Below are 114,402 nucleotides of genomic sequence, written 5' to 3'. Positions count from 1 at the left end.
GCTTCAGCAGGCGGACCAGCTCGTGCGCCTCGGCGTCGCTGTCGTTCTTGTCCTTGAGCATGACATATTCGAACGTGATGCGCCGCGCATTGTTCGCACCGGGATAATCGGCGCACGCCTGCAGCAGTTCCTCGATGCCGTATTTCTTGTTGATCGGCACGAGCTCGTCGCGCACTTCCTTGGTGACGCCATGCAGCGAGACGGCGAGATTGACCGCAATCTCCTCGCCGGCGCGCGCCATCATCGGCACCACACCCGAGGTGCTGAGCGTGATCCGCCGGCGCGACAGGCCCAAGCCGTCGCCGTCCATGACGATCTTGAGCGCATCGCGCACCTGATCGAAATTGTACAGCGGCTCGCCCATCCCCATCATCACGATGTTGGTCAGCATCCGCCCCTCGGGCTGGCTCGGCCATTCGCCGAGCCCGTCGCGGGCCAGCATGACCTGCCCGACGATCTCCGCCGGCGTGAGGTTGCGCACCAACCGCATCGTGCCGGTATGGCAGAAGCGGCAATTGAGCGTGCAGCCGACCTGGCTCGACACGCACAAGGTGCCGCGATCGGCATCAGGGATGAACACCATCTCGTAATCGTTGCCGTCGTCGGTGCGCAGCAGCCATTTGCGCGTCCCATCGGTCGAGACCTGCGCCTCGACGACCTGCGGGCGGCTGATCGTGAAGCGCTGCTCGAGCCATGGCTGCATCGTCTTCGAGATATCGGTCATCAAAGAAAAATCGGTGACGCCGCGATTGTAGATCCAGTGCCACAATTGCTTGGCGCGCAGCTTGGCCTGACGCGGCTCGAGCTGCGAGGTTTCCAGCGCCATGCGCAGATCGAGCTTGGACAGGCCGAGCAGGTCGATCCGGCCATCGGCGCGCGGCTTGAATTCGCGGGGCACGGGTACAGGATCGATATGCCCCGGAATGGGCATGAGGGTCGTCGCGGTGTTGGGCATGGGCGCGCACATAGGCGAAAATCGCGAGGATTTCCAGTTCGGCGATTCGCCCCGGCGGCCGTCCCACCAAACATGCTCCCCCGCGAAAGCGGGGGCCCAGGATCACGAGGGCTGCGCGCGGTATTCTGGGCTCCTGCGTTCGCAGGAGAACAGTCGCTCAGAAGGCTATCCCCGCGCGCATGCCAGCGCCGCCGCGTCGATCGCCGTCGCCGCGCCGCGCAGTGCGTAGACGTCAGCGAACGGCTGGCCGCTCCGGCTGAGCGATTCGACGCTCATGCTGCGCCCCGAGCGGATCGCCGCGACCACCGCCGCATCGGTGCGCTTGTCCGGCGACCAGGCATCGGCCTTGCCCGCAACGAGCGCGAAGCGGCGCTCGCCGACTGACAGTGTCACGCGCGCGCGCGTGTCGCGCGCGCGGCTGAGGCGGATGTGCAGCTGGTTGCGGGCGCCCCGTCCGGGCCAGGTCGCGATGCTGGCGAACGGCCGCCAGCGCGCCGCGCCGCCGGTCTGCACCGGTTGCGCGATCGCATAGCAGCGGCGCGGGGCGGCATCGCTGAACGCACCCCAGCGATCGAACACCCCGAGCGAGTCGCGTGCTGCGGCCGGCGCCGCGGCCAGCACGGCCAGCAGCAGCACCCGTCTCACGCGCCGCCGCCGCCGGTGCCGAGATGAACCAGCCGCTCCTCGCCTTGCGCGATCATCACCACCGATCCCTGCGGCAGGCCCGGCAGCGCCGGCGCGTCGAAGCCCGCGACATCGCGCGCCCCGGTCATCACGCCGCGCAGCACGCGGCTGGAAATGCCGTGCATGATCACCAGCCGGTCGCCGTCGTCGCCCGCCGTGTCGTCGAGCCAGCCGCCGACCCGCGCCGCAATCTCGGGATAGCGTTCGCCATCGGGGGCGGCGCGCAGCAGGCCGCTCGTGGGATCGAACACCGGGCCAACCTCGGCGATGACATCGGCATAATAGCGCCCGCCCCAGCCGCCCATGCCGATCTCGATCAGCCGCGGATCGGTTTTGGCGTCGTGCCAGTCGAGCTCGAGATGCTCGGCGATTACCGCCAGCGTCTGCAGCGCGCGGCCGGTCGGCGAGGCCCAGAGCGCCAGGGCCGGCTTCGCGCCCAATTCGGCGCGCAGCGCGCGGCCCATTTCCTCGGCCTGCGCGAAGCCCGCGCGCGTCAGCGGGGTATGCGGCGCCTCGCCCTGCAGGCGCCTGGCCGCGTTGAACACCGTTTCGCCGTGCCGCGCGATGAAATCGCGGCCGCTTCTTGTCCGCATTGGGGCATTGGAATCCATGCCCCCGCATTCAACCCCGTGTGGCGCAAAAGCAACGGATTTCCTTGTTTATCTGAGGTTCATGCAACGTCGGCGCGGCGCGCCTATTTATCCCTTCCCAGCCGCGGAGACGGCGGGATTGTCCAACTGGAGTCATCAAAATGCGCAAATTTGCTTTGTCCGCTGCCGCCGGCACGATCGCCCTCGGCCTCGCCGCCCCCGCCTTCGCCCAGGATGTGCCGGTCGAGGCGGCACCGTTCACCGGACCGCGCATCGAAGCAATTGCCGGCTATGACCATGTCGGCGGCGAGAACGGCTTCGACGGCGTCGTCTATGGCGGCCAGCTCGGCTACGATGCCCAGGTCGGCGGCGTGATCCTCGGCGTCGAAGGTGAGATCACCGGCACGACGGCAAAGTCGGACGACAACAACGTGTTCGCCAGCAACGATCGCTTCCGCGTCAAGGGCGGCCGTGATCTCTATGCCGGCGCGCGCCTCGGTTACGCCATCTCGCCCGTCGCGATGATCTACGCCAAGGCCGGCTATACCAACCAGCGGATCGATTCGCGCTACTCGCTCGGCACCGTCACCGTGCGCGACAAGGACGATGCCGAGGGCTACCGCCTGGGTGCCGGGATGGAATACAAGATGAGCGGCAACGCCTATGTGAAGGCCGAATATCGCTATTCGAACTACACCAACATCGATCGCGGCGATATCAACATCGATCTTGATCGTCATCAGGTACTCGCCGGCGTCGGCATGCGCTTTTAAGATTTCGAGATAGCGGGGCCGTCATTCGCGGCCCCATTTCGGACAGCAGAGAAGGGCTGGAGCGCTTGCTCCGGCCCTTTTTTTCGTTAAGGTTAGGAGACGGTCAATACCCCCGACTCTACACGTTTGGCGGGTTAGAAATTTGGCGGCGGCACAAGGTCGAGCAGCCGGCCCGGGGGAAATTGAATGAAGGCGACGATCGAACGCGCAACCCTGTTGAAGGGGCTGAGCCACGTCCAGTCGGTGGTCGAGCGCCGCAACACCATCCCGATCCTGTCCAACGTGCTGATCGAGGCGACCGCCGAGGGCGGCCTCAAGCTGATGGCGACCGATCTCGATCTGCAGATCAACGAGACGATCGCGGCCGCGGTCGACCAGCCCGGCGCGACCACCGTCTCGGCGCACACGCTGTTCGACATCGCGCGCAAGCTGCCGGAAGGCAGCCAGGTCAGCCTGGCCGCGGCCGAGGGCAAGATGACGATCATGGCGGGGCGCGCCAAATTCCAGCTCGGGACGCTGCCGCGCGACGACTTCCCGGTGATCGCCGAGGGCGAACTGCCCGTGTCGTTCGAGCTGCCGGCCGAAACGCTCAAGCAATTGATCGACAAGACGCGCTTTGCGATCTCGACCGAGGAGACGCGCTACTATCTGAACGGCATCTTCCTGCACGTGTCGGATGATCCGTTGCCCGTGCTCAAGGCCGCGGCGACCGATGGCCACCGTCTCGCGCGCGTGACGATGCCGCGCCCGGACGGCGCCGAGACGATGCCCGACGTGATCATCCCGCGCAAATGCATCGCCGAACTGCGCAAGCTGCTCGACGAGATCGACGGCTCGGTTGGTGTATCGCTCTCCCCCACCAAGATCCGCTTCGATCTCGGCCAGGCGCTGCTCACGTCGAAACTGATCGACGGCACCTTCCCGGATTACAGCCGCGTGATCCCGACCGGCAACGACAAGATCCTCAAGATCGATCCGCGCAGCTTCGAGGAAGGCGTCGATCGCGTCTCGACGATCGCTACCGAGAAGACCCGCGCGGTGAAGATGGCGCTCGATCGTGACAAGATCACGCTGTCGGTGACCAGCCCCGAAAACGGCACGGCGGCGGAAGAAGTGCCCGGCGAATACGTCGCCACCAGCTTCGAGATCGGTTTCAACAGCCGCTATCTGCTGGACATATTGGGGCAACTCGACGGCGATACGATCGAGGTCCATCTGGCCGATGCGGCCGCCCCGACGCTCATCCGCGAGAACGACAAGAGCTCAGCCTTGTATGTGCTGATGCCGATGCGCGTGTGACCCTGGGGTCACGCCGCCTGCCGTTAGCGTAGAAAGCCTTTTTGAATTCATGAATCACCATAATCTCGCCGCCCTGGCGGCCGACAAAACGGCTGCGCGGCGGCCGGGGTTGGTCGATCGCCTATGCGCGACGCCGATGTCCCGCGCCTTGGTCTTTCTCGCTTTCGCCCTGCTCGTTCGATCGATCCAGTTCGGCAACCCCGTCGTGCAGCCGGACGATCAATTCTATCTGCTGACCGGCGACCGCCTGCTGCAGGGCTATCTGCCCTATATCGACATCTGGGATCGCAAGCCGGTCGGCCTGTTCATCCTGTTCGCCGGGATCCGGTTGTTGGGCGGCGACGGGGTGATCCAGTATCAGCTCGTCGCCACGCTGTTCGCCGCGCTCACCGCCTGCGTGATCGGCCAGATCGCATTGCGCTTCACCACCAAGCCCGCCGCGCTGATCGCCGGCCTGATCTACCTGCTATACCTGTGCGTGTTCGGGGGGGAGGCGGGGCAGTCGCCGGTCTTCTACAATCTGTTCACCGCGCTGGCTGCGCTCAGCATCGTGTGGATCCTCGATGTGGACCGGTTCCGCAGCCGGGAAATCGCGCTGGGCTGCGGGGCCATGGCGTTGATGGCCGTGGCCATGCAGATCAAATATCCTGCGCTGTTCGAGGGTGCCTTTTTCGGCCTGGCGCTGTTGTGGCTCGCGCATCTGCGCGGGGTGCGCCTCCCCGGCCTGATCTGTCTGGCGGCGCTGTGGCTGGTCATTGCGCTTGCCCCCACCGCCGCCGCCTGGGGCTTTTATGCCGCGCGCGGCTATAACGAAGCGTTCGTCTACGCCAATTTCACCTCGATCTTCGATCGCGGATCGCCGCCGGTCGGCGTGGTGTTCATGCGCTGGTTCGTGATGGTGGCGCAGATGCTGCCGCTGTTGGTCGCCGCCTATATCTCCAGCCGGCCGAAGGACGCCGCCGGGCGGATCGTGGCGCTGCCGCGGCACGGCACGCAAAAATTCGTGCGCGACTGGTCAATCGTCGCGGTCGGCGCGGTGATGGTGTTCGGCAGCTATTACGATCATTACGCGCTGCCGATGCTGCTGCCGCTGTCGATCGCCGCGGCGCCGCTGCTGAGCGATTTCGCCGCGGGGGTCGATTTCCACGCGCGGCATCGGCGCCTGCATATCCCGGCGGTGGCGTTCGTCGCCTTCGTCGCGTTCGTGCTCGCCACGGTGGCGATCCTGACGCACCAGGAAGGGCGCGGCCGCGGCAAGGCAGTCCATGCGATGGCGGCCTATCTCAAGCCGCGACTGAAGGATTGCCTGTTCGTCTTTGCCGCCGAGCCGATCCTCTATCACCTGACCGGCTCGTGCCTGCCCGGCCGCTGGCCTTTCCCCGATCATCTCAACAACCGCGTCGAGAACAACGCGATCGGCGTCGATCCGCTGGCTGAGGTCACACGGATCATGGCGGGCAAGCCGGAATTTGTCGTCGAGACGGAAAGCACGTACAGCACGATCAACTGGCGCACCTGGAATTACATGCAGGCGCAACTGGCGCGCGATTACGAAAAGGCGTTCGTCGTTCCGGTCGGCGTGCATTTCCGCATCGTCTATCGCCGCCTGAAGGGACACTGACGCCGCTGGACTCCTGCGCGGAAACGCTTTATTGACAGAATTGTCAGTAAGGAGTTTCCGTGATGGCCAAGCTTCCCCCCTTCCCCGGCACGACCGGCCGCCGCGACTGGCGCACCGCGCTCGACGCGATCCGCAAGCTCCTTGCCGATGGCGACGATACGACGCAGGTTTTCCGCATCATGCGCGCGCTGAACGTCGGCAATTCGCCGATGAACTATGCGCGCCTGATCTCCACCACCGAGGGCGGGCGACTCGCCTATGAGCGGACCGAACTGGCAGCGTTGTTCGCCCAGCCCGGCTTCGCCCGCCAGTTTGCGCCCGGCACGGTCGGCGCGGCCTATTGCCATTTCCTCGACAGCACCGGCTATTCTGCCGACGGCCTCGCCGAAGTCAGCCGGATCAACGCCGAGGAGGACATGCAGCATCCCTATGCCTGGTTCGGCCGCCGCGTACGCGACACGCATGATATCTGGCACGTGCTGACCGGCTACAAGGCGGACGAAAGCATGGGCGAAGCGGCGCTGGTCGCCTTTTCCTATGCTCAGGTCGGCGGGCTCGGCTGGGCGTTGATCGGCACAGCGGCGGCACTGAAGAGCATTCGTGTCACCGGCAGCACGCTGTTCGCCAAGGCGGTGTGGGAGGGGTATCGCCATGGCCGCAAGGCGAAATGGATATCGGGCGAGGATTACGTGAAGCTGCTCGGCGAACCGCTCGAGGCGGCGCGTGCGCGGCTCGGCATCGCCACGCCGGTCGCCTATCTCAAGGCGCAGCGCGAACTGGGTGCGGAACTGGCTTCCTATCTCAGCACGCGGCGCGCCGCGGACGTCGAGCTCGCCGCCTGAGCTTGCAGCGCCGGGCAGCGGCCGGGCCGCAGCGGGGGATGGCCGTTTCTCGGCCGCGCCGCAAACGAACGGTTCAAGCCTGGCGCATCCTGCTCTAGGACGCGCAGCACATGCTCGCGCGCCTTGTCCTCACCGATTTCCGCAACCATGCCGACACGGTGATCGCGCCGGGGCCCGGCTTCGTCGTGCTGACCGGCGAGAATGGCGCGGGCAAGACCAATATCCTGGAAGCGGTATCGTTGCTCGCGCCCGGGCGAGGGCTGCGCCGCGCGGCGCTGGGCGAAATGGCGCGGCAGGGCGGACCGGGTGGCTTTGGCGTGGCGGCTTCCCTAAAGCCCCTCCCCTTCAGGGGAGGGGTTGGGGTGGGGGAGTATGGCAATGCCGGTCTCGGTGAGACTGCCCCCACCCCGTCCCCCTCCCCTGAGGGGGAGGGGCTTATCGAACTCATCGAGCTCGCTACGGGGACGCTCTCGTCCGCTCCCGAACGCCGCATCGTCCGCGTCCAGGGCGCGCCCGTCGCCGCCACCGCGCTGGCCGAATGGCTGACGGTACTGTGGCTCACGCCCGCGATGGACCGGCTGTTCGCCGAACCGGCGAGCGAACGCCGCCGCTTCCTCGATCGCCTGACGCTCGCGCTGGCCCCCGGCCATGCCGTGCACAGCAACCGTTACGAAGCAGCGATGCGCGCGCGCAACCGCCTGCTCGCCGAGGACGGCCCGCCCGATCCGGACTGGCTGAGCGCGCTCGAATCGCAGATGGCCGAGCATGGCGTGGCGATCGATGCGGCCCGCCGCGATACCGTCGCCGCGCTCGGCGAAGCGCTGGCCGACCAGCCCGAAGGCCCGTTCGCCCGCGCCGGCCTCGCGCTTGACGGCTGGACCGGTGCCGGGGCCACGCTTGCTGCCGATCTCGCGCAGGGCCGCCGTCGCGATGCCGCCGCTGGCCGCACCCTGATCGGCCCGCATCGCAGCGATCTCGCCGTCACCCATCTCGGCAAGTGCCAGCCCGCCGCGCTCTGTTCCACCGGGGAACAGAAGGCGTTGCTGCTCGGCATCGTGCTCGGCCATGCCGATCTCGTCGCGCAGCGCTGCGGGCGGATGCCGATCCTGCTGCTCGACGAGGTCGCCGCGCATCTTGATCCGTCACGCCGCGCTGCCTTGTTCGCGCGGCTCGCCGGCAAAGGCCAGGTCTGGATGACCGGCACCGAGGACGCACTGTTCGATGCACTCGGCACCGATGCGTTCCGCCTCGCGCTTGGCCGGTCCGCCGCCTGAACCTTGCCTGTCGGCGCAACTCACCCGCCGTTCAAGCGTCTCCCGCCATGCCGCGTCCATCGGGCGGGGGCTCGAGGAGACACAAGATGAAACGCACGATCCTGACCGCCGCCATCCTGAGCGCCACGCTCGCCACCGGCGCCACCGCACAGGGCCGCTGGGACTATGACGGCGGCCGCCCGGGCGATCGCGACTATCGCCTGGTCGGTGCCGGCGTGCCCACGCTCTACCGCGAACTGCGCGCGACGAATCGCGGTCGCGCCTTCGTGATGCGCAATTTCGACGACAATCGCGACGGCCGTATTTCCCCGCGCGAAGCCCAGGCCGCCAACCGTGCCTTTGCCGGCGTCGCCGGGCCACGCCGCGATCGCTTCGACTGGGATCGCCGCGGGCCGGTGGTGGTCGAAACCACCACCACCTGGGATCGCGGCGCGATGCGCAATTACGGCTTCCGCCAGACATCGCGCGGCGCGACGCTCAATCTGCAGGAAGACGTATTGTTCAAGACCGACAGCGCCGTGCTGCGGCCCGGCGCGATCGACAAGCTGCGCCCGCTCGCCAACTATCTCCGCGCCGAGCCCGGCGTGCGCGTGGCGATCGATGGCTATACCGATTCCCGCGGCAGCGATGCGCATAACCAGGACCTGTCCGAGCGTCGCGCGGCCAGCGTGCGCACCGCCTTCGACACGATGGGCGTCACCCGCGCCCGCTTCGCGGTGGTCGGGCACGGCGAGACCAATCCGGTTGCCTCCAACGCCACGCCCCAGGGCATGCGCCAGAACCGCCGTGTCGAGGTGACCCTGCTCGGCCAGCGCGCCGACCGCTTCTAAGCCCGGATGGTCCGGTCGCTCCTACCCTTCCCGCGCCACGGGAAGGGTAAGGGCGATCGCGATGGCGGCGGACTCGTCACGCGGCCGCCATTTCGCTTCCGTTTTCAGCCCCCCGACCCTATATGCTGGGCATGGCTGAAGACCCCAATACCAACGATTACGGCGCAGATTCGATCAAGGTCCTGAAAGGACTGGACGCGGTGCGCAAACGCCCCGGCATGTATATCGGCGATACCGACGACGGTTCCGGCCTCCACCACATGGTGTTCGAGGTCAGCGACAACGCGATCGACGAGGCGCTTGCCGGGCATTGCGACCGCATCGATATCACGCTCAACGCCGACGGCTCGGTCTCGGTAACGGACAATGGCCGCGGTATCCCGACCGGCATCCATACCGAGGAAGGCGTGTCTGCCGCCGAGGTCATCATGACCCAGCTGCACGCCGGCGGTAAGTTCGAGAATACCTCGAACGACAATGCCTATAAGGTTTCGGGCGGGCTGCACGGCGTCGGCGTCTCGGTCGTCAACGCACTCAGCGAATGGCTCGATCTGACGATCTGGCGAGACGGCGAGGAGCATTATATGCGCTTCGCATTCGGCGATGCCGTCGCTCCGCTGAAGATCGTCGGCCCCGCCGCGATCGGCCAGAAGGGCACGCGCGTCACCTTCTTCCCCTCGCCGGCGACGTTCAAAATCACCGAGTTCGATTTCGACAAGCTCGAACATCGCTACCGCGAGCTCGCCTTCCTCAATTCCGGCGTGCGCCTGTTCCTCAACGATGCCCGCCACGAGGAGCTGAAGACGACCGAACTCTATTACGAGGGCGGCATTGCCGCATTCGTGAAGTATCTCGATCGCAACAAGGTGCCGCTCATGCCCGAGCCGGTGGCGATCAGCGGCACGCGCGACGACGTGACGATCGACGTCGCGCTGGAGTGGAACGACTCCTATTACGAGAACGTCCTCGCCTTCACCAACAACATCCCGCAGCGCGATGGCGGCACGCATCTCGCCGCGTTCCGCGCCGCGCTGACGCGCACGCTCAACAATTACGCCGAGAAATCCGGCCTGTTGAAGAAGGAAAAGGTCACCCTCACCGGGGACGACATGCGCGAAGGCCTGACCGCGATCGTCTCGGTCAAGCTGCCGGACCCGAAGTTCAGCAGCCAGACCAAGGACAAGCTGGTCTCGTCCGAAGTGCGCCAGCCGCTCGAAAGCCTGATGGCCGACAAGCTCGCCGAATGGCTGGAAGAGAACCCGGCGCACGGCAAGTCGATCGTCGCCAAAATCATCGACGCGGCTGCCGCGCGCGAAGCCGCCAAAAAGGCGCGCGAGCTGACCCGGCGCAAGGGTGTGATGGATATCGCCTCGCTGCCCGGCAAGCTCGCCGATTGCCAGGAGCGCGATCCCGCCAAGTCCGAGCTGTTCCTGGTCGAGGGCGATTCCGCCGGCGGCTCGGCCAAACAGGGCCGCGACCGCCACTATCAGGCGATCCTCCCCTTGCGCGGCAAGATCCTGAACGTTGAGCGCGCGCGTTTCGATCGCATGCTCTCCAGCCGCGAAATCGGCACCTTGATCCAGGCGATGGGCACCGGCATCGGCCGCGACGACTTCAAGATCGAGAAGCTGCGCTACCACAAGATCGTCATCATGACCGACGCAGACGTCGACGGCGCGCATATCCGCACGCTGCTGCTGACCTTCTTCTACCGCCAGATGCCCGAGATCATCACGGGGGGGTATCTCTACATCGCGCAGCCGCCGCTCTACAAAGCGAACCGCGGCCGCAGCGAAGTGTATCTCAAGGATGATAACGCGCTCGACGATTATCTGATCGAGAACGGCGTCGCCGCCACCGTGCTGGAAGGCCCGGGCGGCGCGCGTTCCGGCGCCGATCTGCGCAGCCTGGTCGATCATGCCCGCCGCATGCGCACGCTGATGCGCTACGTGCCGCGCCGTTACGACCCGACGATGGTCGAGGCGCTGGCAATGGGCGGTGCGCTTGATCCCAACGCGCCGCGCGACGACCGGCTGCGCCACGTGACCGACGTGTCGAAGGGCCTGATGGCGGCCGATCCGGAAGCCAAATGGACCGTCAGCCTGACCGAGGATGGCAGCGTGCATTTCGAGCGCGCCTGGCGCGGCGTGACCGATCACCACATCATCGAGGCGGCGTTCCTGGGCTCGGCGGAAGCACGCAAGCTGCATGCGCTGGCCGAAGAACAGGCCGAGAGCTACGAACAGACCGCCCGGCTCGTCTCGACCAAGGCAGCGGCGGCACAGGCCGAGGCCGAGGAAGCCGCGGCGGATGCCGAGGACGATGCGCCCCAGGCCGCGACGAGCTCGACCAAGGGCACGACGATGGTCGCACGCCCGAGCCAGTTGCTCGATGCGGTACTTGCCGCCGGCCGCAAGGGCCTGGCGATCTCGCGCTACAAGGGTCTTGGCGAAATGAACGCGGAACAGCTCTGGGAAACCACGCTCGATCCGCAGAACCGCTCGCTGCTCCGCGTCGAGGTCGATCAGGCCGATGTCGCCGACGAGATCTTCACCCGTCTGATGGGCGATGTGGTCGAGCCGCGTCGCGAATTCATCCAGGAAAACGCGCTGAGCGTCGCGAACCTCGACGTCTGATCGCGCGCGACCATGAAGATCACCGCTGCGCCGCTCCCCGCCACCCGCACGCCGTTGTGGCGGCACTTGTACGTACAGGTGCTGGTCGCGATCGTGGCCGGCGTGCTGCTCGGCCATTTCTGGCCGGCCACCGGTGAAGCGCTGAAGCCGCTCGGCGACGGCTTCATCAAACTGGTCAAGATGGTCATCGCGCCGGTGATCTTCCTGACCGTCGTCACCGGCATCGCCGGGATGCGCGAGCTCGCCGCGGTCGGCCGCGTGGCGGGCAAGGCGTTCGCCTATTTCCTCTTCTTCTCGACACTGGCGCTGTTCGTCGGCCTGATCGTCGCCAATGTCGTGCAGCCCGGTGCGGGCATGAACGTCGATCCGGCGACGCTCGATGCCAGCGCGATCGCCGGTTACCAGCACCAGGCCGCGGAAACGAGCCTGGTCGGCTTCCTGATGTCGGTGATCCCGACGACGATGGTGTCGGCGCTGACCGACGGGTCGATCCTGCAGACCTTGTTCGTCGCGATCCTGTTCGGCGTGGCGCTCAGCCTGGTCGGCAAGCCCGCCGAACCGGTGTTCGATTTCCTCGAACGCCTCACGCTGGTGGTGTTCCGCCTGGTCGGCATCCTGATGAAGGCGGCGCCGATCGGCGCGTTCGGGGCGATGGCCTTCACGATCGGCAAATATGGTGCCGGCAGCCTGGTCAATCTCGGCGCACTGGTCGCAACCTTCTATCTCACCTCGGCGATCTTCGTGCTCGGCGTGCTCGGCATCGTCGCGCGGCTGCACGGCTTCTCGATCCTCAAGCTGATCGCCTATCTCAAGGCCGAGCTGCTGCTGGTGCTCGGCACCTCGTCGTCCGAGGCCGCGCTGCCCAGCCTGATCGGCAAGCTGGAGCGCGCCGGCTGCGACAAGGGCGTCGTCGGTCTGGTCGTGCCGACCGGCTATTCCTTCAATCTCGACGGCACCAACATCTATATGACCCTGGCCGCCCTGTTCATCGCACAGGCGACCGGCATCCAGCTCAGCTGGGGCGAACAGGCGGCTTTGCTCGGCGTGGCGATGCTGTCGTCCAAGGGCGCGGCCGGCGTCACCGGCGCAGGCTTCATCACGCTCGCCGCGACGCTGTCGATCGTGCCGTCGGTGCCGGTCGCCGGCATGGCGCTGATCCTCGGCGTCGATCGCTTCATGAGCGAATGCCGCAGCCTGACCAACTTCATCGGCAATGCGGTGGCGGCGATCGTCGTCGCGCGCTGGGAGGGCAAGCTGGATCACGCGCAGCTCAACGCCGTGCTCAACAATCGCACCCCCTCGGACGCGACACCGATCGACGAGCGCGACTCGGTCGAAACGGTCAATCCGGCCTGATCGCGTGGCAAGGACTGTCGGGACCGCGCTCGCCGCCTTGCTGATCGCCGTGCCGGCGCAGGCGCAGCTCGCGCCGCGCACGTCCCCGGCGCGCGTCGCGCCTAGCGCGCCGCCACGCACCATCCTGTTCGTCGGCAACAGCTTCACGCAGGGCGCCAATTCGCCGCTGCGCAATTGGCGTGCAGACACCGTCAGCGATCTCAACAATGCGGGCTATGGCGGGGTGCCGGCACTGTTCAAGCGCTTCACCGAACAGGTGCGGCTCAACTATCAGGTCAGCCTCGAGACGCAGGGCGGCCAGACGCTCGGTTTCCATTACGAGCAGCGGCGGCAGCTGCTCGATCGACCGTGGAACGTCGTCGTGCTGCAGGAATATAGCACGCTCGATCCCCAGCGCGCCGGCGATGCCACCGGTCTGCTGCGCGATACGGCGCGCTTCGTCACCTTGTTCAAGACGCGCAATCCGGGCGTCGCGGTGCATCTGATGTCGACCTGGACGCGCGCCGACCAGACCTATCGCCCGGGCGGCCATTGGTACGGCAAGCCGGTCACCGCGATGGCCGAGGATCTGCGCCGCGCCGCCGATCGTGCGCGCGCCGGCGCGCCCGGGCTGTCGAGCGTGCTCCCGGTCGGCCAGGCCTGGAACCGCGCCTTCGCTGCCGGGGTGGCCGATCCCAATCCCTATGACGGCACTGCCTTCGGCCAGCTCGATCTATGGTCGTTCGACCAATACCATGCCAGCCTGGCGGGCTATTATCTCGAAGCGCTGATCGTGTTCGGCCGCGTTACCGGGATCGACCCGCGCATTCTCGGCCGCGGCGAAAGCGCAGCCGACGAACTGGGCCTGTCGCCGGCCCAGGCGGCGGCATTGCAGACGGTGGCGAGCGAGGAACTGGCGGCCGACCTGATCCGCCCGCGGCGCTAAGCCGGCACCGGCTCAAGCCCCGCTCAATCGACGAACACCGCCGCGCGCTCGCCCATGTTCGCCGCCACCGCTTCCATCATGTTGGGCTTGCCGATCACCTTGATCTGCTCCTCCGTCTCGGCGACGAGCATGGCGCGCGGATCGGCGTCGTGCGCCATGTTGCACAGCCGCTTGGCGCCGCGGATGGCATGCGGATTGCGCCCGGCGATCGCCTGCGCCAGATCCATCGCCGCGGCATGCGGATCCTCCGCCAGGCGTGTGACGAAGCCGTGCTGCAGCGCCTCCGCGGCATCGAATTCCCGCGCGGTATAGACCAGTTCGCGCAGCACATCGTCGCGCACCAGCCCGCGCCAGATCGGGAAGCCGGCCATGTCGGGTACCAGCCCCCAATAGGTTTCGCGGATCGCGAAGCGCGTCGACGGTGCGACGATGCGGATGTCCGCGCCCGACATGATCTGGAACCCGCCGCCCATCGCCACGCCGTGCACCGCCGCGATCACCGGCATCGGCAGATTGCGCCAGCCCCAGGTGACGTGCTGCGGCAGGATCGAGCCCTGATCGTTGCGCGGATCGAGCGCGAGGCCCGAGCCGCCGGCGGCCATGCTCGACATGTCGAGCCCGGCGCAGAATGCGCGCCCCTCCCCCGACAACACGACGCAGCGCACGTCCTGCATTCCGGCGAGTTCGTCGATCGCCGCGCCGATCCCCTTGAACATCGCCGGATCGATCGCGTTCATCTTGTCGGCGCGGGTCAACTTCACGTCGGCGATGTGATCGCTGACGGTGATCGAGACGCGGTCGTTGTGAAAGGTCATGGCAACTCTTCCCTGCTCGTCACCCCAGCGACAGCCGGGGTCTGTGTGGGACGGGCGTGGTGCCAGCCCCAAGGATATCCCGGCCTGCGCGGGGATGACGGATCTGCAACCGCTAGCTGCCGCTTCCGGTTGCCCTTTGCAACCCATCCTCGCCAGCAACCTTTGCGCGCGCCGCGCGGCTGTGTAGACGCTCGGCGCATGAGCATCCCGACCTTCATCTTCGATCCCGAGCGTTTCCTGAAAAGCGGCGCTGGTGGACACGGCAAGCATCTTGGCCTGAGTTACCATGCGCATGGGCCGGATTGGGCGGAGATGGCGATGCCCTATGACCCCCGCCTGGTCGGCGATACGGACAGCGGCGTGATCGCCTCCGGCCCGATCCTGTCGATGATGGATATGGCGACGAGCATGTCGGTGTGGCTGAAACTCGGCGGCTTCCGCGCGCACGCCACGCTCGACCTGCGGGTCGATTATCTGCGCCCCGCGACGCCCGGCAGGACGGTGATCGGGCGCGGCGAATGCTACCGCGTGACGCGCTCGATCGCGTTCATCCGCGGCCAGGCGCATGACGGCGATCCGGCCGACCCGCTGGCGCATGTCGCGGGCACGTTCATGGCGCCGGAGGGCTATTTCTGATGTTGCCGCCTTATGCCGAAACCCTGGGTCTCTATGTCGATCCCGACTGCGCCGATGGCTGCCGCCTGGTCATGCCCTATGCCGATGGCGTGCTCGGCCGCCCCGGCTTCCTGCACGGCGGCGCGATCAGCGGGCTGATGGAAATGGCGGCGATCGTGGCGCTGCAGCGCGCGCTGGCCGGCGACGGCGGCGGGCGCATCAAGCCGATCAACGTCACGGTCGATTTCATGCGCGGCGGGCGCGACAAGCTGACCTACAGCACCGGCATCGTCACGCGGCTCGGCAACCGCGTCGCCAATGTCGAGGCGACAGCGTGGCAGGACGATGCCGCCAAGCCGATCGCCGCGGCGCGGATGAACTATCTGATCGTGCGCGGATGACCGCGCCCGCGCACCCGGCGTGCGCCGGGTGGGCGGATTAGCGCGTTATTTCGGCGCCGACAGCCGGATCAGCCGGCCTTGCGAATCGCCGCCATCCTCGAGCAGCCAGATCGCGCCATCGGGGCCCTGCTCGACTTCACGGATGCGCGCCCCCATCGCCCATTGGTCGCCCTTGCGCGCCGAGGCACCGTCGAGATCGACGCGGATCAGCGCCTTGCTCGACAGGCCGCCGATGAACGCATCCCCCTGCCACTGCGGGAACATCTTGCCCGAATAGATCATCAGCCCACCGGGGGAGATGACCGGGTTCCACCACACCTTGGGCGCTTCATAGCCGTCGCCCGACGCGTGATCGGGAATGTCGCGCCCGTCATAATGGCTGCCGTTCGAGGCCTTGGGCCAACCGTAATTCTTGCCCGGCTGGACCAGATTGACCTCGTCGCCACCCTTCGGGCCCATTTCCTGCTCCCACAGATTGCCCGCGCGGTCGAACGCGATGCCGAGCAGGTTGCGGTGGCCATACGACCAGATCGCGGGATGGAAGCCCTGCGCGGCGAGCGGGTTGCCGGCCGCCGGTTTGCCGTCCAGCGTCAGCCGCAGCACCTTGCCGAGCGTCGATTTGGGATCCTGTGCGGGGGTGAATTTCTGCCGCTCGCCATTGGTGAAGAACAGATATTTGCCGTCGGGCGAGAAGGCGATGCGGCCGGAATAATGGCCATTGCCCTCGACGAACTGGCTGGCGCGGAACAGTTCCTGAACGCCGGACAGCGTCTCGGCACCGGCCGCCCCGGTCAACTGGCCGCGGGCCAGAACCACGCCCTTGCCGCCCGGCCCGGCCGCCGAATAGCTGAAATAGACCTGTTTGTTCTCAGCGAAGCCGGGCGCGGGCACGACGTCCATCAACCCGCCCTGCCCGGCCGAATCGACCGCCACGTCGGCAATCTTGCGCGACGATTTGCCGTCCCTGGCGACGAGCAGCATCTGCCCGGCCTTTTCGGTCACCAGCATGCGGCCGTCGGGCAGGAAGGTCATCGCCCAGGGCGACGTGAAATCGGCGACGACGGTTTCGACGAACGGTTTGGCGGCGGATGCCGGCGTATCGACCGGCGCGGCGGAACAAGCGGTGCCGAACAGCGATGCCGCGAGCAGGAAACGAGCCTTCATCGTACTTCTCCCAAACTGTTCCACGTCATACCCTCGTCACCCGGCAGTTGTTCCGTGCGGGGCCTTGTGCACACAATACCACCGTCATCCTGAACTCGATTCAGGATCCATTGTGCCGGCAGGTCAGCGCTTGAGCCTCTAGTTGAGAGGCTAGCCGCCCGATGGATCCTGAAACAAGTTCAGGATGACGATCGCCGTTGAAGGCACGCCTGTGCCTACCTCACGAGCCCGCTTGCCACCGCCATGCCATCGGACTATATCATGGCCACATTCTCTACATCGTCAGGTGAAGAGGCTGGAGCCACCCGGTTCCGGCGGCAACAACCCATGTCTGGAACACCCTTGGCCGATATCGCCAAACTGACCGCGCTGATCGCCCCCGAAGCAGAAGCCTTGGGCTTCGATCTCGTGCGCGTGAAGCTGTTCGGCGGGGCCGGCGACATCACGCTGCAGGTCATGGCCGAGCGACCCGACACGCGCCAGCTGACGATCGACGATTGCGCCGATCTGTCGCGGCGCATCTCCGACGTGATGGACGCCGAGGATCCGATCGAGAGCGAATATCGGCTCGAAGTCTCCTCGCCCGGGATCGATCGGCCGCTCACCCGCCTGTCGGACTTCGCCGACTGGGCCGGGCATGAGGCGCGCATCGTGCTGACCGCCCCGGTCGAGGGCCGCAAGCAGCTCACCGGCGATCTTGTCGGCGTCGAGGGTGATCGCATCACCATCGCGGTCAACAAGCATCAAGAGATGACGATCGGGTTCGACCAGGTCGCCGATGCGAAGCTGCTGTTCACCGACCGGCTGCTCGCCGCGACCCGCCCGCTCGATATCGACGGCGTGGACGAGGAAGAGCTGGTCGACGACAGCGATGACGACGACATCGACGACACCGACGATCTAGAGACCGACATTGACGACGACGCGGCGCCGACCAGCGCCACCATCAGGCAAGAAGGATAAATCATGGCTCTCAGCGCCGTTTCCGCCAACAAGGCCGAGCTGCTCGCGATCGCGAATGCCGTCGCGACCGAGAAGATGATCGACAAGGCGATCGTGATCGAGGCGATGGAGGACGCGATCCAGCGCGCCGCGCGCTCGCGTTACGGCGCCGAGAACGACATCCGCGCCAAGCTCGACGGCACGACCGGCGATCTGCGCCTGTGGCGCGTCGTCGAGGTGGTCGAGCAGGTCGACGATTACTTCAAGCAGGTGAACCTCAAGGAAGCCGAGAAGCTGCAGAAGGGCGCGGTCGTCGGCGATTATATCGTCGATCCGCTGCCGCCGATCGAATTCGGCCGCATCGCCGCGCAGGCCGCCAAGCAGGTGATCTTCCAGAAGGTGCGCGACGCCGAGCGCGATCGCCAGTTCGAGGAATTCAAGGACCGCATGGGTGAAATCATCACCGGCGTGGTCAAGCGCGTCGAGTTCGGCCATGTCGTGGTCGATCTCGGCCGCGCCGAAGGTGTCATCCGCCGCGACGCGCAGATCCCGCGCGAAGTGGTGCGCGTCAACGATCGCATCCGCTCGCTGATCCTCAACGTGCGCCGCGAGAACCGTGGCCCGCAGATCTTCCTCAGCCGCGCGCACCCCGATTTCATGAAGAAGCTGTTCGCGCAGGAAGTGCCCGAAATCTACGACGGCATCATCGAGATCAAGGCCGCCGCGCGCGATCCGGGATCGCGCGCCAAGATCGGCGTCATCAGCCATGACAGCTCGATCGACCCGGTCGGCGCGTGCGTCGGCATGAAGGGCAGCCGCGTCCAGGCCGTCGTGCAGGAAATGCAGGGCGAGAAGATCGACATCATCCCCTGGTCGCCGGACATCGCGACGTTCGTCGTCAACGCGCTGCAGCCGGCCTCGGTGTCGCGCGTCGTGATCGACGAGGAAGAAGAGCGGATCGAGGTCGTCGTGCCGGACGATCAGCTCAGCCTGGCGATCGGTCGCCGTGGCCAGAACGTGCGCCTCGCCAGCCAGCTGACCGGCAAGGCGATCGACATCCTGACCGAGGCCGATGCCTCGGAGAAGCGCCAGAAGGAATTCGCCGAGCGCACCGAGATGTTCCAGACCGAACTCGACGTCGACGAGACGCTCGCCCAGCTGCTCGTCGCCGAAGGCTTCGGCGCGCTGGAAGAGGTCGCCTATGTCGAGGTGCAGGAAATCGCCTCGATCGAAGGCTTTGACGAGGATCTCGCGGTCGAACTGCAGAGCCGCGCGACCGAAGCGCTCGAGCGCCGCGAGGAAGCCAATCGCGAACTGCGCCGCGGCATGGGCGTGGCCGACGAGCTTGCCGCGCTGCCGCACCTCAACGAAGCGATGCTCGTCACGCTCGGCAAGGCCGGTATCCTGACGCTCGACGATCTCGCCGATCTGGCGACCGACGAACTGGTGCAGAAAAAGCGCCAGGAACAGCGCCGCCGCGCCGAATCGGACAATAAGCGCCCCGAGGACAAGGGCGGCGTGCTCGGCGAATACGGCCTGTCGGACGAGCAGGGCAACGAGATCATCATGGCCGCGCGTGCGCACTGGTTCGAGGATGAGCAGGCCTGATGCCGTTCGTCAGCATCCGCATGGCGGGCTCCGCGACCAAGGAGCAGAAGGCCGGGATCGTCGCCGACGTGACCGCCAGCCTGGTCGCGCGCCTGGGCAAGGACCCGGCAGCGGTGCAGATCGTGATCGAGGAAGTCAGCACGGAGAATTACGGCGCCGGCGGTCAGTTGATCGCCGACCGCCCCGCTCCTTCCGGGCAGCCGAAACCGCAGGAGGACGCTCATGCGGAATCCTCGCAATGATACGCTAGCGCTACACGCCGCCTCAACCTTGCCGTCACCCCGGACTCGTTCCGGGGTCCACGGAGCCGCGCGTCCGACGCATGCCGATTTTGCGGCACGGTGGACCCCGGAACACGTCCGGGGTGACGTCGGGACTCTAGGGGAGCGGCGGCAGTCCCAGCGCCACGGCAAGGTCGTCCCAATGCGGATTATCGCGCTCGATCAGATTCATCTTCCAGTCGCGACGCCATTTCTTGATGCGCTTCTCGCTGGCGATGACCACCTCCATGGTGTCGCCCATTTCGTACCAGACGAGTCGTTTGATATTCCAGCGCTTGGTGAACCCGTCGAACGTGCCCTCGCGGTGTTGCATGAGGCGGCCGACAAGGTTGGAAGTCACGCCAACATACAGCCGGCCATTGAACGCGCTCGCCAGGATATAGACGCAAGGCGCACGCTCTCTCACCGCCCCCTCCCCCATCGTCACCCCGGACTGGTTCCGGGGTCCACTGCGCTGCGGACTCGCCGGCCGATGAATGTGCGGCACGGTGGACCCCGGAACAAGTCCGGGGTGACGGCAGGGTGTGAGGAGAGCGCCGCATGACCACCCCCGCAGAACCCCGCCCCGACACGCGCGCCCGTTCGCGCGAATCGAAGGAACCGATCCGCCGCTGCATCCTGCTCGGCGAACGCGCGCCGCGCGAGGCGCTGGTGCGACTCGCGCTCAGCCCGGACGGCGCCGTATTCCCCGACGTCCGCGCCAAGGCGCCCGGCCGCGGTGCGTGGATCGGCGTGACCAAGGCCGAACTCGACGTCGCGATAAAGAAGGGCAAGCTGAAAGGCGCGCTCGCCCGTGCGTTTAAGACCGGCCCGATCGCCATTCCCGACGATCTGCCGCAGCTGATCGAAACCGCGCTCGAACGCGCGGCGCTCGACCGGCTCGGGCTCGAATCGCGCTCGGGCGGGCTGTTCAGCGGCGCCGAGAAGATCGAGACGGCGGCGCGCTCGGGCAAGCTGCATCTGCTGCTTCACGCCTGCGATGCGGGGGCGGACGGCAACCGCAAACTCGATCAGGCCTGGCGCGTCGGCAACGACGAAGAAGGAAGCGATCGCAGGGGGTTGGTTCTGCCGGTCCCCCGCACCATATTGGCCGTGGCACTGGGCAGGCAGAATGTGGTACATATCGGCCTGACTGATCCCGATGCGGCAAGGCGGGTGCGTGAAACGCTCGACCGCTGGCTGCATTTCATCGGCCCTGACCCAATCCTCCCGCCTTGCGAAACGGCCTCGCAGGGCGCATCGGCGTCCCAAAATGACGGCGATGACCTGAATACCGATCCGGCCGACGACAGTTACGAGGAATTCGAGTGAGCGATACCGACAACGAAAAGCCGAAACTTGGCATGCGCGCACCGCTTGGGGTGAAGCGTACGGTCGAGACCGGCCAGGTGAAGCAGAGCTTCAGCCATGGCCGCTCCAACACCGTGGTGGTGGAGGTGAAGCGGCGTCGCATTCTGGCGCCTGGCGCCGCACCCGAAGCGCCCGTCGTCGAACAGGCGGCCCCCGCCCCGGTTGCCGCCCCTGCGCCCGCGGCACCGCCGCGCCCCGCGCCGGCCCCGGTTTCGCCGGCAAATTCGCTGCTGTCCCGCCAGGAACTGCAGACCAAGCTGCTGCGCGAAGCGGACGAAGCGCGCATGAACGCGCAGGAAGAAACGCGCCGTCGCGAAGAGCGCGAGCGTCTCGAAGCCGCCGAAGAAGCGCGCCGCCGTGCCGAGGAAGCGCGCCGCGCCGGTGACGCTGCCGATTCGCCCGCCGCACCCGAGCCTGCTCCGCAGCCCGAAGCTGTGGCACCGGCACCCGTTGCTGCGCCGGAGCCTGCCGCGCCGGCCGCTGCGCCGCCGGCAACGCCCGCCGTTACTGCTGCGCCCGCGGCACCCGTAACGCCAACACCCGCTCCGGCCCCTGCGCCGGTTGCGGCTCCCACCCCTGCCCCTGCCCCGGTAGCGCCACCGGCACCGCCGGTGCTGACCGCGTTCGGGCTCGACCCGAGCATGCCGGCCCCGCGCCGCTTCACGCCGGTACCGCGCCCCGAGCGTCCCAAGCCCGCGCCGGCCCCGGTTGCCGCGCCCGAGCCGGTCGCACAGCCGACCAGCACGAACGCGACATCGGCACCGGCCAGCCCGAGCAGCCCGATCAAGCGCGCCGGCGAGACGCTGCAACGTCCGCAGCCGACGCGTGGCCGCACCAGCGACGAGCGTCGCGGCGGCAAGCTGACGGTCAATCGCGCGCTCAACGACGGCGATGGCGCACGCGCCCGCAGCCTCGCCGCGCTCAAGCGTGCGCGCGAGAAGGAAAACCGCCGCATGGGCGGGCCGCGCGAGGTACAGCCCAAGCAGATCCGCGACGTTGCCGTTCCGGAGGCGATCACCGTCCAGGAACTCGCCATCCGCATGGCCGAGAAGGGCGCCGATCTGGTCAAGACGCTGTTCAAGCTGGGCATGCCCGTCACGCTGACCGAGACGATCGATCAGGATACGGCTGAACTGCTCGTCACCGAATTCGGCCACAACATCGTTCGCGTCAGCGATTCGGACGTCGATTTGGCGATCGAGGGTGATGTCGAGGCGGATGAGAATGCTATCCCGCGTCCGCCGGTCGTCACGATCATGGGCCATGTCGATCATGGCAAGACCTCGCTGCTCGACGCGCTGCGCGGCACCGACGTGGTGCGCGGCGAAGCCGGCGGCATCACGCAGCATATCGGCGCCTATCAGGTCACGCTGAAGGACAAGTCGAAGATCACCTTCCTCGACACGCCGGGCCACGAAGCGTTCACCGAAATGCGCCAGCGCGGCGCCAACGTGACGGATATCGTCGTGCTGGTCGTGGCGGCGGACGATAGCATCAAGCCGCAGACGATCGAGGCGATCAACCACACCAAGGCGGCCGGCGTGCCGATGATCGTGGCGATCAACAAGGTCGACAAGCACGGCGCCAATCCGCAGAAGGTTCGCGAGGAACTGCTGCAGTATGAGGTGATCGTCGAGGAAATGTCCGGTGACGTGCAGGACGTGGAAGTCTCCGCGCTGCAGAAGACCGGGCTCGACGAACTGATCGAGAAGATCCAGCTCCAGGCCGAACTGCTCGAACTGAAGGCCAACCCCGATCGCGCCGCCGAAGGCACCGTGATCGAGGCCAAGCTCGACAAGGGTCGCGGCCCCGTCGCCACGATCCTGGTCAACCGCGGCACGCTCAAGGTCGGCGACATCTTCGTCGTCGGCGGCGAGAGCGGCAAGGTTCGCGCGATGACCAACGACAAGGGTCAGCAGATCAAGGAAGCCGGCCCCTCGATGCCGATCGAAGTGCTCGGCCTGTCGGGCGTGCCGCGGGCGGGCGATCCGCTGTCGGTGGTCGAGAGCGAAGCGCGTGCGCGCGAAGTGGCGGAATATCGCCAGGGCGTGATGACCAGCAAGCGGACCTCGACCGGTCCTGCCAGCCTCGAGAGCATGTTCAGTGCGCTCAAGGAAAAGCAGGCGATCGAATATCCGCTGGTGGTGAAGGCCGATACGCAGGGTTCGGTCGAGGCGATCGTCAACGCGATCAACAAGATCTCGACCGATCTGATCAAGGCCCGCGTGCTGCATTCGGGCGTTGGCGGGATCACCGAGAGCGACGTGACGCTGGCGGGTGCCAGCGGTGCGCCGATCATCGGCTTCAACGTCCGTCCGAACGCCAAGGCCCGCGAGATCGCCGAACGGCAGAAGGTCGCGTTCAAATATTACGACGTGATCTACACGCTGACCGACGAGATCCGCGCCGGCATGGCAGGCGAGCTTGGCCCCGAGGCATTCGAAACGGTCGTCGGCCGCGCCGAAATCCGCGATGTCTTCTCGGCCGGCAAGCACGGCAAGGCGGCCGGTCTGCTCGTCACCGAGGGCATCATCCGCAAGGCGCTCAAGGCGCGTATCACCCGGGCGGATGTCATCATCTACCAGGGCGAGATCGCCTCGCTGCGCCGCTTCAAGGACGATGTCGCAGAAGTGCGCGCCGGTCTCGAGTGCGGCGTGACGTTCACGTCGAACTTCGTCGACATCAAGCCGGGCGACTTCCTCGAAACGTTCGAAGTCGAACTGCGCGAACGCACGCTGTAAGCACCTAGCCCTCTCCCGGCGGGAGAGGGTCGAGCCGCGAAGCGGCGAGGGGTGAGGGTGACGGCGATCCGGTCGCCCGCCCCCACCCCGCGCGTTGCGCTGGGCCCCACCCGCACCCCCCGGGGGGGGGGGGTCGCGCCGCTAGGGGGCGTGGGGTGGGGGTCACGGCGATCCGGTCGCCCTCACCCTCCCATCGCTTTGCGATGGGCCCCTCCCTCTCCCGCCGGGAGAGGTGTAAGGAAATAAGAATGCGCCCCAACGACACCCCCGAATCCCGCGTCGTCCGCCTGTTGCGCGTCGGCGAGCAGATGCGCCACACGCTGAGCGACATTCTCGCGCGCGGCGACGTGCATGACGAGACGCTGGCCAAGCACATGGTCACCGTCACCGAAGTGCGCATGTCGCCCGATCTGCGCCATGCCACCGTGTTCGTGAAGCCGCTGCTCGGCAAGGACGAGGAAGCGGTGCTGAAGGCGCTGCGCACCAACACCGCCTATCTGCAGCGCGAATGCGCGCACCGCATCAGCATGAAATATGCCGCCAAGCTCAAATTCCTGGTCGACGAGAGTTTCGACGAGGGCAGCCATATCGAGAAGCTGTTGAAGGATCCCAAGGTCGCGCGCGATCTCGGCCCGGCGGATGATGCGGACGCCGCGCAGGGCTGATGGCCAAGCTCTATTTCTATTATGCCAGCATGAATGCCGGCAAATCGACCAACCTGTTGCAGGCCGATTTCAACTATCGCGAGCGCGGCATGCGCACCGTTTTGTTCACCGCGGCAATCGACGATCGCTTCGCGCCTGGCACGGTCACCTCGCGGATCGGGCTCGGCGCCGATGCGATCGCGTTCGAGCGCGACACCGATCTGGTCGCGATCGTGCACCGCGAGGGCGAGGCGCCCCCCGCCTGCGTGCTGGTGGACGAGGCGCAGTTCCTCACCGCCGCGCAGGTCGATCAGCTTGCGCTATTGGCCGACGTGCAGGGCATTCCCGTGCTTGCCTACGGCCTGCGCACCGATTTCCAGGGCCGGCTGTTCGAAGGCTCGGCGCGCCTGCTGGCGATCGCCGATTCGCTGATCGAGATCAAATCCGTCTGCATGTGCGGGCGCAAGGCGACGATGAACCTGCGCGTCGATGCCACGGGCATGCCGATCGCCGAAGGCCGGCAGACCGAGATCGGCGGCAACGACCGCTATGTCGCGCTGTGTCGCCGCCACTTCAACGAAGCGCTCGCGGCCGGCGCCGGAGCATAATCGATGCATGGCTGGATCATTCTCGACAAGCCCCTGGGGCTTGGCTCGACGCAGGGCGTGTCCGCGGTGAAGCGCGCGCTGCGCGACGGCGGCTATGGCAAGTTCAAGGTCGGCCATGGCGGCACGCTCGATCCGCTCGCCACCGGCGTGCTGCCGATTGCGGTCGGCGAGGCGACCAAGCTCGCTGGACGCATGCTGGACAGCGACAAGGTGTACGAGTTCACCATCGGGTTCGGCGTGCAGACCGATACGCTCGATCTGGAAGGTGTGGAAATCGCCACCAGCAGTGTGCGGCCGACCGTGTCGGAGATCGAGGCGGTGCTGCCGCGCTTCACCGGGCCGATCGCGCAGGTGCCGCCGGCCTATTCCGCGCTGAAGGTCGACGGCCAGCGCGCCTATGATCTGGCGCGGGCGGGCGAAGACGTCGTCCTGGCGAGCCGGGCGGTGACGATCCATGCGCTGACCGTCGCCCCGGCGACGGCTGGAGCGACGATGGACAGCGTCACGCTCACCGCCCATGTCTCCAAGGGCACCTATATCCGCAGCCTCGCGCGCGACATCGCGATCGCACTCGGCACGGTCGGCCATGTCACCATGCTGCGGCGTACCAAGGCCGGCCCGTTCACGCTCGATTCCGCGATATCGCTGGACATTCTGGCCGAAAGCGGTAAGGCCCGCGCGTTAGAAGACAAACTCCTGCCCTTGAGGGCGGCGCTGGACGACATCCCGGCCCTTCCTCTTACCCCCGATCAGGCAGGGCTGCTCCGACAGGGGCGGGTGTTGATCGGGATCGCCGCAGACGATGGCCACTATTTTGCGCTGCTGGATCAAGATCCGGTCGCGCTGGTAGCGGTTCAGGACCGCGAGGTCCGCGTCGTTCGTGGCTTCAATCTATAGCCAATGATGTCGAAGGACGAAGACGTATGACGATTACCGCAGAGCGCAAGGACGCACTGGTCAAGGATCACGGCCGCGCCGAAGGCGATACCGGTTCCACCGAAGTCCAGGTCGCGATCCTCACCGAGCGCATCCGCAACCTGACCGAGCATTTCAAGACGCACAAGAAGGACAATCATTCGCGCCGCGGGCTGCTGATGATGGTCAACAAGCGTCGTTCGCTGCTGGACTATCTTCGCAAGACCGAAGGCCAGCGCTACCTCGATCTCATCGCCAAGCTCGGGTTGCGCAAGTAACCGGGCAAGCAACAAAACGGCGCCCTCGGGCGCCGTTTTCATATCCCCTTTCGCCACGCTCGCAATTCGGCGGCATGGCCAAGCAGGGCCACGACAGGCCCGAAACCGCGCGGACCGGCTAGTCCGCAGATAGGCCCCATCCGCATCTGGCGGATGGTGTTGAAGGAAACATCATGTTCGATACCAAGACCGTAAGCACCCAATGGGGTGGCAAGACGCTGACGCTGGAAACCGGCCGCGTTGCCCGCCAGGCCAATGGCGCCGTGCTCGCAACCCTCGGTGAAACCGTCGTGCTCTGCGCCGTGACGGCCGCACGCACCGTGAAGGAAGGCCAGGACTTCTTCCCCCTCACCGTTCACTATCAGGAAAAGTATTCCGCAGCCGGCCGCATCCCCGGTGGCTTCTTCAAGCGTGAGCGCGGCGCGACCGAAAAGGAGACGCTGACCAGCCGCCTGATCGATCGCCCGATCCGCCCGCTGTTCCCGGAAGGCTTCTACAACGAGATCAACGTGATCTGCCAGGTGCTCAGCTATGACGGCGAGAACGAGCCGGACATGCTGGCAATGGTCGCAGCATCGGCTGCGCTGACCATCTCGGGCGTTCCCTTCATGGGCCCGATCGGCGCCGCGCGCGTCGGCTATATCGACGGTGAGTATATCCTCAATCCGACGCTGGAGCAGGTCAAGGAAGGCGAGCTCGATCTCGTCGTCGCCGCCACCGGCAACGCCGTGATGATGGTCGAATCCGAAGCCAAGGAGCTCTCGGAAGAGGTCATGCTGGGCGCCGTGCAGTTCGCCCACAAGGCCTGCCGCGAGGCCGCCAACCTGATCATCGATCTGGCCGAGCAGGCTGCCAAGGATCCGTGGGAAATGGCCGAGCAGGCGGATCTCACCGCCGCCAAGGACAAGCTCAAGAAGCTGATCGGCAAGGACATCACGGCCGCCTACAAGGTGACCGACAAGTCCAAGCGGTCGGACCTGCTCAACGCCGCACGCGCCAAGGGCAAGACCGCGTTCGCCGATGCGACGCCGCAGGACCAGATGGCCGCCGGCAAGCTGATGAAGAAGCTCGAGGCTGAAATCGTCCGCGGCGCGATCCTCAAGGACGGCAAGCGCATCGACGGCCGCACCACCACGCAGATCCGCCCGATCGAGGCGATGGTGCACTTCCTGCCGCGCACGCACGGCTCGGCGCTGTTCACGCGCGGCGAGACGCAGTCGATCTGCACCACCACGCTCGGCACGCGCGACGCCGAGCAGATGATCGACGGCCTGAACGGCCTGAGCTACGAAAACTTCATGCTGCACTACAACTTCCCGCCCTATTCGGTCGGTGAAGTCGGTCGCTTCGGTGCGCCGGGTCGCCGCGAAGTCGGCCACGGCAAGCTCGCCTGGCGCGCGCTGCACCCGGTGCTGCCGTCGAAGGAAGAGTTCCCGTACACGATCCGCGTCCTCTCCGACATCACCGAGAGCAACGGCTCGTCGTCGATGGCGACGGTGTGCGGCGGTTCGCTGTCGATGATGGATGCCGGCGTGCCGCTGAAGCGCCCGGTCTCGGGCATCGCGATGGGCTTGATCCTTGAGGGCAAGAACTTCGCGGTTCTGTCGGACATCCTGGGCGACGAGGATCACCTCGGCGACATGGACTTCAAGGTCGCCGGCACGTCCGAGGGCATCACCACGATGCAGATGGACATCAAGATCGCCGGCATCACCGAAGAAATCATGCGCAAGGCGCTCGAGCAGGCCAAGGAAGGCCGCGCGCACATCCTGGGCGAAATGGCCAAGGCGCTCGATCACACGCGTGAAGAGCTGTCGGCCCATGCCCCGCGCATCGAGACCTTCTCGATCGACAAGTCGAAGATCCGCGAAGTGATCGGCACCGGCGGCAAGGTGATCCGCGAGATCGTCGCGCAGACCGGCGCCAAGGTGGATATCGACGACGAGGGCGTGATCAAGGTCAGCTCGTCGGATCCGGCGCAGATCGAAGCGGCGGTGAAGTGGATCAAGGGCCTGGTCGAGGAAGCGGAAGTCGGCAAGGTCTATGACGGCAAGGTCGTCAACCTGGTCGATTTCGGCGCGTTCGTGAACTTCATGGGCGGCAAGGACGGCCTGGTGCACGTGTCGGAAATCCGCAACGAGCGCACCGAGAAGGTCAGCGACGTCCTCTCGGAAGGCCAGGAAGTAAAGGTCAAGGTCCTCGAGATCGACCCGCGCGGCAAGGTGCGCCTGTCGATGCGCGTCGTGAACCAGGAAACCGGCGAAGCGCTGGAAGACACGCGCCCGGCACGCGAACCGCGCGAAGGCGGCGACCGTCCGCGCGGCGATCGTCCGCGTCGTGATGGCGATGGCGGCCGTGGGCCCCGTGGCGAAGGCGGCGGCGGTCGTGGTGACGGCGGCGCCGATCGTGGCCCGCGTGGGCCGCGTCGCGACGGCGATGGCGGGCGTGGCCCGCGTCGCGATGGCGGTGATCGTCCGGCGCGTGCGGAAAGCAAGACCGAGGCCGAGCCTGAGTTCGCCCCGGCGTTTCTGAACACTGATCGCGACTGAGCCTAGGCTTGAGCGTTGCAAGAAGGGCCCGGCAGCAATGCCGGGCCCTTTTTCGTTGGCGTCGGCCCCTCCTCCATCGTCACCCCGGGCTTGCCCCGGGGTCCCGCTTCCTCCCGGCGGCAGTAAGAAGCGGGACCCCGGCTCAAGGCCGGGGTGACGGATTGGTTGCCCACGCAAAAGGGGCGCCGGCATCGCTGCCAGCGCCCCTTCTTCGGTCGATGCCGCGCTTGGGAGCGGCCCGGCCTAGCGCGTCTTGTCGCGGCTTACAGGCCGTTCGACAGATTGGTGTCGGCATCGTTGGTGCGCATGTCTTCCGCCTGGTTCTGGCCGGTGTCGCGCACTGCGTCGGCCTTGTTCTCCAGCGCGTCCTCGGCCGCGTCGGTACCGGCATTGTCGGCGGCTTCCTCGAGATTGTCGGCGACCGCCTCGGCATTGGCCTCGATATTGTCCGCGGTCTGCTCGCGCGGCGAGGTGTTGCACGCGGCGAGCGAGACGAGGCCGGCGGCGACGATCGGAACGAACAGCTTCTTCATGGTAGATTACCCCTGGTGGTGAAGACTTGAAACTTGACCGTAACAATCGCTCGGCGGGCGGTTTGTTCCGGGCGGCGTGGCGCGTGTCGTGCGACGGGCAGGTCCGGCCTTTGCCGGCGGGCCCGGGGACCGCGCTGCCGCTGGCGCGCGGATCGGCGGCGCGCTATGCTGGCCGATAAGCAAAGGATGCCGCAGATGCACCGAACAGGCCGGATAGTGATCGATTCGACGGGCATCGTGGTGGCGGCGGATCCCACCTTCACGGCGATGATGCGCGCCGCGCATGACCAGATCGGCGTCAACGCGATCGCGCTGACCGCACCCAGCGACCGCGACCGCTGTACCATATTGGTCGAGAAGATCGTCGCCGACGGGCAACCCGTGAGCACGGTGAAACGCATGATCCGCGCCGACGGCTCGCACGTCTGGGTGCGCAACACGCTGACCGCGACGGGCAGCGCGGCCGAGCGGCTGATCGCGATCGACGTGGAGGAAAGCCTGCCGCCGCCCGGGTGGGTCGAGCCTGACAAATTGCTCGCGGTGGCGCGGCTGGTGTTTCAGAGCCGGCGCGGGCGCGCCGCGACGTTCGGCACCGATCTGTTTAGCGATCACGCCTGGGACCTGCTGCTCGCCGCCTATATCTGCGAGGCGGAAGGCGCGGTGATGACGATTTCCCGGATGCATGCCCGGGCCGGAATTCCGCTGGTCGCCGGGTCGCGCTGGATCCGCGCGCTCAAGGCGGAGGGGTTGCTCGAATATGAAGACGGTGGCAACATGGCGCTGGTGACCACGCCGTTTCGCCTGACATCGGCGGCGCACCAGAAGTTCGAGACCTATCTCTCGGAGCTATCGATCGCCTCCGAGCAGGCCGACCGGATTTCGCTGAACTAGGGACGATCGATTTTTCGCGGCACCGGGGGCTCGGAGCAAGACGATGGACCAACGCACGATCATGGCCTGTGTCGGACATATCCGCGCCGCTGCCAAACTGTGCGAAGAAGAGGGGCAGCTGGCGCATTGGGCGACGTTGCTCGGGGTGGCGGATCAGCTGCTCGAGACGGTCGACGCACCGGCGGCCGATCGCTCCTGAAGCCAAGGCGTGCGTTCAGCCTTCTGCGGCAAGCCGCTCGTGGTGGCGGATGACCTCGTCGATGATGAAGCGCAGGAACTTCTCGCTGAATTCGGGATCGAGATCGGCCTGTTTGGCGAGTCCGCGCAGCCGCGCGATCTGCGCTTCCTCGCGCCCCGGATCGGCCGGCGGCAACCCGCTCGTCGCCTTGTAGCGCCCAACCGCCTGGGTCACCTTGAAGCGCTCGGCGAGCAGGAAGACGAGCGCTGCATCGATATTGTCGATGCTCTGGCGGTAGCCGCTCAGGGTCTCGTCGCTCACATCCACTCTCCCGGTCAAGGCGGGCCTTTTGCGGGGCGGATCGCGCCTGCGCAAGCCTGAAAGGCTTGCCTTTACCGCCCCGCGCCGCCACATGCCGGGGCCATGAGCGCCACCCTCCACCGCCTCGACCCGCGGCACGGCCGCCCCCCTTCGCTCGAACCGATGGTTCAGCTGGTGACGGGCGACATGAACATGGTCAACGCGGTGATCCTCGATCGCATGCAATCGCAGATTCCGCTGATCCCGGAACTGGCCGGCCATCTGATCGCCGGGGGCGGCAAGCGCATGCGCCCGATGCTGACCTTGGCGAGTGCGCGGCTGCTCGGCTATACCGGCAACCGGCATTACCGGCTCGCCGCCTCGGTCGAGTTCATCCACACCGCGACCTTGCTGCACGACGATGTGGTCGACGGCAGCGATCTGCGCCGCGGCAAGCGCACCGCCAATCTCATCTGGGGCAATCCGGCGAGCGTGCTGGTCGGCGATTTCCTGTTCAGCCGCAGCTTCGAGCTGATGGTCGAGGATGGCAGCCTCAAGGTGCTCAAGATCCTGTCCAACGCCTCCGCCGTGATCGCGGAAGGGGAAGTCAACCAGCTGACCGCCGCGCGCCGCGTCGAGACGTCGGAAGAGCGCTATCTCGACATTATCGGCGCGAAGACCGCGGCCTTGTTCGCCGCCGCCTGCCGTATCGCCGCGGTGGTCGCCGAACGGCCGGAAGCGGAAGAGGCGGCGCTCGACGCTTATGGCCGCAACCTCGGCATCGCGTTCCAGCTGGTCGACGATGCGATCGACTATGTCTCCGACGCGGGCACGATGGGCAAGGATGCCGGCGACGATTTCCGCGAGGGCAAGGCGACGCTGCCGGTGATCCTGGCCTATGCGCGCGGCTCGGCCGAGGATCGCGTGTTCTGGAAGGCGGCGATGGAAGGCCACCGTGCCGGCGACGCCGACTTCGCGCATGCCATCGATCTGATCCGCTCGACCCGCGCGATCGACGACACGCTGGCCCGCGCGCGCCATTATGCGCAGCGGGCGATCGATGCGCTGGGCGGCTTCGCTGGCGGTCAGGCCAAGGAGGCGATGGTCGAGGCGGTCGAATTCGCGGTCGCGCGCGCTTACTGAGCGATCAGTTCCAGAGGTTATCGGCCCAGGCGCGGCTCGCCATACTGTTTTGGTCGAGCGCCAGCCAGAAGTGGCGGACATAATAGCCGTTCCACCAGAACGTATCGACCAGCAGCAGCGTGATCAGCGCAAGGCACAGCCAGGCACCGCGCCCCAGCCCCGCCGACTCGCCGCGCACTACAGCCTCGCGCGGTGCATTGCCCCGGCTGGTGCCGCCGGGCTGCACCTCGTGATAGACGGGTCGGTGCCGGCCGGCGACGGACCGCGGCCTGGCAGGGGATTTGGTTGCCATGGTCGAACACCCTTCAGCTGGAACGACCAGGCTAGCGCAAAAAGGTAAACGAGTGGCGCGCCGCGCTCACACGGTGCGCGCGCCCTCCAGCGAACAATCGCCGACGCCCGTTTCGACCTGCAGCGTGGCATGGCCGATGCCGAACCGATCGTGCAGCAGCGCGCGCGCGTCGCGCAGGAATGCGTCGCCCGGCTGCCCCGCGGGCATCACCAGGTGCGCGGTGAGCACCGGCTCGGTCGTGCTCATCGGCCAGATATGCAGATCGTGCACGCGCACCACGCCGGGCAGGCCGCACAAGGCCGCATCGACCTGATCGAACTCGATCCCACGCGGCACCGCGCCGAGCGACATCTCGACCGATTCGCGCAGCAGCCCCCAGGTCTGCCAGAAGATCAGCGCGGCGATCACCAGGCTGACGACGGGATCGATCCAGCCCAGGCCGGTACGCCAGATCACCAGCCCGGCGACGACCACCCCGGCCGAGACCAAGGCGTCCGCCGCCATGTGCAGGAAGGCGCCGCGAATGTTGATGTCGCCCTTGCGCCCGCTGGCGAACAGCCAGGCGGTGACGCCGTTGACCAGGATGCCGATGCCGGCGACCACTGCGACGGTCGGCCCGAGCACGGTGCTGGGTTCGCCGAAGCGCTGCACCGCCTCCAGCACGATCGCGCCCAGCGCGACCATCAGCAGCAGCGCGTTGAGCAAGGCGGCGAGGATCGACGAACCGCGCAGCCCGTAGGTAAAGCGTTTCGACGGCGGCCGCGCGGCCAGCGCCGCCCCGGCCCAGGCGACGCACAGCCCGGCGACATCGGACAGATTGTGCCCGGCATCCGCCAGCAAGGCGACCGAATTGGCGGCGAAGCCATAGCCCGCTTCGATCACGACGAAGGCGAGGTTGAGCGCGATGCCGATCGCGAAGGCGCGGCTGAAATCGGTCGGAGGCGCATGATCGTGGCCGTGATGCCCGCCCGGCCCGTGCGCATGGACGTGATGATGATCGTGTACGCCCACGCGATTCTCCATTGCTGCGGCGCGCCCTAGCATCGCCGGGTCGTGAGATACTAGGACGCGGTCGCGCCGCGGCGGATGGCCGGGGCGGGCGACAGGATCGCGCGGGCGTTCAGGTTCGCCTGAGGTTGAACACCCCGAAGCCGCCGAACAGGAAACCCAGAATCGCCCAAACGACCCAGGGATCGCCCTTGGCGAACTTGAACACGGCCAGCGACAGGAAGAGCAGGCCGATGACCGGGACGCCACCTTTGATCGCATTTGGCATAAACATCTCCCCGCTCTGCTATCCGCGCCGATTAGATCGCGTTGAACGACGCGTGGCAAGCCGCGGCGCCAGGATCGCGGGACGCTGCACGGTCCGTGCGCGTCGCGCCGATCCAGGCGAACGACCCCATGAACCATTATTCGTCTGGAACGCGGCAACATATCCATTATGCCGGATACATGGATAATGATTCGGCGATCGCCGCACTCGGCGCGCTCGCCCAGGGCACCCGCCTCGACGTGTTCCGCTTGCTCGCCCGGCAGGAGCCGGACGGCATGGCGGCCGGCGAGATCGCACGCCAGCTCGGCGTGCCGCAAAACACCATGTCCGCGCATCTCGGCGTGCTCGCCCGCGCCGGCATCGTGCGCGCCGAGCGGCACGGCCGGACGATCGTCTACCGCGCCGAGCTGGACGGTCTGCGGGCGCTGATGCTGTTCCTCGTCAAGGATTGTTGCGCCGGCGCGCCCGAACTCTGCGCGCCGCTGCTTGCCGATCTTACCCCCTGCTGCTGAAAGGACCGCCATGGCCGTCGATATCGTGATCTATCACAACCCCGCGTGCGGCACGTCGCGCAACACGCTCGGCCTCATCCGCAATGCCGGCATCGAGCCGCATGTGATCGAATATCTGAAGACCCCGCCGGCGCGTGCGTTGCTCGTCGCGCTGATCGAGCGCGCCGGGCTCACGCCGCGCGATCTGCTGCGCGAGAAGGGCACGCCCTATGCGGAACTCGGCCTCGGGGACGAGGCGCTGTCGGACGACGCGCTTGTCGATGCCATGATCGCGCATCCGATCCTCATCAACCGGCCGCTCGTCGTCTCCCCGCTCGGCGTAAAATTGTGCCGGCCGTCCGAAGCCGTGCTCGATCTGCTGCCGAGCGATCAGCGCGGTGCATTCGCCAAGGAAGACGGCGAGCAGGTGGTGGATGCGGCAGGCCGGCGCCTCGCCTGATGCTTCCGGCCGTTCTGATCTTCATCGCCACGATCACGCTCGTCATCTGGCAGCCCCGCGGGCTCGGCATCGGCTGGAGCGCGCTGGGCGGCGCGGCGATCGCGCTGCTCGCCGGCGTCGTCTCGCTTGCCGACGTGCCGGTGGTGTGGGGCATCGTGTGGAACGCGACCGCCACGTTCGTTGCGATCATCATCGTCAGCCTGTTGCTCGATGAAGCCGGCTTCTTCGAATGGGCCGCGCTGCACGTCGCGCGCTGGGGCGGCGGGGATGGTCGCCGGCTGTTCGTGCTGATCGTATTGCTCGGCGCGGCGGTATCGGCGCTGTTCGCCAATGACGGCGCGGCGCTGATCCTGACGCCGATCGTCATCGCGATGCTGCGCGCCCTGGGGTATAAGGACAAGGCGACCCTGGCGTTCGTGATGGCAGCGGGGTTCGTCGCCGACACGGCCAGCCTGCCGCTGATCGTTTCCAATCTCGTCAATATCGTGTCGGCCGACTTCTTCCGGATCGGATTTGCCGATTACAGCCTGGTGATGGTGCCGGTCGATCTGGCCTCGATCGCCGCCACACTGCTCGTGCTGCTGCTGTTCTTCCGGCGCGACATACCGGGCCATTATGATCTGGCACAGCTCCGCAGGCCTGCCGAGGCAATCCGTGATCACGCCACGTTCAAGGCGGGCTGGGTCGTCCTCGCGCTGTTGCTCGCCGGCTTCTTCCTGCTCGAGCCGATCGGCGTACCGGTCAGCGCAGTGGCCGCGTCCGGCGCCATCCTGTTGTTCGTCGTCGCCGCGCGCGGCCATGTCATCCATACGCGCAAGGTCCTGGCCGGCGCGCCCTGGCAGGTCGTGATCTTCTCGCTCGGCATGTACCTGGTGGTCTATGGCCTGCGAAACGCGGGCCTGACCGACCATCTCGCCGGCCTGCTCGATCGCGCTGCGCAGGGCGGCGTATGGGGCGCGGCATTCGGCACCGGGATCCTCGCCGCCTTGCTGTCCTCGGTGATGAACAACATGCCCACCGTCCTGGTGGGGGCGCTGTCGATCGACGCGACGCAGGCCAGCGGGGCGATCAAGGAGGCGATGATCTACGCCAACGTGATCGGGTGCGATCTCGGCCCCAAGATCACGCCGATCGGGTCGCTTGCCACGCTGCTGTGGCTGCACGTGCTCGGGCAGAAGGGGATCCGGATCGGCTGGGGCTATTATGTCCGGGTTGGCGCGACGCTGACGATCCCGGTGCTTTTCGTGACCCTCGCCGCCCTTGCCATAAGGCTCAGTCTGTAATGCCGCTCCGTACGCTCGCCGACCCCGCCCATCTCCCCGCGCTCGATCGCCGTTATGCGCACGAGCGTCCCGCGCTCGGCCTGGGGCCAGACGATCCTGCGCCGCGCATCCTGCTGCTCTATGGTTCGCTGCGGGAGCGGTCCTTTTCCCGGCTCTGCATCGAGGAAGCGGCACGCCTGCTGCAGTTCTTCGGTTGCGAAACGCGCATCTTCGATCCCGCCACGCTGCCGCTGCCCGATCAGGTCGCGGGGGACGATCACCCCGCGGTCCACGAATTGCGGGCATTGTCGATGTGGTCGGAGGGGCATGTATGGTGCAGCCCCGAGCGGCACGGCCAGATTACCGGCATCATGAAGCTGCAGATCGATCACCTGCCGCTCGCGATGGGCGGGATGCGCCCGACCCAGGGCCGCACGCTCGCCGTGATGCAGGTGTCGGCCGGATCGCAATCGTTCAACAGCGTGAACACGCTGCGCGTTCTCGGCCGCTGGATGCGGATGGTGACGATTCCCAACCAGTCGAGCGTGGCCATGGCCTTCAACGAATTCGACGCGGCCGGCCACATGAGGCCATCCAGCTATTACGACCGGATCGTCGATGTGATGGAAGAGCTGGTGCGTTTCACGGTCCTGCTGCGGCCACACGCCAACCAACTCGTCGACCGATATTCGGAGCGCAAGACCGCCGGCATACCGATCGATGCCGCGACGGACCTGTCGAGCATCGCAACCGCGTCGCCCCCGCCGAGCCTTGGTTCGGATCGCTGACCGGCCTCCATCCACGACCGTCGGTGAGCATGGATCTGACGGGCACGCGCGCAGAAGCCGCTGTTCCGCGATCGGCCATTGTGGCAGCAGCCCGGCGATGACGCTGGCGCTGCCGATCCTTGCCGTCCTGCCGGACCTGCTCGCCGTGCTGCGCGACGGGCCCAATGCCGTGCTCGTCGCACCGCCGGGCGCGGGCAAGACGACCGCGGTCGCCCCTGCCCTGCTGGGCGAATCGTGGTGCACCGGCGAGATCCTGCTGCTCTCGCCGCGCCGGCTAGCGGCGCGTGCCGCCGCCGAGCGGATGGCGGCGCAGGCGGGCGAGCCGGTGGGGCAGACGTTCGGCTATGCCACGCGGATGGACAGCAAGCGTTCCGCCAGCACGCGCGTGACGGTCGTCACCGAGGGGATCTTCGTCAACCGCATCCAGGCCGATCCCGAACTGGCCGGCGTTTCTGCGGTGCTGTTCGACGAGGTGCACGAGCGCAGCCTGGACAGCGATTTCGGTCTCGCGCTGGCGCTCGACGTGCAGGGTGCGCTCAGGCCGGACCTGCGGCTGGTGGCGATGTCGGCGACGCTGGATGGGGCGCGCTTTTCCGGGCTGATGGGCGGCGCCCCGGTGATCGAGAGCGAAGGGCGATCCTATCCGCTGACGCTGCGCCATATCGGCCGTGCGGCCGAGGCGCGGATCGAGGATGCGGTGGCGGCGGCGGTGCGCACGGCGCTGCGCGACGAACAGGGCGGCGTGCTCGCCTTCCTGCCCGGCGTGGCCGAGATCGAGCGCACTGCCGAGCGGCTGGAGGGACTGGGCGACGGGATCGTGCTGCACCGGCTGCACGGCAGCCTCGATCCCGCCGCGCAGCGCGCCGCGATCCAGCCGGATGCCGCGGGGCGGCGCAAGATCGTGCTGGCGACGTCGATCGCCGAGACCAGCCTGACGCTCGACGGCATCCGCGTGGTGGTCGATTCAGGACTCGCACGGCGGCCACGCTATGATCGCGCGGCGGGGATGACGCGGCTGGTAACCGAGCGCGCGAGCCAGGCGTCGGTCACGCAACGCGCCGGGCGCGCGGCGCGGCAGGGGCCGGGCGCGGCGTACCGGCTGTGGGAGGAAGCGGCGACCGCAGGGCTGCCGCGCTTCGATCCGCCCGAGATTCTGGAGGCGGATCTTTCCGCGCTGACGCTGGATTGCGCCTTGTGGGGCGTGGCCGATCCGCGGTCGCTCGCCTGGCTCAATCCGCCGCCCGCCGCCGCGGTGGCCGAGGCGCGGGCGCGGCTGGCGGCGCTGGCGGCGATCGACGGCGACGGGCGGCCGACGCCGCACGGGCATGCGATCGCCAGGCTGCCGCTGCCCCCGCGGCTCGGGCATATGCTGGTGCGCGCGGGCGAGATCGGCCTTGCCCAGACCGCGGCGGAGATCGCCGTGCTGCTCGGCGAGCGTGGGCTGGGCGGCAACGATCCGGACCTCGAATCGCGCCTGCGGCGGTGGCGGGGCGAGCGCGGGCCGCGAGCCGAGGGCGGGCGCAAGCTGGCAAGACGGTGGGCGAGCCTTGCTCCCCTCCCGCCTGCGGGAGGGGTTGGGGGAGGGCCTGTCGCCAGACGCACGGCAGGTAATGAGACAGGCCCTCCCCCTGCCCCTCCCGCGAGCGGGAGGGGAGAAGAAGTCGGCACCTGCATCGCGCTGGCCTTTCCCGATCGTATCGCGCGGCGGCGCGATGCCAGCGGCGAGAGCTGGGCCTCGGCCGGCGGGCGCGGATTCAAGCTCGATCCGGCGACGTCGCTCGCCCGCAACGACTGGCTCGCCGTGGCCGAGACGCAGGGCATGGCCTCGGGCGCGCGCATCCTCTCCGCCGCGGCGATCGACCAGGCGACGGTCGAGACACTATTCGGCGATCGGATCGAGACACGGCGCACGGTAAGCTTCGATCCCGCGACGGGCGGCGTGCAGGCGATGCGCGAGCGCCGGCTCGGCGCGATCCGCCTGACAAGCGGGCCGGACGCGGCGGCCGAACCCGCAGCAATCGCCGCCGCGTTGCTGGAGGGGCTGAGGACGCATGGCCTGGGCCTGCTGCCGTGGAGCGACGCCGCCTTGGCACTGCGCCACCGCGCCGCCTTCGCCGCGGCGCATGGCGGCAGCGCGCTGGCGCTCGACGATGCCGCGCTGCTGGCGCGCGCCGACGAATGGCTGGTGCCCTTGCTCGACGGCAAGCGCCGGCTGAGTGCGATCGAGCCCGGCGCGCTGACCGACGCACTGCGCAACCTGATCGGCTGGGACGATCTGCGCACGATCGACCGCCTCGCGCCAACGCATTTCGACAGCCCCGCGGGCAGCAGCCATCCGATCGATTACGACGCGGAAGGCGGCCCGCGCGTCGATCTGCGCCCGCAGCAATTGTTCGGGCTGGCGGCGCATCCGATGATCGGCGGCGGGCGCGTGCCGCTGGTGCTCAGCCTGACCTCGCCCGCCGGCCGGCCGATCCAGACGACACGCGATCTGCCCGGCTTCTGGGCGGGCAGCTGGGCGGATGTCGCGCGCGAGATGCGCGGCCGCTATCCGCGCCACCCCTGGCCGGACGATCCGGCCGCCGCCGTCCCGACGATGCGCACGAAAAATGCGGATGCGCGGGCGTCACAACCGCGATAGTAGAGCGGCAGATTCGAAGGACCGACCCATGCCCACCGCCCGCATCTTCCAGCACCCCAAGAACGCCATGCAGTCCGGCCGCGCGCGCACCGACGCCTGGACGCTGGAATTCGAGCCCGCCGAGGCCAAGAAGCCCGATCCGCTGACCGGCTGGGCGGGATCGGGCGACACGCGCGGCCAGGTGCGGCTGGAATTCCCGACCGCCGAGGCGGCGATCGCCTATGCCGAACGCGAGGGACTGGCCTTCACCCTGATCGCCGCGCCCGAGCGCAAGCTGAAGCTGCAGGCCTACGCCGACAATTTCAAATAAGTCGATCCGCGCGAATCGCCGGCCGTTCTCCTGCGAAAGCAGGAGCCCAGAGCCCCGAGCGCATCGTTCGTAACCCTGGGCTCCTGCTTTCGCAGGAGAACAAAAGAATCGGTCAGCCTGTGGCGAGCAGCGCGCCGCTGATCAGCAGCAGCATCTTCACGTCGATCGCCAGCCCTTCGGCGCGCTTGGCGGCGACGAATGCCGGCAGCGCGGCCAGCGCGACGCGGTGGACGACGATCTGCTCGTCCTCCGTCCCGCCGCCATCGCCGATCCTGGTCAGTCCGGTCGCGCGCACCAGCGTGAAGCCCTCGCTCGCCAGCCCGGGCGACGAATAGAACTCGCCGAGCGATTCGACCCGGTCCGCGCGGTAGCCGGTCTCCTCCTCGAGCTCGCGCCCGGCGGAGTCGAGCGCGTCCTCGCCCTCGGTCTCGTCGCCGACCAGCCCGGCCGGCAGTTCCAGGCAGCGCCGCCCGATCGGCACGCGATATTGCTCGACCAGCAGGACATGATCGTCCTCGTCGATCGCGACGATCACCGCCGCCTGGATATTGCGCGCGCGCGAAACATATTCCCATTTGCCTTGGCGCTTGGCGGTGATGAACCGGCCGTGCCAGACGGTTTCGACGGGATCGTCGCTCACAGCTCGATCAGCCGGTCCGGCAGCTCGTTGCGATCGCCGGCGATGCGCGGAAAATGCTCGGCGAGCACGACGCCGACCTGCGCCACCGCCTCGGCCAGACCGTCGCCCGGGCGGTCGTCCTTCACCGCGACGATCAGCGCCGCCATCGCCGCGCCCCAGGTTTCGGGCGACACCTTGGAATGGATCGCGGCATCGGCGATCAGCTCGGCGCGATGCTCGTCGAGGCTGAGATAGAGCAGCACCCCGGTCGCGCCGGCGGTGCGCTTCTCGGCACTGGTGCGGAACAGATCGAGTGCGCGGGCGCGCACGCGGCGCGTCTTGGTCGCGCCAGGGGTGAGCGCGATGCGCAGCGGGAGCGAGGCGAGCGCATAGCGGCCGACGAGGTAAGCGAGCGCGGTGACCAACAAGGCGATAGCGTAAGGCGCCCCCGGATGCGGGCCCGCCCAGGGATCGTAGAACTTGGCCTCAAGCCAGTCGGCGGGCTGCGGCCAGATCGACAGCCCGGCCAGCACCAGCAGCATCGCCAGCACGCCGGCATGCGCGGCGACATCGTTATATTTGTCCGACCGGCGCGCGACGACGGTGACGATTTCGCCCGCAGTGCGCTGCTCGGCCGCGGTCACCGCCGCGGTGACCTTGGCATGATCCTGATCGGTCAAGCGCATCACCAGCTCCCCGAGGCGCCACCGCCTCCGAACGATCCGCCGCCGCCGCCGGTAAAGCCGCCGCCGCCCCAGCCACCGCCACCGCTGCTGCCACCACCCCAGCCGCCGCCGCCACCGCCACCGCGCAGCGCGCTGTTGCCGATTTCGTTGGCGATCGACCAGAGCACGACCGGCAACACGCCGCTGCCGCGATCGTCGCCGCGATAGCGCTGTCCGCGGCCACCGCGACGGCGCAGGAAGGACAGCGCGACAAAGCCCAGCACGAGCGCCCAGAAGATCAGGCCGAGCGGGATCCCGCCCCCGCTGCTGCGCGCGCGCGGCTGCGCCTTGTCGAACGCTGCGACCGCGGCATCGACCTTGGCCTGCGCCTCTTCGGGCGAGGCGCGCAACTGCGCGATCACCGCATCGGTACCGGCGGTAAGCGCGCCGGCAATGTCGCCGCCGTCGCGCAGCCGCGGCATCATCTGCTGGTTGATGATCACGCTGCTCAGCGCATCGGTCAGGATCGGCTCGAGCCCGCGCCCGACCTCGATCCGCGGCCCGCGCTGCCCGACGGGATTGTTCGGCGCGAGGAAGATGACCACGCCGTTATCGGCGTTCTTTAGGCCGACGCCCCAGGCCCGGCCGAGCTTGTAGCCATAGTCTTCGAGCGGATAGCCCTGCAGGTCGTTGATCGTCGCAACCACGACCTGCCGGTTGGTATCCTTCTGGAGCGCCTCCAGCTTGGCGGTCAGGTCCGCCTCGACGGCGGGCGGCAGAACGTTGGCGTCGTCGACCACCAGCCCGGTAAATTTGGGGAAGGTCTGCGCCTGGGCCGGCGCGGCGAGCAGGCACAGCGCGAGCGCCACCATCGCACACAGGCGCTGCACGGCGAGGAACATCGAATTGCGAGCCGATGGACGGGACACGCCTTGGCCTTCCGACTGGAGGAAGGGGCCGCCCGACAGCGGCCCCGGGGCGTCAGCTACCGAAGTTCACCGTCGGCGCGGTCTCGGCGCCCGGCGTGGTCGCCTGGAACGGCACCAGCGGCTTGGCGCCGTAGAACACCTTGGCGCCGATCGCGTCGGGGAAGGTGCGGATGCGCGTGTTATAGGCCTGCACCGCGGTATTGTAGTCGTTGCGCGCGATGGTGATGCGGTTCTCGGTGCCTTCGAGCTGGCTCATCAGCGTGGTGTAGTTGCCCTGGCTCTTGAGCTCGGGGTAGGCCTCCTGCAGCCGCTGCAGCGACAGCGTCACGGCATTCTGCGCGCGTTCGAAATTGGCCACCGCGGCAGGATCGCTCAGCTGCTCGCCGGACAATCTGACCTGGCTCGCCGCGCCGCGCGCCTGCGTCACCTGGACGAGAATGTCCTTCTCCTGCGCGCCCGCCGCCTTCACGGTGGAGACGAGATTGGGGATGAGATCGGCCCGGCGCTGATACTGGTTCTGCACGTCGGCCCAGCGCGCCTTGGCATTCTCCTCGGCGGTCGGCACGCTGTTGATTCCGCAGGCGGACAGCAGCACGACGGACATCATTGCGAACATGGCACGATAGTTCATCTGTTTCCCTCCAAGCCTTGGCAAGCGCCCTGATAGGCGCGTAGCATGCACAACGCTAAGCAAAATCGGGAGGCGTGGCGGCATGTTCAAGGAGTTCAAGACGTTCATCGCGCGCGGCAACGTGCTCGACCTGGCGGTCGCGGTGATCATCGGCGCGGCGTTCGGCAAGATCGTCACGTCGCTCACCGAAGACGTGATCATGCCGATCATCGGCCGGATCTTCGGCGGGCTGGACTTCTCGAGCTATTTCGTCGTGCTGGGCGAAGTGCCGCCGGCGTTGGTCGGCTCGTCCGATTATGCCGCGCTGAAGAAAGCCGGCGTGCCGGTGTTCGGCTATGGCGCGTTCGTCACCGCGGCGGTCAATTTCCTGATCCTGGCGTTCATCATCTTCCTGCTGATCCGGCTGGTCAACCGGCTGATGCCCAAGCCGGAAGAGAAGCCAGTGGCGCCGGCAGTCGAGCCGGCGGATATCGCCTTGCTGCGCGACATCCGGGACGAATTGCGCCAGGCGCGTGCCAATACAATGCCGTCATCCTGACGAAAGTCAGGATCCATCGCGCCTCATTGGCGATCGGACGTGAGGCGCGATGGATCCTGAAACAGGTTCAGGATGACGGTATTACCTTACGCCGCCGCCAGTTCGTCCGCCGCGGCATCCGCCAGGCTGGTGCCGTCGAGGATGCGCGCCGTTTCGTCGCGCACGCGCATCATCGCGTGGCGGATCGCGCAGGTCGCCTCATCCTGGCAATCGTTGCACGAGCGATAGGCGGTACGGCTGACGCACGGCACCAAGGCGAGCGGCCCTTCGATCACGCGGATGATCTCGCCGAGCGAAATCAGGTGTGTCGGGCGCGACAGGCAATAGCCGCCCATCTTGCCGCGATGGCTGTGCAGGAAGCCCGCCTCGCGCAGGTCTGCAAGGATCAGTTCGAGGAATTTGCGCGGCACGTTCGCGTTCGCAGCGATCCGGTTCATCGGAATCGGCGGACCACCGGGGGGCGCTTCGGCCAGGAACAGCATGGCGCGCAGGGCATAACGGGAACGCTGGGTAAGCATGATATCCTAGCTCATGGAACGGATTTGTGGCGAGCAAAAGGCGGGCTTTGCAAAAGCGGCGCGGCTACCTATATCTGGCGTGTCGTAAGGGGCTTGCCCCGGAGACTATGGTGATAAATGGCAGTGCATAATAGACGCAACGGACCCGGGGGCAGTACCCGGCGGCTCCACCAAAACCCGCTCTTATAGGGCAGGTTCTGACGGGGCCGAAGCAGGATCGACGTGTGTTCAAAAGTGCTGTTTTTGCCACGGCTGAGTAACCGTTTATAGGCTCAAAACCACAAGTGCTAACGACAACGATGCACTCGCGATTGCGGCGTAAACCGGACCTAACGGTCTAGTTTACTAACGACAAAAGCGCGGTTGGGCCGCACCGGGCAACAGAAGCGGATTCCGGCGGTACGGGGAGCACCGAGCAACAGAAGCTCCCCACCTTGCCTCATAATTCGCCGTCATCCTGACGAACGTCAGGATCCATCGCGCCTCATGGGCGATCGTAGGTGCGGCGCGATGGATCCTGAATCTAGTTCAAGATGACGGCAGTCGGGTTAGGCCGGCGTTGCTGCCAAAATGCCCAGCACCACATCGCGCAATTCCGCACGGCAGATCAGCAGGTCCGGCAGCATCGGATCTTCGCAATTATACACCAAGGGCGCCCCATCCAGCCGCGTTGCGCTGAGCCCTGCGGCGATCGCCACCGCGGCGGGGGCGCAATTGTCCCATTCGTATTGCCCGCCCGAATGGAGATAGATGTCGGCGCGGCCATCGACCACCGCCATCGCCTTGGCGCCGGCCGAGCCCATCGGGATCAGCTCGGCGTCGAGCGCGCGGGCGACCGTCATCGCCGCCTCTGGCGGGCGCGTGCGGCTGACCACCATGCGCGGCCGGCGGGGCGTCGCAATGCTCTCGAAGCGCTGCCCGCTGTCGAACGTGACGCCTTGCGCGGGCAAGGCCACGGCACCGATCAGCGGCACGCGGTCCACCGCCAGCGCGACATGCACCGCCCAATCCTCGCGCCCCTCGGCATATTCGCGCGTGCCATCGAGCGGATCGACGATCCACACGCGCGGTGCGGCACAGCGCACGCGATCGTCGCTCGCTTCTTCGGACAGGACTGCATCGTCGGGGCGCGCCAACGCCAGCCGGGCGAGGATCAGCGCGTTCGCCTCGGCATCGCCGCGCACGCCGAGTGCCTTGCCGGTTTCGCAGCCTTCGGCGCGGATCGCCAGCAGCAGCCGGCCGGCCTCATCGGCGACGTCTCGGGCAAGTTCCGCATCAGTCACAGATCGTAGCTCCACACGCCCATGACATGCTCGACGATGCGCTCGGCCGCGGCCTCGGGGCTTTCGCGCGTCGTGTCGATGCGTATCTCGGGCGTCACCGGTGCCTCGTACGGGCTGTCGATGCCGGTGAAGTTCTTGAGCGTGCCCGATCGCGCCTTGGCGTACAGGCCCTTCACGTCGCGCGCCTCGGCCACGTCGAGCGGCGTATCGACGAACACTTCGATGAACTCGCCGGCCGGCAGCATATTGCGCACCAGCGCACGCTCGACGCGGAACGGCGAGATGAACGCGGTGAGCACGATCAACCCGGCATCGGTCATCAATTTGGCGACCTCACCGACGCGGCGGATATTCTCGATCCGGCCCGCGTCGGAGAAATCGAGATCCTTGTTCAGCCCGTGGCGGATATTGTCGCCGTCGAGCAGGAAGGAATGGCGGCCGAGCGCGTGCAGCTTTTTCTCCACCAGATTGGCGATGGTCGATTTGCCCGAGCCGGACAGGCCGGTGAACCACAGCAGCTTCGGATTCTGCCCCTTGATCCGCGCATGCGCCTCGCGCGTGATGTCGATCGCCTGCCAGTGGACGTTCTGGCTGCGGCGCAGCGCGAAGTTGATCATGCCCGCCGCGACCGTGGCGTTGGTGATCTTGTCGATCAGGATGAAGCCGCCCAGCTCCTTGTTGATGCTGTCATGTCCGTCGGCATAGGGTTCGAACGCGATGTCGCGGTCGGTATAGACTTCGGCCACGCCGATATCGTTGAGCCCGAGCGTCTTGACCGACAATTTGGCCATCGTGTTGACGTCGACCGCGTGCTTCGGCGCCTGCACCGTCGCGCTGACGGTGCGCGTGGCGGATTTCAACCACAAAGCGCGGCCGGGCAGCAGCGGCTCTTCCGCCATCCACACGATCGTCGCCTCGAACTGGTCGGCCGTCTGCGGCGGGCTCCCCGCCGCGGCGATGACGTCGCCGCGGCTACAATCGATCTCGTCGGCGAAGGTCAAGGTCACCGACTGGCCGGCGACGGCATGCGGCAGATCGCCGTCGGCGGTGACGATGCGCTCGATGCTCGAGGTGCGGCCCGAGGGCAGCACGCGGATCTTGTCGCCCGGCGCGACACGGCCGCTGGCGATCATGCCGGCAAAGCCGCGGAAATCGAGATTGGGGCGGTTGACCCATTGCACCGCCATGCGGAACGGCTTGGCCTGTTCGGCCTCGACCTCGAGCGGGACGGTTTCGAGATGCTCGATCAAGGTCGGCCCGGCATACCACGGCGTGTTGGGCGACAGCGTCGTGATGTTGTCGCCGGCAAAGCCCGAAATCGGCAGCGCGGTGAAGGCGGCGATGCCGATGCTCTCGGCAAACGCGGCATAATCGGCGACGATCGCGTCGTAGGTCGGCTGGTCGTAGCCGACCAGATCCATCTTGTTCACTGCGAGCACGAGATGGCGGATGCCGATCAGGTGGCAGAGATAGGAGTGCCGCCGCGTCTGCGTCAGCACGCCCTTGCGCGCGTCGATCAGGATCACCGCGAGATCGGCAGTCGAGGCGCCGGTGACCATGTTGCGCGTATACTGCTCGTGGCCGGGCGTGTCGGCGACGATGAACTTGCGTTTCTCGGTCGAGAAGAAGCGATAGGCGACATCGATCGTGATGCCCTGTTCGCGCTCGGCGGCGAGGCCATCGACGAGCAGCGCGAAATCGATGTTCTGCCCCTGCGTGCCGACCCGCTTGCTGTCGGCTTCGAGCGCCTCGAGCTGATCCTCGAAGATCGTCTTGCTGTCGTAGAGCAGCCGGCCGATCAGCGTCGATTTGCCGTCGTCCACGCTGCCGCAGGTGATGAAGCGGAGCAGCGATTTGTGCGCGTGGCTGTGGAGATACGCGTCGATATCCGAGGCGATGAGCGCGTCGGTGACATAACTCCCCTCCCGCTTGCGGGAGGGGCTGGGGGAGGACGTGTCCACAAGCGCGCGACCCGATTGATAGACAGGCCCTCCCCCAGCCCCTCCCGCAAGCGGGAGGGGGGAAGTGGCGTCCGGCGTGAGGCTAACGCCCATCAGAAATACCCCTCCTGCTTCTTCTTCTCCATGCTGCCCGCCTGGTCGTGATCGATCGCCCGGCCCTGGCGTTCGCTGGTGGTGGTGAGCAGCATTTCCTGGATTACCTGCGACAAGGTGGTCGCTTCGCTCTCGACCGCGCCGGTCAGCGGATAGCAGCCGAGCGTGCGGAAGCGGATCGAGCGGTCGACCGGCACTTCGCCCGGCGCCAGCCGGAAGCGATCGTCATCGACCATCAGCAGCATCCCGTCACGCTCCACCGTCGGGCGCGGCGCGGCGAAATAGAGCGGGACGATCGGAATGTCCTCCGCCTGGATGTACTGCCAGATATCGAGCTCGGTCCAGTTCGAGATCGGGAAGACGCGGATGCTCTCCCCCTTGGCTTTCCGCGCATTGTAGAGGTGCCACAGTTCGGGCCGCTGGTTCTTGGGGTCCCAGCGATGGTTGGCCGAGCGAAAGCTGAACACGCGCTCTTTCGCGCGGGACTTTTCCTCGTCGCGCCGCGCGCCGCCGAACGCGGCATCGAAGCCATATTGGTCGAGCGCCTGCTTCAACCCTTCAGTCTTCCAAAGATCGGTGTGCAGCCCGCCATGATCGAACGGGTTGATGCCCCGCGCCTCGGCATCGGGGTTGCGATAGACCAGCAGCTCCATCCCGCTCTCCGCCGCCATGCGATCACGCAAGGCATACATGTCGCGGAATTTCCACGTCGTATCGACATGCAGCAGCGGAAAGGGCGGCGGCGCGGGATAGAAGGCTTTCCGCGCGAGGTGCAGCATCACCGCGCTGTCCTTGCCGACCGAATAGAGCATCACCGGCTTGTCGGCCTCGGCCACCACTTCGCGCAGGATCTGGATGCTCTCGGCCTCGAGCCGCTCGAGATGCGTGAGAATGGTCGCTGTCGTCATGGGCCCCCAAGTGGGCGATCAGGCCCGCCGGCGGTATGCCCCGAATTGTTGGCCGGGGACAATCACAGGTTTGCCGGCTCGACCGGCGCGCTCTGCCCGTAGCGCTTGGCGATCACCGCGCAGGCGATCAGCTGGATCTGGTGGAACAGCATCAGCGGCAGCAGCACGACGCCGACCTGCGCCGCCGGAAACAGCACGCCGGCCATCGGCACGCCCGAGGCGAGGCTCTTCTTCGAGCCGCAGAATTGCAGCACGATGGCATCGCCACGCGGCAGCTTCATCAGCCGCGCCAATGCCCAGGTGGTGAGCAGCACGACCGCCAGCAGGAGAACGCACAGGCCGGTGATGATCGCCAGATCCTGCCCGCTCAGCCGATGCCACAACCCCTCGACCACCGCGGCACCGAACGCGCTGTACACGACGAGCAGGATCGAGCCGCGATCGACCAGCGACAGCAGCACCTTCTGCCGCGCGACGAACGCGCCGATCAGCGGGCGCAGCAGATGCCCGGCGACGAACGGCACGAGCAGCTGCAACACGATCGTCTCGATCGAGGCGAGCGAGATGCCGCCATCGCCCTGCATGAGCAGCGCGACGAGCAGTGGCGTGACGAGGATGCCGAGCAGATTGGAGAAGGATGCGCTGCACACCGCGGCGGCGACATTGCCGCGCGCGATCGCGGTGAAGGCGATCGAGGACTGCACGGTGGAAGGCAGCAGCGTGAGAAACAGCAGCCCCGCCGCGACCGGCCCGGTGACCAGCGGCAGCGCGGCGAGCCCGAGGCCGAGCAGCGGAAACAGCACGAAGGTGACGCTCAGCACGGCGAGGTGCAGCCGCCAGTTGCGCGCGCCGTCGAGGATCGCCTGGCGTGACAATTTGGCGCCGTGCAGGAAGAACAGCAGGACGATGCCGGCATCGGCGAGATAGGAGAAGATCCCCGCCCAGACGCCACGCGCGGGCAGCAGGCTGGCGAGCAGCACGGTGCCTAACAACATGAGAATGAAAGGTTCGAACAGCGACAGGAAACGACGGATCATGGCCGGGCCTGTCCGTCACGGGTCGTTACACGTCAAGCTCTTGCTCCGGCCGTTGCACCGACCTAGGCGTGTAGCCCATGACCATCACACCCCTGCGCCTCGCCGCCTTGCTCGCCACCACCCTTCTCGTCTCCGTGCCCGCCGCGGCGCAGCAGCTCGCCAAGCCGGTCGCGGCGCCGGGCGACGGGCCGGAGGATGCCAAGCTCAAGCAATTGTTCCATGACAGCGACGAGGCCAGCCTCAAGCTCAACCCGATCAGCGCGCTGTTCCGCGGCGATCTGCGCTATGCCGACCGGCTCGGCGATTTCTTCTCGGACCGGCAGATCGCCGCCGATCGTGCCGCCAGCCAGAGCGATTTGCGCCGGCTCGACGCCATCAAGCGCGACAAGCTGACCCCGGTAGACCAGCTCGCCTATGACGTGTTCCGTTTCGGCACGCTGCGCTCGCTGCGCGGCTCGGAGCCCGATATTGTCGCGCTGACCGTTGTTCGCCCGCTCGATCATTTCAACGGCATCCAGGGCTTCTATCCCGATATCGCCTCGGGCCAGGGCGCGGCGCCGTTCAAGACCCTGCTCGATTACCAGAACAACCTGAAGCGCAACGCGCAATATGCGGTGCAGCTGGATGCGGCGATCGCGCGCTTCCGCCAGGGCATGAAGAGCGGCGTGGTGCAGCCCAAGCTGACCGTGCGCAACATGATCGAGCAGTTCGACAATATCATCGCGCAAGGCGTGGAGGGCTCCACCTTCTACGGGCCGGTCAAGACCTTCCCGGCGACGATCCCGGCCACCGAACAGGCGCGACTGCGCACCGCCTATGCCGCGCAGATCCGCGACGTGCTGATCCCGGCGCACCAGCGGGTGCGCGATTTCCTGGCCAACACCTATCTCGCCGCGGCGCGCGACAGCGTCGGCCTGTCGGCGATGCCGGGCGGCGCGAAACTCTATGACTATCTGATCGAGCAGAGCACGACGCTGCCGCTCAAGGCAGAAGCGGTTCACCAGCTCGGCCTGTCGGAAGTGGCGCGGATCCTGAAGGACATGGAGGCGCAGAAGCAGAAGGTCGGCTTCAAGGGTACGCTGGCCGAATTCTTCACCTTCCTGCGCACCGACCCGCGCTTCCAGCCCAAATCCAAGGAAGAATTGCGGCTCGCCTATGAAGCGATCGGCCGGCGTGTCGATGCGCGCGTGCGCGAGCAATTCTCGCTGATCCCGCGCAGCAAGCTCGTGATCCGCCCGGTGCCGGAATATAAGGAGAAGACCGATGCCGGCGGTTCCTATCAGGACGGTACGGTCGACGGATCGCGCCCGGGCACGTTCTTCTACAACACCTATGACCTGCCCTCGCGCTATACCTGGGGCACCGAGACGCTGTTCCTGCACGAGGCAGTGCCGGGGCATCATTTCCAGATCAGCCTGGCGGCGGAGAACGACAAGCTGCCGGCGTTCATGCGCTTCGGCGGCAACACCGCCTATGTCGAGGGCTGGGCGCTGTACGCCGAGACGCTGTGGCCCGAGCTCGGCATGGAAACCGATCCGTACCAGCGCATGGGCGGGCTGAGCGACGAAATGCTTCGCGCGATGCGGCTCGTGGTGGATACCGGGATCCACGCCAAGGGCTGGAGCCGCGACCAGTCGATCAAGTACATGCTCGACAATTCGCCGATGGCCAAGACCGATGCGACCGCCGAGGTCGAACGCTACATCGCCATTCCCGGCCAGGCCCTGGCGTACAAGATCGGGCAGCTGACGATCCTGCGCAGCAAGGCCAAGGCCAAGGCGGCGCTCGGCGCCAAGTTCGATCCGCGCGGCTTCCACGCCGCGGTGCTCGATTCGGGCGCGCTGCCGATGCCGGTGCTGGAGAAGAAGATCGACGACTGGATCGCCGCGCAGCAATAGCCCCGCAGTCGCTCGGACGGCCCGGTTGTTCGCGCGCGCGGCGTCGCTAAGCTGCACGCCGCGCAACGGGGGCGGAACCGGTGGAGACGGGCACGGATCAATCGGCGGGGATCGGCGACGGCACGCTCGCGGACTTTCGTGCGCTGGTACTCGCCGATCCGTCATTGCAGGCGCGGCTCGGCGCGATCGATCGGCCCGACGATTATCTCGCCGCCATGCTGGCCAGCGCGGCGGCGCAGGGCCTGCCGCTCGATCCTGCTGCGGCACAACAGGCGATGGGGGGCGGCGCGCCGGGCATCGGGCGGCGGATGGCCGCCCCCGTCAGCTTGGATCGTTGGCCGTTACCAGGCTGGCGCCCGGCGCGCTCCATTGCCACCGGCGCGGCACCAGCATTCGACTGGGCGTGGTTCGGCACGCAGGCACCGGTACAGCCCTTCTACGACGAGGCGGCGCGGCAGGCGGCCACGCGACCGTTCAGCGCGATGTTCCGCGCGCGAACGACGTTCGATACGCTGGTCTCGGGCGCCCCGGCACCGCCCGCCGCGACGCCCGCCGGCTTCGTCTTCCACATGTCGCGCTGCGGCTCGACGCTGGTGGCGCAGATGCTCGCGGCGGTCGCACATCATATCGTGCTGGCCGAACCCGAGCCGCTCGACGCGGTCGTGCAATGGGGCGTCGCATCGGCCATGCCGCTGCCGGCACGGGTGTCGGCGCTGCGCGCGATGATCGCCGCGCTGGCGGGGGATCTCACCGGCAAGCGCCTGTTCGTCAAGCTCGACAGTTGGCACGTGCTGGCGCTGCCACTGTTCCGCGCCGCCTTTCCCGATGTCCCTTGGATCTTCCTGTACCGCGATCCGATCGAAGTGATGGTGTCGCACAGCCGCATGCCGGGCATCCAGACGGTGGCCGGGCTCTTGCCCGATCACCTGTTCGGCAGCGCCGGTGCGGCGATGCCGCGCGAGGAATATTGCGCGCATGTGCTGCACCGCATCCTCCAGGCGGTGCTCGATCACTGGCCGTCCGGAGGCGGCCTGCTGGTCGATTATGCCGAACTGCCAGCGGCGATGGCACAGCGAATTCCCGGCCATTTCGGCTTTACGCCCGACGCATCGGAAAGCGCAGCAATGCGGTCGGTACCCGGGCGCCACGCAAAATTCCCCGGCGCGCCATTCGTTGCCGACGCAGCGGGCAAGCGTGCCGCGGCATCGGCGGCAATCCGGGCCGCCGTGGCACCCTGCCTGGATCCGGTCCATGCCCGGCTGAGTGCGCTGCGCAACGCCACGGATCGCCAATAGGCTGGAGTACATGGTGCATTGCACACAGTTGCTCAAACTATAACTAAAGCTCTGTATCGCTCCATAGCGTCAGACCGAATATCATTGGTGGAGTCTGGGAGTCTGATTGACTGCCTGTATCCACCTTGCATTGTCATCTTTCATTCCAGTATAGTAATGAAACAGACGGTTTTTCAACGCGGGGGATGTATATCATGGCAGATCCGTTTCTGGGGCAGATTTTGCAGGGGGGCTGGAACTTCGCGCCCGTCGGTTGGCATCTGTGCAATGGCGCGTTGCTCCCCATCCAGCAGAATACGGCGTTGTTTTCGCTGCTCGGTACAAACTTTGGTGGCAACGGGCAGAGCACCTTTGCCCTTCCCGACTTGCGGGGCCGCCGGGCAATTGGCACCGGCCAGGGTCCGGGTCTGCAGGATTACGTGATCGGCGAGGCGGCCGGCACCGAGGTCACCACGCTGACGACCAACAATATGCCGATCCATTCGCACACCGCGACGTTCAGTTCGACCTCTTCGTTCAACGCGACGCAGACCAAGGCGACGCTCAACACGCCCGACAACAATCTGGTCTTCGGCCGCGCCGTGGATTCGGATCCCTCTCCGAGTGCGGTGCCCGCGCTCTATTGCCCCGCCGGCACCGCCACCTCGGTGGCGCTCGGCGGCCTGAACGTCGCCGGTACGGTGACGGTCGGGGCTACCGGCGGCAGCCAGCCTTTCTCGATTCTCGATCCCTATCTCGCGATCACCACGGTGATCGCGCTGCAAGGCATCTTCCCGAGCCGCAACTGACCGGTGACCGGGGCGGCCCAGCGCTGCCCCGGATGCTGTTCGTCGAACGCCAGCCTAGTTGAACACCGCCTGATAATAATGGCCGGCGCGTGAGCCCATCGGCGCGGCGATCGGCGAGATATAGATCGGCGCGGGTTCGAGCCCGGCGCCGCGCATCGTATAGCTGCCGGCGAGCAACAGGATGGCTGGCGGCGACGAGAAGATCAGGGTGAACGGTGGGCGGTGTTCCTGCCCCGTAGAACGCAGCGGCGTAGCCTCGACCAGATCGAGATCCACCGGCCGGGGATCACAATCGGCATGGAGAGTTCTTCCCACCAGGGGCGTGAACTCCGCCAAGAACATCGGACGCGGCGCAGGAGATGTCATGATTTTTTCTACCATCACACTGTCTTTGGTCAACACATGACTGTTCAGGCACGCATCGTTACTGCACAGTCAAACCTTGTTCGTGCCCGGTCGTAGCGCGATGAACGGCGCCGCGCCGCATCGGGAACAGGATGACGCCGCACGGGACGCCGCGGCGTTCGATCGTGCGTTCCACCGCCGCAGCGCCAGCCTCGCCGTCCGCCCCGAGCACGCGTCCGACCGGGACTTTCTCCGCCGGCTGTTCGCGCGCTGCTCGCCGCTTGCCGCCACCCTGCCCGCGCCGCTGATCATGCAGCAGGCCGACCTGCAGGACATCGGCCATCGTACACAGCATCCCGGGGCGATGCGCCGGATCGCCTGTCGCGGCGACGCGCCGATCGGCCGGATCGTGATCGACTGGCAGTCCACCGATCACAGCCACGGAGTCGATATCGCGGTGCTGCCGGAATGGCGCGCGAGTGGCGCGGGGCTGCAGCTGTTGCGTGCCTGGCTGGAAGTCGCCGATCGGCACGGCCGGGCCAGCCGCCTGCACGTGCGGCACGACAATCCCGCGATCCGCCTGTATCGCCGGCTCGGCTTCGTGCCGCTGGGTGACGCCGCATACGATGCACCGATCGTGACGATGATCCGGCCCTGCGCCGGCGCGTGTTCGCGATCTGCGAAAGACTCGGTATAGCCGCGCCTGTCGGGCTGACCGTGCGGCCCGCTCGAGCTGCGAAAGTCGACGTCCTGCAGATGAACCGCGTGTATAGATTGATCCTGGCGCTCGCCTTGCTCGTGCTGGCGGGCGCGGCGCTGGCGCAAGCCACCCCGCTCACCAAGATATCGGCGCAGCTGCAGCAGGCCGAGACGGACATCCGGGCGGTCGACCGGGCGCTGGACGAGCGGCGGGATGCCGCCGCGCAGAAGCTGCTGCGCGCCAAGGCGACGGCGGCGCAGCAGGCGACGGCCGACGCGGTCCGGCAATTGGAGGAGCAGCAGGCGCTGGTCCAGGCGCGGCTCACCGGGCTCGGCCCGGTGACTGCGGGCACGCCGGAGGATGCGGTGATCCGCGCGCAGCGCACCAGCCTGACGCAGCAGGCCAGCGCGATCGATGCCGCGATCAAGCGTGGTCGGCTCGCCGGGGTCGAGGGCCAGCAACTCGTTGCCGAGATCGACCGCAGCCAGGTGGAGGAATTCAGCCAGACGATCGCGACGCGCGTCGCCTCGCCGCTCACCCCGGCCTTCTGGCGCGCGGTGCTCGCCGCGGCGCCGCGCGACCTGCGCCGGATCCGCATGTTCGGTGCCGAGGGTGCGGCGCAGATCGAGGCGCACTGGCGCGGCAGCCTGCCGTGGCAGGCGCTGCTCGGCGCGCTGCTGGCGCTGGCCATCCTGTTCCCCGGCCGGGTGTTCGCGCGGCGGCTCGGGCTGCGATATCTGATCGAAGGCGCGCCCGGGCATCGCCTGCGCCGCTCCGCCAATGCGCTGTGGCGCGTCGCGGTCGGCACGCTGGCCCCGATCCTCGCCGCGGTCGCGCTGGTGCAGGGGCTGCGCTGGGCCGAGCTGCTGCCGGAACGCTGGAGCGGGCTGCTCGATGCGGGGATCGTCGCCGCCGGCTTTGCCGGCTTCACCGCGGCGATCACCGGCGCGGTGCTGATGCGCGGCCAGGGCTCGTGGCGCATCGCGCCGATCGACGATGCGACCGCGGGCCGGCTGCGCCCCCTGTCCTGGCTGCTCGCCGCGGTCTCGGCGGGGACCATCCTGCTAACCAGCTTCAACACACTGGTCGGCGCCAGCCGCGCCGCGGTGGTCGCGACCGACGCGATCGAGGCGGTGCTGCACCTGCTGCTGATCGGCGCGTTCCTGCTCGTGCTCGGCCGGTTGCGCGCCGAACGCGCCGGCGAGGACGATGCCGGCAGCCAATCGACCAGCGCCGGGCTCGGCATCGTCACGCTGCTGCTGTGGCTGCTGCTGCTCGCGGCGGTGGCCGGCCTGCTGATCGGCTATATCGGCTTCACGCTGTTCGTCGCGCAATTCATTGCCTGGACGACGGTGCTGGGGTCGGCGCTATACCTGCTGATGGCCGCCGCCGACGACATCGCCACCACGGTGTTCGCCCGTACCAGCACGCTCGGCCTGGTGATGACGCGCGCGCTGGGCATCCGTGGCAGCGCGGTGGAGCAGTTCGGCCTGCTGCTGTCGGGCGCGCTGCGCATCGTGCTGGTGGTCATCGCGCTTGGCCTGTGGATGACGCCGTTCGGCACCGGCGGCACGATCGGCACGCTCTTCGGCCGGCTCGGCACGCTGGCGCAGGGCATCGACATCGGCGGCGTGGCGATCTCGCCGGGCACGATCCTGCGCGGGATCGTCATCCTGGTTGTCGGCCTGGGTCTTGTGCGTGCCTTCATGGGCTGGCTCGAGGGCCGCTATCTGCCGGCCACCGATCTCGACGGATCGGGGCGCAACTCGGTCAGCCTGATCGCGCGCTATGTCGGCGTGGCGCTGGCGGCGATCTGGGCGCTCGCCTCGCTCGGTATTGGCGTCGAGCGCATCGCGCTGCTGCTGTCGGCGCTGTCGGTCGGGATCGGTTTCGGCCTGCAGGCGATCACGCAGAATTTCGTCTCCGGGCTGATCCTGCTCGCCGAGCGGCCGATCAAGATCGGCGACCTGATCCGCGTCGGTACCGACGAGGGCGACGTCAAGCGGATCAGCGTGCGCTCGACCGAGATCGAGCTGGCCGACCATTCGACACTGATCGTGCCCAATTCCGAACTGATCACCAAGACCGTTCTCAACAAGACGCTGGGCGGCAATCTCGGGCGCATCCAGATCCAGTTCTCGGTGCCGCTGCTGACCGATCCGCAGCGCGTGCGGCGCATCGTGCTCGACGCGATCGCCGAGGAACGCGCGATCCTCGACGAGCCGGCGCCGGCCGTGTTCATCGACGGGCTGAGCGACGGCCGCGTGCTGTTCAACTGCCTGGCGCATGTCGCCTCCCCGCGCGACGTGTACAAGGCGCGCAGCAACATCCTGATGACCTTACTGACGCGCTTCCGCGACGAGCGCATCGCGCTCGGCACGGTGCCGGCGGACGCATTGCCGCCCGCCGTCGTGCCCGACGCCTCGCGCACGGCCCCCTAAACGATGCCTGCCGCCCCATGCTGAGCAAGGTAGAACAGGCCGCACTCAATCTCGAGCAGGCGCGCACGATGCGCGCTGCGGGTACGCCCTATCGCGAGATCGGGCGACGGCTCGGCATCACCTCCGGCCAGCTGAGCCTGGTGCGGCGCACGCTCAAACGCGAGAAGGCGTCGCGCACCCGGCTGCGCTCCGCCAAGCCGCAGGCGACCGATCGCGACCTGCCGGTGAGCCAGTCCGCCCTGCCCGCCGGCTTGCGTCGGACATTGACGGCGGCGGGCCTGCGCACGCTCGGCGATGTCGCCGATCGGATCGCCGAGCCAGGGTTTCGCGGGCTCGAGACGATGCCCGGCATCGGCCGCCACCGCGCGCAGCTGGTCACCCGATTGCTCGACCAGTTCGGCCTGCGCGAGGGATCGAGCGACCTGCAGGCGGCGATCGAGCAGCTGTTTCCCGAGTTTGCCGAGCCCGCGCCGCAGCTCAGCGCGCCGGCGGCACGGGGGCGGCCTGGGGCGTGAACAGCTTGCCCCCTTCGACGACATAGACGATCGCGAGCACCGCCAGCCCGATACCCAGATAACCGATCGCCAGCGGCCAGGTCGTGCCGTTATAGGATTGCCCGATCGCCGAACCGACCAGCACCGCACCGATGCTGGTGATGAAGCCCTGGATCGACGAAGCAGTGCCGGCGATATGCCCGACCGGCTCCATCGCCATCGCGCCGAAATTGGAGCCGCACAGGCCGATGCAGGTCATGCTCAGCGCCTGGAACGGAATATAGGTCCACAGCGATTCGGCGCCGCTGCCGATCACCACGAGATGCGCGCAGGACAGCACGATCAGCCCGATCAGCGCGGATTGCGAGATCAGCCGCGTGCCGAGCCGCTCGACCAGCCGACTGTTGGCGAACGAGGCACAGCCCATGGCGAACGCACACAGGGCGAACAGCAGCGTGAAGCGCTCGCCGGCATGGAATTCCTCGACGAAGATCTGTTGCGCCGACGATACGAAGGCGATGATCCCGCCGAACGTCATCGAGGCAGCGATGGCGTAGCCGAGCGAGAAACGGTTGGTCAGCGTCAGCCGGTAACCCTGGCACAGCGACGCGATCGACAGCGGCACGCGGCGCGACTCCGGCAGCGTTTCCGACAGACGCAGCGTCGTCCAGCACAGGATCAGCGCGGCGAAGCCGGCCAGCGCGTAGAAGATGAAGCGCCACGGGCCGATCCCGAGCAGCAATTGCCCGAGGCTGGGGGCCAGGATCGGCACGAGGAAGAAGATCATCTGCGCCAGTGACAGCGTGCGCGCCATCTGCCGCCCGGACTGGCCGTCACGCACGATCGCCACCGCCAGCACGCGCGTCGAGGCGGACATCAGCCCCTGCAGCACGCGCGCGCCGAGCATCGCCTCGAACGTCGGCGATCCGGCGGCGAAGATGCTCGCCGCGACGAAGCCGATCAGCGTGACGACGAGGATCGGCTTGCGTCCGTAGCGATCGGCAAGCGGGCCATAGACCAGCTGCCCGGTGCCGAAACCGACCATATAGGCGGTGATGATCCATTGCCGGTGATTGGCGGTGGCGATCGCGAGGTCGCGGCCCATCTCGGCCAGTGCCGGCAGCATCAGATCGACGCCCAGCGCGTTGACCGCCATCACCGCCGCGACGAACGCCACGAATTCGCGCCGCTTCATGCCCGCGGGCTGGATTTCCTGCTTCATCGTGCCGCTCTAATCGGGTGCCATCGGGACCGCCACTGCAGCGTCATGCCGGTGCCATGACCGACAGCAGGTCATCGACATCGGCGACAGCGAACGCGCTATATTCGTCGCCGATTGCATAGGGCAGCAGCACCCGCCGCCCGCGCAGCAGGCCGCCACAGCTATAGGTGACATTGGGGACGTAACCGCCGCGCTGCTCGTTGCTGGGAAACAGCAGCGGCGATGGGGTGCGCGCCAGCACGCGGCTGGGATCCTGCTTGTCGAGCAGGCACGCGCCGATACAATAGCCGCGCACCATGCCCACGCCGTGCGTGAACACCAGCCAGCCCTCGTCGATCTCGATCGGCGAGCCGCAATTGCCCAGCTGCACGAATTCCCACGGATATTTCGGCGTCATGATGACCTGCGCTTCGCTCTCCTCCCACGAATAGAGATCGTCGGAGCGCAGCAGCCAAATATTCTCGCTATCCTGCCGCCCGAGCATGACGAACTGGCCGTCGATGCGCCGCGGGAACAGCGCCATGCCCTTGTATCCGGCCATCGCACCGGTCAGCGGCCGCATCTCGAACGTGCGCATGTCGATGCCGCGGAGCAGTTCCTGCCGCGCTGTCTTGCCATCGAACGCGGTATAGGTGCCGATCACGCTCTCGACGCCGTCATGGTCGGTAAAATTGACCAGGCGCAAATCCTCGACGCCCTGGCGCTGGCTCGGCAGCACCGGGAAGATCACCGTTTCGGACACGTCCTCGCTATCCTCGCACAACAGGCGCACCCAGCCATCGATATCGCGCTCGATCCGTGGCGGCACGCCGTGCAGGCTGGGCGGATCGACGACCAGCTGGTCGTCCGGCCCCCAGGTGCCGGTGCGCAGCGTGACGGACGAGATATGCCCCTCGCCGATCCCGCGCAGCGAGAGCAGGAAGCGCACCGCGCCCGCATCGGTCGGCGCGGCATCGGGCAGCCGCACGATGCTGGGATTGAACAAAGCGGCGGATTCGAACGCATATTCCTGGCTGAAATAGGCGCCGAGCAGCAGTTGCGCGGTGCGATCGACGGCCGGATCGCCAAGCGTCTCGCGCATCTCCTCGAAGCGCCGCAGGAACACCTGGTCGCTGTTGCGATGCCGCTCCTGCATCGGCACTTCGAGCAGCGCGAGCATGCGCGTGCGCAGCGCCGGGTCGAGCGCCTGGACGCGTTGCAGGACCATTTTCGCCCGGCTCGGCCGATCGGCGCGGAACGCCTCCGGATAGTCGAAGCTGAACGGGCGGATCACGGTGCGCGAAGGGTCGGGCTTCAGCTCGATATCGAGCTTGGTGAAGACGTCGGCAGCTTGCATGGACGGGGCACTTTCTCGAACTGATCGAAGACGGCGCGCGGGACGGCGCCCTCCCACAGCGATGGAGGAGCGATTTGTATCCCTGGCACCGCGCCGCAGGATGCCGCCAGATACGGTGTACGCACCGCCGCCGGACGCTATACCGATCGGCAGAATCACGGCGGAACAAGCCGTTGCTGCAAGGAGAGCGCGCGATGACGCAGTTCGGCGACTATCAGAATGTGATCTATATGGCGGGCCTGTCGGGCGTCCAGCCGACCTGGCCGGTCGATTACGCGACGCTCAAGGCGCGCGCCGAACGGGCCATGCCGCCGGGCGTGCTCGGCTATGTGCAGGGCGGATGCGGCGACGAATTCACGCAGGACGAAAATGCCCGCGCGTTCAACCATTGGGGCATGGTGCCGCGGATGATGGTCGATTGCGCGCGGCGCGACCTGTCGACCCACGCGTTCGGCATGGATCTCGGCAGCCCGCTGTTCATGGCGCCGATCGGCGTTACCGGCATGTGCACGCAGGACGGGCATGGCGATCTGGCGGCGGCGCAGGCCAGTGCCGCGACCGGCGTGCCGCTGACCGCCTCGACGCTCGCCAATGATCGCCTGGAGGAGGTGCATGCCACCTGCGGCACCACGCCCGCGCTGTTCCAGCTCTACACGCCGCGCGATCCGGAGGTCGCGGCAAGCCTCGTGTCGCGCGCCGAAGCCGCCGGCTACAAGGCGATCGTCGTGACGCTCGACACCTGGGTGACCGGCTGGCGGCCGCGCGATCTGAACGTCGCCAACTTTCCGCAGCTGCGCGGCCATGTGCTGCACAATTACTTTACTGATCCGGCCTTCCGCAGCCGGCTCGCGGCGCCGCCGGAGGAGGATCCGCGCACCGCAGTGGGCGCCTGGGCGGCGATGTTCGGGAAGGTACTGACCTGGGACGACATGGCCTGGCTGCGCTCGCTGACCACGCTACCCATCGTGCTTAAGGGCATCTGCCACCCGGATGACGCGCGACGCGCGATCGATGCCGGCGCCGACGGAATCTACGTGTCCAACCATGGCGGGCGCCAGGCCAATGGCGGCCTGGCCGCGATCGACATGCTGCCGGGTGTGGCGGCGGCGGTCGACGGGCGGGTCCCCGTGCTGTTCGACAGCGGCGTGCGATCGGGCAGCGACGTGATCAAGGCGGTGGCGCTGGGCGCCGATCTGGTCGGGGTCGGCCGGCCGTACAGCTATGGCCTGGCGCTGGGCGGCGCGGACGGCTGCGCGCATGTGCTGCGCTGCCTCCTGGCGGAGGCGGATCTGCTGATGGCGGTCAACGGCTGGCCGACGCTCGCCGCGGTGCGTGCGGCGGGCGCGGTACGCGGCGATCGGATCTCAGGCTAGCGCCACGGCGGGGAGCGCCGCCGTCGCGGCGCCGCGCTCCCGCTCGGCCAGCACGCGTTTGACCGTCGGGCTGAAGAACAGCGCCAGCACTTCGTCCTCGAACAGGCGCCCCAGATCGGACAAATGCAGCGCGCCGCCTGCCCCCGCGCCGCGCTCGAGCACGCCGAGATCGAGCAGGTCCTGCGCGCGCCGGGCATAGTCCGCGGCGAGCGCCGGGCAACGCCGGCCCGCCGCCGCGAGCGCGGCGGTCGCCACCCGCCCCTGCCGCAGCCCGGTGGCGTAGGACATGGCGAGCAGTTCCTCGGCATCGATCGCGCGCCCGGTGGCGATCGGCAGCGCGCCCGCCGCGATGCGTGCTTCATAGCCTTGGATCGACGCATCGTTGCGGAAGATCCGCCCGAAGATCGCATCGCCGGGCGTGCGCGCTGTGACATGCGAATAGGCCGAGGTGCCGATGCCGAGCAGATTGGTCGCCAGCGAGGTGCGCACGCGCTTGAACCCATCGACATGCCGGCGGTCGCGCACGAAGCGGTTGCCGTCGCTGCGCGCATAGCCGAGCGCGGCCATCCCCTGCCAGATCAGCATGCGGCCGAGCACCGTCTCGTCTTCATCCTCGAACCGGTCGTGGCGCGCCGCCGACTTGTACCATGCCCCCTGCGGCCGATCGGCGAAGCGGCCATGATACCAGGTGAGATGGGCCGGCCGAAGCGCGCCGATCACCGCGAGATTGTCCCACACCTCGTCCGGCGATCCCATGTAAAGGCCCTGGATCAGATCCAGTTCCAATTGTCGAACAGCGCGGCGGCAATCTCGGCAGCGCGGATCGGCACGTCGCGCTTGTAGCCACGCGCCGCATAGCGCAGCACCTCGTCGTTGAACGACTGCACCCCGAAGCTCAGCCGCGTGACGCCATCGGCGCGCAGCCGCTGCAGCTTGTCGCGTCCACCATCGGCGGTGATGGTCAGCGGACTGCCCTCGACGCACACTTCCGCATCGCGCGCGACGCGGCATGCGCCACGGATCGTCGTCAGGATATCGCGCAGCTCCGCCGCCTCGAGCACCAGCGGCGTGCCCCCGCCGATATAGATCGAGCTAATCGTCGTATCGCCAAGCCGCGCCGCCCAGAGGCCGAGTTCGCGCTTCAGCGCCTCGATATAACGGTGCACCGCGGGATTTGCCGCGCCGGCCGGCTGGCGACCTTTATAATGCTGCACCGCATAGTGGCAGAAGGTGCAGCGCGTTTCGCAGAAGGGAATATGGACATACAGGCTGGTCTCGGTACCGAAATCGAGCCCGGCGACGGCACGTGCCGGATCGAGCAAGGTCAGCGAATCGATCGGCGGATAGACCGCGACCGAGTGCGAGCCGCCCAATACCGCTCGGTCGATCCCGATGCCCGCTGCGTGCAGGCGCGGCGCGATAGCGGGAAAGCCCAGGGAATGCAGCGTGGTGCGGGCGCGATCGAACGCGGCGGATTGCGGCTCCATGACTTCCCCCCGGGCTACAGCGGCTTTTCCGCGATGAAGGTGATGAAGACGTCGGCGTTGCGCCCCGCATTGACCTCGCTGTCATAGGTGAAGGCATAGGGATCGACGACGCTGCGGACATATTGCTTGCGCCACAATGTCGCCGTCTCGCCGATCAGGCTGGGGGCGATCTGGCCCCAGATGCGCTCGGCCACGATCGGCAGATCGGCGGCGGCAAAGGCGGCGCGAATCCACGCATCGATGGCGTCATATTGCACCCACGGCTCGGCCAGCCGCGCCAATGGCAGGCGGACGAGCCGATGCGTCACCGCGATCCGCCCGCCCGGCCGGACGACGCGCGCCATTTCGGTCAGCATCGCCGGGCCGATGCCCAATTCCCAGATCGCACCGGTCCATTCGTTGACCGCCGCGTCCATCGCCCCATCGGGCAGCGGCAGCCGCTGCGCGAGCCCGGGACGGAAGCTCAGATTGGTGAAGCCGCGCGCGGTCGCGAAATCGCGGGCGCGTGCGCTCAGCAGCCGCAGCATCTCGATCGAGACGATCAATCCTTCGGGCCCGACCAACGCCGACAGGCGCCGCGCGACACGACCAAGCCCACCGCACACATCCACCACCCGGCTGCCCCGCCCAAGGCCAAGCAATTCCGGATGATTGGGCAGCAGATCATCCTCCAGCCGCACCAATTTGTCTTCCACCTCGGGGATCTGGCTCCACAGATTGTCGCCCTCACAGGCCTTGAGATAGGGAATGCGCCAGCGCAGATAGGCGCGGCGGAAGCGGCGGAGCAGGTCGCTTTCCGCGCCGCGCGGGGGAGCCGGGGCGGCACCGAGCAACATCTCGTCGCTCGGCAGATTTTCTATGAGCACGTCGCCGACGCAGGCTTCGAGCGCTTCCAGATCGGCGAAGAGCGCGGCGAAATCGGCATCCGACGCCCCGCCGGTTGGCCAGAACGTGGCCAGATCGAGCCGCAGGCGCAGCCCCGAAATGCCCGCCGCCGACGCCCAGGCGCCGGCCCGGTCCATCGTCTCGCGCAGGTCGCTGCCCGGCGCCATCGCCACGTGCACCGCAATGCACCGGCCGGTCAGATCCGCTAGCCCCGGTATCGCCGCGGCAGGCGCCGGCCAAGCCACGTCCTCCACCACCACCGCCGCGCCGAGCGCCAGGATGGCATAGCTTGAAGACGCCGCATCCCTGAGGTCGCGGGTCCGGATCGTGCTGTCGTACAGCCGCACTTGGCCCGCCCGGCGCCGCGCCGCCAGCCGCGCAATCCGATCGGCGTGATCGGCAAGCCGCGCGCACCGCAACACCAGCTCTGGCGGAATCGGCTCGCCGCCGAGGGCATCAATGGCCTGATCCGCCCGCGCTGCATCGAGATCGATCGTGACGAGGCGGCGCCGCGCGGCGTCGTGCCGTGCACGTGCGACGCGGCGCTTTTCCTGCCACGCGCGTGACGCTAGCGGCGCATCGCCCGCAGCCGCGAAGCCGGCGTCGATCAGGCCGTCGACGACCCGGTCGACCAGCGCGGGATCGGCATAGCGCGCGTACAGGGTCGCACGCGCCACCGGCCCGGCGGTGAGGTCGGCGACCAGATCGAGCAGGCCCTCGCCGGGCGGGATCGCCAGCGCCGTTTCGAGCTCGTCATGCACCATCAGGCGATAGCCGGCGACTACGCTGTCGAGCAGTTCGACCGCCGGATCGAGCAGCACGCCCCCCGGATCGACGACAGGCACGCTAGGTCGCGCGCACGTCGCAACGGGCGCGAAGCCGCTCATGCCAGCAGCGGCGCATCGGCCGGCATCGCAGACCGCACCGGCTCGTCCGCGACGCCGACCATGCCGAGCTCCGACAGCGCCGCGACGATGTCGAGCACTTGCGCGATCGGCACGCCCAGCGCCGCCGCCGCATCGGACGCGCGGCACGGCGTGGCGAGCAGCGTCATCAGCTGCGCCGCGCGTTCGGACAGTTGCACATAGGCCGGCGTCGATTCGGCGGTCGCAAAATAGACCAGCCAGAAGCTCGGCTCCGCGGGCGGCAGATTGCCAGGGTCGAAATCCTGCGGATGTTTGATCCAGCCGCTCAGATCGTGCCGCGACGCGACGATCGCGGCGGCGGGATTGGCCGCGATCTGGGTCGCCGCCGTCACCGCTGACGGTGCGGCACGATCGCCAGGCCAATTAGGGGGCGCATTACGGCCGAGGCGCCGCGCCAGTGCCACGGTCGCGGCATCGAGCGCCGTCGCATCCTGCCATGCCGGGTGCGCAAATTCCGGCAAGGTCGCGAGGAAAGCGACGAATGCCCCAGAAGATTCCCAGAAATTGGGCCCGAAATCGCGATAGCCGCTCGTCGCGACGAAGCGTTCGGCAACCGTGTCGATATCCAGATCGGTCATGAACAGCAGGTGCCGGGTGAGCGGCACGAGGCTGAGCGTGCCGAGCGCGTTACGCGTCAGGCCGCGTCGGTACATGCCGATGTTCGTCGCGGTGGCCAGCGGCGTGCCGGCATAATCGTCGAGGATCGCTTGCGCAGGGGGCGCCAGCGCCGCGCGCGCTCCAGCGGGTTGCGCGGCCAGGTCGCTGACATGCGCGACAAGATCGTCGTCGGCCAATATACGCCGCCAGGTGTGCCAGACCTGCCGCGCGTTCATGCCGCCTCGCGCAGCGTGGTGCGGCGGCTGTACGGGCCATAGGCGCGATCCCAGGTGGCGCGGGCGCGATCGAGATCGGCAAGGATCAGCTCGGTCGTACGCAGCGGATCGAGCGCCTCATCGCCCGCGCGCAACGCCGTCGTCTCATATTCCAGGATCACCGCCCCCGGGCGGCTGCGGGCGAGTACCTCGTCGAGCAGGTCCCACACCGGATCGGGCACCGCCGTATCGTGCAGATCGTGATATTGCTGCTCGATCCAGCGCCCGCCCGCCATATGAATCGAGATCACCCGATCGAGCGGAATGCCGTCGAGGAAGCGTTCGACCGAATAGCCGGCGCGGCCGTGATTGAGCGCATTGGCGTAGAGATTGTGCAGATCGAGATGGAGATAGGTACCGGACAACTCGACCAGCCGGGCGAGGAACGCCTGCTCGGTCATGTCGCTGCCCGGGCAGGTGCGGTAATAGGCCGCATTCTCATGCCCGAGCGGCACGCCGTACAGATCCTGTAGCGCCCGCGCGCGGCCCGCCAGCCGCACCGCTTCGGCCTCGGAAAATTGCACCGGGCTGCTCCACACATCGGACCAGGAGGCATCGCTGTAGAAGCAATGGTTCGACACCCAGGGCACGCCGATGGCGCGGGCCAGCGGTACGTGACGGCGGACCGCGGCGGTGCCGTCGAGCGGCGCGAAGCCGAAATCGCCACCGTAATTGGAATGGCCGGTCAGCGGAAATTGCGCCGCGACCGGGCCGAGCAAGGCGGTGGCGCGCGGCGACAGCAGGCCCGGCCCGTCGAGCGGCGCCATCACCGCATCGAACAGGATCTCGACCGCGTCGAGCGGCTGCGCGAGGAAGGGGAACCAGCCGACGAGCTCCGGATTGAATTGCAGCCCAACACCCAGGCGCGGCACGCTCATCGCCCCTCCTCCTCCTTCCCGATCCGCCGCACACCAATCGGCGCGCGGCGTCAGCCTTCCGCGCTGCGGCCTATTGCGCGCACTTCGGATCCGGCGCGCAGCGCGGATCCACCGCACAGCGCGGATCGACAGCACAGCGCGGTGCCGCGGCGCAGCGCGCCGCCGTCGCCGCGCATTTGGCGGCGGTCGCCGCGCATCTCGCCGCGGTCGCGGCGCATTTGGCGGCGGCTGCGGTGGCGGCGCATTTCGCCGCGGTGGCCGCACAGCGCGCAGCATTGGCGGCGCATTGCGCGGCATTGGCAGCGCATTTCGCGGCGGCATCGGCCGCGGCGGCATGCACTGAGAGCGGCTTTACATCCCCGGTCATGGCACTGATCTCCCAAAATACAGTAATTCCGGCGATCGGCGGACCCATCCGGCAATCGCCCCCGACCAATCTCGTTGCGCCCCGCTACCAATAGACAATGGAACATAGAACATGTTCTGCCAACGCCAGCGATATGCTCAACGAGCCTTGGTACACGTAGAATAGAAAATGGACAGTTTTAGTCAAAATCAGTTTGATCCATTATCGCTCTACATGGCATGTGCCGTAGCCATTATGGATCGGCGCCGGCCTGCCCAAGGAGAGCGTAATGAAGCTCGCGCAAATGCCGCTCACCGTCACCGATTGGGCGGCGCTGACACCCACGCACCATCCCGGCGAAACCGGACACGCCACGTGGCGCACGCTGATGCTCGGCGACGTGCGCATCCGCATGGTCGAATACAGCCCGGGCTATCTGGCCGATCACTGGTGCGATCGCGGGCATATCCTGCTCGTGCTCGGCGGCGTGCTCGAGACCGAGCTGCGCGACGGCCGGCGTTTTCGGCTGACGCCGGGTATGAGTTATCAGGTGTCCGATTTCGGTGATGCCGCGCATCGCTCGGCGTCGGCGGAAGGCGCCTCGCTGTTCATCGTCGATTAGCGCGCCGCGCTAACCGATGCCGAGCCGGTCCAGTCGTGCGCGCGTCTCCTGCAGCGTGTCGCGCAGCCCGCGTGCGATCGTCGCGTCCAGCACTCCTGGCGCCGCCGCCACCGCCTTGCGACCAAGCGCGAAGACGCTGCCCGGGCGAGTCGGCCCGCAGATCGGCCGATCGGTGACCCATAGCGGATCCCAGCCGTGCCGCAGCATCAGGAGCCGGAACGTGGTGCCGGTGAACAGGCGCCGATGATTGTGCCCGATCGCGCCGAGACAGGCCGCCTGGCCCAGGCCATGTGCTTCGAGCAGCAGCAACCCGCCGGGCGCGGTGGCATCGTGGCAGCGCGCCAGCACCGGCGTCGGCGCGGCGACATGTTCGAGCGAGCCGGCGATCACGATCAGGTCGAACGCGGCCGGCGGCAATTCCGCGACCTCGGCGTCGCACGCGATCACGTCGAGCCGCAGCGCCGTCGCGGCATGCGCGGCCGCGGCGCGGTCGGGCTCGATCCCGCGCACCGCCCAGCCATGGTCACGGAAATCGACCATCATGCCACCCGCCCCGCAGCCGATATCGAGCAACCGACCGGCGCGTGGCAGCCACGGCGCCAAATAGCGGCGCAAGGCCGCGCCGCGCGCGATCTGGTCGGCGACATAGGCCGGGTCGGGCGCTGCGCCCCACCCGACCAGATGGCGATAGGTCTGCGCATAATAGGCCGCGTAGAATGCTGGCTCGAAGCGCGGCGACTGGAACAGCAACCCGCAACAGCGGCAGCACCGCGTCGCAAGGCGCGCCGTCACCGCCTTGCTGACACGCACCGTATCGCGCACCGCCACGGCCTCCGCCGCGCCGCACAGCTCGCAATCGGGCACGCCGGGCAGCGGCGCGAACCCATCGAGCCCGATCAGGCGCTGATAGGCGGCAAGATCGAGCAGCGCGGCCGGCTCAGCGGATCGCCAGGAAACCTTCGAAACAGACATATTTGAACACGGTCATCACGTCGACAAAGCCGGCGCGGTGCAGCAGCGCGAGATTGCCCGCGGTCGAGAAGGGCTCGAGCACGCCCTTGAGGCTGCGGCTCTTGGCGAGGATCTCCTCGGCCGAATAGCCGTGGTCGAGCTTCAGCTCGGTGTAGAGCGCGCTGGCGATATCCTGAAAGCGCGCGTCGGGGCCGCGGACCTTTTCGAACAGCAGCAGGGCCCCGCCCCAGTTGAGGCTGGCATAGAGCCGATCGACCAGCGCCTGGCGCTGCCGCGGTGGGATGAACTGCAGCGTGTAATAGGCGATGATCAGGTCGGCCGGCTCATAGCCATGGTCGGCGATGTCGCCTTCGACGAAGATAATACCGCCCGGCGCATCGCGGCCGGCCAGGCGCACGCGCACATCGCCGCCGTCTGCTGTCGCATTCGCTGTCGTCGCTTCCGCCTCACGCACCATCGCGGGTTCGCAGTCGATGCCAATCCAGCGCACGCTCGGCGGATGCCGTGCGGCGAGCAGGCGCAGCAAGTGCCCGGTCGATGATCCGAGATCGTAGCAGGTCGAGCCCGCCGAGACGAAGTGATCGCTGATCCGGGCGATCAGTTCGTGGCTATCGTCATAATAGGGGATCGAGCGCCGGGCATGCGCGACGAACTTGCCCGGCACCTTGCCGCCGAAGTTCCAGCGTGCCGGCGGCATCGCGATATCGTCGCCGCACAGCGCCGGATCGGCTGCCTGCGTCGCCATTACAGCGCCGCCAGCCGCATCGGCTGGCGCGGCACATAGGCGCCGAGGCCGCCATAATAGCGTTTTATCTCGATCGTCTGCAGATCGAAGGCGTGCTTGAGGTCGTGGAGCTTGTCGACCATCCAGTCGAGCGCCGCCGCGTCGCCGGTGTCGATCAGTGCGCGATGATCCGCGAACAGCCGCTGATGGCCGAGCTGCGCATCGATCGCCTGATGCTCGAAATAGGGCGCAAGCGCGGCCAGCGGCAGTGCGTAGCGCGCCTCGACCTCGGCCTGGAAGGCCTGGATCTCCGCCTCGGGCACGTCCTGGGCCTCGACCATGGCCGCCATCAGCAGCGCCGCTGCCGGTGCCGCTTCGAACAGTTCGCGCATCAGCAGGCCGATCAGCCGTGTCGCCACCAGCGGCCGGCTCGCGGTGACTTCCGCCGGCGACAGACCGAGATTGCCCAGCGCCGCGAGCACGAAGCGCTCGTGCCCGCGCTCCTCCGCGGCATAGCGCGCGAGCAGGCTTTTGAGCGCACCTTCCGGCGCGGCATGCGCCGCGACCGCGATCGCTTCGGGGAAATCACGTACGTAATGATAGGTTTCGAGCAACCAGCCGACCAGCACGGCGCGCGGCAGCGCTTCCTCGGCAAGCGCGTTGCCAATGAAGTCGCGCGCGAGTTCGCCCGCCCATAAGGCAATCAGCCGCTCGAGCCGATCGAGCACCGCCACGTTATCCGGCGCGGGCCCGGGTGCCGTGCGATCCGCGATCAGCCCGATCCCGTCGAGCGCGGCCAGCATGGCGGCCACCTCCGTCACCGCGGCGCCGCTGCGTACGGCAATCTCGGCAATGTCGTTATGCGGCGTGCAATGCGGGCGGATGCGCAGAAAGGCGAGCGCCTGCGCGGTCGCCACTTCGAAACATCCATCTACCGTCTCGACGAACGCGGTCGGCGCGCCGTCCGTCACCTGCCAGAGATTTTCCCGCAAGACGGGGCGATCGAACGTGCCGCCCCCCACGCCCGCCGTCCTGCCCGGCGGATCGACAATTGTTGCCATGCCCGTCTCCTCGGCCGTGCATCGTGAATGCGCCGCTTAGCCGCACATGAAGATCGTCCGCCGCTTGTCGACCGGCACCGAGCGCCCTTCCACCTCGCGAAACACCAGCACCCCAGTCGGCGCTGCGCGCAATGCGGCGAAAACGGCATCTACGGCCTTTTCGGCATGCGCCTGGTCGAGCCCATGCTTTGCCGTCGCAGCGACAAGATCTTTCTTCTGCATCGTGCCCTCCTGCTCTCCACCGGCCGATTGCAATAAATCGACGACCTCATGATCAGATAGAGCACGGCTTACCATCACCCTCTGATATGATAACGGCAATCAACGTCCGAACTGGTTGCACAATGGGAAAAGAGCGATGTTCCGCCGTTCACAAATTGCATCCTGTCGTCATTACGCGCACTCTTGATCCGGCGAACGAATAGTCGACTATGGACTTTTTATTGCACCGGTAGACAGAGACTTTCACCAAACTGTTCTTTGCCAGGCTTAGCCGCCACGCCGACACTTGGCCCTATGACGCGCCGCGGAGACTAGCCGCCATATCAGGCATCGCCCCTGCGCCGCCCCCCGCAATGACGCCGATCGCGGGCGCGCAGCGGCGGCTGCCGGCAAGGAACGGATTCATTATACCGACGTTCCTCTTGCCGTGGAGCCTACCGGCTTTCGCCGGAGGCAGCATTGAAGCAACGCGACGATTGGCATCTTACCGACGCTCTCGAATATGAACATGGGCGCGGCGATCCGTTCGCCGCCGCCGTCCGTGCCACCCGCATGCCGATGGTCATCACCGACCCGGCGCGGGACGACAATCCGATCGTCTTCTGCAACGTCGCGTTCCAGGATCTGACCGGTTATACGCGCGACGAGATTGTCGGTCGCAATTGCCGTTTCCTGCAGGGCCCGGATACCGATCCGGCGACGGTGACGCAGGTGCGCGAGGCGATCGCGGCTGGCCATGACGTCGATGTCGACCTGCTCAACTATCGCAAGGACGGCACGACGTTCTGGAATGCGCTCTACATGTCCCCGGTGCGGGACAAGGACGGCGTGATCCGCTTCTTTTTCGCCTCGCAGCTCGACGTCAGCGATCGGGTCGAGGCGCAGAACATCATCAACGATCAGAAGGTGCTGGTCGAACGCGAGGTCGAACGGCGCACCGCCGATCTGCGCGCGGCGCTCGATGCCAAGACCATCCTGCTGCACGAGGTGGATCACCGCGTTAAGAACAACCTGACGATGATCGGATCGCTGCTGCGCCTGCAGGTCCGCACGATCGACGATCCGTCCGTGGCCGCCAAGCTCGATTCCATGCTGGAACGCGTCGATGCGCTCGCCGTCGTCCACCGCCAGCTATACCAATCGTCGGATATTGCCCGGTTCGATATCGGCAGCTTTGCCCAAAGCCTGGCGTCGGACGTCGTCGGGTCGAGCGGCCGCAGCGACATCATGCTGGATGTGCGGGCACAACCGCTGTTCGTGGACGCAGCCAATGCATCGGCGCTCGGCCTGATCCTCAACGAAATCCTCACCAATGCCGTCAAGCACGCCTTTGCCGACGGACGCTCGGGCACGCTCAGCCTCGCGGTCGAAGGGGGGAACGATCACGGCACGATCCGCATCTGCGATGACGGCCCGGGCATGCCATCGGCCCGGCGCACCCGAAGCATCGGCACGTCGCTGATCACGCGGCTGGCACGCCAGGCGCGTGCGGCGGCGACCTGGAGCGACAATGCGCCCGGCACCTGTGTGACGATCACGTTTCCTCAGACCGAAGCGGGATCATGACCAACACGATGAACGTCCTGATCGTCGAGGACGAGATGCTCCTGGCGATGGATATCGAGGCGATGGTCGAGGATAGCGGCCATCGCGTGCTGGCCGAGGCCGCGAGCCTGCAGGAGGTCGAGGCGCTGCCGGACAGCTTGAATCCCCAGCTCGCTTTTGTCGACATCCATCTGGCGCACGATTCGAACGGCCTGGATGTCTGCCGCTACATACGCACGCATTGGCCCGACGCGCTGATCGTCTTCGTCACGGCCAACGTATCGAAAATACCGGCGGATTTTTCCGGCGCGCACGGCGTGATCGCCAAGCCGTTCTCACATGCCGGCGTGGTCAACGCGATCAACTATCTGGCCAACGGCATGTTCGACCCGCCACCCAGCATTCCGCGACCGGCCAGCCTGATCGCCTCGCCCAATCTCGAACCGCGATGGGCCAAGGCGGCCGGGTGATGGACGATATCGGCCATCGGTTGCTTATCGCTGTCGAGGGACCGTGACATGAAACGATGGACGTGGATGCTCCATCGGATCATCCGGCAGATCTGGTTCCGCGCCGGCGTGATCAGCCTGCTGAGCGTGGCGCTGGCGATCCTCGCCGCGCTGATCACGCCGTATTTGCCCTACACGTTCGACGTGGACATCGGCCAGCGGTCGGTCGGCACCATTCTCCAGATCATGGCGTCCAGCATGCTGGCGGTGACGACCTTCTCCCTCACCGCGATGGTCAGCGCCTATTCGTCGGCAACGCAGCTCGCCACGCCGCGCGCGACGCAGCTGATGGTCAGCGATCCCACGTCGCAGAACGCCTTGTCGACGTTCCTCGGCGCGTTCGTCTTCTCGATGGTCGGGATCGTCGGGCTGAACACGAGTGCTTACGGGCATGACGGCCGCATCATCCTGTTCGCCGCCACCGTCGTCGTCATCATGCTGGTGGTCGGCACGCTGCTCCGCTGGATCGGCCATATCACGGCGTTCGGGCGGATGGCCGATGTCATCGACCGGGTCGAGGAAGCCGCCACCCGCGCCATGGCGGACTTTGCCGCCACGCCGCATCTCGGCGGGCAAGCGGCGATCGCCGTACCGCCGGGGGCCGTCGCGATCGCCGGCACCAGGACCGGCTATGTCACGCATATCGACGTCGCCGCGCTGGCCGCGATCGCCGAGCGACATGCTCTGTCGGTCCACGTCGCCGTCCTGCCCGGGACGATGGTCCATCCCGCACGCGCGCTGATGCATGTCGACGCGGAGGTCGACGACGCGACGCGCGCAGCGCTGATCAAGGCATTCACGATCGAACGGCATCGCAGCTTCGATCAGGATCCGCGCCTCGGCCTGATCGCCCTGTCCGAGATCGCCAGTCGTGCGCTGGCGCCCGCGACCAACGATCCGGGCACCGGGATCGAAGTGCTCAATGCGCTGCTGCGCGTGTTCCTGACGCTCGGCGCGCCGCCCGCGACCGAGCGGGCTGACGATACCGACCGGCAGCGCGTCCATATCGGCCGGCCGTCGATCGAGGACATGCTGGCCGATGCCTTCGCACCCATCCTGCGCGAAGGCGGCAAGGAGGTCGAAGTGTCGCTGCGCCTGACCGCGACGCTGGCGGCGATGCACGCCAACCTGCCGTCGATGCGCGCGCCGATCGACCATTGGGCGGCGCGGCACGCCGCGCGCGTCGCCGCGACGATGGAAGATCCTGCCGATCTCGCCACCTTCGAGCGCGCCTATGCGCGCTTATGGCCGGCGCTGGTCTGATCCGGGCGCCGACGGCGCGGGATCGGCCGACCAGGCGAGGCGCAGCCGCCCCCCCGCGCGGCCGGGTTCTGCACCGCCGCCCCGCGCGACGATTCCCTGCGCGACGGCGGTGCGCTGCCGCAGGCTTCCGCCCAGCACGTCGAGCCGCCGCGCCAGCCGGGCCGATGCCCAGGCCGCCTCGCCGAGCGCCTGATCGTCGATCACGCCCGAGCGGATCGCGACGTCCGGCAGGGCGATGTCGTTCGGCGGATCGAGCACGACATGCCAGTCCGCGACCGCGGCGTCGGCGCGCCGTTCCAGATCGCGATAGCCGGCGATGCCGAGACCGGTCAGCGGTGCCGCCGCGGCGCGGATCGTTCGCGCGCCCGCGTCCACTTGTACCGACGAGACGGCAATGCCCGCGATCAGCGCGACGTCGGCGACCGCACGGTCCCGCTCGCGCGCCGCGCGCAAGGCGTCGCCATTGCCGGCGCGCGCGATCTGCGCCGCCTCCACCGCGCCGGTTTCGGGCGAGATGCGCACCTGATCGACGTGCACGTCGACCGGCCGGGCGAGCCGCTGGCGCAGGTCGGCCGCCAGCTTGCGGTCGGCGCCGGGCTCGATCCGCGGCGTGAGCATCACCGCGCGCACCCGCACCGGATTGGCGCCGTGGTCGATCTCGACCTGGCTGAGCCGCGCGCCGGGGGGGAAATCCTCGCCCAGCGCATCGCGCACCTGTCGCTGCGCGACCGCCTCGAAAGCGATCTGCCGCAGGCCGGCACCAAGCGGGATCGACAGCAGCCCGATCGCGACCGCGAACAAAACGAGCTGCCAGCCGGTATGATGCGGCGAAAGATGGCTGCCGAAGCCGTAACAGCGCGCGACCAGCGCCGCGGTCAGCGCGATGGTGATGGCATTGGTCAGGAACAGCAGCAACGCGCCGGAGAAGACCACCCAGCTCCACGTCGCGATGCCGAAGCCGACGACGACCAGCGGCGGCATCAGGGCGATGGCGATCGCCACGCCGACCACCGTGCCCCCGCGCCCGCGGATCAGCGCATAGCCGCCGGCGATCGCCGAAAGCAGCGCGACGAGCAGGTCGAACAAGGTCGGCTGCGTCCGCCCGGCGATCTCGCTCGTGATCGTCTGGACCGGCGACAGCAGGATCAGCACGACGGACAGCGCCACCGCCACCGCCGCCCCCAGGATCAGCGCCGTCGCGGCGCGGCGTATCTCGTGGAAATCGAGCGTGGCGATGCCGAAGCCCAGGCCGATGATCGGCATCATCAGCGGCGACAGCAGCATCGCGCCGATCAACACCGCGACCGAGGGCATCAGCAGCCCGAGCAGCGAAATCGCGGCGGAAATGACGATCAGGAAGGCATAGCGCCCCGACCAGCCCGATTCCGCGGTGATCTGTCGCAGGACGCCGTCATGATCGACGCCGTCGGTCGCCTTGGCCACCCACGTCCGCGGGAGCGCCACGAATTGGGCTAGGTTCAGGTGGATCGGCTCGTCTCCGTCATGGCGAAGGTCTTGGACAGGCCGTGGTACAGCTTTTCGCGGCATACCCACTGGCTGGCGGCATCGGCGATGAAGGCGGTGGCGAACATCGGCAGCATCAGGCCGCGGCTGGCGGTCGTCTCGGAAAGGATGATGACCGCGGTCAGCGGCGCCCGGACGACGCCGGCGAAATAGCCGACCATGCCGAGGATCACGATCGCGCTGGCCGGCTCCCCGGGGAAGATCTCGCGCAGCAGATTGCCGACGCCGGCGCCCACCGCGAGCGACGGCGCGAAGATCCCGCCGGGCAGGCCGGCGATCGCGGTGGCCGCGGTCGCGATCAGCTTGGCCGGCCCGAACCATAACGGCGCATCGACGCCGACGATCATCGCCCGCGCCGAGGCATAGCCGGTGCCCCAGGTCAGCCCGGTCACGACGCCGAGTAGCGCGACGACGCTGCCGCAGATGCCGGCGAACGCAACCGGATGTGCGCGCGTCCAGCCCGTCAGGCGGTTGCGGCTGACCGCCATGCCCAACAGGATCCGCGAGAACAGCCCGCCGGTCATGCCGCCGAAGATCCCCGCGACCGGCGCGACGAGCAGCGCGGACAATAGCGGCAGATGCGCGCCGATCGCGCCGAAATATATATAGTCGCCCTGCACCGACTGGGCGACCATCCCGGCGATGACGATCGCCGCGAGCACGAGCAGCGTCACGCGCTGCTCATAGGCCGAGGCCAGTTCCTCGATCGCGAACAGCAACCCGGCAAGCGGCGTGTTGAACGCCGCAGCGACGCCCGCCGCGCCGCCGGCGATCAGCACGCCGCCACGCAGCGGCACGCGGACCAGGCGATGCGTGAACCCCATCACCGCCGCCGCCAGCTGCACGGTCGGCCCCTCGCGTCCGACCGAAGCGCCACCCAGCACCGCGCCGATCGTCAGCACCGCCTTGGCCGCCACCGTGCGGATCGAGATCAGCGTCGTGGTGGCGTCGTTCGGATTGGCCTGCGCGGCGATGACCTGGGGAATGCCGGATCCCCGTGCGAGCGGCGCGTAACGGCGGGTGATCCAGACCAGCAGCATGAAGGTCAGCGGTGTCGTGACCAGCGGCACCCAGTGCCAGGTCGCCGCAAACCGGGCGAAAACCCCCGCCGCCCAGTCGGCCGCCTGCGCAAACAGGGTGGCGACGATGCCCACCAGGATCGCACCGGCGAGGATCGCGACGCGCGTGCGGAACTGCGTCGATCGCGGTCCGCGTGCGCGCAACAACGCCCGATAGCGCGACGGCGTCCAGCGTTTCGCGGGGAGAAGGCGATGGAATAGGCCAGCCATGGCGCTCTTTTAGGTCCGGCAGCCGGTTAGGCTACCCCCTGCGGCGGTCGGTTGCGATCCATTCCACCGGGTCCGGCGCCCCGCGCGCGCTACGCGAGCGGGCGCTTCCCCGCCCCGCTTGCCGTCAGTATCGCGAGCACCTAGCGTGCCGGGCACGGGTGAAACGAGGAGAAGTCGCGGTGCGCAACGGAATCATGCTGACCTTGGCCGCGCTGCTGTCGACGGCGGCGTTCGGCCAGTCGGCCACCACCGGCGTGGTGCCGGATGCGAACGCGCCGAAGGGCCGGCTCCCCGATGCCGCCGTGCCCAAGGCCTATCGCCTCGACCTGACGATCCTGCCCGAAAGCGACGGCTTCAGCGGGCATGACGAGATCGATGTCGTGCTCAAGGGCCGCACGACCAAACTCTATCTTCACGGCCGCGATCTCGCCGTCAGCAAGGTCTTCGCGCGGGTCGGCAAGACCATTATCCCCGCGACCTTCACCCAGGTCGACACGACCGGCACCGCGCGGCTCGACTTTGCCCGCGCCGTGCCCAAGGGCGCGGCGACTCTGGTGTTCGATTATCGCGGCACGTTCGGCGACGACGCGTCGGGCCTGTACCACGTCAAGGTCGCCGATCGCTGGTACAGCTGGACCCAGTTCGAAAGCATCGATGCGCGGGCGGCCTTCCCCTCGTTCGACGAGCCCGGGTTCAAGCAGCCGTTCACCGTGACCGTCACGACCCACCCGGGCATGACGGTGATCAGCAACAGCCCCGAAACCGGCATTACCAAGACCGGCAACGGCCTGGAGACGCATCGCTTCGCCGCGACCAAGCCTCTGCCGACCTATCTCGTCGCGATCGATACCGGGCCGTTCGTCAAGCAATCGGGCATGATCCCCGCGACGGCCGAGCGCGCGCAACCCATGCCGCTGGGCGCCGTCGCCACCCAGGCGCAGAAGCACAAGATGTCCTATGTGATGGCGGAAACGCCGCGCATCGTTGGCCTGCTCGAGCGCTATTTCGGCGAACCCTTCCCGTTCCCCAAGCTCGACCAGATCGGCTCGCCGATCATGCCCGGCGCGATGGAGAATGCCGGCGCCGACACCTATGGCGATAGTATCATCTTCCTTGATCGCCACGCCACCACCGCCGACAAGCAGACGTTCGGCATGGTCGTCAGCCACGAACTGGCACACCAATGGTTCGGCGATCTCGTCTCGCCGGCATGGTGGAGCGACCTCTGGCTCAACGAGAGCTTCGCCAACTGGATGGGCTATCGCATCGGCAACGAATGGCGGCCCGAACTCGGCATCGGCGTCGGCGCGATCGCCGAGGGGTTCGGCGCGATGAACACCGATGCGCTGGAGGTGGGGCGCCCGATCCATCAGGCGATCACGGACAACAGCCAGATCGACGGCGCCTTCGATTCGATCACCTATGGCAAGGGCGGCCAGGTGGTGGCGATGCTTGCCGCCTATCTCGGCGACGAAAAGTTCAAGGCGGGCGTGCGCCTGCATCTGCGGCGCCACGCTTACGGCACGGCCACGTCGGAGCAGTTCTTCCAGTCGATCGCCGATGCCGCGCACGATCCCAAGGTGCTCGCCGCGCTGACGAGCTTCGTCGACCAGCAGGGCGTGCCGGTGATCGACCTGCGCCGTGACGGCGGCAAGCTCACGGCCACCCAGGCGCGCTACGCCTTTATCGGCTCGACACCGGCACCGCTGCGCTGGACGATCCCGCTGTGCATCCGTGTCGACACCAGCAAGCAATGCACCTTGCTCGATGCCAAGACTGCGTCATTGGCCGTACCCGACGGCCGCGTGCTGATGCCGAATGTCGGTGGCACCGGTTATTACCGCTTCGATCTTTCGCCGGCCGACTGGCAGGCGCTGATCGCGACGGCGGGCACGCTCTCGCCCGGCGAGGCGATCGCCACCACCGATAGTCTGTGGGCATCGTTCCGGGCCGGAAAGGCGCCGGCGGCGTGGCTGATCGCGGAGGCCCGCGCGATGGCGGCCAATCCGGATGCCGCCGCGAGCGTCGATCCAGGCGAGCGGATCGCCGGCTGGCGGTCGCGCGGCCTGATCGCGCCCGCCGCGCTGCCGGCGTACCGCACGCTGATGGCCTCGATCTACACGCCGCAACTGACCAAACTTGGCTTCGATCCGGCGGTCGGCGCGCATGCCGGCGACGATCCCGGGCGCCAGGACCTGCGCCACAAGCTTGTCGGGCTGGTTGCGGACGACGCCCATGACGGCGCCGTGCGCGCCAAACTGAAGGAGGCGGCCAAGCGCTTCCTGGGCGGCGATGCCGCCGCGCTCGACACGGGGTTCCTCGCCAACGGTCTGGCGGTGCTGGCGCAGGACGGCGGGCTGCCGGTCGCCAAAACGCTGGTCGAGCGGGCGCTGTCCAGCGAGGACGCGACCGTGCGATCGAGCGCGCTGGCAGCAGCGGCGTCGAGCGGCCGCGCCGATGTCGCCAACTATCTGCTGACGCTGGACGACAAGCGGCTGCGCGGCTTCGATCGGCTGCGGCTGATCTTCGGCGTGATCGGCTCGGTCGAGACACGCGAACTCGGCACCGATTGGGTGCTGGCCAACTATGACCGGCTGGTCGCCGGCGCGAACGGCGTGTTCATCACCAGCCGGCTGCCCTCGGCATTCTCGTCGCAATGCGGCGCCGATCGCGCCGCCGCCATCGATGCGAAGGTCGGGCCCGCCGTCCGCAAGGCGAATGTCGGGCTGCTGGCCTATCAGCGCGCAATCGAATCGATCCGGCTGTGCGGCGCGCTGAGGACGGCAAAGGCAGCCGAGATTGCCGCGGCGGTGACCACGACGGGGTAGCGGGCGGCGTTACCCGGCGGGAGCCACTGCCCCCGCCGGGCGCCGATCCAGCGCCGGCAACGCCGCCAGGAAATTGACGATTTCCCGGCGGCGGCGTTCCTCGTCGGCGAGCTCGCCATCCACGCCGAGCCGCCATCGGTGCGCGCGCTGGTCCGGCTCCCGGTGCAGCGCCTCGATCAGGTCCGCCTGCGCTTCGACATGGCGATCGCTCTCGGCCAGCCCCGCCGCGACGAGATCGTCCGCCTGGCGCCTGAGCGCGATGGCAATTTCGCCGAGCGCGAGCTCGGGATGATATTGGACACCCCAGAAAATGCCGCGGTCGTAGCGGATCTCGACCGCCTGGACCCGCGTCACCGGATTGGTGGCGAGCAGCGTCGCGCCGTCCGGCAGCTGTTCGACCTCATCGCCATGGATCGCGGCCGCATCCCATGTCCCCGGCCGATCCGCGAGCAGCGGATGGCTGCGCCCTGCCGCCGTCGCGACGATCCGGCGGGCGATCCCCGCTTCCATCCGGTCGGGCATCTTGCGCACCCGCCCGCCGGCCGCCACCACGGCGATCTGCAGCCCGGCGCAGGACCCGAACGACGGCGTTCCCGCGGCGAATACCGCGCGCATGAAGGCAAGCTGCCGGCGCACCGCGGGCGTATCGTCATATACGTGCAACGGCGATCCGGTGAGGAACACCGCATCGTAGCGGAGCAGGTCTTCGGGCGCATAGGCCGGCGCATCGTCGTCCGCCGGCTGGACGATGTCGATCACGCAGTCCGGTGCGAGCTGCCGCAAGGTCGCGGCATAGGTTTCGCCCGAACTCTTGCCGGCATGCGCGCGCCGCGCGTCGCGCTCGTCCGGGGTCTCGCTCTCGGCGATCATGAACTGTGGCAGGGCGACTCTCGATCGTGATGGGGAGGTGACGGCGGGCGATGCGAGCGAACGCTTACCCTTCGCCGATGCTGAGCGAACCGCCGAGATCGTCGGTCTTGCCCGCCAGCCCCGGCACCTCGTCGAGCTGCCGCAGCGCGCTGAACCCGCCCCGCTCGCCGCGATAGCGGACGATCTCGGGACCATGGCCCCTGAGCGCCGGTATCGCGTCCAGTTCGGCGGCCGACGCCGTGTTGAGATTGATCCTGTCGTCCATCGATGCGCTGCTCCGCTTGCGCCAGCACAGCGCCCGGGCCGCGATAGAGTTCCGCGATCAGCGGGCGGCGTGCAGCGTGATGCGCGTCATTTCGGGCGGCCGCCCCAGGCGGAGCGCAAAGCCCGGCCACAAGGCGGTGCCGTTGCTGACGTAGAGCGTCATCCCGCCGACCGCATAGCGCCCCGAGACGAAACCGGCATTGCCGCGCGCGACCAGCCGGTCCAGCCCGACGACCATGCCGCCATGGGTGTGCCCGGAGAGTTGCAGCGCCACGCCACGCGCCGCCGCCTGCGCCGCCCGGCGCGGCTGATGATCCAGCAGGACGATCGGCGCATCGCGCGGTGCGCCGCGCAGCGCCGCCGCCAAATCGGGCCCGGCCTGCCGGTGCGCCGGCGCCGACAGATCGGTGACGCCGGCGAGGACGATCCGCGCGTCACCGCGGGTCAGCAGGACATGGGCATTGGGCAGCATGCGCATCCCGAGGCTGGCCAGATGGCGCATCCAGGCATCGTAATCGAAGAAATATTCGTGGTTGCCCGGAATGGCATAGACGCCGTCCGGCGCGCGCAGATCGCGCAATGGCGCGACGTCGGCGCGCCGCATGTCGACCGATCCGTCGATGAAATCGCCGGTGACGACGATCAGGTCGACGCCCGAGGCATTGGCTTGATCGACCACCGCGCGCGCCCAGCGCTCGGGAAACAACCGGCTGATGTGCAGATCGGTCAGTTGCAGCAGCCGATAGCCCTCGAACGCTGGCGGGAGCGCCTCAATGTCGATCGCAATGTCCTTGAACGGCGGCACGCGCGTCGCGTTGGCGACCCCGATCGCCGAGATCAGCGCCGCCACGCCGGCCACGGCATAGCGGACGCCGTCGGGCACGCCGACCGCCGCGTGGCGAACCAGCATGACCGCGAGCATGCCGAGATCAACCAGCAGCTGCAGAAACAGCAGGATGACGATCGCGCCGAACGCCCAGTTGAACAGGATCACGATCGTGCGCGGGAATTCGGGCGCAAACACCGAGCCGGAGGAGAGCCGGCTCCACAGATGATATTGCGATACGATGAGGAGCAGCACGGCGATCGCCCCCTTGCCCCAGAACGGCAGCGACAGCGGCCAGAGCCAGCGCACGATGACCAGCAGGGCCGGAACCGCGAAAACGAGATTGAAGATCGTCATTCTCCGTGTGGCAAGGGATCGCCGCGGGCTGCGCAGGCATGAACGACATGGCAGGCCGAACGATCCCGGCGCGGCCCACCCACCTCATGGCGCCTCCCGGATGCCGACCGCGCGTTCACCGCCCCCGTTCGGGCAGCGACGCGCCATGGAACTTAGCGCCGCCTGTTGCCGTAGCGCGTGCTTTCGAACGAGACGATCATGTCGGCGCTCTCCCCCAGCGGGACTTCGGCGACACCATAGGCGCCGCGTGCGCCATTGGATCCGATCATCACGCCCACCTCGCCATGAATGGCTCGGCCGGCAGCGGGCGTGCTTTCCCGTTCGCCGCGCGCGGCAGCGGCACTTTCGACCGTATTGCTGTCGAGGATGGCATTCCGCTCCTCGTCCGAGAGGCGAATCGTGCCGCTCGGCGCCGCGGCCGATTGCGCAAAGGCCGATGTCGACACTCCTGCGACGCTCGCGAGCGCCATCAGGACGGCAGGTGCGGCAAAACGCAAGGATCGAGGGCGGCGCATCGCACCCTACTAGGCCTAACCAGGCGGATGGCAAACAGGGACTGTCGTTGGCGCGCCGGCCTGTTGCGCGCGGTTCGCCGCCAGCTATAATCCGCGCCCTGTAAAGCTTACCCATCCTTGCGCCAAAGACCGTCGGGGCGATCCATTTCCCGGGGTCGATCGAGACGGACGAGCACCATGGCAGGCAAAGCGATTGGCTGGCGCGCGGCGGCGGGCTGGCTGTCAGAGATTGTCGGACCCGATACGCCCTACCTGCGCCTGGCGCTGGTCTATGGCGTGGCGATCAGCCTGTTGTCGCTGGCCACGCCAATCTCGGTGCAACTGCTGATCAACAGCGTCGCCAACACCGCCCTCCCCGCGCCGCTCTGGACCCTTTCCGGGCTGCTGCTGCTGTTGCTCCTGCTGGTCGCGGGGCTCAGCGCGCTGCGCTTCTGGGTGATGGCGCTGTTCGAGCGGCGCTTCTTCGCGCGCGTCGTCGCCGAGATCACGGTGCGCGCGGTGCACGCGCAGAACCCGTTCTTCGTCGATCAGAATCGCGGCGACCTGTTCAATCGCTATTTCGATCTGGTGGTGGTGCAGAAGGCGGTGCCGAGCCTGGTCATCGGCGGCTTCACGATCCTGCTGCAATCCGCGGTCGGGCTGGTCGTGACGAGTTTCTACCACCCCTTCTTCCTTGCCTTCAACGCGCTGCTGCTGCTGCTCGTGGCCGCGATCTGGCTGCTCTGGTCGCGGGGCTCGATCCGCTCGGCGGTCGCGCTCAGCCATGCCAAGCACGATGCGGCGCGCTGGCTGGAAAGCGTCGGCGCGTCGAACGGCTTCTACAAATCGAGCCGTCGTCTCGATTTCGCGATGGACCGCTCCGAAGCCGTCACCGCCACTTATGTCGACCGGCACCGGCATTATTTCCGCTACAGTTTCACGCAGACCGTCGCCTTCCTGCTCCTCTACGCCTTGGCCAGCGCCGCATTGCTCGCGCTCGGCGGCAATCTCATCCTGCGCGGCGAACTGTCGATCGGTCAGCTGGTGGCCGCCGAACTGATCCTGAGCGGCGTGTTCTACGGCATCTCGCAGCTCGGCTGGTATCTCGACACGCTGTACGACTTCGTCGCCAGCGCGGAGGAATTATCGATGCTGTTCGCCATCCCGCAGGAGCAGGCGGCGGAGGCGGCGGGCCAGGCGCCGGTCGACGGGGCGGTCCGGCTCGAGCGGGTCGAGGTCGAGGAGGCGCGCTTCGACTTCACCATCGCGGCCGGTGAACAACTCGTGACGCTGGCGGACGGCGGCGCCGAACGACTGCTCGCGATGGTGCTCAAGCGCCACAGCGTGCCGGCGCGCGGGCTGGTCACCGTCGGCGGCGCGGATCTGGCGACGTTCGACATGTATCTGCTGCGCTCGGAAGTGATGGTGCTCGATCGGCCGACCATCGTCGAGGTCACGATCCGCGACTATCTCTCGCTCGGCGCGACCGGCGCGCTGTCGGGCGCGATGCTCGACGCGCTCGACGCGGTCGGCCTGCGCGCGCGCATCGCGCAGCTGCCGCACGGGCTCGATACCCCGCTTGCCGCCTCGGGCTATCCGCTGTCGATCGGCGAGGTGATGGCGCTGAAGCTCGCCAACGCGCTGCTGGTCCGCCCGCGCGTGCTGATGCTGTCGCAGCTCTACGACCTGATTCCGGCCGACCGGCTGACCGACGTGCTCCAGCAGCTCAAGGCGACGAAAACGACGGTGCTGCTGTGCACCGGCCGGCCCGAGGATATCACGCTGGACGGGTGGTTCCGCCTCGAACCGCATCGCCAGCGGCGCTTCGCGACGCGCGACGCGCTGATCGCCGAGACGCGGCGCGCGGCGCAGACGGGAGGTGACGATGCCGTATCGGCCTGACCGGATCGCGCATTTCCCGACGCTCGCCGCAATGCGCGCGCCGCGCATCGCCGTCGCGCTCGCCTGGATGCTGCTGTTCGGGATCGCCATCGCCGCGGCGATCATGGCGCTCGTCCCGTGGGTGCAGACCGCCAGCGGCACCGGCCAGGTCGTCGCGCTCGATCCCGACGACCGCCAGCAGCAGGTCACCGCGTTCGTGCCGGGCCGGGTCGAGCGCTGGTTCGTCCAGGACGGGCAGCATGTCGCCCGCGGCGATCCGATCGCGCGCGTCGTCGATCTCGATCCCGACCTGCTCTCGCGTCTCCGCGCCGAACGCGCGCAGGTCCAGGCCGAGATCGCCGCGATCGAGCAGGGCCGTGCGGTCGCCGGGATCGACGTGCGCCGCACCGGCCAGTTGTTCGCCGAAGGGCTCGCGTCGCGGCGCGATTATGAACAGACGCAGATCAAGATCGCGGACGCCGACGCCAAGCTCGCCGAGGCGCGCGCAAAGCTCAACCGGATCGACATCCAGCTCAACCGCCAGTCCGCGCAGCTGGTACGCGCGCCGCGCGACGGTCGCGTACAACAGCTCAACGCCGCGACCGGTGGTTCGCTGGTGTCGCCGGGCACGGTGCTCGCGGTGATCGCGCCCGAGCGCGTCGAGCGCGCGGTCGAACTCTATATCGATGGCCGCGACATGCCACTGGTGCGCGCCGGGCGCCCGGTCCGGCTCGAATTCGAAGGCTGGCCGGCGATCCAGTTCAGCGGCTGGCCGTCGGTCGCGCAGGGCATGTTCGACGGGCGGATCCGCGCGGTCGATCCGAATGCCGCCCCCGATGGCCTGTTTCGCATCCTGGTCGAGCCGGCGCCGGGCAAGCCCGCCTGGCCGGCACGAGACTATGTCCGCCCCGGCGGCAAGGTGCGCGGCTGGGTGCAGGGCGAGACGGTGCTGGTCGGCTACGAGCTGTGGCGCCAGCTCAACGATTTCCCGCTCGAATTCGGCCGCCGCCCGGCCGCCCCCGCCAAGGAGGAGGCGAAGGCCGCCCCGGCCAAGCAAGCGGGCGACACGGAAGGCGGCAAGAAATGAGCCGCGCCATCCTGTTCCTGCTCGCCGCGCTGTGCCCGGTCGCGGCACTGGCGCAGGGCGCGCCGCTGACGCTCGACGACGTGCTGCGCTCCTCCGCCCGCGCGGCGCCGCAGATCGTCGAGGCGCTGGCGCGGGTGCGGCAGGCGGAGGGACGCGCGCTGTCCGCCGACGGCGCGTTCGACACGGTGTTCGAGGTCGACGCCCGGTCGCGCGTCGCGGGCTATTATGACGGCAGCGTCGTCGAAGGCCGCGCGACGCGGCCGCTCACCGGCAATGGCGGCTATGTCTATGGCGGCTACCGCGCCTCGCGCGGGAGCTTCCCGATCTACGAGGATCAGGCCTATACCAACCGGCTCGGCGAGGCGAAGGTCGGTGCGCTGTTCGCGCTGCTGCGTGACCGCGTGATCGACGAACGCCGGACCCGCCGCCAGGTCGCCGGGGGCGATATCGACGTCGCCCGGTTCGAGGCGGCGATGGTCGCGATCGGCGTCCAGCGGCGTGCGGTCGATGCGTATCAGACCTGGGTCGCGGCGGGGCTGCGGCTCGCCGCCTATCGCGACCTGCTCGCGCTGGCGGAGCGACGCCGCGGCGCGATCGCGCGTCAGATCACGCTCGGCGCTCGGCCCGATATCCTGCTTACCGAAAACGACCAGAACCTCGTCCGGCGCCGCGCGCTGGCCGTCCGGGCCGAACAGGATCTCGCGACGGCGGCCAACGCGCTGTCCTTCTACCTGCGCGATGACGCTGGCGCGCCGCTGCTGGTGTCCGCCGAGCGGCTACCGTCCGATGCGGGCGCGCTGGACGGGCTTCCCGTGGCGGCCAACGGCGCCGCACCGGTCGCCCGCCCGGACTATCGCGCGATCCTGGCGCGGATCGATCAGTCGACTGCGCGGCTGATGCTGGCGGAAAACGATCTGGCGCCGCGGCTCGACCTGCGCGGCGAGGTCGGCAAGGATCTCGGCACGATCGGGCTCGGCGGGCCGAGCCGGACGCCGCTCGATGCCGTGGTCGGCTTTCGCTTCAGCGTGCCGCTGCAGAACCGCGCGGCCAAGGGCCGCGTCGCCGAGGCCCGCGCGGAGATCGACGCGCTGACCCAGCGCAGCCGCTTGCTGCGCGACCAGATCGCGGTCGAAGTCGAAGGCATCGTCATCGCGGTCGGCGCGACCGAACGCCTGGCGGGGATCGCCGAGGAAGAGCAGCGTCTTGCCGAACGGCTCGCCGCTGCCGAGCGCCGGCGCTTCGAGCTCGGATCGGGCGACTTCTTCCTGGTCAATCAACGCGAGGAAACCGCGACCGACGCGCGCGTCCGCCTGATCGACGCGCAGGCCCGCATCGCTGCGGCGCGCGCCGAACTGGCCGCGGCAACCGCCGATCGCACGGCGCTGGGCCTCGCCGATTGAGCATCGCGCGCGAACCTTGTCCGACGAATCCGATCCCGTTCCGCAGCCCAAGAAAGCTAGAGCATCGTCCGGCTGAAAAGGTCGCTGATCGATCCGTCGAAATGCGCGTCCATCGTCGACACCGCAGCGACGGTGTCACGGTCGGCGATGGCGTTGGCGATGGACTGGTGATGGGCAAGCATCACATCCTGTTGCTCGATGTCGGTGCGGGTCCGCCATGCCGTCGGCACCGCCACCAGCATCAGCGCCTCGAACGATCGCACGATCTGCAGAAACAGCGCATTGCCGCTCGCCTGCGCGATGGCCTGGTGAAAGGCGATGTCATGCCGGGTGCGCGCGTCGAGATCGTTGCGATCGACGATCATCGCCGCCGCCAGATCGATAATCCGGCGCGCATCCGCGTCGCTGCGATGGCGCGCGGCGAGTTCGGCCGTGCGCAGTTCCAGCGTGCGGCGCACGTCCCACACATCGGGAACGGAAATCTGCGCGGTCGCCACGGCATGGTCGAGCGAGGCGCTCATCACCGTCCCGTCGATCGCCGCGACGCGCGCGCGCCGGCCGTTGGCGACATCGATCTGGCGCAAGGCCGCCAACGCCCCGAACGCCTCGCGCATGACCGCACGGCTGACCCCGAGTTCAGCCGCGAAATGGCCTTCGCCGGGCAGCGTGTCGCCCGGCTTCAGATTGTTCGTGCGGATGTGATCGCGCACGCGGCGCACGGCCTGATCGACCAGGCTGCCGCCGATCGCGGAGGCGATGTTCATGCCGCCAGTGCCCCTGCACGCAACCGCGAGGGGACCACCCCGTAGCGGCGCGAGAAGGCGCGCGTGAAGCTGGCATTGCTCAGATAGCCGCAGGCATAACCGACCGACGATACCGGCAGATCGGTCGCCAGCAGCATCTGTCGCGCACCGCCGAGCCGCCGTTCGGCGATGGCATCGGCAACGCTCAGGCCGAACATCGCGCGAAACCCGCTCGTCAGTTTCACCCGGTTGACCCCGCACGTGCCCGCGATCGTATCCAGCGTCAGCTTCTCGCGCCAATGCTGGTCGATGATGTCGCGCGCCTGGACGATCCGGCGGGTGTCGCGCTCGGACAGTGCCGCATTGGGCGTGGCGGGCACCAACTGGCCACCGAGCAATGCAGCGATGCTTTCGCACAGCAATTCGGTGCTCTTGGCACTCCGCAAGGTCACGCCGGCAGCGCCGTCCAGCGTGCAGTCGCGGATCGCCAGCGCGATCGTGCGCAGGTCGCTGGGGAGATGAAAGGCGGCGGGCATGGCGGGCACCTGGCCGAACAGGCGGCGGCAGACATCCTCGGTGACACACAACCGCAATGCGGCTTTAGCGCTGGCTTGGTCTGTCGTCTGGATGGCGAGGATCGGCATCTCGCCCAGGCTGAAGGCCAGCACGAGCGATGCGGCGAGCGGCGGATCGATCACGCCAGGTCCGATGACCGCCGTCATCTCGGGCGCCATCATCTCGAGCGACGTCATTATGCACTCCATCCTGCCCCTCCTTCCCTAGTGCTATAAAGCTATCGGATAGGTTGATCAACTCCTATCTTATAGGTTTGGGTTGAGCCCGCACGGTCGGCGTGAACGGCGCGCGGCGCATGGCGACGGAGAAGGCGCACAGCGCTGCAATGCTCGTTGCCACGCCGACGATGGTCAGGCCGGCGGCGAGGTGCTGCTCGCCGCCAAGCAGCAGGCTGACCCAGCCGACCAACGGTGGTGCGATGCCGTAGCCGACCAGGCCGGCAAAGGCGATGAACGCGCCGAGGCACAGGCCGCGCAGTTCGTTGGGCAGCATCACCGTGATCGCCACGGAGGTGATCAGCCCGGTGATCGTGCCGGCGAGCATCAACGTGCCGAGCGCCAGCGCGAACACCGGGATCGATCCGCTGAGCGGGAACAGCGCCGCCGGCACGCCGATCGCCGCCGCGGCGACCGCGCCGATCAGCAGCCCGCCGCGCCGCCCGCTCTTCTGCCCGAGATCGGCGACCATGCCACCGAGCAGCGCACCGAGAATCCCGGTGCCGAGCAGCAACGCGCCCATCCAGCCGCCGAACTGCTGCGGCGTGAGCGCGAAATAGCGGGTCAGCATCGGCGCCGCCCAGATGCCGGCCGCCGCATCGGCCATCACCACCGATACCTGGCCCAGGAACAGCGGGATCAGGAAGGCACGGCGCGCCCATAATTGATCGGCCACGCCGCGGAAGGCCGCACGCGGGCCGTCCGCGACTTCACGTCGTGCCGGTTCGGCGAGCAGCAACAGTGGCAGGCTCGCCAGCCCGGCGATCGCCGCCAGCGCGAGATGCGCCTCGCGCCACGGCAAGCCGCCCTCGAACAACGAAAAGCCTGCAGCGAACAGGCCGAACAGCCATCCGACGAGCGCGAAAGCGCAGGCGATGCCGAGCGACTTGCCCAGCGTCACCAGCAACATCGCGCGGCCGCGCTGCGCCGGCGCGCACATGTCGGCGGCCAGCGACAGGGCCGCGGTGAGCCCGCCGGTGGTGGCGATGCCGGTCATCATCCGCGCGACGAACAAGCTCGGTACGTTGGCGGCAAGCGCGGTCAGCAGCGAACCGCCGACCGACAGCACCGCAAACAGCAGCATCAGCCGCATCCTGTTCCAGCGATCGACCAGGATACCGATCGGGATCGAGAACAATACCAGCGGCACCGCGGCGCTGACGCCCTGGATCAGGCCCAGCGTGACATCGCTCAAGCCGAGTTCCGCCTTGGCGCCTTCCTGCACCGTGCTGAACGACCCCATCTGCGCAAAGCCAACCGCCAGCGCGAGCGACAGCACGAGCAGCCCGGGGACCGCACGACTAAATTCCCGCCCCGCCACGCGATCGGCGCGCTCTTCCACGACCGCATCGATCATAACGAAAAGATCTTTCCGGGGTTGAACAGGTCCTGCGGATCGAGCGCGCGCTTCAGCGTGCGCATCACGTCCACCGCATCGCCGAGCTCGGCGACCAGCCAGTCCTGCTTGCCGAGGCCGATGCCGTGCTCGCCGGTGCACGTGCCCTCCATCAGGAGTGCGCGCTGGACCAGTCGGGCGTTGATCGCCTCCACCTCGCGCAATTCCTCCGCCGAATTCGGGTCCATCGAGAAGATCACGTGGAAATTTCCGTCACCGACATGGCCGAGGATCGTGGCCGGCACCGTGCCCGCCTCGAGATCGCGCTTCGTCTCGAGGATGCATTCGGGCAAGCGGCTGATCGGGACGCAGACATCGGTGGTCCAGCCGACCGCGCCGGGGCGGACGTTGACCGCGGCATAATAGGCTTCGTGCCGCGCCTTCCACAGCTTGGCGCGCTCTTCCGGCAGGTTGGACCATTGGAACGCGCCGCCGCCATTGGCCTCGGCAAGATCGCGGACCAACGTGACCTGCTCCTCCACCCCCATGGGCGAGCCATGGAATTCGAAGAACAATGTCGTCACCTCGGGATAATCGAGCCTGGACCAGGCGTTGACCGCCGCCATCTGCTTGTCGTCGAGGATTTCGACACGGGCGAGCGGCACGCCGCACTGGATCGATTGCACGACGGTATCGACCGCGCCCTGTAGACTGTCGAACCCGCAGACCGCCGAACTGATCGTTTCGGGGATCGGGTGCAGCCGGAGCGTTACCTCGGTGATGATGCCGAGCGTGCCTTCCGACCCGACGAACAGCCGCGTCAGATCATAGCCCGCCGCCGATTTGCGGGCGCGGGTGGCGGTCTTGATCGCCTTGCCATCGGGCGTGACGACGGTCAGCGACAGCACCGCCTCGCGCATCGTGCCGTAGCGCACCGCATTGGTGCCGCTGGCACGGGTCGAGGCCATGCCGCCGATCGTCGCATTGGCGCCGGGATCGATCGGGAAGAACAGGCCCTGATCGCGCAGATGGAGATTGAGTTCCTCGCGCCGCACCCCGGCCTGCACCGTGCAATCGAAATCCTCGGCATGGACCGCGACGATCTCGGTCATCTGCGACAGATTGACGCTGACGCCGCCGCGCACCGCCAGCGCATTGCCTTCGATCGAGGTGCCGGCGCCGTAAGGCACGATCGGCACGCCGGCGGCGGTGCACAGCCGGACCAGATCGACGACTTCCTCGGTCGATCGCGCATAGACCACCGCATCGGGCGCCATCGGCGCGAAATGCGCTTCGCTCGCGCCGTGCTGCGCCAACGCCGCGGCGCCCATCTCCAGCGCGTCGCCGAAGCGCTGCCTGAGCGCCGCGACAAAGCCGGGGTCGAGCGCCGGCCGCGCGGGATTGACGTCGATATGCATGCAGTCGTCCTTTGCCGGGGGCCGCGCGATCAGAAGCGCAGCGCCGCTTCCACGCCGATCGTCCGGGGCTGGATAAAGGATGCGCCGTAGACCTGTCCGGCGGTGTTGCTCGGTGCCAGGCCGGCCGGCGCGACGACATTGATCGCCTGTTTGTCGGTCAGGTTGCGTGCGAAGGCAGAGAGCGACCAGGCACCGTCGCCGAAACCCGCGCGCAGATCCACCGTCGTATACGCATCCAGCCGCTTGGCGAACTTCTGGCTGTAATCGGATCTGCGGTTGCCGATATAGTTCACGCTGCCGCCGATGTTCGCCTTCATCGTGGCGCCGAGCGGGATGTCATAGTCGGCGGTGAACGATCCGGCGAGCCGGGGCACGTACGGCAGGCGATCGCCGTCGACGCCGCCGGCGGCCGGCGCCGCGCTGACCAGCTTGGCATCGGTATAGCCGGCGTTGAGCCCGAAGTTCAGATCGGCGACCGGACGATAGCGGATGGTCGCCTCGGCGCCCTGGCTGCGCGCCTTGCCGCCATTGACGAAGAAGTTGAACCCGGCCGCGCTGGTCTGGATCTGGATGTCCTTCCAGTTGGTGTAGAACAAGGCGGCATCGATGCTCAGCGTGCGATCCGCGGTCTGCCCCTTGAAGCCGATTTCATATTGCGTCAGCCGGTCGGGCGCGAACGTGTCGGGTGCGACGAACACGCTGGGCGGCGGCACGGCGTTCGGCCCGCCCGGGCGATAGCCCGATGCGACCCGACCATAGACCATCGCATTGTCCGACAGCTTGTAGCGCGGCGAGACGAGGTAGGTCGCGATGTCCGCTTTCTCCTTGCCGGTGTTGATCCGGCGCGCGCCGATGATCAGCCCGCTATAATCCTGGAAATAATCCTGTTTGTCATGGCTGTAGCGAACCCCGCCCAACACATCGAACTTGTCCCCGAGATGCAGTGTCGCATTGCCGAACAGCGAATATTCCTCGTATTTCGACAGGATCGCCGCAGTCACGATATTCGGCAGCGGCAGCGCCGCCCCGGACGTGGTGAGGAACGGATCGAAGCTCGGGATACGGTTCGAATCGCGTTCGTGCGTCCAGTAGAAGCCGGCCTGTAGATCGAGCAGTCCGTTTGCGATGCCCTCGGCATTGGCGCGTGCTTCCTCCGACCAGCGTTCGGTGCGCGTGTTCTGCGTCGAGCGCACGCCGAGCGCCGGAATGCCAAACAGCCCGCCGAGCAGCGCACCGAAGCTGCGCGTGACGTCGGTCACCTGGCTGAACGCCGTATGCTGATAGGTGGTCGAGGAAACGAGATCGATCACGCCGAGATCGGCGCGCAGCGTGGCGTTGTACAAGCGGAATTTGGTGAAGCCGCCTTCCACCACGTTGCGGTTCTGCGTTAGCCGGCCGAACAGCGGCTGCAGCGTCACGGCATCGACATCGACCGTGTTCAGACCCCGCGTCTTGGTATCCTGGCCGATCGCCGACAGATCGAGCCGCACGTCCGGCCCGAGCTTCATCGCCAGCACCGCGCGGCCGCCGCGCACCGTGGCGCGGTTGATGTCATCGCGGCCGATGCGCGCATTGACGTTGTCGATATAGCCGGCATCGCGCCGATAGAAGCCGCTGACGTGAACGGTCAGCTGATCGGTGACGAGCGGGATGTTGATCACGCCGCGCCCGGCATAGCCCATGGCGCCATGCGCGACATCGGTGACACCGCCGGAGATGCGTCCGCCGAGCTCGGAAAAGCTCGGCGATGCCGTCACGAACTTGAGCAGTCCGCCGACCGCGCCCGCACCGTACAGCGTGCCCTGTGGCCCTTTCAGCACTTCGATCTGCGACAGATCCGACGGATCGAGATCGGGCGTGGTGGTGCTGCCCCCGGCATAGGCGTTGACCGATCCGATCGGTGCCTCGTCGATATAATAGCCGGTCGAGGAGGCGGATTGCGCCGCGCCGGTGGTGATGCCGCGCAGCGTGACCTGCGACTGGCCGGTGCGCACCGAGGTCAGCGACAGGCCGGGCACGCGCGTCGCATAGTCGGAAAAGCGAACCACACCCTGCTTGGTCAGATCGGTCGCCGAGACGACCGAGACGGACGCCGGCACATCCTGCAGCCGCTCGCTGCGCTTCAGCGCGGTGACCACGATATCCGCGCTGTCACTGGTATCCGATGTCGGTGTCGCCTGCGCTTCGGATGCGTCCTGCGCTGCGGCAGCGACCGGGATAAGCAACGCGCATGCAGCGCCGGTCAGCAGCGCGCGCCTGGTGAAGTGACGGAAACCCGACATCGTGTCTCTCCCATGAAGACGCTGTTGCCGCGCCTGTCTTGCCCCACCTATCAGGTAGGTGGGTTCGTCCTATCAGATAGGCCGGAGAGTGCATGCGGAAACACTATGCCGATCGGAAGCCGGATTATGCGGAAACGAACTGGCGCCCGGCTCGCGAGCGCGGGATCGTGGCGACAGACCTGGGGACTTTCTGTGGCCCGGAGCGCTGGCGCATCAGGCGAGGAAAGGGGCAGCGGGCATCGGCGGTTCCGAAACGGCTTCCCCCCGTTCCAGTTGATACACCTGCCGCGTCTGCGCGTCGAACGCGTCCCACGGCAAATAGCCATCGGTGGCGAAACGGACCCATAAGGCGTGGACGCGCGTCGCCAGCTCTTGCGGTGGCGCGGTGCCGGTAAGGCCTTCGGGGCCGGTCGTGCGCGCGAGCGAATCGAACACGAAGGGCAATTCCATGCCGTGCGCCGCGCCCAGCCCGCCGCCCGCTGGCGAGCGCCAGTCGAATTCGTACAGATGCGTGCGGCCGCGATGCGCCGCGGCATAGACCCGCGCGGGCCAACGAAACACGAGATCGGTGGTTGCCTCGACGAACACGTCACCGATCGGCCGCCGACCCGCGCCGTACGCCTTCAACACGCCCCAGGCGCGCGGCATGGATTTGCGCAGCACCAGCCAGGCGAGCCAGCGCCGCATCTTGGCCTTCACGCCGGTCGGGACGAAATAGAGGTTCATCTCCTCGGCATTGCTGCCGATCAGCAATTGGACATCCGCGCCAGCCCCCTGTTCCAGCGCGGCAACCGGCGGTTCGGGCAGCACATCGTCGCCGAACACCGGCACGAAGCGGCTGATTCCGAACACCGGCTCGCGCCCTTCGGCATCGCGCAGGTCGATGCGGGCGGTCGGTTTGGCGACCGCCTCGACCGCATCGAGCCCCGCGTCCGGATCCACGCTGCGGAAGCCCGCCGCATCGGGCGAGACCTTCAATAGCCCCGCGATCTTCTTCACCAGCCGCTGCGCCACGGCAATGTCGCGGACCATCGCGCCGTGGCCGCTCTGCACGATCGCGCGGCCGAACAGCCCCTTCGCCAACGGCGACGCGATCAGATCGGCGACCGCCATTGCGCCGGCGGATTCGCCGAACACCGTGACATTGGCAGGGTCGCCGCCGAACGCCGCGATATTGTTCCGCACCCAGACAAGCGCAGCGATCATGTCGCGCAGCCCGAGGTTGGTCGGCACGCCCGGGATCGGCAGAAAGCCGTCGATGCTCAGCCGGTAATTGATCGCGACATAGACGATGCCGTCGCGCGCGAAGGTCGTGCCGTCCTGCACCGATGCATCCTTGCTGCCGACGACGAAGCCGCCGCCATGGATGAACACCATCACCGGCCGCGCCGCCGCATCGACCGGCGCATGGACGTTGAGCGTCAGATAATCGTCGCCCCGCGCGCGTCCGTCGCCGACCAGCGGGAGGACGTCGAGACCAGGGAAATCCCTGATCCGCTGTGGGGCGCTCGCCCCGCGCAGCGTCGCATCGCGTTCGCACGTCCACGGCTCGACCGGTTGCGGCGCCGCAAAGCGCCGCGCGCCGACCGGGGGCGCGGCATAGGGGATGGAAAGGAAGCTGCGCACGTTGCCATTTCGGGAGCCGCGCACACGGCCTGTGCTCAGTACGACGCGGTCGTCATTGCTCATCCTGCATCCCATCGTTTGTCGTTGTGTCGCAGTCGGCGACCGTTCCGCTTCCCCGATGACACGCATCCACAGGCACGGATCGCAGGGGCAGCATCGGTGCCGATGCTATCATGGCATGTCGGGCGACAGGCCAGTCGCTGTTCCGCGGGATCAAATCTAACTGCCGATCGGCATCATCACGTTTGCCGGACGGATCTCACCGCCAGCCCTCGCTTTTCCGCACATGGCGGCGGGACAGCGCGGCAACGTCGTTGACACCCGCGAGCGCCAGGGTGCGCTGGAACTCGTCGCCGAGCATCGACAGCACGCGATCGACCCCGGCCTCGCCGCCGGCGGCCAGCCCGTAGAGATAGGGGCGCCCGATCGAGCAGGCCGTCGCGCCCAGCGCGAGTGCCTTGACGACGTCCGATCCGCGCCGGATGCCGCCGTCGCAGATCACGTCCGGCGCGTCGCCGACCGCTGCGCGTACCGCCTCGATCTGGTCGATCGGGGCCGGCGCGCCATCCAGCTGACGGCCGCCATGGTTGGAGACCATCACGCCGGTCGCGCCCGACGCGACCGATCGGCGCGCGTCCTCGGGCGTCATCACGCCCTTGATCGCAAGCGGCCCGTTCCACTGGCTCGCCAGCCATTCCACGTCACGCCAGCTGACCGAGCGATCGAATTGCGCGCCGATATAATCGAACAGGCTCATCGGCCCCGACGCGAGCAGGTCGACCTTGTGGCTGACGTTCGCGAGACTGAACTTCGCCCCGGTGAGCGCCGGCAGCGACCAGGCCGGGTGGCGCGCGAAGCTCAGCAGCGACGTGAGCGTGAGCTTGGGCGGCAGCGAAAAGCCGCTGACCCGGTCGCGTTCGCGATTGCCCGCCACCGGCGTGTCGACCGTCAGCGCAAGCCCGTCGAACCCGGCGTCCTTGCAGCGCGCGACGAACTCGGCGGTAAGGCCGCGATCCTTGAAGATGTAGATCTGGAACACCTTCGGCCCGGCAAAGGCCTGCGCGAGGTCCTCGAGGCGCGTCGTGCCCATCGTCGACAGGCTGTAGATCAGCCCGTGTTTCGCGGCCGCGCGCGCCACGGCGAGCTCGGCATGGCCGTGAAACATGCGGGTGAGCCCGGTGGGAGACAGCATCAGCGGCCAGCGCGACGCCTGGCCGAAGATCCGCGTTTCGGTGCGGATCGCCGACACGTCGTTCAGCACGTCGGGGATCAGGTCGTAGCGCGCGAACGCATCGACGTTGCGGCGCAACGACACTTCGTCGTCCGCGCCGCCGTCGATATAATCGAAGATCGGTCGCGGCAGCCGGCGGCTGGCGATCCGGCGCAGATCGGCCACATTGTTCGCACGGTGGAGTTGCATCATGCTGCCCGCTGTCTCTCGATCGTCGTTCGCCTGTGTGATCACCGCGCTGCGGCGACGGGAGAGGTTGCGCCGATAAGGCGGCAGGCGGCGACTGTTTTCGCTATGCTGAGCGGACCGCAGATTGTGCATGCCGGCGGCCGCCATCGCGGCGGCAGTGTCGCCCCGTGCCAGCACGGATCGCGCGCCGACCGAGCGCTACGCCGCCAAGATCGCGCTGGGCAGCTCTCGCAGCCGAATCCGGTGCCGGTATTACACGGCGTGGCGAGCACGGCCGACCGAAGCGGCGATGAAAGGGATATCAGCGCCGCCAGCCTATCCGCTCGGGGTCGGTGCGCGAGAGCGATATCTCCGGCCTAGCGCAGCATGTCACCGGGGGCCGATGCGATCGAGCGACGCGCGACGAGCTTCAACTGCGCGCGTCACCCAGCACGCTCAAGCGTCGAGAAATGGATTTCCCGCGATCACGGGCGCTTGGCCAACTCCGCAAATCCATTATTCGTATTGTCACGATACGACACCCCGACACATGCCCATCGGCGGCCACGGTTGCAAAGACCCATGAGACGTCATTGAGCTTGGCGCGCTGCCTTCCGGACACCGGCCGCTTGTTCGCAATCGCTATTGCCCCGCCGGACTAACCGATCCCCTCCGCCGCCATCGCAGCCCGTACGGCCGGGCGGGCCTTCATGCGTTCGCGCAGCCCGAGAAGCGGCAGTGGCAGGTCCAGCGCGAAGCGATCCGCCCATAGGAGCATCACGAACAGGTAAAAATCGGCGACGCTCGGTGCCGCCCCGAACAGATAGTCGCCCGCCAGACCGTCGGACAGCGGTTGCATCAGGCGCAGTACCGCATCGCGCGCCTTCGCCTTGTCGGCGGCGCTGCCCGCATGCCACAGGGGCTTGTACGCCTTGTGGATTTCGGTGGTGATGTAGGTCAGCGCCTCGAGCACGCGCGTGCGGCCCAGCGCGCCTGCGACCTGCAGCGCGGGCGTTTCGCCGGCGATCCAGTCCAGCACCGCCAGGTTTTCGGTGATCATCGTGCCATCGTCGAGGATTAGCGCGGGGACATATTTCTTCGGATTTATCCGCGCGAAGTCCTCGCTGCTGGCGGTGCGGAAGGTGTGCAGGTCGACGCGCTCGGCGTCGAACTCCATCCCCGCCTCGCGCAGCGCGATATGATCGGCCAGGCTGCAGGCGAGCGGGCTGTAATAAAGCTTCATCACGACACCTGTGCAGGTGCGGCGGCGCGCGGCGCGACATCGCCCGGATGCGCGCCGCGAAAGCCCACCTGGAGACGGTTCCAGGCGTTGATCGTACCGATGAGCAGTGACAGGAACCCTTGCTCGCGTTCGTCGAACTGCGCCGCCAGAAGCGCATAATCGGCGTCCGGTGCGCCCGTGCCGGCGATAGTCGTGAGCACCTCGGTCCAATTGAGCGCCGCCCGCTCCCGCGCCGTGAACATCATCGACTCGCGCCAGGCGTTGAGCAGATGGATGCGCAGGTCAGTCTCCCCGGCCTTCACCGCGTCGGCGACGTGCATATGCAGGCAATAGGCGCAGCCGTTGATCTGCGAGGCGCGCAGCTTCACCAGTTCGATCAGGCTGCGTTCGAGACCCGAGCCAGCAATCGCCGCCTCCAGGGCGATCATGGCTTTGGCGCCTTCGGGTGCGGCGGTGAAGATGTCGAGGCGTTGCGTCATCGGACGGGCTCCCTGTGTGAGCGGGCATGGATGGTGATCGCGACCGCCAGCAACGCGGGCAGCGTCACGGCGGGGAAGTCGCGCAGCAGCGCGGATGCACCGCAAATCCCGACCGCGACTTCCCAGAAATGGAACAGCGCATGGCCCGAAAGCCAGACCGCGGCGGCGCCCCAGGCGACGGCGCGGTAGGCCGGACGTGCCGCGCCGAGCAGGAACGCCGCGCCGACGCCGACGAAGATCAGCCCGATGTCGCGCACGAAATGCGGATTGAATGGCCCGGTGGTGGTCACGCCGGGCACGGCAAAATACCAGTTTGCGGGCGAGACCAGCATGAAAATGCCGTTGGCGACCGCGCCGATGCCCAGCAGGATCGCGACGCCAAGGATCGTGCGGTTCATCGTGCGGCGAACCAGCTGTCGTAGTCGGTCGCGCCAATCTGTGCACCGGCTGTCGGCATCAACGATGAATCGTCGATCGTTGCGCCGAAATAGGGTGCATCGGCCTGCCCCACCACACCGCGCGCGTCGCCGGTCGCCATAAGATAGCGCCGCACCAGCGCGTCCATGCGGAACGGCGCGGGGCCGGCGACTTCGATCGCCCCGTTCACCGGCGGCGCGACGACAATCGCCGCCAGCGCATCCGCGACATCGTTCGCCGCGATCGGTTGGAACAGCGCGGTGGGGAGATGAATCGCCTCGCCAGCGACCGAGGAATGCGCGATGCCGCCGAGAAATTCGAAGAACTGCGTCGAATGCAGGATCGTATAGGGAACGCGCGACGTGCGGATCAGTGTCTCCTGCGCGACCTTGGCGCGCATATAGCCGCTATCGACAAGACGCTCGCTGCCGACGACCGACAGCGCGACATGGTGCCGCACGCCGGCTCTTGCTTCTGCGGCAAGCATATTGCGCGTCGATGTCTCGAAGAAAGCAAGCACCGCGGCGTCCTCGAACGACGGCGAATTGGCGACATCGACCACCACGTCGGCGCCGGTGAGCGCCTCGGCAAGTCCCGCCCCGGTCAGCGTATCCACGCCGCTATTGGGGGATGCTGGAACCGCTTGGTGTCCGGCCGTCTGCAAGCGTGCGACCAGCTTCGACCCGATAAGGCCCGAACCTCCGATGACGACGATCTTCATGTCTCGCTACCTCTGTTTCGCCACCGCCGGATCGGCATGCCTGCTGCGAGATCGAGATAGCGGCGCTTGGCCCAGGCCCGTAGAGCCAAGAACGGCGAAAGCGACTAGGCCAAGATCGCGCGGGTCACGCGGCCAGCAGCCGCTGCAGCGCGGCCACCGCATCGTCGATCCGGTTCCGACGCAGGTTCGTCGCGCTCAGCAACAGGCCCGGTGTCCGCGTCGCGGCATGCTGGAACCAGGGCGACAGTGGCGACGGCGCGATTCCCAGTTCGGGTGCTCGCCGCGCCATTGCCAGATCATCGGTGTCCGGCGGCAAGCGCAACAGCGCGATCGGCCCGGCGACCGTCTCCAGCGGATGATCGGCCGCGAGCGCGCGGTGCAGCGTCGCGAGCCGTTCCGCGTAGAGCCGTTTCATGTTGCGCAAGTGGCGCAGATAATGCCCTCCGGCGAGCAGTTGCGCGAGCGCCAGTTGCGATGGCGCGAAGAAGCTCGGCCCCAGAGTCGCCGCCGCCAAGCCGAAGCGCGTGGCCAGTGACATTGGCGCGACGACGAAGCCGATCCCAATCCCCGGCTTCAACGTCTTGCTGAAGCTGCCGACGTGGATCACGCGCCCGGCCGCGTCGCCGCTGGCCAGCGCGGGCGCGGCGCGCGCGCCGAGCTGGAGCTCACCGAGATAATCGTCCTCGATGATCCATCCGTCCCTGGATTCGGCCCAATCGAGCAGCGTCTGACGTCGGGCGTGGCTCATCGTCGCGCCCAGCGGCGAATGCTGCCCCGGCGTCACGATCGCGATCCGTGCATCGGGTGCGAGCGCGATGCCGGTGGCGACATCGAGCCCCTCGTCATCGACAGCCACGCCGACCGGGCTGACCCCCGCCATCTGCAGCCCCATCCGGGTGATCGGATAGCCCGGCTCCTCCATCCAAGCGCGCTGGCCCGAGGCGCCCAGCACCTGCAGCGCCAGCGCGAGACCGGCGCGATAGCAGGCCGTGATAATGACCTGATCGGGCACGCAGCGGATGCCGCGGGCGATCGCGAGATAGGCGGCGATCTGGGTGCGCAATTCCGCCTGTCCGCGCGGATCGGGATAGGTCGTCGGCGTCATCGCATCGTCGCGTACCGCGCGCCCGAGCAGACTCGTCCACAGCTTGGTGGGGAACGCGTCCTGCGCCGGTACCCCAGTCTGGAACGGCAAGGCGGTCAGCGAAAAGCCACGCAGCATCGTGGTCAGCGGCCGCACAATCGGCGCGTGCGGCGCCAATTGGTGGGCGGGAGGCTTGGCGATCACCCGCGTGCCGGCCGAACCGGCGGTGCTAAGCAGCAGTTCAGCCACCAACGCATCGTACGCCGCCTGGACGGTGCCGCGCGCGACACCGAGCTGCGCCGAAAGATCGCGCACGGACGGCAAGCGCGCACCGATCTCCAGACGCCCGTCGCCGATTGCCGTGCGGATGTTGTCGCTTACCTGATGCGTCAGCGACGCAGGCGACGCGCGGTCCGGCTTGAGCATGAACGACGCAGGGGATGTCATGGCTTACCGTACATCGTTCTTGCGGCGTTACGAGCTTGTTGCAGCCAAGGGCTTGCCAAGCGACGTCGACGCGGCGCGAAGTCGGGCCAGAACCGCTGCAGACCACCGAAAATTGCATGCCATGGTCGCCAGGCGACGCGGAACACGCGCAGGAACGCCTGCTCGTCTCTGTACCCCGCGCGCGGACGGCACTTGTCTCCCGCGGCAAATTGGTTCCCGATTCCGCGGTAAGTCGCTGCAAGCGCACCCGTAAGTGCAGGCTGGACATTATTTCCCTGGTCGTTGACGGTGCCTGTTCTGAATTTGCGGAGTTGGCTGTGCGATTGCGATGGGGGGCGTAACGGACGAAATTGTCGGCGGGCTGCTCGGTGTCTTCGACAGGCACCGGCTGCAATTGCTGGGTTTTGCGCGGCGGTCCGGCGCGATACACGATGCCGACGACATCATTCAGGACGTGTGGTTACGCATTCAGGCGGTCGATCGTCCGGTGGTCGATCCACTGGCGTATCTCTATCGCACGACCTACACCGTGTTGCTCGACCGACGCCGCAGCGAACGTCGCGCGTCCGACCGCGATCGCGACTGGCAGGCGAGCGAAAGCAGTGGCTGGACCGGCGCATCGGAGACGCCCGCCGCGGACCGGATCCTGCTGTCGCGCGAAGCGCTGACCGCGGCGCAAGCGCGCCTCGCGGCACTCGGCGAGCCGATCGTGACGATTTTCCACCGGCATCGTCTGGACGGCGAGACGCAGCGCCATATCGCCGCCGATCTCGGTCTGGGGCTGAGCACCGTAGAGAAATATCTGCGACGCGCTTACGCCGCCTTGCTCCAGTTGAAGGACGACCAAGATGAGGCTTGAGCACATCCGCGGCGTCTTGGAATCATGGCGATGACCGTACGGCAACAGATCGAACAGGAAGCGCTGCAGTGGCTCGCCCGCATCAACGATGCGCCGTTCGACGATTGGAACGCGTTTTCGGACTGGCTCGCCGTGAATCAGGCGCATGCCGAAACCTATTGGGCGCTGGCCGAACACGATGCCGCCATCACTGCGATGCTCCGTGATCAGCCGCCGGCACATATCGCTCCGCTGGTCATGACCACCCGCCCGCCACGCTGGCAAGCGTGGCGTCGCGCCGCGCTGGCCGTGGCGGCGATCGGCCTCGCGACGATCGGCGTGCGCGAGTTCGGCGCGACGCCACCGGCCGTGCCATCCGTCCTGCAGACGCCGCCCGGCAAGGTGCGGACGGTGCGGTTGGCCGATGGCAGCACGATCGCGATGAACGGCGGCACCCGGCTTGTGCTGGCCTCGGCCGATGGCCGTACCCTGCGGCTCGAACGCGGCCAGGCGACCTTCACGGTCACGCACGATGCCGCGCATCCGTTCACCGTCGCCGTGGGTACGGCGATAGTGCGCGACATCGGCACGGTGTTCGACATCGTGCAGCGCGGGTCCGGGGCGCAGATCGCCGTGGCGGAGGGGCGTGTGGCGTATCATGGCAGCAACGGCGCGATCGAGCTCGCCGCAGGGCAGTTGCTGACTGAGCGCGGCGGAGTAGTGACTATTGCGCGCCAGCCGGTTACGCAGATGGGTGGCTGGCGTACCGGTCGGCTAAGCTATCAGCAGGCACCGCTGCGCGAGGTCGCCGACGATCTCGGCCGCGCGCTCGGTGTGCCCATGATCCTCGATCCAGCAATCTCGGCACGACGCTTCAGCGGCAGCATCCGGGTGCGCGGCGATGCGGAGGCGATGCGGGCGACGCTGGCGCCGCTGCTCGGGGTGCGGATCGAGCCGGCGGGCGACGGCTGGCGGCTGCGCGCCGCGACCGCCGCGCCTTGATCCTGGCCGCCGCCGTTCTGCTGACGTCGCCGGCGGCCGGGGCAGACCGGCAGGCGACGGCCGCCGACCGGCGCATCGCCTTCGATATCCCGGCCGGCACGCTGGCGCCCGCGCTGAACCTGATGGCGATGCAGGCTGATATCGACGTCGCGCTGACCGTGCCGGCACTGGCGCGCCAACCGACCCACGCAATCCGCGGCGTGATGACGATCGAGCAGGTGCTGACGCAGCTGCTGCGCGGAACCGGGGCAGTGGCGATGCGGATCGCCCCGTCGGCGTGGCGCGTACAGCAGGAGCGTGCACCCCGGGCGATCCGCCCGGCGGCACCGGCACCGGCGGAAGACCATGCCGACATCATCGTCACGGCCGCTAAGCGATCAACGCGCGTGCAGGACTATCCCGGCGTCGTGACAACGATCGACCGCGCGGCGCTGGAGCGCTGGAACGCGACTGCGGATACCCAGGCAATCGTCGACCGGATCGCCACGATCGATTCGACCCAGCTTGGCGCGGGGCGCAACAAATTGTTCATTCGCGGTATCTCGGATTCCGCCTTTATCGGCCCGCTGCAGGCGTCGGTCGGTCAATATCTCGGCGACATCCGGTTGACCTATGGCGCGCCCGATCCCGATCTCGCGCTGATCGATCTGCAATCGATCGACGTGCTTGAGGGGCCGCAGGCGACGCTCTACGGCTCCGGTTCGCTAGGCGGCATCTTTCATGTCGTGCCGCAATCGCCCGATCTCGCGCAGACGAGCGGGATGGCGATGATTGGTGCGGCGCTCACCGCGCATGGCGATCCGGGGGCGGATAGCGCGGCGGTCCTCAACCTGCCGCTCGCTGCAGGTCAGCTCGGCCTGCGCCTGGTCGGCTATGCGGAACGCGAGGGCGGTTATATCGACGATGCGACGCGGCACGTGCGGGACGGCAATCATGTCGAGACCGTCGGTGGGCGGGCGACGCTTCGGCTGGTCGCGGGGGACTGGACGGCGGATGCCAGTGCGGTGGTACAGCGCCTGTCCGGCGCGGACAATCAGGCCGCCGATGCCACCGGCCCGCGGCTGACGCGGACGAGCCCGACCGCACAACCCTATCGCAGCGATTATACGCTGGGCAGCCTGACGATCCGGCGCGATTGGGACGATGTGCAGCTAATTTCCGCTACCGGCCTGTCCGGCCAGCAATTGACGGAACGCTACGACGCATCGGACGCCGCAGACGATGCGCTGGCGACCGTCGACCAACAGGCGGAGTCGAGCACTTTCTCGAGCGAGACGCGACTGGCCAGTCAGGCGACGACGGGGGCCAATTGGGTCGTGGGAGTCGCGCTGGCGGTCAACCGATCAACTATCCGCACCAGCCACATGCGGAGCGATGCGACCCAATCGACGGAACGGACCCGGCTCAACAATCGGGTATTCGAGGCGGCGCTGTTCGGCGAGGCCACGATGCCGATCGCGCACGGCGTGACCGTCACGGCGGGCGGGCGCGGCAGCTATACCCGGCTGGCGGGACGGTTCCGCACAACCAGCGACCTGGCCGAGACCGACCCTACCATGAGCCGCAATCCAGAGCGGCATCACGTGCGGGTGCTACCGAGTATCGGCGTGGCGTGGCAGATGCGGCCCGGATGGGGCTGGTTCGCGCGCACGCAGCAGGGGTTTCGGGCGGGCGGCGCCACCGCCTCGGGCGGCAGCATCCGCGCCTTTCGCTCGGATACGCTGTCGCTGGTCGAAGTTGGCGTGCGCATCGGCACGGCGGATAGCGCGTTTAGGCTCGACCTTTCCGCCGCACGATCGCGCTGGCGCGATATCCAGGCCAATTCGGTGACGGAGGGCGGCGCGCCAATCACGCTGAACGTCGGTACGGCGACGATCGAGTCGATCACCGCCAAGGCGCGCTGGCGACCCGCGGCATGGCTCGCGCTGGAGAGCGGCGTCTTCATCAACCGCAACCGGCTGTACAATCCGGCGCTGAGCGCGATCATCGTGGTCAATTCACAACTCGCCAACGTTGCGCCGCGCGGTTTCAACGCCAATGCGGTGGTGCAGGCGGGATCGATGCTGGGGGGCGATCTGCTGCTGACCGGCACTTGGCGGCATGTCGGGAAATCGCGGCTCGGCACCGGCGTACAGCTCGACCAGGCACAGGGCGACTATTCCAACATCACGTTCTCGGCGCGACTTGCCGGCGCGGCGCGAGCGATCACGCTGCAGGTCACCAATCCGCTGGATCAGGCCGGCAATCGTTTCGCGCTGGCGACACCGTACCGGCTCTACGATTTGCAGGTAACGCCGTTGCGCCCGTTGACGGTACGGCTGGGCATCGAAGCGCGCTTCTGACGCCCCGCTTCTGGCGACACCGCTTTCGGCGATCGGCGCTTTCGACGATCACGCCGAGCGAAATTGCAAAAGAATTGTCATCGAACCGTAAGGCGCCGCCGCGACGGCGGCGTCCACTGTGCAAGGCCGAAATATCGGCAAACGCCAGAACATCATCGGGGGTCAGCTCGTGCCATCAGATCGTTTCGCCATTCGTTCCGCCGCACAAGGCAGCCGCGTTCGCGCCGGGCTGCGGCTCGGCACCGCGCTTGCCGGGGTGCTGTTCGTCTGTGGCACCGCGCACGCTCAGGCGCAGATCGATCCGCGCGAGACGTGCGGCGCCCCGGTCGATGGGGTCGTCAACTGCGCGCCGGATCCGGCGGGGTACCCCAATGGGATCGCCTATATCATCGATCCGGTCGCGCCGGTCGATCTGACGATCAATTTCGATCCCGACACGGTCGTCATCGCCGACGGCATCGGGGCGCTCGTCGGTGGCAATCTCAACGGCGGCGTGACGATCAACGCGGGCGTCAACGATTTCCAGACGCTGGGCGATTCGGCGACGGCGATCTTTTCCGCCACGCAGTTCGGCGACATCACGATCGCCGCCGGCAATGTCGCGACCAACGGCGACAACTCCCCCGGCATCGTCACCAGCACCAGCCGCGGCACCACCACGATCACCGCTGGCGACATTTCGACCAGCGGCTATCGCGGCGTGGCGGCCTCCGTGCTGAGCACGAGCGGCGATGTGGTGATCGACCTTGCCAATGTCACCACGCGTGGCGACGAGGCGAACGGCATCGAAGTGACGGCCTATAGCGGCAATGTCGCGGTTACCGCGGGCACCGTCGCGACATACGGTTTCCTGTCGGACGGCATCAACACGGTAAACTTCGATGGGGAGAAATCGACCACGATCACCGTCGGCGACATCCTGACGCTCGGCGAATCGTCGCGCGGGATCTATGCCGGCGGGGTCGGCGATGTGGCGATCACGGCAGGCAGCGTGGCGACCTATGGCGGCTATAGTTCGGCGATCGACAGCCTGACGATCACGGGCGATAACAGCGTCAGCGTCGGCGACGTGTTCACCACGGGCACCGGATCGATCGGCGTGCGCGCGGAAAGCTATTATGGCGACGTGCATATCGATGCTGATACGGTCGAAACCCGTGGAGCCGGTGCACTTGGCGTCTTCGCGCATTCGCTGACCGGCGACGTGACCGCCGATATCGGTCAGGTCACCACCTCCGGCCCCAACGCCGCCGGCGTCGTCGCCTACGCCAATTACGGCACCGCCACTGTTTCGGTCGGCGAGGTTCGCACCGGGCGAGACTATGCCGGCGGCGTATTCGTTGCCGGTGGGCAGGGCGCGACACTCGATGTCGGCAAGGTCGTCACCGCGGGCTATGGCTCGACTGGGGTGCAGATCGTCGCCGGCAGCACCTATAGCGGGCCGCAAAGCTACGGCTACAGCTTCGGCGATGCGGTGTTGACGGTGGGGTCGGTCGAAACGCGCGGCGACGTGGCGATCGGCGTCTCGGCTACAGCGCTCGGCAACACCGCCGTCGATGTCGGCAATGTCCTGACGTTCGGGGACTATTCCGACGGCATCAACATCTCATCCGCGCTGGGCGATTCGACGCTGCAGGTGGATAACGTCCAGACCAGCGGCTTCCATGCCAATGCGGTGTATGGCGTTGTGCAGCAGGGCGGCTTGGCCATCACGGTCGGCAATCTGACGACGGCGGGCGACAATGCCCAAGGTATCCGATCGTTCGTGTCGCAGGGCGGCAACACCACGATCGTCGTCTCCGGGTCGATCGGCACCAGCGGCACCTTGTCGCGCGGCATCTTCACCGTCTCGGCGAAGGGCAACGTCAACATCACCAACGACGGAACGATCACCACCACGGGCGATCAGGCGCAGGGCATCCGCAGCAACGTGCTGAACGGCATCGCGACGATCGACGGCGGGACGATCAACACGAGCGGCGCGGGATCGGTCGGCATCGACGTATTCACGGTGGGCGACCTCGATAACGGCATCACCGTTTCGGCCGACAGCGTCACCACCGCCGGGGCGAACGCGCACGGCATCTGGGTACGCAACCCCATCGACGGCGTGATCGGCGTGTCGCTGCCGACGCCCGGCATGCCATCCTTGCCGACCGCCAACGCCGCGGCGGCGGCACCTGCCGGCTATGATCAGGATATCCGCGTGATCAGCCGAACGGTTGCGGTGACTGGCCAGGGCGCCGTGGGCATCTTCGCCGGCGGCCGCGAGAACGTGTTCATCGATGCCACCACCACCCGCTCGGCGACCGCCGCGGCGATCAGCGTCAACGCGCGCAGCCTCGCCGACGTGACGATCCGCGGCGTGACGAGCGGCGCGGGCGGCGCCGCGGTCGACATTGCCGGCGGCGATGCCACGTTGCGCGTGCTGGCCGGCGGCAGTATCGCCGGCACGGTCGATGGGCTGCGTATCGCCGCGCTCGGCCCGTGCGACTATATTGAGGACGAATTCGGGTACGTCACCTGCCCGACCCCGGTGCCGTCGCCCGGGCTGATCAAGATCGACAATGCCGGGACGATCACCGGCGGCACCGGCTATGCCGTCTCGGCGACCGCTGGCACCGTCACGTTCACCAATAGCGGTCGGATCAACGGCGCGATAAAATTCGCCGGCGGCAATGATCTGCTGACCAATGCCGGCATCTTCGCCGCCACCAAGGACAGCGATTTCGGGCTTGGAAACGATCGCTTCGTCAATACCGGCATGTTGCTGATCCGGCCGGGCCAATTACAGCCCGGCAGCGTCACCATGTTGGGGCTGGAAACCTTCGACAATGCCGGCACCGTGGACCTGCGCAACGGCGCGGCGGGCGACGTGCTTACCCTGCCCGGCGCTTATATCGGCCGGGCCGGCACGCTCGCGCTCGACGTTGACGCGGCCGGGGTTGCTGACCGTTTGGTGATCGGCGGGATTGCCAGCGGCAGCACGAGCATCTCGATCAGCCCGATCGGTGGCACCGCCACCTTGCTCGCCAAGCCGATCACCGTGGTATCGGTCGGCACAGGCTCGGCGACGAACGCCTTTACGCTGAGCAATGCCGATGCCGGGTTCATTCGCTATGGCCTGAGCTATGATGCCGCAGCACGCAATTACGCGCTGATTACGCAGGCCGGGGCGCCGGTCTATCGCCTGCTCAAGCTGCAGGAGGCGGCACAGGCATTGTGGCTGAAATCCGCGGAAAGCTGGACCGCGCATATGGCCGATCTGCGCGACGCGCCGGCGTCGGACCGCAAGCTGTGGTTCCAGGCCTCGGGCGGGGTTGAAACGCGCAAAGATAGCAATGCCGCAGCCGGCTATGATCTTGGCCTGCGCCAGGATTATTATGGCGGCGAAATCGGCTATGACGTGGTGCAGGCCGGCGATGCCAGCGGCCTCTCGGCCGGTATCCTTGCTGGCTATGTCAGCTCGAACGTGCGCTATCAGCGTGCCGCCGAGCGGGCGAGCGTCGACGCGGCCAATATCGGCGGCTATCTCGGGCTTCGCTCCGGTGTCGCGTTCGCCAACCTGCTGGCTAAATATGATCGCTATTGGGTATCGGCGTCCAACCAGGCGCAGCAGTGGGCGGATCGTTTCCATGGGCAGAGCTACGGCGCGCAGGTGGAGATCGGCGTGCGGTTCGGCACTGGCGTACTGTTTGTCGAGCCTGTAGCCACGCTGGCGTGGCAGCGCACCAGCCTCGACGATCTTGCGGCGCTGGGCCAGACGATCGATTTTGATACGGCATCGGTGCTGCGTGGCAAATTGGGGGGGCGTATCGGGGGCACCGGCGAGATCGCCGGCACGCGCGTCGTCTTCTATGGCGGAGGCAGCTATGCGCACGAGTTCAAGGACGGCGGCGGCTTGCGCTTTCTCAGCGGCGGCGTGACCGAGCGCATCACTGCATCGGACATCGGCGATCATGGCGAGGGCGTGCTCGGCCTCACATCGGCAATCCCGGCCGCGTATCCGGCTTCCTGGAAGGTAATGCCACCTTCGGCGGCCCCTATAGCGGCGGCGGCGGCCGTGTAGGCATCCGACTCGGGCTGTAACCTTTTGGGCCGGTGCTGCCGGCCCAAACCTTCCCCAGGGGCGCCATTCTCTGGCCGAAAGGTGGTTATTCCCGCTCGGAAGCCGCAACCCAGTGCGGTTCACCCGTTCATCATGTGCCGGAACAATGGCGATCGGTGCGGCTATCGCACTAGTGCCTAGTCGCGAAGCGCGAACGCTTCTCCCAACATGTCGAGCGCGGCGCGCACGGCAGGATTGGTCCGGCGGCTTTCGGGCCAGACCGCCGTGATGGCGCTCCGCTCGACCATGAAGTCGCCAAGCACCGGGAGCAATTCTCCGCGCGCGACGAACGGCGCCGTTACGAACGTTGCGCCCATGCCGATGCCGGCGCCGGCAACGAGCATAGCGACGAGCGCCTCGCTGGCATCGACGGTCAAGCCTGAAGGCGGCACGGTCTCGATGACCTTGCCCGCGATCCGGAACGGCCATCGCAGCGGTTGTCCCGTGCTCTGGTAGCGGAGCGTGACAGTGTCGTGCGCGGCGAGATCGTCCGGATGCCGCGGTGTGCCGCGCTCCGCGAGGTAGGCGGGGGAGGCGAAACAGCACAGCCGCAATGGCGCCAGCTTGCGCGACAGCAGCCGCGAGTCGGCGAGATCGCCGATGCGGACCGCAATATCGATACCCTCTTCGACGATGTCCGCGAAGCGGTCGCTCAGCCGCAAATCCACCGACAACCGTGGATATTTTCGACGAAGGGCCGGGAGGGCGGGCGCGATCACGTGCACGCCGATCGGCAGCGACGCAGCAATCCTGAGCATGCCCGATGGTTCCGAGCGGGCGGACGCCGCCACCTGCTCGATCTCCTCGGCGTCGCGGAGCAGCCGCAGCGCCCGCTCGTGGAGCTCGCGTCCTTCCGCGGTCAGCGTCAGCGATCGGGTTGTCCGCGTGAACAGCGATACGCCGAGCTGCTTTTCCAGGCGCTGGATACTCTTGCTGATCGCCGAAGGCGAGATCGACAGTGATCGCGCCGCGGCGGTGTAGCTGCCCAGCGTGCCGGCCCGGGCGAAGGCGATCAGGCCGGTGAGCCGCTCCAGGACCATTTGTTCCTTCATGGCATCGGTAAAGCGCCATATGCCACCATTATCAACCCTATCGTCATCTCATATCTTGTTTGCCAAGGACAAGACGATGGAGAATGCGATGACGAAAATGATGAAAGCGGCGCGGTTGCACGCGTTCGGTGGCCCCGAAGTCCTGCGCTATGAGGACGCTCCTCGCCCGGTCATCGGGCCGGGCGACGTGCTGGTCCGCGTGCACGCGGCTGGCATCAATCCGCCGGATCTGTATTTGCGCGACGGCTACCGGACGATGCCGCCCGAGTGGCGGCCCAACCCTAAGTTCCCGATCATCATCGGCACCGACGTATCCGGTGTCGTGGCGGCCATGGCCGACGACGTCACAGGGTTCGCGGTCGCCGATCCGGTGTTCTCGATGGTGCGCTTCCCCGAGGATCTGATGAAGGGCAGCGATGCCTATGCCGAGTTTGTCAGGGTCGCCGCCACCGAGCTCGCGCACAAGCCGGCAGCGATCGACCACGCGCACGCAGCCGCTGCCCCCATGTCGCTGCTGACGGCATGGCAGTTCCTGATCGAGCTCGGCCACGCCGCGCCCAACCCCTTCCAGCCATTCCCCCACGAGCCTGTTCCGCTCGCGGGCAAGACGGTGGTGGTGAACGGTGCCGGCGGCGGGGTGGGTCATCTCCTCGTCCAGCTCGCCCGATGGCAGGGTGCGCGCGTCATCGCGGTTGGTTCGGGCAGGAATGCGGCGCTGATGCGCGACTTCGGCGTCGAACGGTTCGTCGACTATACCAAGCACGCTGCGGAGGACGTGATTCGCGACGCCGACCTCGTTGTCGATGCGGTGGGCGGTGCGAACATGGAGCGCTTCCTCGGCGTCCTGAAGCCCGGCGGTGCGCTGTTTCTAGTCAATCCTGTTGGTTTCGCCGGCCATGACGCGGCCCGCGCGCGCGGCGTGACCGTGTCGTCGACGCAGGTGCGCTCGAACGGGCCGCAGCTCGCCGAGGCGGGGCGACTACTCGACGACGGAACGGTCCGCATCGTGGTGGACAGCCACTTCCGCCTGGCGAAGGCCGGGGAAGCCCATGCGCGGGTCGCCAGGGGCGGGATCCAGGGAAAGATCGTCCTGACGGTCGCGTGATGTCAGCCCCCCGGGAACAGGGCCGACGATATCGTGTCGATCCATGTTACGGTTTTTGGCGTCCGGCTTGTCTATGAAGGCGTTCCCTGCGGAAGGTCTTCCTGACCCTGTGATGATCGACGATACCCAACTCAATGCGTGGTTCTGTCGCGAGGTGCTGCCGCTGGAGCTGGCATTGACCCGTTTCATAGCGCGCAATTGGCGCGTTGCGGACGACGTCGTCGATATCAGGCAGGAGGTGTACGCGCTGGCGCTGAACGGCGCGCGTGCGGGCCTTCCGCAGCAGAACAATCGATATGTTTATACCATCGCCCGCAATCTTTTGATCAATCGGGCCAAACGAGCGAAGATCGTGTCCTTCGACCTTTTTGCAGATTTCGACGATATCGACCGCGATATCGACTTGTTCGCCACCCATCGCCTTGTCGAGGCGCGCGCGGAGCTGCGCCGAACGCAGGCCGGCCTCGATGGCCTGCCCCCGCGATGCCGCGAGATCGTTCGGCTGCGCAAGGTCGAAGGGTTGACGACGCGCGAGGCAGCCGAGCGGCTGGGGGTCGGCATCGATACGATCGAACGGCAATTGACGCTCGGGATGCGGGCACTCGTCGACTTCATGCTTGGCGGCACGGGCAAGATCACCCGGACCAAAAGTGACCGCGCACGCCACCGGAGCGGCGGCGAATGAGCAGCGCATTGGAGATCGAAGACCGCGCGGCCAGGTGGTTGCTGCGCAGCGAGGAGCCGCACTGGTCGAAGGAGGATCAAGCCGCGCTCGACGACTGGCTCGACCAGTCCATGGCGCACAAGGCAGCCTTCTGGCGGCTGCAACATGGCTGGCGCGAGGCGGATCGGATCGGCGCGCTTGGGCAGGACGAGGCGGTCGTTCGATCGTCGGTGCGGCCGCATGTCAGACGCTGGTGGAACCCCTATGCGTGCGCTGCATCGGTGATCGCGATCCTGGGCATCGGAGAATTCCGCGCGCATGTGCCCGAGCGGGTCGAGATTGCCCGCATGGATACCCCGATCGGCGGCAGCAAGATCGTGCCGCTCGCCGACGGCAGTCGCATCGAGATGAATACCGCGACCACCCTCCGGGCGAGGACAGGCACGTCGCGTGAGGTCTGGCTCGACACTGGCGAAGCCTTTTTCGACGTGCGGCACAGCAATGAGGTGCCGTTCGTCGTCCACGCCGGCAAGCGGACGATCACCGATCTGGGCACGAAATTCTCCGTGCGGCGCGATGGCGACAAGGTGACGGTCTCCGTGCTGGAGGGGAAAGTCCGCGTCGACGACGGCACTTCCGCCCAAAACGATCGGTCGGTGATCATCGCGGCCGGCGACACCGCGATCGGCCTTGGGACATCAACGCTGATTGCGCCGCGGTCCGGGGCGCGGGTGGAAGATATGCTTGCCTGGCGCAGCGGTAGCCTGCGCTTCGATCAGACGACGCTTGCGGAAGCTGCCGCCGAGTTCAACCGCTACAATCGCAAGCCGATCATCATCACCGACGCTGAGACGGCCAGCATTCGTATTGGCGGCACATTCAAGGCATCCAACGCTGCCGCCTTTGTGCGCCTGTTGAGCGATGCTTACGGTTTACGCGTCACGACCGATCCGAACGCGATAAAAATTTCCTCCTGACCTTACGGGTTTTGCGCAGTCGCCTGTCTCTACGACTATCGGGCGCAGCGTTTTGCGGCTGTCGATCTTGGGGGGTCAGCAATGATGAGATTCACGACGCAGGGTTTGTTGGCCGCTTGTTGCATCGTCGCGCTTGCCACCCCGGCGGCAGCGCAGACGCAATCGTATCGCATTCCGGCCGGCACGCTCAAATCGGCGCTCGACGGCTATGTCCGCATTTCGGGCAAGCAGGTGATGTACAAGGTCGATGAGATCCGTGGGGTCCATTCGCCCGGCGTCAGCGGGACGATGACGCCCGATGCCGCCCTCAGGGCGATCCTTTCGGACACCGGCTTCACCATCTATGCCGATCCGTCCGGTGCGCTGGCGATCGTTCGTGCACCAGGGGCGGGCGCAAGCACCGCAGAGGCTAGCCCGGACAGCAACGACATCATCGTCACCGCCAGCAAGCGCGGCGAGTCCCTGCGCACCATCGCCAGCTCGGTGACGGCGGTGTCCGAAGAGCAGTTGACGGCCAACGGCGCGCAGAATTTCAAGGATTATATTGCCGGTCTGCCCGGCGTGCAGTTCCAACAGTCGACACCCGGCATCTCGAACGTGACCATCCGCGGCATCGGCACCGCGACGATCTATCCCGATCAGGGCCAGTCGACGACGGGGATCTACATCAACGACGTTCCGCTGAGTGACCCCGGCTTTGCGCTGTCCGTGCCGGATCTCGATGTCTTCGACATGCAGCGGATCGAAGTGCTGCGCGGCCCGCAGGGCACGCTGTTCGGCGCGGCGACGCTCGGTGGCGCCGTCAACTATATCTCCAATCCCGTCTCGCTGAGCGACGTCCAGGCGCGTGGCCAGACCAGCCTGTACGGCATCGGGGGCGGCTCAAAGCTCGGCTATTCGGTCAAGGCAGCGCTCAACATTCCGATCGTCCAGGACACGCTCGGCGTTCGTATGACGGCGATCAGGCATGCCGATCCCGGCTATCTCGACAATGTCGGCAGCGGTGATCGGGACACGAACACACGCAAGGTCGATGGCCTGCGGCTGAACGTGCTGTGGAAGATCAGCGACGCATTTCGCCTGAGCTATTTTGGATTCTACGATCATGCGCGCCTCGGCGATGGCTTCGGTGCCTTCGCCGGGATCGGCGACCTGAAACGCGATACGATCATCAACGAAAAAACGACGTTCACGACCAAGGTCAACAACGTCAAGCTGGACGGCAACCTCGGCTTTGCGACGCTCGGCCTATCGGCCGCCGATACGCGCAAGGCGCAATATTCGATTGCCGATTACACGCCCTATTACGGCGGCCCGCCAACGGTCGTTCCGAACTACCCACGAAGCCACTCGCGGATCGCCGAGGCCAGGCTCGTTTCACCCGGGCGACAGAAGGTCGACTGGCTCGTCGGCGTCTATTACGGCCGCACCAGCGAACATTATCCGAACTCCACCATTCAGGATGGTGTCGTGATCTACGATTATTCGGTCGATTATCGGCAGACCGAAAAGTCCGTCTTCGGCGAAGCGACCTATCATCTGACCGATACGCTCCGCATCACGGGTGGCGGCCGCTATTACGACCTTGAGATCACCACCCTGACACAACAGGGCGCGCCGGGCGCACCCAAGGATTCCGTCGGCGGCAGACAGCAGGCCCATGGCTTCAGCCCCAAAGCCTCGATCGCCTATGCGCCCTCCAAAAGCTTGATGGTGTACGCCTTGCTCTCGAAGGGGTTTCGCGCGGGAGGGGTAAACCTCACGCCGGCACTCAACGGGTTCTCGACACCCGCCAATTATGGGTCCGACAGCGTGCTCAACTACGAGCTTGGGATCCGCGGCGCCCTGCTCGACGGGCGGTTGGTGATCGATTCGACTGCCTATTATGTCGACTGGTCAGACATCCAGATCGGCCTGTTGCGGCCCGACGGCTATGCCTATGTTGCAAATGCCGGGTCGGCGCGCAGCACGGGAATCGAGAATGCGGTGTCCTGGCAGCCCTCGAAGCGCTTCAGCCTGAGCGCCAACCTCACCTATCTGTCGGCGCAGCTGACCAAGACCCTGGCGCTTGGCAACGGCACCGTGCTGGAAAAGGGGCGCAACCTTCCCGGCGCCTATCACTGGAGCGGGTCCCAAACGGCCACCTACCGCTTCGATCTGGCGAGCGAACCCTATGTGACGCTTCAGCACCAACATGTATCGCGCGCAACCGACGATTTCGATTCGGAGCAGGTCGTCGGCGGCTATAGCAATTTCAGCGTGCGCTCCGGCGTTCAGCTCGGCAAATTTGCGGTGCAGGCCTTCGTCACCAATTTGACCGACAAACGCGGCAGGACCGCGTCTGCCTCGTTTGGCGAGAATCAGCTCGTCTATTACATTCAGCCTCGCACGATTGGTCTCAGCATCGACTGGAAAATGTGAGCACGCTTGGGAAACGCAAGCGCACGGCAATGCGGCATGTCATCCGGTCGCTGACGGCGGCGTCTCGGTCGCGATAGGCGGCCGTCTGATCGCCATGCTCCACAGCGCATGGCGCACGCATCCGGCGGGCGCCAGGTCGCCTGTTGACATGATTCCGCCAGACCGGTGCCGCATCGCAGAACCGTTCTGACGCGCGCCGCCATTACGGCCACAAGGCGCGCGCTTGCATCAGCCCCAATCGGATCACGAGCGACAGCCGCCTCGTAAACCACTGCAGATCAGGGGATTTTTGGGATGGTATGTCGTGCGACAGGAACTGGCGGAGCGGGAGGGATTCGAACCCTCGATACGCTTTTGACGTATACTCACTTTCCAGGCGAGCGCCTTCGACCACTCGGCCACCGCTCCGCATGTCCTGGACGGAAGCGGCTGCCTAGAGC

At 67.3% G+C, this 114,402-nt stretch carries 106 protein-coding genes, 1 tRNA gene and 1 other RNA gene (1 of these 108 cut by a window edge); 55 read left to right on the top strand and 53 right to left on the bottom strand.

Features of this window, described 5'->3' with window-relative positions; genetic code table 11:
* From rlmN to NV401_RS04880, 3 genes are all read right to left on the bottom strand, one after another.
* Positions 1-931 carry the 5' portion of a 23S rRNA (adenine(2503)-C(2))-methyltransferase RlmN gene (gene rlmN, locus NV401_RS04890; protein ID WP_261293577.1) on the bottom strand. Its footprint begins 254 nt before the window's first position, so 931 of the gene's 1,185 nt are visible here — the first part of the coding sequence; the start codon lies at positions 929-931; its stop codon lies off the left edge, out of view.
* 189 nt (positions 932-1,120) lie between these two features.
* Positions 1,121-1,600 carry a hypothetical protein gene (locus NV401_RS04885; RefSeq protein WP_261293271.1) on the bottom strand — a complete coding sequence of 160 codons (480 nt, stop codon included), beginning with the start codon at positions 1,598-1,600 and terminating at the stop codon, positions 1,121-1,123.
* A complete protein-coding gene (locus NV401_RS04880) occupies positions 1,597-2,232 on the bottom strand; it encodes a histidine phosphatase family protein (RefSeq protein ID WP_380816238.1) in 636 nt (211 codons plus the stop codon). The genes NV401_RS04885 and NV401_RS04880 overlap by 4 nt, the downstream gene beginning before the upstream one ends.
* Before the next feature lie 158 nt (positions 2,233-2,390).
* Here NV401_RS04880 and NV401_RS04875 point away from each other — a divergent pair, with 158 nt between their 5' ends.
* The 9 genes from NV401_RS04875 (at position 2,391) to NV401_RS04835 (ending at position 13,785) form a co-directional block, all read left to right on the top strand.
* Entirely contained in the window at positions 2,391-3,002 is a 612-nt protein-coding gene (locus tag NV401_RS04875) for an outer membrane protein (RefSeq protein ID WP_261293269.1), read from the top strand.
* A 186-nt stretch (positions 3,003-3,188) separates the two neighbouring features.
* Positions 3,189-4,301, top strand: a complete 1,113-nt coding sequence (gene dnaN / locus NV401_RS04870; RefSeq protein WP_261293268.1) for a DNA polymerase III subunit beta — start codon at positions 3,189-3,191, stop codon at positions 4,299-4,301.
* A gap of 49 nt (positions 4,302-4,350) precedes the next feature.
* Positions 4,351-5,922 (top strand): ArnT family glycosyltransferase, encoded by a 1,572-nt coding sequence (locus tag NV401_RS04865; protein ID WP_261293267.1) that lies wholly within the window; start codon positions 4,351-4,353, stop codon positions 5,920-5,922.
* Positions 5,923-5,984: 62 nt separating this feature from the next.
* The gene (locus NV401_RS04860) at positions 5,985-6,764 is read left to right on the top strand and encodes a Coq4 family protein (RefSeq protein ID WP_261293266.1); all 780 of its coding nucleotides are present in this window, start codon (positions 5,985-5,987) and stop codon (positions 6,762-6,764) included.
* A gap of 110 nt (positions 6,765-6,874) precedes the next feature.
* Positions 6,875-8,038 (top strand): DNA replication/repair protein RecF, encoded by a 1,164-nt coding sequence (locus tag NV401_RS04855; protein ID WP_261293265.1) that lies wholly within the window; start codon positions 6,875-6,877, stop codon positions 8,036-8,038.
* Positions 8,039-8,124: 86 nt separating this feature from the next.
* Positions 8,125-8,868, top strand: a complete 744-nt coding sequence (locus tag NV401_RS04850) for an OmpA family protein (RefSeq protein ID WP_261293264.1) — start codon at positions 8,125-8,127, stop codon at positions 8,866-8,868.
* 131 nt (positions 8,869-8,999) lie between these two features.
* A complete protein-coding gene (gene gyrB / locus NV401_RS04845; RefSeq protein ID WP_261293263.1) occupies positions 9,000-11,504 on the top strand; it encodes a DNA topoisomerase (ATP-hydrolyzing) subunit B in 2,505 nt (834 codons plus the stop codon).
* Positions 11,505-11,516: 12 nt separating this feature from the next.
* The gene (locus tag NV401_RS04840) at positions 11,517-12,860 is read left to right on the top strand and encodes a dicarboxylate/amino acid:cation symporter (protein ID WP_261293262.1); all 1,344 of its coding nucleotides are present in this window, start codon (positions 11,517-11,519) and stop codon (positions 12,858-12,860) included.
* 4 nt (positions 12,861-12,864) lie between these two features.
* Positions 12,865-13,785 carry a PEP-CTERM sorting domain-containing protein gene (locus NV401_RS04835; protein ID WP_261293261.1) on the top strand — a complete coding sequence of 307 codons (921 nt, stop codon included), beginning with the start codon at positions 12,865-12,867 and terminating at the stop codon, positions 13,783-13,785.
* A 23-nt stretch (positions 13,786-13,808) separates the two neighbouring features.
* Here NV401_RS04835 and NV401_RS04830 read toward each other — a convergent pair whose 3' ends face one another.
* Positions 13,809-14,600 (bottom strand): crotonase/enoyl-CoA hydratase family protein, encoded by a 792-nt coding sequence (locus tag NV401_RS04830; RefSeq protein ID WP_261293260.1) that lies wholly within the window; start codon positions 14,598-14,600, stop codon positions 13,809-13,811.
* Positions 14,601-14,798: 198 nt separating this feature from the next.
* Here NV401_RS04830 and NV401_RS04825 point away from each other — a divergent pair, with 198 nt between their 5' ends.
* A complete protein-coding gene (locus NV401_RS04825; RefSeq protein WP_261293259.1) occupies positions 14,799-15,236 on the top strand; it encodes a PaaI family thioesterase in 438 nt (145 codons plus the stop codon).
* On the top strand, positions 15,236-15,616 hold the full coding sequence (locus tag NV401_RS04820; RefSeq protein WP_261293258.1) for a PaaI family thioesterase: 381 nt from the start codon (positions 15,236-15,238) through the stop codon (positions 15,614-15,616). The genes NV401_RS04825 and NV401_RS04820 overlap by 1 nt, the downstream gene beginning before the upstream one ends.
* Positions 15,617-15,661: 45 nt before the next feature.
* On the opposite strand, the gene NV401_RS04815 is transcribed toward NV401_RS04820, so the two are convergent.
* The gene (locus tag NV401_RS04815; RefSeq protein WP_261293257.1) at positions 15,662-16,780 is read right to left on the bottom strand and encodes a PQQ-dependent sugar dehydrogenase; all 1,119 of its coding nucleotides are present in this window, start codon (positions 16,778-16,780) and stop codon (positions 15,662-15,664) included.
* 342 nt (positions 16,781-17,122) lie between these two features.
* Here NV401_RS04815 and rimP point away from each other — a divergent pair, with 342 nt between their 5' ends.
* Genes rimP through NV401_RS04800 form a run of 3 tightly spaced genes read left to right on the top strand, consistent with a single transcriptional unit; the run spans position 17,123 to position 19,572 of the window.
* Positions 17,123-17,743, top strand: a complete 621-nt coding sequence (rimP, locus tag NV401_RS04810; RefSeq protein ID WP_261293576.1) for a ribosome maturation protein RimP — start codon at positions 17,123-17,125, stop codon at positions 17,741-17,743.
* Between the two features lie 3 nt (positions 17,744-17,746).
* Complete coding sequence (gene nusA, locus NV401_RS04805; RefSeq protein WP_261293256.1) at positions 17,747-19,330, top strand: transcription termination factor NusA; 1,584 nt, start codon at positions 17,747-17,749, stop codon at positions 19,328-19,330.
* A complete protein-coding gene (locus NV401_RS04800; protein WP_261293255.1) occupies positions 19,330-19,572 on the top strand; it encodes a tautomerase family protein in 243 nt (80 codons plus the stop codon). The genes nusA and NV401_RS04800 overlap by 1 nt, the downstream gene beginning before the upstream one ends.
* Before the next feature lie 136 nt (positions 19,573-19,708).
* On the opposite strand, the gene NV401_RS04795 is transcribed toward NV401_RS04800, so the two are convergent.
* Entirely contained in the window at positions 19,709-20,032 is a 324-nt protein-coding gene (locus NV401_RS04795) for a GIY-YIG nuclease family protein (RefSeq protein ID WP_261293575.1), read from the bottom strand.
* Between the two features lie 119 nt (positions 20,033-20,151).
* Between NV401_RS04795 and NV401_RS04790 the strand changes: the two genes are divergently transcribed.
* The 7 genes from NV401_RS04790 to pnp all read left to right on the top strand — a co-directional run bounded on the left by NV401_RS04790 (position 20,152) and on the right by pnp (position 28,696).
* Entirely contained in the window at positions 20,152-20,922 is a 771-nt protein-coding gene (locus tag NV401_RS04790; RefSeq protein WP_261293254.1) for a DUF448 domain-containing protein, read from the top strand.
* Complete coding sequence (gene infB, locus NV401_RS04785; RefSeq protein WP_261293253.1) at positions 20,919-23,702, top strand: translation initiation factor IF-2; 2,784 nt, start codon at positions 20,919-20,921, stop codon at positions 23,700-23,702. The genes NV401_RS04790 and infB overlap by 4 nt, the downstream gene beginning before the upstream one ends.
* 248 nt (positions 23,703-23,950) lie before the next feature.
* Positions 23,951-24,367 carry a 30S ribosome-binding factor RbfA gene (gene rbfA, locus NV401_RS04780; RefSeq protein ID WP_261293252.1) on the top strand — a complete coding sequence of 139 codons (417 nt, stop codon included), beginning with the start codon at positions 23,951-23,953 and terminating at the stop codon, positions 24,365-24,367.
* Complete coding sequence (locus NV401_RS04775; protein WP_261293251.1) at positions 24,367-24,954, top strand: thymidine kinase; 588 nt, start codon at positions 24,367-24,369, stop codon at positions 24,952-24,954. The genes rbfA and NV401_RS04775 overlap by 1 nt, the downstream gene beginning before the upstream one ends.
* 3 nt (positions 24,955-24,957) lie before the next feature.
* Positions 24,958-25,851 carry a tRNA pseudouridine(55) synthase TruB gene (gene truB / locus NV401_RS04770; protein WP_261293250.1) on the top strand — a complete coding sequence of 298 codons (894 nt, stop codon included), beginning with the start codon at positions 24,958-24,960 and terminating at the stop codon, positions 25,849-25,851.
* A 26-nt stretch (positions 25,852-25,877) separates the two neighbouring features.
* A complete protein-coding gene (gene rpsO / locus NV401_RS04765) occupies positions 25,878-26,147 on the top strand; it encodes a 30S ribosomal protein S15 (RefSeq protein WP_261293249.1) in 270 nt (89 codons plus the stop codon).
* 173 nt (positions 26,148-26,320) lie between these two features.
* Entirely contained in the window at positions 26,321-28,696 is a 2,376-nt protein-coding gene (gene pnp / locus NV401_RS04760; RefSeq protein WP_261293248.1) for a polyribonucleotide nucleotidyltransferase, read from the top strand.
* Between the two features lie 263 nt (positions 28,697-28,959).
* Here pnp and NV401_RS04755 read toward each other — a convergent pair whose 3' ends face one another.
* A complete protein-coding gene (locus NV401_RS04755) occupies positions 28,960-29,229 on the bottom strand; it encodes a hypothetical protein (protein WP_261293247.1) in 270 nt (89 codons plus the stop codon).
* A 216-nt stretch (positions 29,230-29,445) separates the two neighbouring features.
* Here NV401_RS04755 and NV401_RS04750 point away from each other — a divergent pair, with 216 nt between their 5' ends.
* Positions 29,446-30,120, top strand: a complete 675-nt coding sequence (locus NV401_RS04750; RefSeq protein ID WP_261293246.1) for a PAS domain-containing protein — start codon at positions 29,446-29,448, stop codon at positions 30,118-30,120.
* Between the two features lie 43 nt (positions 30,121-30,163).
* Positions 30,164-30,319 (top strand): hypothetical protein, encoded by a 156-nt coding sequence (locus NV401_RS04745; RefSeq protein ID WP_261293245.1) that lies wholly within the window; start codon positions 30,164-30,166, stop codon positions 30,317-30,319.
* Positions 30,320-30,334: 15 nt separating this feature from the next.
* Here the strand turns inward: NV401_RS04745 and NV401_RS04740 are convergent, their stop codons facing one another.
* On the bottom strand, positions 30,335-30,619 hold the full coding sequence (locus tag NV401_RS04740; protein WP_261293244.1) for a chorismate mutase: 285 nt from the start codon (positions 30,617-30,619) through the stop codon (positions 30,335-30,337).
* A gap of 102 nt (positions 30,620-30,721) precedes the next feature.
* Between NV401_RS04740 and NV401_RS04735 the strand changes: the two genes are divergently transcribed.
* Positions 30,722-31,741 carry a polyprenyl synthetase family protein gene (locus NV401_RS04735; RefSeq protein ID WP_261293243.1) on the top strand — a complete coding sequence of 340 codons (1,020 nt, stop codon included), beginning with the start codon at positions 30,722-30,724 and terminating at the stop codon, positions 31,739-31,741.
* A gap of 4 nt (positions 31,742-31,745) precedes the next feature.
* Here the strand turns inward: NV401_RS04735 and NV401_RS04730 are convergent, their stop codons facing one another.
* The 3 genes from NV401_RS04730 to NV401_RS04720 all read right to left on the bottom strand — a co-directional run bounded on the left by NV401_RS04730 (position 31,746) and on the right by NV401_RS04720 (position 33,309).
* A complete protein-coding gene (locus NV401_RS04730) occupies positions 31,746-32,033 on the bottom strand; it encodes a hypothetical protein (protein WP_261293242.1) in 288 nt (95 codons plus the stop codon).
* Positions 32,034-32,099: 66 nt separating this feature from the next.
* Positions 32,100-33,056 carry a cation diffusion facilitator family transporter gene (locus NV401_RS04725; protein ID WP_261293241.1) on the bottom strand — a complete coding sequence of 319 codons (957 nt, stop codon included), beginning with the start codon at positions 33,054-33,056 and terminating at the stop codon, positions 32,100-32,102.
* A gap of 97 nt (positions 33,057-33,153) precedes the next feature.
* Positions 33,154-33,309, bottom strand: coding sequence for a hypothetical protein (locus NV401_RS04720; protein WP_261293240.1), 156 nt, complete (start codon positions 33,307-33,309; stop codon positions 33,154-33,156).
* Between the two features lie 179 nt (positions 33,310-33,488).
* On the opposite strand from NV401_RS04720, the gene NV401_RS04715 reads away from it, so the two are divergent.
* The 6 genes from NV401_RS04715 to NV401_RS04690 all read left to right on the top strand — a co-directional run bounded on the left by NV401_RS04715 (position 33,489) and on the right by NV401_RS04690 (position 39,261).
* The gene (locus tag NV401_RS04715) at positions 33,489-33,821 is read left to right on the top strand and encodes an ArsR/SmtB family transcription factor (RefSeq protein ID WP_261293239.1); all 333 of its coding nucleotides are present in this window, start codon (positions 33,489-33,491) and stop codon (positions 33,819-33,821) included.
* A 10-nt stretch (positions 33,822-33,831) separates the two neighbouring features.
* Positions 33,832-34,260 carry an arsenate reductase (glutaredoxin) gene (arsC, locus tag NV401_RS04710; protein ID WP_261293238.1) on the top strand — a complete coding sequence of 143 codons (429 nt, stop codon included), beginning with the start codon at positions 33,832-33,834 and terminating at the stop codon, positions 34,258-34,260.
* A complete protein-coding gene (locus NV401_RS04705; protein ID WP_261293237.1) occupies positions 34,260-35,543 on the top strand; it encodes an arsenic transporter in 1,284 nt (427 codons plus the stop codon). Before arsC ends, NV401_RS04705 begins: the two co-directional genes overlap by 1 nt.
* A complete protein-coding gene (arsH, locus tag NV401_RS04700; protein WP_261293236.1) occupies positions 35,543-36,310 on the top strand; it encodes an arsenical resistance protein ArsH in 768 nt (255 codons plus the stop codon). Before NV401_RS04705 ends, arsH begins: the two co-directional genes overlap by 1 nt.
* A gap of 97 nt (positions 36,311-36,407) precedes the next feature.
* Positions 36,408-38,951 carry an ATP-dependent helicase HrpB gene (gene hrpB / locus NV401_RS04695; protein ID WP_261293235.1) on the top strand — a complete coding sequence of 848 codons (2,544 nt, stop codon included), beginning with the start codon at positions 36,408-36,410 and terminating at the stop codon, positions 38,949-38,951.
* 28 nt (positions 38,952-38,979) lie between these two features.
* Complete coding sequence (locus NV401_RS04690) at positions 38,980-39,261, top strand: ETC complex I subunit (protein WP_261293234.1); 282 nt, start codon at positions 38,980-38,982, stop codon at positions 39,259-39,261.
* Positions 39,262-39,373: 112 nt separating this feature from the next.
* Here NV401_RS04690 and NV401_RS04685 read toward each other — a convergent pair whose 3' ends face one another.
* The 4 genes from NV401_RS04685 to NV401_RS04670 form a co-directional block, all read right to left on the bottom strand.
* The gene (locus tag NV401_RS04685) at positions 39,374-39,901 is read right to left on the bottom strand and encodes an NUDIX hydrolase (protein ID WP_261293233.1); all 528 of its coding nucleotides are present in this window, start codon (positions 39,899-39,901) and stop codon (positions 39,374-39,376) included.
* Positions 39,898-40,566 (bottom strand): TPM domain-containing protein, encoded by a 669-nt coding sequence (locus NV401_RS04680; RefSeq protein ID WP_261293232.1) that lies wholly within the window; start codon positions 40,564-40,566, stop codon positions 39,898-39,900. The genes NV401_RS04685 and NV401_RS04680 overlap by 4 nt, the downstream gene beginning before the upstream one ends.
* Positions 40,566-41,447 (bottom strand): TPM domain-containing protein, encoded by an 882-nt coding sequence (locus NV401_RS04675; protein ID WP_261293574.1) that lies wholly within the window; start codon positions 41,445-41,447, stop codon positions 40,566-40,568. Before NV401_RS04675 ends, NV401_RS04680 begins: the two co-directional genes overlap by 1 nt.
* A gap of 79 nt (positions 41,448-41,526) precedes the next feature.
* Entirely contained in the window at positions 41,527-42,105 is a 579-nt protein-coding gene (locus tag NV401_RS04670) for a LemA family protein (RefSeq protein ID WP_261293231.1), read from the bottom strand.
* An 82-nt stretch (positions 42,106-42,187) separates the two neighbouring features.
* On the opposite strand from NV401_RS04670, the gene mscL reads away from it, so the two are divergent.
* Positions 42,188-42,643 carry a large conductance mechanosensitive channel protein MscL gene (gene mscL, locus NV401_RS04665; RefSeq protein WP_261293230.1) on the top strand — a complete coding sequence of 152 codons (456 nt, stop codon included), beginning with the start codon at positions 42,188-42,190 and terminating at the stop codon, positions 42,641-42,643.
* Positions 42,644-42,729: 86 nt separating this feature from the next.
* On the opposite strand, the gene NV401_RS04660 is transcribed toward mscL, so the two are convergent.
* Positions 42,730-43,161, bottom strand: coding sequence for an RrF2 family transcriptional regulator (locus NV401_RS04660; protein ID WP_261293229.1), 432 nt, complete (start codon positions 43,159-43,161; stop codon positions 42,730-42,732).
* A gap of 42 nt (positions 43,162-43,203) precedes the next feature.
* Here NV401_RS04660 and ssrA point away from each other — a divergent pair.
* Positions 43,204-43,556, top strand: a transfer-messenger RNA (tmRNA) gene (gene ssrA / locus NV401_RS04655).
* Between the two features lie 153 nt (positions 43,557-43,709).
* On the opposite strand, the gene NV401_RS04650 is transcribed toward ssrA, so the two are convergent.
* The 4 genes from NV401_RS04650 to NV401_RS04635 form a co-directional block, all read right to left on the bottom strand.
* Positions 43,710-44,444 (bottom strand): 3'(2'),5'-bisphosphate nucleotidase CysQ, encoded by a 735-nt coding sequence (locus tag NV401_RS04650; RefSeq protein WP_261293228.1) that lies wholly within the window; start codon positions 44,442-44,444, stop codon positions 43,710-43,712.
* The gene (gene cysN, locus NV401_RS04645) at positions 44,441-46,405 is read right to left on the bottom strand and encodes a sulfate adenylyltransferase subunit CysN (RefSeq protein ID WP_261293227.1); all 1,965 of its coding nucleotides are present in this window, start codon (positions 46,403-46,405) and stop codon (positions 44,441-44,443) included. The genes NV401_RS04650 and cysN overlap by 4 nt, the downstream gene beginning before the upstream one ends.
* A 92-nt stretch (positions 46,406-46,497) precedes the next feature.
* Entirely contained in the window at positions 46,498-47,406 is a 909-nt protein-coding gene (gene cysD, locus NV401_RS04640) for a sulfate adenylyltransferase subunit CysD (RefSeq protein ID WP_261293226.1), read from the bottom strand.
* A gap of 62 nt (positions 47,407-47,468) precedes the next feature.
* Positions 47,469-48,443 (bottom strand): bile acid:sodium symporter family protein, encoded by a 975-nt coding sequence (locus NV401_RS04635; protein WP_261293225.1) that lies wholly within the window; start codon positions 48,441-48,443, stop codon positions 47,469-47,471.
* A gap of 77 nt (positions 48,444-48,520) precedes the next feature.
* Here NV401_RS04635 and NV401_RS04630 point away from each other — a divergent pair, with 77 nt between their 5' ends.
* The 3 genes from NV401_RS04630 (at position 48,521) to NV401_RS04620 (ending at position 52,424) form a co-directional block, all read left to right on the top strand.
* Entirely contained in the window at positions 48,521-50,341 is a 1,821-nt protein-coding gene (locus tag NV401_RS04630; RefSeq protein WP_261293224.1) for a DUF885 domain-containing protein, read from the top strand.
* Positions 50,342-50,421: 80 nt separating this feature from the next.
* On the top strand, positions 50,422-51,636 hold the full coding sequence (locus tag NV401_RS04625) for a sulfotransferase (RefSeq protein ID WP_261293223.1): 1,215 nt from the start codon (positions 50,422-50,424) through the stop codon (positions 51,634-51,636).
* A gap of 194 nt (positions 51,637-51,830) precedes the next feature.
* The gene (locus NV401_RS04620) at positions 51,831-52,424 is read left to right on the top strand and encodes a phage tail protein (protein WP_261293222.1); all 594 of its coding nucleotides are present in this window, start codon (positions 51,831-51,833) and stop codon (positions 52,422-52,424) included.
* A gap of 54 nt (positions 52,425-52,478) precedes the next feature.
* Here the strand turns inward: NV401_RS04620 and NV401_RS04615 are convergent, their stop codons facing one another.
* Positions 52,479-52,766, bottom strand: a complete 288-nt coding sequence (locus NV401_RS04615) for a DUF6916 family protein (RefSeq protein WP_390903618.1) — start codon at positions 52,764-52,766, stop codon at positions 52,479-52,481.
* Between the two features lie 106 nt (positions 52,767-52,872).
* On the opposite strand from NV401_RS04615, the gene NV401_RS04610 reads away from it, so the two are divergent.
* Genes NV401_RS04610 through NV401_RS04600 form a run of 3 tightly spaced genes read left to right on the top strand, consistent with a single transcriptional unit; the run spans position 52,873 to position 56,425 of the window.
* The gene (locus NV401_RS04610) at positions 52,873-53,466 is read left to right on the top strand and encodes a GNAT family N-acetyltransferase (protein ID WP_261293220.1); all 594 of its coding nucleotides are present in this window, start codon (positions 52,873-52,875) and stop codon (positions 53,464-53,466) included.
* Positions 53,467-53,525: 59 nt separating this feature from the next.
* Positions 53,526-55,910 carry a DUF3772 domain-containing protein gene (locus tag NV401_RS04605; protein WP_261293219.1) on the top strand — a complete coding sequence of 795 codons (2,385 nt, stop codon included), beginning with the start codon at positions 53,526-53,528 and terminating at the stop codon, positions 55,908-55,910.
* Between the two features lie 17 nt (positions 55,911-55,927).
* A complete protein-coding gene (locus NV401_RS04600; RefSeq protein WP_261293218.1) occupies positions 55,928-56,425 on the top strand; it encodes a hypothetical protein in 498 nt (165 codons plus the stop codon).
* Here NV401_RS04600 and NV401_RS04595 read toward each other — a convergent pair.
* Together NV401_RS04595 and NV401_RS04590 are read right to left on the bottom strand one after the other, a co-directional pair.
* A complete protein-coding gene (locus NV401_RS04595) occupies positions 56,388-57,599 on the bottom strand; it encodes a multidrug effflux MFS transporter (protein WP_261293573.1) in 1,212 nt (403 codons plus the stop codon). The genes NV401_RS04600 and NV401_RS04595 overlap by 38 nt on opposite strands.
* 70 nt (positions 57,600-57,669) lie before the next feature.
* A complete protein-coding gene (locus NV401_RS04590) occupies positions 57,670-58,962 on the bottom strand; it encodes a glycoside hydrolase family 130 protein (RefSeq protein ID WP_261293217.1) in 1,293 nt (430 codons plus the stop codon).
* A gap of 194 nt (positions 58,963-59,156) precedes the next feature.
* On the opposite strand from NV401_RS04590, the gene NV401_RS04585 reads away from it, so the two are divergent.
* Positions 59,157-60,335 carry an alpha-hydroxy-acid oxidizing protein gene (locus tag NV401_RS04585; protein WP_261293216.1) on the top strand — a complete coding sequence of 393 codons (1,179 nt, stop codon included), beginning with the start codon at positions 59,157-59,159 and terminating at the stop codon, positions 60,333-60,335.
* Here NV401_RS04585 and NV401_RS04580 read toward each other — a convergent pair.
* The 6 genes from NV401_RS04580 to NV401_RS04555 form a co-directional block, all read right to left on the bottom strand.
* A complete protein-coding gene (locus NV401_RS04580; protein ID WP_261293215.1) occupies positions 60,327-61,091 on the bottom strand; it encodes a hypothetical protein in 765 nt (254 codons plus the stop codon). The genes NV401_RS04585 and NV401_RS04580 overlap by 9 nt on opposite strands.
* A gap of 14 nt (positions 61,092-61,105) precedes the next feature.
* Positions 61,106-61,822 (bottom strand): radical SAM protein, encoded by a 717-nt coding sequence (locus NV401_RS04575; protein WP_261293214.1) that lies wholly within the window; start codon positions 61,820-61,822, stop codon positions 61,106-61,108.
* 14 nt (positions 61,823-61,836) lie between these two features.
* Positions 61,837-63,552 (bottom strand): methyltransferase domain-containing protein, encoded by a 1,716-nt coding sequence (locus NV401_RS04570; protein WP_261293213.1) that lies wholly within the window; start codon positions 63,550-63,552, stop codon positions 61,837-61,839.
* A gap of 38 nt (positions 63,553-63,590) precedes the next feature.
* The gene (locus tag NV401_RS04565; protein WP_261293212.1) at positions 63,591-64,466 is read right to left on the bottom strand and encodes a hypothetical protein; all 876 of its coding nucleotides are present in this window, start codon (positions 64,464-64,466) and stop codon (positions 63,591-63,593) included.
* Positions 64,463-65,383: a DUF692 domain-containing protein gene (locus NV401_RS04560; protein ID WP_261293211.1), complete on the bottom strand. Its 921-nt coding sequence runs from the start codon at positions 65,381-65,383 to the stop codon at positions 64,463-64,465. The genes NV401_RS04565 and NV401_RS04560 overlap by 4 nt, the downstream gene beginning before the upstream one ends.
* 70 nt (positions 65,384-65,453) lie before the next feature.
* Positions 65,454-65,750 carry a hypothetical protein gene (locus NV401_RS04555; RefSeq protein ID WP_261293210.1) on the bottom strand — a complete coding sequence of 99 codons (297 nt, stop codon included), beginning with the start codon at positions 65,748-65,750 and terminating at the stop codon, positions 65,454-65,456.
* A gap of 268 nt (positions 65,751-66,018) precedes the next feature.
* Here NV401_RS04555 and NV401_RS04550 point away from each other — a divergent pair, with 268 nt between their 5' ends.
* Positions 66,019-66,351 (top strand): DHCW motif cupin fold protein, encoded by a 333-nt coding sequence (locus NV401_RS04550; protein ID WP_261293209.1) that lies wholly within the window; start codon positions 66,019-66,021, stop codon positions 66,349-66,351.
* A gap of 9 nt (positions 66,352-66,360) precedes the next feature.
* Here the strand turns inward: NV401_RS04550 and NV401_RS04545 are convergent, their stop codons facing one another.
* Genes NV401_RS04545 through NV401_RS04530 form a run of 4 tightly spaced genes read right to left on the bottom strand, consistent with a single transcriptional unit; the run spans position 66,361 to position 69,405 of the window.
* Positions 66,361-67,323, bottom strand: coding sequence for a class I SAM-dependent methyltransferase (locus tag NV401_RS04545; protein ID WP_261293208.1), 963 nt, complete (start codon positions 67,321-67,323; stop codon positions 66,361-66,363).
* On the bottom strand, positions 67,289-68,068 hold the full coding sequence (locus NV401_RS04540; RefSeq protein WP_261293207.1) for a methyltransferase domain-containing protein: 780 nt from the start codon (positions 68,066-68,068) through the stop codon (positions 67,289-67,291). The genes NV401_RS04545 and NV401_RS04540 overlap by 35 nt, the downstream gene beginning before the upstream one ends.
* On the bottom strand, positions 68,068-69,108 hold the full coding sequence (locus NV401_RS04535; protein ID WP_261293206.1) for an iron-containing redox enzyme family protein: 1,041 nt from the start codon (positions 69,106-69,108) through the stop codon (positions 68,068-68,070). Before NV401_RS04535 ends, NV401_RS04540 begins: the two co-directional genes overlap by 1 nt.
* Positions 69,109-69,144: 36 nt before the next feature.
* On the bottom strand, positions 69,145-69,405 hold the full coding sequence (locus NV401_RS04530) for an HU family DNA-binding protein (RefSeq protein WP_261293205.1): 261 nt from the start codon (positions 69,403-69,405) through the stop codon (positions 69,145-69,147).
* Positions 69,406-69,789: 384 nt separating this feature from the next.
* Between NV401_RS04530 and NV401_RS04525 the strand changes: the two genes are divergently transcribed.
* The 3 genes from NV401_RS04525 to NV401_RS04515 are packed head-to-tail and all read left to right on the top strand — an operon-like array spanning position 69,790 to position 72,647.
* Positions 69,790-70,896 (top strand): histidine kinase dimerization/phosphoacceptor domain -containing protein, encoded by a 1,107-nt coding sequence (locus NV401_RS04525; protein WP_261293204.1) that lies wholly within the window; start codon positions 69,790-69,792, stop codon positions 70,894-70,896.
* A complete protein-coding gene (locus NV401_RS04520; RefSeq protein ID WP_261293203.1) occupies positions 70,893-71,345 on the top strand; it encodes a response regulator in 453 nt (150 codons plus the stop codon). Before NV401_RS04525 ends, NV401_RS04520 begins: the two co-directional genes overlap by 4 nt.
* Before the next feature lie 48 nt (positions 71,346-71,393).
* Positions 71,394-72,647 carry a DUF2254 domain-containing protein gene (locus NV401_RS04515; RefSeq protein WP_261293202.1) on the top strand — a complete coding sequence of 418 codons (1,254 nt, stop codon included), beginning with the start codon at positions 71,394-71,396 and terminating at the stop codon, positions 72,645-72,647.
* Here the strand turns inward: NV401_RS04515 and NV401_RS04510 are convergent.
* Together NV401_RS04510 and NV401_RS04505 are read right to left on the bottom strand one after the other, a co-directional pair.
* Positions 72,627-74,111 (bottom strand): DUF389 domain-containing protein, encoded by a 1,485-nt coding sequence (locus NV401_RS04510; protein WP_261293201.1) that lies wholly within the window; start codon positions 74,109-74,111, stop codon positions 72,627-72,629. The two genes, NV401_RS04515 and NV401_RS04510, sit on opposite strands and share 21 nt — an antisense overlap.
* 14 nt (positions 74,112-74,125) lie before the next feature.
* Positions 74,126-75,460, bottom strand: a complete 1,335-nt coding sequence (locus NV401_RS04505; RefSeq protein ID WP_261293200.1) for a chloride channel protein — start codon at positions 75,458-75,460, stop codon at positions 74,126-74,128.
* A 179-nt stretch (positions 75,461-75,639) separates the two neighbouring features.
* Here NV401_RS04505 and NV401_RS04500 point away from each other — a divergent pair, with 179 nt between their 5' ends.
* The gene (locus NV401_RS04500; RefSeq protein ID WP_261293199.1) at positions 75,640-78,288 is read left to right on the top strand and encodes a M1 family metallopeptidase; all 2,649 of its coding nucleotides are present in this window, start codon (positions 75,640-75,642) and stop codon (positions 78,286-78,288) included.
* Positions 78,289-78,297: 9 nt separating this feature from the next.
* Here the strand turns inward: NV401_RS04500 and NV401_RS04495 are convergent, their stop codons facing one another.
* The 4 genes from NV401_RS04495 to NV401_RS04480 form a co-directional block, all read right to left on the bottom strand.
* The gene (locus NV401_RS04495) at positions 78,298-79,158 is read right to left on the bottom strand and encodes a type 1 glutamine amidotransferase (protein ID WP_261293198.1); all 861 of its coding nucleotides are present in this window, start codon (positions 79,156-79,158) and stop codon (positions 78,298-78,300) included.
* Between the two features lie 64 nt (positions 79,159-79,222).
* Positions 79,223-79,423 carry a ComEA family DNA-binding protein gene (locus NV401_RS04490; RefSeq protein WP_261293197.1) on the bottom strand — a complete coding sequence of 67 codons (201 nt, stop codon included), beginning with the start codon at positions 79,421-79,423 and terminating at the stop codon, positions 79,223-79,225.
* A gap of 57 nt (positions 79,424-79,480) precedes the next feature.
* Positions 79,481-80,605 (bottom strand): metallophosphoesterase, encoded by a 1,125-nt coding sequence (locus NV401_RS04485; RefSeq protein WP_261293196.1) that lies wholly within the window; start codon positions 80,603-80,605, stop codon positions 79,481-79,483.
* 152 nt (positions 80,606-80,757) lie between these two features.
* Positions 80,758-81,075, bottom strand: coding sequence for a hypothetical protein (locus tag NV401_RS04480; protein ID WP_261293195.1), 318 nt, complete (start codon positions 81,073-81,075; stop codon positions 80,758-80,760).
* Between the two features lie 222 nt (positions 81,076-81,297).
* On the opposite strand from NV401_RS04480, the gene NV401_RS04475 reads away from it, so the two are divergent.
* The 3 genes from NV401_RS04475 to NV401_RS04465 are packed head-to-tail and all read left to right on the top strand — an operon-like array spanning position 81,298 to position 85,467.
* Positions 81,298-83,001 carry an ATP-binding cassette domain-containing protein gene (locus NV401_RS04475; RefSeq protein WP_261293194.1) on the top strand — a complete coding sequence of 568 codons (1,704 nt, stop codon included), beginning with the start codon at positions 81,298-81,300 and terminating at the stop codon, positions 82,999-83,001.
* On the top strand, positions 82,985-84,067 hold the full coding sequence (locus NV401_RS04470) for an efflux RND transporter periplasmic adaptor subunit (RefSeq protein ID WP_261293193.1): 1,083 nt from the start codon (positions 82,985-82,987) through the stop codon (positions 84,065-84,067). The genes NV401_RS04475 and NV401_RS04470 overlap by 17 nt, the downstream gene beginning before the upstream one ends.
* Positions 84,064-85,467 carry a TolC family protein gene (locus NV401_RS04465; protein ID WP_261293192.1) on the top strand — a complete coding sequence of 468 codons (1,404 nt, stop codon included), beginning with the start codon at positions 84,064-84,066 and terminating at the stop codon, positions 85,465-85,467. Before NV401_RS04470 ends, NV401_RS04465 begins: the two co-directional genes overlap by 4 nt.
* 56 nt (positions 85,468-85,523) lie before the next feature.
* On the opposite strand, the gene NV401_RS04460 is transcribed toward NV401_RS04465, so the two are convergent.
* From NV401_RS04460 to pdxR, 12 genes are all read right to left on the bottom strand, one after another.
* Positions 85,524-86,231, bottom strand: a complete 708-nt coding sequence (locus NV401_RS04460) for a FadR/GntR family transcriptional regulator (protein WP_261293191.1) — start codon at positions 86,229-86,231, stop codon at positions 85,524-85,526.
* On the bottom strand, positions 86,228-86,962 hold the full coding sequence (locus tag NV401_RS04455; protein ID WP_261293190.1) for a helix-turn-helix transcriptional regulator: 735 nt from the start codon (positions 86,960-86,962) through the stop codon (positions 86,228-86,230). The genes NV401_RS04460 and NV401_RS04455 overlap by 4 nt, the downstream gene beginning before the upstream one ends.
* Positions 86,963-87,026: 64 nt before the next feature.
* A complete protein-coding gene (locus tag NV401_RS04450) occupies positions 87,027-88,358 on the bottom strand; it encodes an MFS transporter (protein WP_261293189.1) in 1,332 nt (443 codons plus the stop codon).
* On the bottom strand, positions 88,355-89,755 hold the full coding sequence (locus NV401_RS04445; RefSeq protein WP_261293188.1) for an FAD-binding oxidoreductase: 1,401 nt from the start codon (positions 89,753-89,755) through the stop codon (positions 88,355-88,357). Before NV401_RS04445 ends, NV401_RS04450 begins: the two co-directional genes overlap by 4 nt.
* A 29-nt stretch (positions 89,756-89,784) precedes the next feature.
* Positions 89,785-92,037 (bottom strand): TonB-dependent receptor, encoded by a 2,253-nt coding sequence (locus tag NV401_RS04440; RefSeq protein ID WP_261293187.1) that lies wholly within the window; start codon positions 92,035-92,037, stop codon positions 89,785-89,787.
* A gap of 213 nt (positions 92,038-92,250) precedes the next feature.
* A complete protein-coding gene (locus NV401_RS04435; RefSeq protein WP_261293186.1) occupies positions 92,251-93,726 on the bottom strand; it encodes a carboxylesterase/lipase family protein in 1,476 nt (491 codons plus the stop codon).
* A gap of 196 nt (positions 93,727-93,922) precedes the next feature.
* Positions 93,923-95,086 carry an alpha-hydroxy acid oxidase gene (locus tag NV401_RS04430; RefSeq protein ID WP_261293185.1) on the bottom strand — a complete coding sequence of 388 codons (1,164 nt, stop codon included), beginning with the start codon at positions 95,084-95,086 and terminating at the stop codon, positions 93,923-93,925.
* A gap of 634 nt (positions 95,087-95,720) precedes the next feature.
* Positions 95,721-96,305 (bottom strand): glutathione S-transferase C-terminal domain-containing protein, encoded by a 585-nt coding sequence (locus tag NV401_RS04425; protein ID WP_261293184.1) that lies wholly within the window; start codon positions 96,303-96,305, stop codon positions 95,721-95,723.
* Positions 96,305-96,784: a carboxymuconolactone decarboxylase family protein gene (locus tag NV401_RS04420; protein WP_261293183.1), complete on the bottom strand. Its 480-nt coding sequence runs from the start codon at positions 96,782-96,784 to the stop codon at positions 96,305-96,307. The genes NV401_RS04425 and NV401_RS04420 overlap by 1 nt, the downstream gene beginning before the upstream one ends.
* Positions 96,781-97,182, bottom strand: a complete 402-nt coding sequence (locus NV401_RS04415) for a hypothetical protein (protein WP_261293182.1) — start codon at positions 97,180-97,182, stop codon at positions 96,781-96,783. Before NV401_RS04415 ends, NV401_RS04420 begins: the two co-directional genes overlap by 4 nt.
* Positions 97,179-97,817 carry an SDR family oxidoreductase gene (locus NV401_RS04410; RefSeq protein WP_380816284.1) on the bottom strand — a complete coding sequence of 213 codons (639 nt, stop codon included), beginning with the start codon at positions 97,815-97,817 and terminating at the stop codon, positions 97,179-97,181. The genes NV401_RS04415 and NV401_RS04410 overlap by 4 nt, the downstream gene beginning before the upstream one ends.
* A gap of 229 nt (positions 97,818-98,046) precedes the next feature.
* Positions 98,047-99,453, bottom strand: coding sequence for a MocR-like pyridoxine biosynthesis transcription factor PdxR (gene pdxR, locus NV401_RS04405; RefSeq protein WP_261293180.1), 1,407 nt, complete (start codon positions 99,451-99,453; stop codon positions 98,047-98,049).
* Between the two features lie 328 nt (positions 99,454-99,781).
* Between pdxR and NV401_RS04400 the strand changes: the two genes are divergently transcribed.
* The 4 genes from NV401_RS04400 to NV401_RS04385 all read left to right on the top strand — a co-directional run bounded on the left by NV401_RS04400 (position 99,782) and on the right by NV401_RS04385 (position 107,704).
* Positions 99,782-100,312 (top strand): RNA polymerase sigma factor, encoded by a 531-nt coding sequence (locus tag NV401_RS04400; protein WP_261293179.1) that lies wholly within the window; start codon positions 99,782-99,784, stop codon positions 100,310-100,312.
* A gap of 30 nt (positions 100,313-100,342) precedes the next feature.
* A complete protein-coding gene (locus NV401_RS04395; RefSeq protein ID WP_261293178.1) occupies positions 100,343-101,293 on the top strand; it encodes a FecR family protein in 951 nt (316 codons plus the stop codon).
* Positions 101,290-103,635 carry a TonB-dependent receptor gene (locus NV401_RS04390; protein WP_261293177.1) on the top strand — a complete coding sequence of 782 codons (2,346 nt, stop codon included), beginning with the start codon at positions 101,290-101,292 and terminating at the stop codon, positions 103,633-103,635. Before NV401_RS04395 ends, NV401_RS04390 begins: the two co-directional genes overlap by 4 nt.
* 169 nt (positions 103,636-103,804) lie before the next feature.
* A complete protein-coding gene (locus NV401_RS04385) occupies positions 103,805-107,704 on the top strand; it encodes an autotransporter outer membrane beta-barrel domain-containing protein (protein WP_261293176.1) in 3,900 nt (1,299 codons plus the stop codon).
* Positions 107,705-107,880: 176 nt separating this feature from the next.
* On the opposite strand, the gene NV401_RS04380 is transcribed toward NV401_RS04385, so the two are convergent.
* Positions 107,881-108,795: a LysR family transcriptional regulator gene (locus NV401_RS04380; RefSeq protein WP_261293175.1), complete on the bottom strand. Its 915-nt coding sequence runs from the start codon at positions 108,793-108,795 to the stop codon at positions 107,881-107,883.
* 55 nt (positions 108,796-108,850) lie between these two features.
* Between NV401_RS04380 and NV401_RS04375 the strand changes: the two genes are divergently transcribed.
* From NV401_RS04375 to NV401_RS04360, 4 genes are all read left to right on the top strand, one after another.
* The gene (locus NV401_RS04375) at positions 108,851-109,900 is read left to right on the top strand and encodes an NADP-dependent oxidoreductase (RefSeq protein ID WP_261293174.1); all 1,050 of its coding nucleotides are present in this window, start codon (positions 108,851-108,853) and stop codon (positions 109,898-109,900) included.
* A gap of 112 nt (positions 109,901-110,012) precedes the next feature.
* Positions 110,013-110,585, top strand: coding sequence for an RNA polymerase sigma factor (locus NV401_RS04370; protein WP_261293173.1), 573 nt, complete (start codon positions 110,013-110,015; stop codon positions 110,583-110,585).
* Entirely contained in the window at positions 110,582-111,541 is a 960-nt protein-coding gene (locus tag NV401_RS04365; protein WP_261293172.1) for a FecR family protein, read from the top strand. The genes NV401_RS04370 and NV401_RS04365 overlap by 4 nt, the downstream gene beginning before the upstream one ends.
* Positions 111,542-111,622: 81 nt before the next feature.
* Positions 111,623-113,962, top strand: coding sequence for a TonB-dependent receptor domain-containing protein (locus NV401_RS04360; RefSeq protein WP_261293171.1), 2,340 nt, complete (start codon positions 111,623-111,625; stop codon positions 113,960-113,962).
* A gap of 317 nt (positions 113,963-114,279) precedes the next feature.
* Here the strand turns inward: NV401_RS04360 and NV401_RS04355 are convergent.
* A tRNA-Ser gene (locus NV401_RS04355) sits at positions 114,280-114,370 on the bottom strand.
* Positions 114,371-114,402: the final 32 nt, after the last annotated feature.

It is taken from the genome of Sphingomonas hylomeconis, from assembly GCF_025370105.1.
Classification (GTDB): domain Bacteria; phylum Pseudomonadota; class Alphaproteobacteria; order Sphingomonadales; family Sphingomonadaceae; genus Sphingomonas; species Sphingomonas hylomeconis.
This window is presented reverse-complemented; position numbering and strand designations above follow the sequence as displayed.

Bases quoted from the DNA above. Each gene is read 5' to 3' on its own strand.
- NV401_RS04880 (WP_380816238.1), bottom strand. From the start codon at position 2,232: ATGCGGACAAGAAGCGGCCGCGATTTCATCGCGCGGCACGGCGAAACG.
- NV401_RS04875 (WP_261293269.1), top strand. From the start codon at position 2,391: ATGCGCAAATTTGCTTTGTCCGCTGCCGCCGGCACGATCGCCCTCGGC.
- dnaN (WP_261293268.1), top strand. From the start codon at position 3,189: ATGAAGGCGACGATCGAACGCGCAACCCTGTTGAAGGGGCTGAGCCAC.
- NV401_RS04865 (WP_261293267.1), top strand. From the start codon at position 4,351: ATGAATCACCATAATCTCGCCGCCCTGGCGGCCGACAAAACGGCTGCG.
- NV401_RS04860 (WP_261293266.1), top strand. From the start codon at position 5,985: ATGGCCAAGCTTCCCCCCTTCCCCGGCACGACCGGCCGCCGCGACTGG.
- NV401_RS04855 (WP_261293265.1), top strand. From the start codon at position 6,875: ATGCTCGCGCGCCTTGTCCTCACCGATTTCCGCAACCATGCCGACACG.
- NV401_RS04850 (WP_261293264.1), top strand. From the start codon at position 8,125: ATGAAACGCACGATCCTGACCGCCGCCATCCTGAGCGCCACGCTCGCC.
- gyrB (WP_261293263.1), top strand. From the start codon at position 9,000: ATGGCTGAAGACCCCAATACCAACGATTACGGCGCAGATTCGATCAAG.
- NV401_RS04840 (WP_261293262.1), top strand. From the start codon at position 11,517: ATGAAGATCACCGCTGCGCCGCTCCCCGCCACCCGCACGCCGTTGTGG.
- NV401_RS04830 (WP_261293260.1), bottom strand. From the start codon at position 14,600: ATGACCTTTCACAACGACCGCGTCTCGATCACCGTCAGCGATCACATC.
- NV401_RS04825 (WP_261293259.1), top strand. From the start codon at position 14,799: ATGAGCATCCCGACCTTCATCTTCGATCCCGAGCGTTTCCTGAAAAGC.
- NV401_RS04820 (WP_261293258.1), top strand. From the start codon at position 15,236: ATGTTGCCGCCTTATGCCGAAACCCTGGGTCTCTATGTCGATCCCGAC.
- NV401_RS04815 (WP_261293257.1), bottom strand. From the start codon at position 16,780: ATGAAGGCTCGTTTCCTGCTCGCGGCATCGCTGTTCGGCACCGCTTGT.
- nusA (WP_261293256.1), top strand. From the start codon at position 17,747: ATGGCTCTCAGCGCCGTTTCCGCCAACAAGGCCGAGCTGCTCGCGATC.
- NV401_RS04800 (WP_261293255.1), top strand. From the start codon at position 19,330: ATGCCGTTCGTCAGCATCCGCATGGCGGGCTCCGCGACCAAGGAGCAG.
- NV401_RS04795 (WP_261293575.1), bottom strand. From the start codon at position 20,032: ATGGGGGAGGGGGCGGTGAGAGAGCGTGCGCCTTGCGTCTATATCCTG.
- NV401_RS04790 (WP_261293254.1), top strand. From the start codon at position 20,152: ATGACCACCCCCGCAGAACCCCGCCCCGACACGCGCGCCCGTTCGCGC.
- rbfA (WP_261293252.1), top strand. From the start codon at position 23,951: ATGCGCCCCAACGACACCCCCGAATCCCGCGTCGTCCGCCTGTTGCGC.
- NV401_RS04775 (WP_261293251.1), top strand. From the start codon at position 24,367: ATGGCCAAGCTCTATTTCTATTATGCCAGCATGAATGCCGGCAAATCG.
- truB (WP_261293250.1), top strand. From the start codon at position 24,958: ATGCATGGCTGGATCATTCTCGACAAGCCCCTGGGGCTTGGCTCGACG.
- rpsO (WP_261293249.1), top strand. From the start codon at position 25,878: ATGACGATTACCGCAGAGCGCAAGGACGCACTGGTCAAGGATCACGGC.
- pnp (WP_261293248.1), top strand. From the start codon at position 26,321: ATGTTCGATACCAAGACCGTAAGCACCCAATGGGGTGGCAAGACGCTG.
- NV401_RS04755 (WP_261293247.1), bottom strand. From the start codon at position 29,229: ATGAAGAAGCTGTTCGTTCCGATCGTCGCCGCCGGCCTCGTCTCGCTC.
- NV401_RS04745 (WP_261293245.1), top strand. From the start codon at position 30,164: ATGGACCAACGCACGATCATGGCCTGTGTCGGACATATCCGCGCCGCT.
- NV401_RS04735 (WP_261293243.1), top strand. From the start codon at position 30,722: ATGAGCGCCACCCTCCACCGCCTCGACCCGCGGCACGGCCGCCCCCCT.
- NV401_RS04730 (WP_261293242.1), bottom strand. From the start codon at position 32,033: ATGGCAACCAAATCCCCTGCCAGGCCGCGGTCCGTCGCCGGCCGGCAC.
- NV401_RS04725 (WP_261293241.1), bottom strand. From the start codon at position 33,056: ATGGAGAATCGCGTGGGCGTACACGATCATCATCACGTCCATGCGCAC.
- NV401_RS04720 (WP_261293240.1), bottom strand. From the start codon at position 33,309: ATGCCAAATGCGATCAAAGGTGGCGTCCCGGTCATCGGCCTGCTCTTC.
- NV401_RS04715 (WP_261293239.1), top strand. From the start codon at position 33,489: ATGGATAATGATTCGGCGATCGCCGCACTCGGCGCGCTCGCCCAGGGC.
- arsC (WP_261293238.1), top strand. From the start codon at position 33,832: ATGGCCGTCGATATCGTGATCTATCACAACCCCGCGTGCGGCACGTCG.
- NV401_RS04705 (WP_261293237.1), top strand. From the start codon at position 34,260: ATGCTTCCGGCCGTTCTGATCTTCATCGCCACGATCACGCTCGTCATC.
- arsH (WP_261293236.1), top strand. From the start codon at position 35,543: ATGCCGCTCCGTACGCTCGCCGACCCCGCCCATCTCCCCGCGCTCGAT.
- hrpB (WP_261293235.1), top strand. From the start codon at position 36,408: ATGACGCTGGCGCTGCCGATCCTTGCCGTCCTGCCGGACCTGCTCGCC.
- NV401_RS04690 (WP_261293234.1), top strand. From the start codon at position 38,980: ATGCCCACCGCCCGCATCTTCCAGCACCCCAAGAACGCCATGCAGTCC.
- NV401_RS04680 (WP_261293232.1), bottom strand. From the start codon at position 40,566: ATGCGCTTGACCGATCAGGATCATGCCAAGGTCACCGCGGCGGTGACC.
- NV401_RS04675 (WP_261293574.1), bottom strand. From the start codon at position 41,447: ATGTTCCTCGCCGTGCAGCGCCTGTGTGCGATGGTGGCGCTCGCGCTG.
- NV401_RS04670 (WP_261293231.1), bottom strand. From the start codon at position 42,105: ATGAACTATCGTGCCATGTTCGCAATGATGTCCGTCGTGCTGCTGTCC.
- mscL (WP_261293230.1), top strand. From the start codon at position 42,188: ATGTTCAAGGAGTTCAAGACGTTCATCGCGCGCGGCAACGTGCTCGAC.
- NV401_RS04660 (WP_261293229.1), bottom strand. From the start codon at position 43,161: ATGCTTACCCAGCGTTCCCGTTATGCCCTGCGCGCCATGCTGTTCCTG.
- cysD (WP_261293226.1), bottom strand. From the start codon at position 47,406: ATGACGACAGCGACCATTCTCACGCATCTCGAGCGGCTCGAGGCCGAG.
- NV401_RS04635 (WP_261293225.1), bottom strand. From the start codon at position 48,443: ATGATCCGTCGTTTCCTGTCGCTGTTCGAACCTTTCATTCTCATGTTG.
- NV401_RS04630 (WP_261293224.1), top strand. From the start codon at position 48,521: ATGACCATCACACCCCTGCGCCTCGCCGCCTTGCTCGCCACCACCCTT.
- NV401_RS04620 (WP_261293222.1), top strand. From the start codon at position 51,831: ATGGCAGATCCGTTTCTGGGGCAGATTTTGCAGGGGGGCTGGAACTTC.
- NV401_RS04615 (WP_390903618.1), bottom strand. From the start codon at position 52,766: ATGTTCTTGGCGGAGTTCACGCCCCTGGTGGGAAGAACTCTCCATGCC.
- NV401_RS04605 (WP_261293219.1), top strand. From the start codon at position 53,526: ATGAACCGCGTGTATAGATTGATCCTGGCGCTCGCCTTGCTCGTGCTG.
- NV401_RS04600 (WP_261293218.1), top strand. From the start codon at position 55,928: ATGCTGAGCAAGGTAGAACAGGCCGCACTCAATCTCGAGCAGGCGCGC.
- NV401_RS04595 (WP_261293573.1), bottom strand. From the start codon at position 57,599: ATGAAGCGGCGCGAATTCGTGGCGTTCGTCGCGGCGGTGATGGCGGTC.
- NV401_RS04590 (WP_261293217.1), bottom strand. From the start codon at position 58,962: ATGCAAGCTGCCGACGTCTTCACCAAGCTCGATATCGAGCTGAAGCCC.
- NV401_RS04585 (WP_261293216.1), top strand. From the start codon at position 59,157: ATGACGCAGTTCGGCGACTATCAGAATGTGATCTATATGGCGGGCCTG.
- NV401_RS04580 (WP_261293215.1), bottom strand. From the start codon at position 61,091: ATGGGATCGCCGGACGAGGTGTGGGACAATCTCGCGGTGATCGGCGCG.
- NV401_RS04575 (WP_261293214.1), bottom strand. From the start codon at position 61,822: ATGGAGCCGCAATCCGCCGCGTTCGATCGCGCCCGCACCACGCTGCAT.
- NV401_RS04565 (WP_261293212.1), bottom strand. From the start codon at position 64,466: ATGAACGCGCGGCAGGTCTGGCACACCTGGCGGCGTATATTGGCCGAC.
- NV401_RS04560 (WP_261293211.1), bottom strand. From the start codon at position 65,383: ATGAGCGTGCCGCGCCTGGGTGTTGGGCTGCAATTCAATCCGGAGCTC.
- NV401_RS04555 (WP_261293210.1), bottom strand. From the start codon at position 65,750: ATGACCGGGGATGTAAAGCCGCTCTCAGTGCATGCCGCCGCGGCCGAT.
- NV401_RS04550 (WP_261293209.1), top strand. From the start codon at position 66,019: ATGAAGCTCGCGCAAATGCCGCTCACCGTCACCGATTGGGCGGCGCTG.
- NV401_RS04545 (WP_261293208.1), bottom strand. From the start codon at position 67,323: ATGTCTGTTTCGAAGGTTTCCTGGCGATCCGCTGAGCCGGCCGCGCTG.
- NV401_RS04540 (WP_261293207.1), bottom strand. From the start codon at position 68,068: ATGGCGACGCAGGCAGCCGATCCGGCGCTGTGCGGCGACGATATCGCG.
- NV401_RS04535 (WP_261293206.1), bottom strand. From the start codon at position 69,108: ATGGCAACAATTGTCGATCCGCCGGGCAGGACGGCGGGCGTGGGGGGC.
- NV401_RS04530 (WP_261293205.1), bottom strand. From the start codon at position 69,405: ATGGTAAGCCGTGCTCTATCTGATCATGAGGTCGTCGATTTATTGCAA.
- NV401_RS04520 (WP_261293203.1), top strand. From the start codon at position 70,893: ATGACCAACACGATGAACGTCCTGATCGTCGAGGACGAGATGCTCCTG.
- NV401_RS04515 (WP_261293202.1), top strand. From the start codon at position 71,394: ATGAAACGATGGACGTGGATGCTCCATCGGATCATCCGGCAGATCTGG.
- NV401_RS04505 (WP_261293200.1), bottom strand. From the start codon at position 75,460: ATGGCTGGCCTATTCCATCGCCTTCTCCCCGCGAAACGCTGGACGCCG.
- NV401_RS04495 (WP_261293198.1), bottom strand. From the start codon at position 79,158: ATGATCGCCGAGAGCGAGACCCCGGACGAGCGCGACGCGCGGCGCGCG.
- NV401_RS04490 (WP_261293197.1), bottom strand. From the start codon at position 79,423: ATGGACGACAGGATCAATCTCAACACGGCGTCGGCCGCCGAACTGGAC.
- NV401_RS04485 (WP_261293196.1), bottom strand. From the start codon at position 80,605: ATGACGATCTTCAATCTCGTTTTCGCGGTTCCGGCCCTGCTGGTCATC.
- NV401_RS04480 (WP_261293195.1), bottom strand. From the start codon at position 81,075: ATGGCGCTCGCGAGCGTCGCAGGAGTGTCGACATCGGCCTTTGCGCAA.
- NV401_RS04475 (WP_261293194.1), top strand. From the start codon at position 81,298: ATGGCAGGCAAAGCGATTGGCTGGCGCGCGGCGGCGGGCTGGCTGTCA.
- NV401_RS04470 (WP_261293193.1), top strand. From the start codon at position 82,985: ATGCCGTATCGGCCTGACCGGATCGCGCATTTCCCGACGCTCGCCGCA.
- NV401_RS04465 (WP_261293192.1), top strand. From the start codon at position 84,064: ATGAGCCGCGCCATCCTGTTCCTGCTCGCCGCGCTGTGCCCGGTCGCG.
- NV401_RS04460 (WP_261293191.1), bottom strand. From the start codon at position 86,231: ATGAACATCGCCTCCGCGATCGGCGGCAGCCTGGTCGATCAGGCCGTG.
- NV401_RS04455 (WP_261293190.1), bottom strand. From the start codon at position 86,962: ATGACGTCGCTCGAGATGATGGCGCCCGAGATGACGGCGGTCATCGGA.
- NV401_RS04450 (WP_261293189.1), bottom strand. From the start codon at position 88,358: ATGATCGATGCGGTCGTGGAAGAGCGCGCCGATCGCGTGGCGGGGCGG.
- NV401_RS04445 (WP_261293188.1), bottom strand. From the start codon at position 89,755: ATGCATATCGACGTCAATCCCGCGCGGCCGGCGCTCGACCCCGGCTTT.
- NV401_RS04440 (WP_261293187.1), bottom strand. From the start codon at position 92,037: ATGTCGGGTTTCCGTCACTTCACCAGGCGCGCGCTGCTGACCGGCGCT.
- NV401_RS04435 (WP_261293186.1), bottom strand. From the start codon at position 93,726: ATGAGCAATGACGACCGCGTCGTACTGAGCACAGGCCGTGTGCGCGGC.
- NV401_RS04430 (WP_261293185.1), bottom strand. From the start codon at position 95,086: ATGATGCAACTCCACCGTGCGAACAATGTGGCCGATCTGCGCCGGATC.
- NV401_RS04425 (WP_261293184.1), bottom strand. From the start codon at position 96,305: ATGAAGCTTTATTACAGCCCGCTCGCCTGCAGCCTGGCCGATCATATC.
- NV401_RS04420 (WP_261293183.1), bottom strand. From the start codon at position 96,784: ATGACGCAACGCCTCGACATCTTCACCGCCGCACCCGAAGGCGCCAAA.
- NV401_RS04415 (WP_261293182.1), bottom strand. From the start codon at position 97,182: ATGAACCGCACGATCCTTGGCGTCGCGATCCTGCTGGGCATCGGCGCG.
- pdxR (WP_261293180.1), bottom strand. From the start codon at position 99,453: ATGACATCCCCTGCGTCGTTCATGCTCAAGCCGGACCGCGCGTCGCCT.
- NV401_RS04400 (WP_261293179.1), top strand. From the start codon at position 99,782: ATGGGGGGCGTAACGGACGAAATTGTCGGCGGGCTGCTCGGTGTCTTC.
- NV401_RS04395 (WP_261293178.1), top strand. From the start codon at position 100,343: ATGACCGTACGGCAACAGATCGAACAGGAAGCGCTGCAGTGGCTCGCC.
- NV401_RS04380 (WP_261293175.1), bottom strand. From the start codon at position 108,795: ATGAAGGAACAAATGGTCCTGGAGCGGCTCACCGGCCTGATCGCCTTC.
- NV401_RS04370 (WP_261293173.1), top strand. From the start codon at position 110,013: ATGATCGACGATACCCAACTCAATGCGTGGTTCTGTCGCGAGGTGCTG.
- NV401_RS04365 (WP_261293172.1), top strand. From the start codon at position 110,582: ATGAGCAGCGCATTGGAGATCGAAGACCGCGCGGCCAGGTGGTTGCTG.
- NV401_RS04360 (WP_261293171.1), top strand. From the start codon at position 111,623: ATGATGAGATTCACGACGCAGGGTTTGTTGGCCGCTTGTTGCATCGTC.